The organism is Lysobacter rhizosphaerae (assembly GCF_054779795.1).
The window spans coordinates 115,344-230,686 of the sequence record NZ_BAAGXO010000003.1; the positions used below are offsets into that span (position 1 = coordinate 115,344).

Annotated in this window: 95 protein-coding genes and 1 other RNA gene (2 of these 96 cut by a window edge); 40 read left to right on the forward strand and 56 right to left on the reverse strand. The window is 65.2% G+C overall.

Annotated features, from left to right (window positions below; all coding sequences use genetic code 11):
- The 6 genes in view from ACYVGE_RS05550 to ACYVGE_RS05575 are tightly spaced (at most 43 nt apart) and all read left to right on the forward strand, a layout consistent with a single transcriptional unit that may run on beyond the window.
- Positions 1–5,173 carry the 3' portion of an amino acid adenylation domain-containing protein gene (locus ACYVGE_RS05550; RefSeq protein ID WP_460727856.1) on the forward strand. The gene continues 4,853 nt to the left of window position 1, outside the view, so the window shows 5,173 of its 10,026 coding nt (coding positions 4,854–10,026); its start codon lies beyond the left edge, outside the window; the stop codon is at positions 5,171–5,173.
- 43 nt (positions 5,174–5,216) lie between these two features.
- Positions 5,217–6,020 carry an alpha/beta hydrolase family protein gene (locus tag ACYVGE_RS05555; RefSeq protein ID WP_460727858.1) on the forward strand — a complete coding sequence of 268 codons (804 nt, stop codon included), beginning with the start codon at positions 5,217–5,219 and terminating at the stop codon, positions 6,018–6,020.
- On the forward strand, positions 6,017–6,859 hold the full coding sequence (locus ACYVGE_RS05560) for a hypothetical protein (RefSeq protein ID WP_460727860.1): 843 nt from the start codon (positions 6,017–6,019) through the stop codon (positions 6,857–6,859). Before ACYVGE_RS05555 ends, ACYVGE_RS05560 begins: the two co-directional genes overlap by 4 nt.
- 38 nt (positions 6,860–6,897) lie before the next feature.
- Complete coding sequence (locus ACYVGE_RS05565; RefSeq protein ID WP_460727862.1) at positions 6,898–8,625, forward strand: glucosamine inositolphosphorylceramide transferase family protein; 1,728 nt, start codon at positions 6,898–6,900, stop codon at positions 8,623–8,625.
- A 25-nt stretch (positions 8,626–8,650) separates the two neighbouring features.
- Complete coding sequence (locus ACYVGE_RS05570) at positions 8,651–10,171, forward strand: oligosaccharide flippase family protein (RefSeq protein WP_460727864.1); 1,521 nt, start codon at positions 8,651–8,653, stop codon at positions 10,169–10,171.
- Positions 10,164–10,952: a YdcF family protein gene (locus ACYVGE_RS05575; RefSeq protein ID WP_460727866.1), complete on the forward strand. Its 789-nt coding sequence runs from the start codon at positions 10,164–10,166 to the stop codon at positions 10,950–10,952. Before ACYVGE_RS05570 ends, ACYVGE_RS05575 begins: the two co-directional genes overlap by 8 nt.
- 70 nt (positions 10,953–11,022) lie before the next feature.
- On the opposite strand, the gene ACYVGE_RS05580 is transcribed toward ACYVGE_RS05575, so the two are convergent.
- The 12 genes from ACYVGE_RS05580 to ACYVGE_RS05635 form a co-directional block, all read right to left on the reverse strand.
- On the reverse strand, positions 11,023–13,275 hold the full coding sequence (locus ACYVGE_RS05580; RefSeq protein WP_460727868.1) for a choice-of-anchor Q domain-containing protein: 2,253 nt from the start codon (positions 13,273–13,275) through the stop codon (positions 11,023–11,025).
- A gap of 437 nt (positions 13,276–13,712) precedes the next feature.
- Positions 13,713–15,197 (reverse strand): hypothetical protein, encoded by a 1,485-nt coding sequence (locus ACYVGE_RS05585; RefSeq protein ID WP_460727870.1) that lies wholly within the window; start codon positions 15,195–15,197, stop codon positions 13,713–13,715.
- A gap of 58 nt (positions 15,198–15,255) precedes the next feature.
- Positions 15,256–16,578: an O-antigen ligase family protein gene (locus ACYVGE_RS05590; protein ID WP_460727872.1), complete on the reverse strand. Its 1,323-nt coding sequence runs from the start codon at positions 16,576–16,578 to the stop codon at positions 15,256–15,258.
- Positions 16,579–16,651: 73 nt separating this feature from the next.
- The gene (locus ACYVGE_RS05595; RefSeq protein WP_460727874.1) at positions 16,652–17,815 is read right to left on the reverse strand and encodes a glycosyltransferase; all 1,164 of its coding nucleotides are present in this window, start codon (positions 17,813–17,815) and stop codon (positions 16,652–16,654) included.
- The gene (locus tag ACYVGE_RS05600; RefSeq protein ID WP_460727876.1) at positions 17,808–19,127 is read right to left on the reverse strand and encodes a glycosyltransferase; all 1,320 of its coding nucleotides are present in this window, start codon (positions 19,125–19,127) and stop codon (positions 17,808–17,810) included. The genes ACYVGE_RS05595 and ACYVGE_RS05600 overlap by 8 nt, the downstream gene beginning before the upstream one ends.
- Before the next feature lie 73 nt (positions 19,128–19,200).
- Positions 19,201–20,415 carry a glycosyltransferase family 2 protein gene (locus ACYVGE_RS05605; RefSeq protein WP_460727878.1) on the reverse strand — a complete coding sequence of 405 codons (1,215 nt, stop codon included), beginning with the start codon at positions 20,413–20,415 and terminating at the stop codon, positions 19,201–19,203.
- Positions 20,354–21,703, reverse strand: coding sequence for an outer membrane beta-barrel protein (locus tag ACYVGE_RS05610; protein ID WP_460727880.1), 1,350 nt, complete (start codon positions 21,701–21,703; stop codon positions 20,354–20,356). The genes ACYVGE_RS05605 and ACYVGE_RS05610 overlap by 62 nt, the downstream gene beginning before the upstream one ends.
- Positions 21,690–22,439: a P-loop NTPase family protein gene (locus ACYVGE_RS05615; RefSeq protein ID WP_460727882.1), complete on the reverse strand. Its 750-nt coding sequence runs from the start codon at positions 22,437–22,439 to the stop codon at positions 21,690–21,692. The genes ACYVGE_RS05610 and ACYVGE_RS05615 overlap by 14 nt, the downstream gene beginning before the upstream one ends.
- Entirely contained in the window at positions 22,436–23,998 is a 1,563-nt protein-coding gene (locus ACYVGE_RS05620) for an XrtA system polysaccharide chain length determinant (protein ID WP_460727884.1), read from the reverse strand. The genes ACYVGE_RS05615 and ACYVGE_RS05620 overlap by 4 nt, the downstream gene beginning before the upstream one ends.
- Positions 23,999–24,021: 23 nt before the next feature.
- Entirely contained in the window at positions 24,022–24,636 is a 615-nt protein-coding gene (locus ACYVGE_RS05625; RefSeq protein WP_460727886.1) for an XrtA/PEP-CTERM system exopolysaccharide export protein, read from the reverse strand.
- A gap of 81 nt (positions 24,637–24,717) precedes the next feature.
- Positions 24,718–25,725, reverse strand: a complete 1,008-nt coding sequence (locus tag ACYVGE_RS05630; RefSeq protein ID WP_460727888.1) for an NAD-dependent epimerase — start codon at positions 25,723–25,725, stop codon at positions 24,718–24,720.
- A gap of 4 nt (positions 25,726–25,729) precedes the next feature.
- Positions 25,730–27,007 (reverse strand): nucleotide sugar dehydrogenase, encoded by a 1,278-nt coding sequence (locus ACYVGE_RS05635; RefSeq protein ID WP_460728416.1) that lies wholly within the window; start codon positions 27,005–27,007, stop codon positions 25,730–25,732.
- Between the two features lie 235 nt (positions 27,008–27,242).
- Between ACYVGE_RS05635 and galE the strand changes: the two genes are divergently transcribed.
- Positions 27,243–28,304, forward strand: coding sequence for a UDP-glucose 4-epimerase GalE (gene galE, locus ACYVGE_RS05640; protein ID WP_460728418.1), 1,062 nt, complete (start codon positions 27,243–27,245; stop codon positions 28,302–28,304).
- A 1,108-nt stretch (positions 28,305–29,412) separates the two neighbouring features.
- Here the strand turns inward: galE and ACYVGE_RS05645 are convergent.
- Complete coding sequence (locus tag ACYVGE_RS05645) at positions 29,413–30,234, reverse strand: hypothetical protein (RefSeq protein WP_460727891.1); 822 nt, start codon at positions 30,232–30,234, stop codon at positions 29,413–29,415.
- 861 nt (positions 30,235–31,095) lie between these two features.
- On the opposite strand from ACYVGE_RS05645, the gene ACYVGE_RS05650 reads away from it, so the two are divergent.
- The 6 genes from ACYVGE_RS05650 (at position 31,096) to ACYVGE_RS05675 (ending at position 38,269) form a co-directional block, all read left to right on the forward strand.
- A complete protein-coding gene (locus ACYVGE_RS05650) occupies positions 31,096–32,577 on the forward strand; it encodes an efflux transporter outer membrane subunit (RefSeq protein ID WP_460727893.1) in 1,482 nt (493 codons plus the stop codon).
- Positions 32,578–32,634: 57 nt separating this feature from the next.
- Positions 32,635–33,804 carry an HlyD family secretion protein gene (locus tag ACYVGE_RS05655; RefSeq protein ID WP_460727895.1) on the forward strand — a complete coding sequence of 390 codons (1,170 nt, stop codon included), beginning with the start codon at positions 32,635–32,637 and terminating at the stop codon, positions 33,802–33,804.
- A gap of 61 nt (positions 33,805–33,865) precedes the next feature.
- Positions 33,866–34,876, forward strand: coding sequence for a DUF2955 domain-containing protein (locus tag ACYVGE_RS05660; RefSeq protein WP_460728420.1), 1,011 nt, complete (start codon positions 33,866–33,868; stop codon positions 34,874–34,876).
- A 305-nt stretch (positions 34,877–35,181) separates the two neighbouring features.
- Positions 35,182–35,838, forward strand: coding sequence for a response regulator transcription factor (locus ACYVGE_RS05665; RefSeq protein WP_460727897.1), 657 nt, complete (start codon positions 35,182–35,184; stop codon positions 35,836–35,838).
- Between the two features lie 92 nt (positions 35,839–35,930).
- The gene (locus ACYVGE_RS05670; RefSeq protein ID WP_460727899.1) at positions 35,931–36,320 is read left to right on the forward strand and encodes a response regulator transcription factor; all 390 of its coding nucleotides are present in this window, start codon (positions 35,931–35,933) and stop codon (positions 36,318–36,320) included.
- 98 nt (positions 36,321–36,418) lie between these two features.
- Entirely contained in the window at positions 36,419–38,269 is a 1,851-nt protein-coding gene (locus ACYVGE_RS05675) for a sensor histidine kinase (protein WP_460727901.1), read from the forward strand.
- A gap of 8 nt (positions 38,270–38,277) precedes the next feature.
- On the opposite strand, the gene ACYVGE_RS05680 is transcribed toward ACYVGE_RS05675, so the two are convergent.
- The 8 genes from ACYVGE_RS05680 to ald form a co-directional block, all read right to left on the reverse strand.
- Entirely contained in the window at positions 38,278–39,006 is a 729-nt protein-coding gene (locus ACYVGE_RS05680) for a hypothetical protein (RefSeq protein WP_460727903.1), read from the reverse strand.
- A complete protein-coding gene (locus ACYVGE_RS05685) occupies positions 39,003–39,833 on the reverse strand; it encodes a DUF2092 domain-containing protein (protein WP_460727905.1) in 831 nt (276 codons plus the stop codon). The genes ACYVGE_RS05680 and ACYVGE_RS05685 overlap by 4 nt, the downstream gene beginning before the upstream one ends.
- 223 nt (positions 39,834–40,056) lie before the next feature.
- Entirely contained in the window at positions 40,057–41,238 is a 1,182-nt protein-coding gene (locus tag ACYVGE_RS05690) for an MFS transporter (RefSeq protein WP_460727907.1), read from the reverse strand.
- Positions 41,226–41,618 (reverse strand): fluoride efflux transporter CrcB, encoded by a 393-nt coding sequence (crcB, locus tag ACYVGE_RS05695; RefSeq protein WP_310052715.1) that lies wholly within the window; start codon positions 41,616–41,618, stop codon positions 41,226–41,228. The genes ACYVGE_RS05690 and crcB overlap by 13 nt, the downstream gene beginning before the upstream one ends.
- A gap of 54 nt (positions 41,619–41,672) precedes the next feature.
- Positions 41,673–43,025 (reverse strand): replication-associated recombination protein A, encoded by a 1,353-nt coding sequence (locus ACYVGE_RS05700; protein WP_460727909.1) that lies wholly within the window; start codon positions 43,023–43,025, stop codon positions 41,673–41,675.
- Positions 43,026–43,092: 67 nt separating this feature from the next.
- Positions 43,093–43,713: an outer membrane lipoprotein chaperone LolA gene (lolA, locus tag ACYVGE_RS05705; RefSeq protein ID WP_460727911.1), complete on the reverse strand. Its 621-nt coding sequence runs from the start codon at positions 43,711–43,713 to the stop codon at positions 43,093–43,095.
- Positions 43,714–43,796: 83 nt separating this feature from the next.
- Positions 43,797–46,157, reverse strand: a complete 2,361-nt coding sequence (locus ACYVGE_RS05710) for a DNA translocase FtsK (protein WP_460727913.1) — start codon at positions 46,155–46,157, stop codon at positions 43,797–43,799.
- 193 nt (positions 46,158–46,350) lie between these two features.
- Positions 46,351–47,418: an alanine dehydrogenase gene (gene ald / locus ACYVGE_RS05715; protein WP_460727915.1), complete on the reverse strand. Its 1,068-nt coding sequence runs from the start codon at positions 47,416–47,418 to the stop codon at positions 46,351–46,353.
- Positions 47,419–47,654: 236 nt separating this feature from the next.
- Between ald and trxB the strand changes: the two genes are divergently transcribed.
- The 5 genes from trxB to infA all read left to right on the forward strand — a co-directional run bounded on the left by trxB (position 47,655) and on the right by infA (position 51,696).
- Positions 47,655–48,608, forward strand: coding sequence for a thioredoxin-disulfide reductase (trxB, locus tag ACYVGE_RS05720; RefSeq protein WP_460727917.1), 954 nt, complete (start codon positions 47,655–47,657; stop codon positions 48,606–48,608).
- 5 nt (positions 48,609–48,613) lie between these two features.
- Positions 48,614–49,453, forward strand: coding sequence for a hypothetical protein (locus tag ACYVGE_RS05725; RefSeq protein WP_460727919.1), 840 nt, complete (start codon positions 48,614–48,616; stop codon positions 49,451–49,453).
- On the forward strand, positions 49,450–50,583 hold the full coding sequence (locus tag ACYVGE_RS05730) for a GNAT family N-acetyltransferase (RefSeq protein ID WP_460727921.1): 1,134 nt from the start codon (positions 49,450–49,452) through the stop codon (positions 50,581–50,583). Before ACYVGE_RS05725 ends, ACYVGE_RS05730 begins: the two co-directional genes overlap by 4 nt.
- Before the next feature lie 48 nt (positions 50,584–50,631).
- A complete protein-coding gene (aat, locus tag ACYVGE_RS05735) occupies positions 50,632–51,378 on the forward strand; it encodes a leucyl/phenylalanyl-tRNA--protein transferase (RefSeq protein WP_460727924.1) in 747 nt (248 codons plus the stop codon).
- Positions 51,379–51,477: 99 nt separating this feature from the next.
- Positions 51,478–51,696 carry a translation initiation factor IF-1 gene (gene infA / locus ACYVGE_RS05740; RefSeq protein ID WP_031372296.1) on the forward strand — a complete coding sequence of 73 codons (219 nt, stop codon included), beginning with the start codon at positions 51,478–51,480 and terminating at the stop codon, positions 51,694–51,696.
- A 69-nt stretch (positions 51,697–51,765) separates the two neighbouring features.
- Here infA and clpA read toward each other — a convergent pair whose 3' ends face one another.
- A complete protein-coding gene (clpA, locus tag ACYVGE_RS05745) occupies positions 51,766–54,048 on the reverse strand; it encodes an ATP-dependent Clp protease ATP-binding subunit ClpA (RefSeq protein ID WP_460727926.1) in 2,283 nt (760 codons plus the stop codon).
- A gap of 135 nt (positions 54,049–54,183) precedes the next feature.
- Complete coding sequence (gene clpS, locus ACYVGE_RS05750) at positions 54,184–54,504, reverse strand: ATP-dependent Clp protease adapter ClpS (RefSeq protein WP_310052736.1); 321 nt, start codon at positions 54,502–54,504, stop codon at positions 54,184–54,186.
- A gap of 96 nt (positions 54,505–54,600) precedes the next feature.
- On the opposite strand from clpS, the gene ACYVGE_RS05755 reads away from it, so the two are divergent.
- The 4 genes from ACYVGE_RS05755 to ACYVGE_RS05770 are packed head-to-tail and all read left to right on the forward strand — an operon-like array spanning position 54,601 to position 57,332.
- Complete coding sequence (locus ACYVGE_RS05755; protein ID WP_460727928.1) at positions 54,601–55,110, forward strand: hypothetical protein; 510 nt, start codon at positions 54,601–54,603, stop codon at positions 55,108–55,110.
- A 25-nt stretch (positions 55,111–55,135) separates the two neighbouring features.
- Entirely contained in the window at positions 55,136–55,600 is a 465-nt protein-coding gene (locus ACYVGE_RS05760; RefSeq protein WP_460727930.1) for an NUDIX hydrolase, read from the forward strand.
- On the forward strand, positions 55,597–56,715 hold the full coding sequence (gene mnmA / locus ACYVGE_RS05765) for a tRNA 2-thiouridine(34) synthase MnmA (RefSeq protein ID WP_460727932.1): 1,119 nt from the start codon (positions 55,597–55,599) through the stop codon (positions 56,713–56,715). Before ACYVGE_RS05760 ends, mnmA begins: the two co-directional genes overlap by 4 nt.
- A gap of 17 nt (positions 56,716–56,732) precedes the next feature.
- Positions 56,733–57,332 (forward strand): lysogenization protein HflD, encoded by a 600-nt coding sequence (locus ACYVGE_RS05770; protein ID WP_460728422.1) that lies wholly within the window; start codon positions 56,733–56,735, stop codon positions 57,330–57,332.
- Between the two features lie 84 nt (positions 57,333–57,416).
- Here the strand turns inward: ACYVGE_RS05770 and acnB are convergent, their stop codons facing one another.
- Positions 57,417–60,005: a bifunctional aconitate hydratase 2/2-methylisocitrate dehydratase gene (gene acnB / locus ACYVGE_RS05775; protein ID WP_460728424.1), complete on the reverse strand. Its 2,589-nt coding sequence runs from the start codon at positions 60,003–60,005 to the stop codon at positions 57,417–57,419.
- 384 nt (positions 60,006–60,389) lie between these two features.
- On the opposite strand from acnB, the gene acnA reads away from it, so the two are divergent.
- Both acnA and ACYVGE_RS05785 read left to right on the forward strand, forming a co-directional pair.
- Positions 60,390–63,152, forward strand: a complete 2,763-nt coding sequence (acnA, locus tag ACYVGE_RS05780; RefSeq protein WP_460727934.1) for an aconitate hydratase AcnA — start codon at positions 60,390–60,392, stop codon at positions 63,150–63,152.
- A 213-nt stretch (positions 63,153–63,365) separates the two neighbouring features.
- Positions 63,366–65,045 carry a long-chain fatty acid--CoA ligase gene (locus ACYVGE_RS05785; RefSeq protein WP_460727936.1) on the forward strand — a complete coding sequence of 560 codons (1,680 nt, stop codon included), beginning with the start codon at positions 63,366–63,368 and terminating at the stop codon, positions 65,043–65,045.
- Between the two features lie 193 nt (positions 65,046–65,238).
- Here ACYVGE_RS05785 and ACYVGE_RS05790 read toward each other — a convergent pair whose 3' ends face one another.
- The 16 genes from ACYVGE_RS05790 to hrcA all read right to left on the reverse strand — a co-directional run bounded on the left by ACYVGE_RS05790 (position 65,239) and on the right by hrcA (position 86,430).
- Positions 65,239–66,297 (reverse strand): HD domain-containing phosphohydrolase, encoded by a 1,059-nt coding sequence (locus ACYVGE_RS05790; protein WP_460727938.1) that lies wholly within the window; start codon positions 66,295–66,297, stop codon positions 65,239–65,241.
- Positions 66,298–66,416: 119 nt separating this feature from the next.
- Positions 66,417–67,925: a lysine--tRNA ligase gene (lysS, locus tag ACYVGE_RS05795; RefSeq protein WP_460727940.1), complete on the reverse strand. Its 1,509-nt coding sequence runs from the start codon at positions 67,923–67,925 to the stop codon at positions 66,417–66,419.
- 84 nt (positions 67,926–68,009) lie between these two features.
- Positions 68,010–69,138, reverse strand: a protein-coding gene (gene prfB / locus ACYVGE_RS05800; protein WP_310052748.1) for a peptide chain release factor 2 whose coding sequence is annotated in 2 segments (ribosomal slippage) — positions 68,010–69,062 and positions 69,064–69,138 — 1,128 coding nt in all. Because the reading frame shifts where the segments join, the coding sequence is not laid out codon by codon here.
- Between the two features lie 72 nt (positions 69,139–69,210).
- Positions 69,211–69,834, reverse strand: coding sequence for a YkvA family protein (locus tag ACYVGE_RS05805; RefSeq protein ID WP_460727943.1), 624 nt, complete (start codon positions 69,832–69,834; stop codon positions 69,211–69,213).
- A gap of 74 nt (positions 69,835–69,908) precedes the next feature.
- The gene (gene recJ / locus ACYVGE_RS05810) at positions 69,909–71,633 is read right to left on the reverse strand and encodes a single-stranded-DNA-specific exonuclease RecJ (protein WP_460727945.1); all 1,725 of its coding nucleotides are present in this window, start codon (positions 71,631–71,633) and stop codon (positions 69,909–69,911) included.
- A complete protein-coding gene (locus tag ACYVGE_RS05815) occupies positions 71,630–72,559 on the reverse strand; it encodes a phosphoglycerate mutase (RefSeq protein ID WP_460728426.1) in 930 nt (309 codons plus the stop codon). The genes recJ and ACYVGE_RS05815 overlap by 4 nt, the downstream gene beginning before the upstream one ends.
- A gap of 13 nt (positions 72,560–72,572) precedes the next feature.
- On the reverse strand, positions 72,573–73,049 hold the full coding sequence (gene greA / locus ACYVGE_RS05820; protein WP_310052755.1) for a transcription elongation factor GreA: 477 nt from the start codon (positions 73,047–73,049) through the stop codon (positions 72,573–72,575).
- A 104-nt stretch (positions 73,050–73,153) separates the two neighbouring features.
- The gene (gene carB, locus ACYVGE_RS05825; protein WP_460727947.1) at positions 73,154–76,405 is read right to left on the reverse strand and encodes a carbamoyl-phosphate synthase large subunit; all 3,252 of its coding nucleotides are present in this window, start codon (positions 76,403–76,405) and stop codon (positions 73,154–73,156) included.
- A 7-nt stretch (positions 76,406–76,412) separates the two neighbouring features.
- Entirely contained in the window at positions 76,413–76,871 is a 459-nt protein-coding gene (locus tag ACYVGE_RS05830) for a DUF6973 domain-containing protein (protein WP_460727949.1), read from the reverse strand.
- A complete protein-coding gene (gene carA / locus ACYVGE_RS05835) occupies positions 76,868–77,989 on the reverse strand; it encodes a glutamine-hydrolyzing carbamoyl-phosphate synthase small subunit (protein ID WP_460727951.1) in 1,122 nt (373 codons plus the stop codon). Before carA ends, ACYVGE_RS05830 begins: the two co-directional genes overlap by 4 nt.
- 239 nt (positions 77,990–78,228) lie before the next feature.
- The gene (locus ACYVGE_RS05840) at positions 78,229–80,457 is read right to left on the reverse strand and encodes a DUF1631 family protein (protein WP_460727953.1); all 2,229 of its coding nucleotides are present in this window, start codon (positions 80,455–80,457) and stop codon (positions 78,229–78,231) included.
- Between the two features lie 158 nt (positions 80,458–80,615).
- Positions 80,616–81,326 (reverse strand): 4-hydroxy-tetrahydrodipicolinate reductase, encoded by a 711-nt coding sequence (gene dapB / locus ACYVGE_RS05845; protein WP_460727955.1) that lies wholly within the window; start codon positions 81,324–81,326, stop codon positions 80,616–80,618.
- 95 nt (positions 81,327–81,421) lie between these two features.
- A complete protein-coding gene (dnaJ, locus tag ACYVGE_RS05850) occupies positions 81,422–82,552 on the reverse strand; it encodes a molecular chaperone DnaJ (RefSeq protein WP_460728428.1) in 1,131 nt (376 codons plus the stop codon).
- An 86-nt stretch (positions 82,553–82,638) separates the two neighbouring features.
- Positions 82,639–84,561 (reverse strand): molecular chaperone DnaK, encoded by a 1,923-nt coding sequence (dnaK, locus tag ACYVGE_RS05855; RefSeq protein ID WP_460727956.1) that lies wholly within the window; start codon positions 84,559–84,561, stop codon positions 82,639–82,641.
- Between the two features lie 177 nt (positions 84,562–84,738).
- Entirely contained in the window at positions 84,739–85,239 is a 501-nt protein-coding gene (gene grpE / locus ACYVGE_RS05860; protein WP_460727957.1) for a nucleotide exchange factor GrpE, read from the reverse strand.
- 135 nt (positions 85,240–85,374) lie between these two features.
- Positions 85,375–86,430, reverse strand: coding sequence for a heat-inducible transcriptional repressor HrcA (gene hrcA, locus ACYVGE_RS05865; protein ID WP_460727959.1), 1,056 nt, complete (start codon positions 86,428–86,430; stop codon positions 85,375–85,377).
- Positions 86,431–86,564: 134 nt separating this feature from the next.
- On the opposite strand from hrcA, the gene recN reads away from it, so the two are divergent.
- Positions 86,565–88,241 carry a DNA repair protein RecN gene (gene recN, locus ACYVGE_RS05870; RefSeq protein ID WP_460727961.1) on the forward strand — a complete coding sequence of 559 codons (1,677 nt, stop codon included), beginning with the start codon at positions 86,565–86,567 and terminating at the stop codon, positions 88,239–88,241.
- A 68-nt stretch (positions 88,242–88,309) separates the two neighbouring features.
- Here recN and fur read toward each other — a convergent pair whose 3' ends face one another.
- Positions 88,310–88,717, reverse strand: coding sequence for a ferric iron uptake transcriptional regulator (gene fur, locus ACYVGE_RS05875; RefSeq protein ID WP_310052769.1), 408 nt, complete (start codon positions 88,715–88,717; stop codon positions 88,310–88,312).
- Between the two features lie 178 nt (positions 88,718–88,895).
- On the opposite strand from fur, the gene ACYVGE_RS05880 reads away from it, so the two are divergent.
- On the forward strand, positions 88,896–89,291 hold the full coding sequence (locus ACYVGE_RS05880) for an outer membrane protein assembly factor BamE (protein WP_460727963.1): 396 nt from the start codon (positions 88,896–88,898) through the stop codon (positions 89,289–89,291).
- Between the two features lie 55 nt (positions 89,292–89,346).
- On the opposite strand, the gene ACYVGE_RS05885 is transcribed toward ACYVGE_RS05880, so the two are convergent.
- Both ACYVGE_RS05885 and ACYVGE_RS05890 read right to left on the reverse strand, forming a co-directional pair.
- Positions 89,347–89,619, reverse strand: coding sequence for an RnfH family protein (locus ACYVGE_RS05885; protein WP_460727965.1), 273 nt, complete (start codon positions 89,617–89,619; stop codon positions 89,347–89,349).
- Positions 89,616–90,068, reverse strand: coding sequence for a type II toxin-antitoxin system RatA family toxin (locus ACYVGE_RS05890; RefSeq protein WP_310052774.1), 453 nt, complete (start codon positions 90,066–90,068; stop codon positions 89,616–89,618). The genes ACYVGE_RS05885 and ACYVGE_RS05890 overlap by 4 nt, the downstream gene beginning before the upstream one ends.
- A 59-nt stretch (positions 90,069–90,127) precedes the next feature.
- On the opposite strand from ACYVGE_RS05890, the gene smpB reads away from it, so the two are divergent.
- Complete coding sequence (gene smpB / locus ACYVGE_RS05895) at positions 90,128–90,655, forward strand: SsrA-binding protein SmpB (RefSeq protein ID WP_310052776.1); 528 nt, start codon at positions 90,128–90,130, stop codon at positions 90,653–90,655.
- Between the two features lie 23 nt (positions 90,656–90,678).
- On the opposite strand, the gene ACYVGE_RS05900 is transcribed toward smpB, so the two are convergent.
- The 13 genes from ACYVGE_RS05900 to ACYVGE_RS05960 form a co-directional block, all read right to left on the reverse strand.
- Positions 90,679–92,871, reverse strand: coding sequence for a CHASE domain-containing protein (locus ACYVGE_RS05900; protein ID WP_460727968.1), 2,193 nt, complete (start codon positions 92,869–92,871; stop codon positions 90,679–90,681).
- A gap of 71 nt (positions 92,872–92,942) precedes the next feature.
- Positions 92,943–93,296: a transfer-messenger RNA gene (gene ssrA, locus ACYVGE_RS05905) on the reverse strand.
- Positions 93,297–93,479: 183 nt separating this feature from the next.
- Positions 93,480–94,193: an OmpA family protein gene (locus tag ACYVGE_RS05910; protein ID WP_460727970.1), complete on the reverse strand. Its 714-nt coding sequence runs from the start codon at positions 94,191–94,193 to the stop codon at positions 93,480–93,482.
- Between the two features lie 118 nt (positions 94,194–94,311).
- Positions 94,312–95,829, reverse strand: a complete 1,518-nt coding sequence (locus ACYVGE_RS05915) for a WS/DGAT/MGAT family O-acyltransferase (RefSeq protein ID WP_460727973.1) — start codon at positions 95,827–95,829, stop codon at positions 94,312–94,314.
- Positions 95,830–95,960: 131 nt separating this feature from the next.
- Positions 95,961–97,547, reverse strand: coding sequence for a S8 family serine peptidase (locus ACYVGE_RS05920; protein ID WP_460727975.1), 1,587 nt, complete (start codon positions 97,545–97,547; stop codon positions 95,961–95,963).
- 232 nt (positions 97,548–97,779) lie between these two features.
- Complete coding sequence (gene alr / locus ACYVGE_RS05925) at positions 97,780–98,904, reverse strand: alanine racemase (protein ID WP_460727977.1); 1,125 nt, start codon at positions 98,902–98,904, stop codon at positions 97,780–97,782.
- Between the two features lie 145 nt (positions 98,905–99,049).
- Positions 99,050–99,430 carry a glycine zipper 2TM domain-containing protein gene (locus ACYVGE_RS05930; protein WP_460727979.1) on the reverse strand — a complete coding sequence of 127 codons (381 nt, stop codon included), beginning with the start codon at positions 99,428–99,430 and terminating at the stop codon, positions 99,050–99,052.
- A gap of 75 nt (positions 99,431–99,505) precedes the next feature.
- The gene (locus ACYVGE_RS05935; protein WP_310052786.1) at positions 99,506–100,918 is read right to left on the reverse strand and encodes a replicative DNA helicase; all 1,413 of its coding nucleotides are present in this window, start codon (positions 100,916–100,918) and stop codon (positions 99,506–99,508) included.
- A gap of 294 nt (positions 100,919–101,212) precedes the next feature.
- Positions 101,213–101,665, reverse strand: coding sequence for a 50S ribosomal protein L9 (gene rplI, locus ACYVGE_RS05940; protein ID WP_310052787.1), 453 nt, complete (start codon positions 101,663–101,665; stop codon positions 101,213–101,215).
- 116 nt (positions 101,666–101,781) lie between these two features.
- On the reverse strand, positions 101,782–102,012 hold the full coding sequence (gene rpsR / locus ACYVGE_RS05945; RefSeq protein ID WP_031372470.1) for a 30S ribosomal protein S18: 231 nt from the start codon (positions 102,010–102,012) through the stop codon (positions 101,782–101,784).
- Between the two features lie 11 nt (positions 102,013–102,023).
- On the reverse strand, positions 102,024–102,443 hold the full coding sequence (gene rpsF / locus ACYVGE_RS05950) for a 30S ribosomal protein S6 (protein ID WP_310052797.1): 420 nt from the start codon (positions 102,441–102,443) through the stop codon (positions 102,024–102,026).
- Between the two features lie 160 nt (positions 102,444–102,603).
- A complete protein-coding gene (locus tag ACYVGE_RS05955) occupies positions 102,604–104,364 on the reverse strand; it encodes a DUF885 domain-containing protein (RefSeq protein WP_460727983.1) in 1,761 nt (586 codons plus the stop codon).
- Positions 104,365–104,449: 85 nt separating this feature from the next.
- Positions 104,450–104,791, reverse strand: a complete 342-nt coding sequence (locus tag ACYVGE_RS05960) for a HesB/IscA family protein (protein ID WP_460727985.1) — start codon at positions 104,789–104,791, stop codon at positions 104,450–104,452.
- A 161-nt stretch (positions 104,792–104,952) separates the two neighbouring features.
- Here ACYVGE_RS05960 and asnS point away from each other — a divergent pair, with 161 nt between their 5' ends.
- The 13 genes from asnS to ACYVGE_RS06025 form a co-directional block, all read left to right on the forward strand.
- Entirely contained in the window at positions 104,953–106,353 is a 1,401-nt protein-coding gene (gene asnS / locus ACYVGE_RS05965; RefSeq protein ID WP_460727987.1) for an asparagine--tRNA ligase, read from the forward strand.
- Positions 106,354–106,493: 140 nt separating this feature from the next.
- Entirely contained in the window at positions 106,494–106,802 is a 309-nt protein-coding gene (locus ACYVGE_RS05970; RefSeq protein ID WP_460727989.1) for a hypothetical protein, read from the forward strand.
- Positions 106,799–107,116 (forward strand): hypothetical protein, encoded by a 318-nt coding sequence (locus ACYVGE_RS05975; RefSeq protein WP_460727991.1) that lies wholly within the window; start codon positions 106,799–106,801, stop codon positions 107,114–107,116. Before ACYVGE_RS05970 ends, ACYVGE_RS05975 begins: the two co-directional genes overlap by 4 nt.
- Before the next feature lie 2 nt (positions 107,117–107,118).
- Complete coding sequence (locus tag ACYVGE_RS05980) at positions 107,119–107,745, forward strand: FMN-binding negative transcriptional regulator (protein WP_460727993.1); 627 nt, start codon at positions 107,119–107,121, stop codon at positions 107,743–107,745.
- 4 nt (positions 107,746–107,749) lie between these two features.
- Complete coding sequence (locus tag ACYVGE_RS05985) at positions 107,750–108,538, forward strand: SDR family oxidoreductase (RefSeq protein ID WP_460727995.1); 789 nt, start codon at positions 107,750–107,752, stop codon at positions 108,536–108,538.
- A gap of 11 nt (positions 108,539–108,549) precedes the next feature.
- Entirely contained in the window at positions 108,550–108,846 is a 297-nt protein-coding gene (locus ACYVGE_RS05990) for a PilZ domain-containing protein (RefSeq protein WP_310052806.1), read from the forward strand.
- 41 nt (positions 108,847–108,887) lie between these two features.
- Positions 108,888–110,339, forward strand: a complete 1,452-nt coding sequence (locus tag ACYVGE_RS05995; protein WP_460727998.1) for an aldehyde dehydrogenase — start codon at positions 108,888–108,890, stop codon at positions 110,337–110,339.
- Positions 110,336–111,001, forward strand: coding sequence for a carbonate dehydratase (can, locus tag ACYVGE_RS06000; protein WP_460728000.1), 666 nt, complete (start codon positions 110,336–110,338; stop codon positions 110,999–111,001). Before ACYVGE_RS05995 ends, can begins: the two co-directional genes overlap by 4 nt.
- A complete protein-coding gene (locus tag ACYVGE_RS06005) occupies positions 110,998–111,438 on the forward strand; it encodes a RidA family protein (RefSeq protein WP_460728002.1) in 441 nt (146 codons plus the stop codon). The genes can and ACYVGE_RS06005 overlap by 4 nt, the downstream gene beginning before the upstream one ends.
- A 4-nt stretch (positions 111,439–111,442) precedes the next feature.
- The gene (locus ACYVGE_RS06010) at positions 111,443–111,973 is read left to right on the forward strand and encodes a 3-hydroxyanthranilate 3,4-dioxygenase (protein WP_457097555.1); all 531 of its coding nucleotides are present in this window, start codon (positions 111,443–111,445) and stop codon (positions 111,971–111,973) included.
- Between the two features lie 113 nt (positions 111,974–112,086).
- On the forward strand, positions 112,087–113,106 hold the full coding sequence (locus ACYVGE_RS06015; protein WP_310052814.1) for an amidohydrolase family protein: 1,020 nt from the start codon (positions 112,087–112,089) through the stop codon (positions 113,104–113,106).
- Positions 113,107–113,159: 53 nt separating this feature from the next.
- The gene (gene kynU, locus ACYVGE_RS06020; RefSeq protein WP_460728005.1) at positions 113,160–114,446 is read left to right on the forward strand and encodes a kynureninase; all 1,287 of its coding nucleotides are present in this window, start codon (positions 113,160–113,162) and stop codon (positions 114,444–114,446) included.
- Positions 114,439–115,343, forward strand: the 5' portion of a protein-coding gene (locus ACYVGE_RS06025; RefSeq protein WP_460728007.1) for an FAD-dependent oxidoreductase. 454 nt of this gene lie beyond the right edge of the window; the window shows 905 of its 1,359 coding nt (coding positions 1–905); the start codon lies at positions 114,439–114,441; its stop codon lies off the right edge, out of view. Before kynU ends, ACYVGE_RS06025 begins: the two co-directional genes overlap by 8 nt.

The following is a 115,343-nucleotide window of genomic DNA, read 5'->3' on the forward strand; positions in this document are numbered from 1 at the left end:
CGCGTTCGTCGATGCGCAATTGCCCGCAGAACCCGTGGCGGCCACGGAGTCGGCTCCGTTGGCGACGCCAGCGGCGGCGACTCCCGCGCCCGGCCTGCCAGAGTTCCAGGCGGCGCCGATCACGGGCGGCGACATTGTCGTACAGATGCTCCAGCAGCAGATGCAATTGCTGACCCAACAGCTGGCCCTGCTGACCGGTGGCGCGGCGCCCGTCGCGGCGCCGGCGAAGGTGGTGGCTCCGATGGCCGCGGCGGCACCGCCGCCGCCCGATGAGGAAGCCGAACTTGCCCACACCAAATACGACGTCAAGAAAGCCTTTGGCGCGATCGCCAGGATCACGACGACCGACAAGCAGGAGCTGAGCGCAGTCCAGCACGAAAAGCTCGACGCATTCATCCAGCGCTACGTCGCCCGTACCCCGAAGTCCAAGGAATACAACCAGGCCAACCGGTCGCACATGGCCGACCCGCGAGTGGTCAACGGCTTCCGTCCTCTGCTGAAGGAAATCATCTACCAGATCGTGATCGAACGCTCGAAGGGCGCGCACTTGTGGGACATCGACGGCAACGAATACGTCGACGCCACCAACGGCTTCGGCATGAGCATGTTCGGATGGCAGCCCGACTTCGTGCTCGAGGCGGTGCGACGCCAGTTGGATCTGGGCTATGAGATCGGGCCACAGCATCCGCTGGCGGGCGACGTGACCCGGCTGGTATGCGAGCTGACCGGGCACGACCGTGCCGCGCTGTGCAACACGGGATCGGAGGCCGTGCTCGGAACGATGCGGATCGCACGCACCGTCACCGGGCGCGAGACGATCGTGCTGTTCAACGGTTCGTATCACGGCATCAACGATGAAGTGCTCGTGCGTGGCACGCGCAAGCTGCGCGCCGTGCCCGCCGCACCGGGCATCCTCAGGAACACGTCCGAGCATGTGCTGGTGCTCGACTACGGCACGCCCGAGTCCCTGCAGATCATCCGCGAACGCGCGCATGAGCTGGCCGGCGTGCTGGTCGAACCGGTGCAGAGCCGCCACACCGACCTGCGTCCCGTGGAGTTCCTCAAGGAAGTGCGTGAGATCACGCGCGCAGCGGGTGCCGTCCTCATTTTCGACGAGGTGGTGACCGGCTTCCGCTCGCATCCCGGCGGTACCCAGGCCCTGTTCGGCATCAAGGCCGATATCGCCGCATACGGCAAGGTGATAGGCGGCGGCAATCCGATCGGGGTCATTGCAGGCAAGCGCGAATACATGGACGCGCTCGACGGCGGAGCCTGGCAGTTCGGCGACGAATCCGTGCCCACGGTGGGCGTCACCTATTTCGCGGGCACGTTCGTGCGGCATCCGCTGGTGTTGGCATCCGCAAAGGCGGTGCTGGAAACCTTGAAGCGCGAGGGGCCCGCGTTGCAGGAGCGCTTGAACGCGCGCACGACGGCGATGGTCGAGGAGATCAACGCCTTCTGCGCGGAGGTGGGTGCTCCGGTCCTGGTGAACCACTTCGCGTCCGTGTGGAAAACGGCGTTCCTCGAGGAGCATCCGTTCCAGGACCTGCTGTTCGCGATGATGCGCAGCCGCGGCGTCCACATGCTCGACAATTTCCCCTGCTTCCTGACCACGGCGCATGGGGACGCGGAGTGCCGCCACATCGTCGAGGCGTTCCGCAGCTCGATACTGGAATTGCAGGACGCGGGATTCCTGCCGCGTCGCGCCATGCGCAGAGTGATGGACGCCGCGCAGCCGGTGATGCCCGGCGCGCGCCTTGGGCACGAACCCGATGGGCGTCCAGCGTGGTTCATCGCTGATCCGGACCAGCCCGGAAAGATTCTCAAGCAGGTTGCTCAAGGGGGGGACATGAACACTGCAGCGCTCATGACGTCGCGCGCGTTCGAGCCCGTGGACTACGACCCCTTCGCCCGGGGTGAGCTGGCCATGGTCGTGCCATCGACCGAACCGCAGCGCGAAATCTGGCTCGCCGACCAGCTGGGCCGTGAGGCTTCGCTGGCTTTCAACCAGTCGATTTCGTTGCGACTGAAGGGCGTGCTGGATGCGCGCGCATTGCACCGCGCGCTCCAGGAACTGGTCGACCGGCACGATGCGTTGCGCGCCAACATCAGCCCTGACGGCCAGAGCCTGACCGTACTGAAGCGCCTGGAGATCCCGCTTCCAAGTGTCGATCTCGCACACCTCGACGATGCCGCGCGCGATGAGGCCGTCGCAGCGCATGTGCGCGCGACGGTGGAAACCCAGTTTTCGCTCAGTACCGACCCCTTGCTGCGGGCCGAGCTGTTGCGTCTGGGCGACCAGGATCACTTGCTGCTGCTCACCAACCACCACGTCATCTGCGACGGATGGTCCTGGTGGGTGCTCGTGCAGGAGCTGGGAGTGCTGTACGGGAAACACCGGGGGCTGGACACCGAACCCCTGGATGCACCGGCCAGCTTTGCCGAGTACGCCCTGAACGAGTCCGAACAGGCGTCGGACGCGACGCATGTCGCGGACGAGGCGTACTGGCTGTCGCGCTTCGAAGGCGCGGCACCAGTACTCGAATTGCCTACCGATCGGCAGCGACCCGCGCTGCGCAGTTTCGCTTCAGCCCGCGAAGACCACGTACTCGATGCTGCCCTCCTGACGGCTTTGCGCAAGCTGGGCGCCCGCCGTGGGGTAAGCATGTTCGCCACCCTGCTGGCGGGCTTTACGGGATTGCTGGCGCGCCTGAGCGGGCAATCGGACATCGTGGTCGCCATCCCGTCAGCCGGGCAGCCGGCCGCGAGCAGCGACTCGCTTGTGGGACATTGCGTCAATGCGTTGCCGCTGCGCTTCGATATCGATACGTCCGCGCCCTTCACCAGGCTGATCGAGGGGGCGCAGGCATCCCTGCTCGATGCGATCGAACACCAGGGATACACCTTCGGCACGCTGCTCAAGAAGCTGCGAGTCCCGCGCGATCCCGCGCGGATGCCGCTGGTGAGCGTGATGTTCAACCTCGACACGGGGTTCGACCAGGAGAGCACGGGCTATCCCGGCCTGAAGATGGACTACGAGAGCAATCCGCGCACCTGCGAGGCGTTCGAATTGTTCGTCAATGCAGTGCACACGCAGGGCAAGCTGGTGATCGAGTGCCAGTACAACACCGATCTGTTCGATGCCGCCACCGTGCGGCGCTGGTTGCGTGCCTACGAGACCTTGTTGCGTGCGGCAGTCGCGGGCGAGGCCACCCAATTTGCCAGCCTGCCGTTGGTCGATGCGGTAGCGCGTGCGGAACTGGATGCGCTGCAACCGGCACCGGTCGCCTATGAACGTTCCCGCCGCATGCATCAATACTTCGAGTCGCAGTGCGATCGGACGCCGACACGCATTGCACTCAGTGCAGGCTCCATCGTCCTGAGCTACGCCGACCTGGAAGCGCGGGCGAACCGGGTAGCGCACGTGCTGCGCGGTCATGGTGTGCGGCGCGGTGCGCTGGTCGGGTTGGCGCTCGATCGGGGTGCGGACATGCTCGCGGCGCTGCTGGGCATCCTGAAGGCGGGCGCCGGTTACGTGCCGCTGGATCCGCAGTTCCCGACCGAGCGCCTGGCGTACATGGCCGCCGATGCCGGGCTCGCGATGTTGTTGACCACACGGGCGCACGCCGATCGTTTCGACTTGCGTGGCAGGCCGGTGCTGCTGCTCGACGACCACGCCGCACAGTTCGCTGCGGCGGCAAAGACGCGGCTGGATGCCGATGACGGCGCCGCGCAGCCCGAGGATCCCGCGTACGTCATCTACACCTCCGGTTCGACCGGACGCCCCAAAGGCGTTGTCGTGCCGCATCGCGCGGTGTCGAATTTCCTGCACAGCATGCGTCGCGAACCCGGGCTGACAGAGCACGACCGCCTGCTCGCCATCACGACATTGTCGTTCGACATCGCCGTGCTCGAATTGATGCTGCCACTCGCGGTGGGGGCGCAGATCGTGCTGGCGGACAGGGATACGGCCGCCGATGGCAAGGCGCTGCGGACGCTGCTGGAAAACAGCGCGGCGACGGTCATGCAGGGCACTCCATCGAGCTGGCGCCTGCTGGTCGATGCGGGCTGGCCAGGCTCGAGTGAATTCAAGGCGCTGTGCGGTGGCGAGCCCATGGCGCCCGAACTGGCGGCGTCCCTGCTGTCGCGTTGCGGATCGTTGTGGAACGTTTACGGGCCTACCGAAACCACGGTGTGGTCGACCTGTGCACGCATCGTCGCCGCGCCGGATGGACAGGCGCCGGACGTCCACATCGGCCGTCCGATCGACAACACCAGCGTCTGGATACTCGATGCGCATGGCGAGCTCTGCCCGTTCGGAGTGCCCGGTGAGATCTGCATAGGCGGGCAGGGCGTCACCAAGGGATACCTGCAGCGTCCCGAGCTGACCGAGGAACGGTTCATCGCGGATCGTTTTACAGCTTCGCCGGGCAGCACATTCGCTCTTGACCCGGCATTGCTCTATCGCACCGGTGACCGCGGCCGCTGGCGAGCCGATGGCAACCTCGAGCACCTGGGACGCCTCGACCACCAGGTCAAGGTGCGCGGCTATCGCATCGAGCTGGGCGAGGTCGAGGCGAATCTCGCCACTCGGGCCGAGATCGCACGCGCGCTCGTGATAGTGCGCGAGGACCGCGTGGACGATCAGCGACTGGTCGCTTACCTCGTCGCCAAGCCTGGTGCGACCATCGACGAGGCTGCCTTGCGCGCGCACCTGCGTGAGTTGCTGCCGGCATACATGCTGCCGCAGCACTTTGTCGTGCTCGACGAGATTCCGCTGTTGCCCAACGGCAAGATCGACCGGAAGGCGCTGCCACCAGCCGTCGCGTTGGAAGCGGCCGCTCCATCTCCGTCGAGCGCGATCGGGGCGGACATCGACCCGCGCGTCCGCTACCTGTCGGATGTCTGGTCCGGTCTGCTCGGCCTGCCCGCCGGGCCGGACGACAACTTCTTCGACCTGGGCGGCCACTCGATGCTGGCGGTGCAGATGGCCAGTCGGGTCGAGCGCGATACGGGCCACAGGATCAAGCTGATCCGCCTGGGCGCGGAAACCCTGGCCCAGGTCGCGGCGGCGCTACCGGTTCCGACCGACGAAACCACGCCGGGTGCAAGTGGGCGCATCAGCAACAAGCTGCGACGACTGTTCCGACGCACCTCGGGAGCGCGTCCATGAGCCGCGCCGACTGCACACCCGGGAGCCATCGGAGGCGATTGCGATGAGCATCGGCGACTGGGAGCCGTTCTGGCTGGGGCCGTCTTCGCGTCGGCTCTACGCCGCATTGCATGGCGTGCCTGGCTCGCCCTCGACTGGCGTCGTCCTCGTACCTCCGTTGCTGCACGAGATGCCACGCAGCCGGCGCTTCATCGCCGAGGTGGCGCGGGAGTTTGCAACGATCGGGCTGCCCTCGCTGCGCTTCGACTTCCACGGCACCGGTGATTCCACCGGCAGCGGGGACGAATTGGATTTCGCTTCCATGCATCGCGATCTGGACCTGGCGACAACGGCATTGCGTGAAAGGACCGGTGCCAAGCGACTGGCCCTGCTCGCGTGGCGCGGCAGCGCGCTCGCCGTGCGGAGCTGGCTGGGTCGCGGTGGCGTGGCCGACCTCGTCGTGCTCTGGGAGCCGGTGGTCGATGGCGGATCCTGGCTGCAGGAACTCGTGCAGGGCGATGCCGGCGAGCGCGCGATACGGCCACCGCCGCGCGCCGGCGTCCCCCGCATAACAGACCCGGCAGACGGTCAGCTGATGGGCTTCCCTGCGTCATCGCGACTGCGCGGCGATCTTGCGCAGGCGCGCATGGATGACGGCAGGGCATCGGGCACTGCGCCGATGTGGGCGCTGGTCCGTGCACAGGTGACCGCCCTGCCGGGGAACATCGCCCGTGTGCTGCCGCTGCCGGAAAATACACCCAGTTTCGACATTGGCGCCGCAATGGATGCGACGTTCTTCCTGACGCCGCCGGTCCGTGATTTGGTGAACCAACTCGGGCAGGCGATGCGTCAGGAGATCCGGGCATGAATGCCGTGCTGGACGCCACTCCTCTCGAGGTGGATATGGAGCAAGAGGTGCTCGTGCGCTTCGGTTCCGGCGGCCAGTTGGCCGGTGTGCTGAGTGGCGTGCCAGGAACGGGACCGACGCTGTTGCTTCCCAGCGCCGGCTTGCAGCCGCGAGCGGGTCCATTCCGGTTGCATGTCCTGCTTGCGCAGAGGCTGGCGGCGAATGGGATCAGGACCTTTCGCTACGACGTCCCGGGCGTTGGTGAAGCGCCGCGCATGCCGGCATGCGACGCAACGCTGGCGACGGTAGCCGCGATGGACCAGCTCGAAGCGATGCACGGCTGTCGCAACTTCGCCATTGGTGGCATCTGCAGCGCTGCCGATACCGGCTGGGACGTGGCCAACCTGGATCCACGCGTATCGGCACTGCTGCTGCTGGACGGCATCTGTTTCACTGGCCCCTGGCATCGCTACGCCCGCATCCTCGGGCTGCTGCGCCGCATGCCGAACGAATGGCGGCATTTCGCACGCAAGGCGACGGGGCGTCTGCGCGGTACCGCGAGCCTCGATCCGGATTCGTTCCGCACCTGGCCCAGCCATGCGCAGGCGCGCGAACAGTTCGCACAGCTGGTGGCACGCGACGTGCGGATGCTGTGGATCTTCAGTGGCGGTTATGCAGAGCACTTCCTGCATCCGCGCCAGTTCGAATGGTCGTTCGGCCCGCCGGCGAACGATGCGCGGGTGACGATGCATTACTGGCCTGACTGCGACCACACCTATTTCGGCCGTGCGCAGCGCGACCGCCTGGTCGACGCAGTAGCAGGCTGGATGGTTGCGCTGGCGGCGAAGAAGGTCCCATGAAGCACGCGGGAGCGACCGTGAAGACGCCACTGTATGCAGTGCCGGAAGGTGCCAGGAAGCCGCTGCGCGTTGTGATGGTCGGGCCCGCCGAGATCCCCGGATGGTTGCGTGCCTTCCATGAACTTGCCGCTGGCTACGACTGGATCGAACTGCGGACGGTGGTGGTGCCGGAAACCGTGCTTCCCCGGGTGCCCGACGTGCCGGCCGACGTGCGCGCCGTCGTCGCGCTCGAGCACGCGCTGCTTGGAGACAACAGCACCCTGGCGCCGGTGCCAATGCCCTCGGTTCCCGGTCATGCCGACGCCATGCCCGATGCGTCGCTTTCCCTGCGAGTCAGCGCGCTGAGTCCCGACCTCATCCTGCTGCTGGGGCCGCGCGAATCGGCAACCGCGCTGGCCGCCCTTGCGCCTTTGGGCTGCTGGCACGTCGATGCCAACCTGGTCGATGCGCGATATGCGGGGCTTTCCCTGCTTGCGCCGATGTTGCAGGGCGAACACACGACGCAGATGGCCCTGATGTTGAAGCAGGCGGCGGGCACGCCGATCGACCTGACTGTCAGTTGGGGCCGGACGCGCCCGAGTTCGTTCATGAAGCAACGGGAGGATGCCTTCCTGAAGCTGCCGGGCCTGTTGCTGCGTGCCTTGCACCGTCTCGCTGGCGGCTATGTTTCCGTGGTTCCCCACTCGGTCGCGACGCTGGACCTGCGCGCGCAACTGCCCATGGGGCGAGCAGTTGGAATGCGGGTGCTCGTCCTGCTGTTGCAGGCTGGCTTGCGCCGGATCACAGGCAAGCGCAGGGACGGCAGCATCGGCTGGACCCTGGTATTGCGCCTGAACGGGACTCCGCTTGATCCGCAGGCGCCCGTCATGGGGTCGCACGTACTGCTCAGGGCCGAGAAGGGGTGGTGGGCGGATCCGTTCGTTATCACGGCGCAGGGACGCCGGCTCGTGTACGTGGAAGAGATGATCAATCCGAAGCGCAACGTCGCCAACATCGCCTGCGTGGAACTGACGGATGGCGGGGCACGCCGGTTGGGCGTGGCGCTCGACGAACCAGGCCACCTTTCGTTCCCGCAGGTCTTCGCCTGGCAGGAGCACTGGTACATGACCGTCGAGTCGAGCTACGACCGGCGCGTGAGCCTGTACCGGGCTACGCATTTTCCTCTCGGGTGGGAACGCGTGCGGGACCTGGTCACGGGACGGGTATGCGTCGATCCCACGCTTCACCACCACGAGGGTCGTTGGTATCTGTTCACCAATGTGGCGGAGAACCGCAACAGCACCAGCGACGAGCTGTTCCTGTTCGTGGCCGACAGTCTCGAAGGCGAATTTTCCCCGCATCCCGCGTCTCCCATCGTCTGCGACGTGCGTCGCGCGCGCATGGCGGGCCGGCTGTTCCGCCACCGGGGCCGTCTGATCCGGCCGGCCCAGGACTGCGGGCCCGGCTACGGAAACGCCGTGGTCTTCAACGAGGTACTCGAGTTGGGACCGACGACCTATCGCGAACGCCAACTCTCGCGATTGGCGCCCCAGCTGGCACGGCCCGTGGGTGGATGCCATACCTACAACGTCGACGGCGGCGTCGAAGTACTCGATGTGTTTGGACGCCGGCCCACCGGGCCGGCGTACCTGAAGATATTCGACGGCCCCCGGTCCCCACCTGAGAGGAGTATTGATCCTGCCGCGGACAACAAGGTGGAGCAGTTGGCTTCCGCTGTCCTGCAGAAAACGGGTGACCGGGTACACCCCGGCGCGCCACCCCGTTGATGCGAACGATGGCGGATTGCACACGATGAACAGCCAGGCGGAAATCACCCAGGACGACGGCAAGGGCGCGCAGGCGCCAGCCCAGCAACGTCCGGACATCGGTACGCATTACCTGCGCTATTTCGTCTCGAATGGCGTCGTGATGCTCCTGGGATTCATCTCTTTCCCGATCCTGACGCGGTACCTGGACAATGCCCAGTTCGGCATCCTCAGGTATTACGACACTTTGATGCTGCTGGGCGTGGCGCTGCTCAAGTTTGGAACGCCGCACGCGATCGTGCGCTTCTATCCCTACGACGGCGACCCGGTCCGGATGCGGGCCTTCGGCACCAACATGGTGTTCCTGCCCCTGCTGATGTCCGGGTCGGTGTGGGCCTTGATTGTCGTCGTCCTCATGCTCTGGACGTGGCTGGGAGGGGGGAGTTTCCAGCCGCTCTTCTGGTGCGCGGCGATGCTGGTTCCCATGCTCGCTGCCACCAACATCGTGCAGATGGTGGTTCGCGCCAGCGAGCGTTCGGACATCCTCATGGCGACACGCGTCATCGCGCGCATGCTCGAGCTGGTGTTCGTGCTTGGGGCAGTAGTGCTGATACAGCACAGCGCACTGGCTGCGTACGGCGGCAAGCTCATCGCGGCGGCGCTGATGCTGGTCTGGCTCGCGCAGTGGATGTATCGCAACGTGCATGTCGCGCGCGATTCGATCGACCTGGCCGCCTTCCGCACCGGAATGATGTATGGCTTCCCGCTGATGGCCAACGAGTTGGCGTCCAGCGTCCTGGCCAACATGGATCGCGTATTGCTCAAGCACATCACCGGCGACTTCGCGGTAGTGGGCATCTATGCCATCGGCTATTCCCTGGCCATGCAACTCAACGTCTTCATCAACGCGACCCTTTCGGAGGCGTTCACGCCGGTGGTCATGCGCGCGTACGAAACAGGGGGCAGCGTTGCCGTCCGTGAGCTGAAGGAGCAGGTCCTGCTGCCGATGACCTATGCAGTGGTCGCGATCATCGTGATGCTGTTGGTATCCGGCCAGGACCTGCTGGTCGCGCTGAGCGGCGCCGACAAGGCGGCATCGGGCGAAGTGTTTGTCGTGGTCGGTATCACGCTGTCGACATTCGCGTTGTTCAACATAGCCAATTACGGCCTGCAGCTGAAGAAGCGGACCATGCAGGTGTTGACGATCACGTTCATCGCCGCGCTGCTGAACATCGCAATGAACTTCATCCTGATTCCCCGCATTGGATACATCGGTGCTGCGTGGGCCACGGCGATCGCCTACGGCGCATTGACCGTTGCCCAGTTCATGGTCTGTCCGAAGGGATTGGCGCGCCTTCCCGACGCGCGTTCCGTCGTGGTGTCCCTGGCCTGCGGCGCGGTGCTGGTGGCCGTTGCACGAGGCACCGACCTTTTCGGGTTGCACAACGTCTGGATGCGCCTGCTCGCAGGTGGCGTGCTGTTCGTGCTCCTCTATGCACTGCCGGTCCTGGCGCTCGATCCCAAGCTTCGCCAGATGATGCGGGCCCTGCGATCGCGGTTTGATTGACTTGGTCACGTGGCTGCTATCGCCGCTGGCGTGGTTGCTGCTCGCGTGCGTATCCATGCCATGGGCCTGGCGCCATCACCGGCAACGAACCTGGCCGACCATTGCATGCGGCCTGTTGATCGTCATCGCACTGGCAGCGATGACGCCGCTCGCGGCGAACATGTTGTCGTGGCCGCTGGAGCGCCCCCTCGCCGAACCAGCGGGCTGCAGGTCGGCGCCGCCATCGACCGCGGTCGTACTGGGCGGAGGCATCGACGGCCGGCCTCGAAGCGCAATGGACTACACCGCCCTGAACCTCGCGAGTCGGCGTCGCATCGATCGCGCTGTGGACTGGTGGGGCGAAGGCGAGGGCAGGCGACTGGTGCTCCAGGGTGGCACCGGCAACCCCCCGCTGGCCGAACTGATGGCTGCCTACGCCGGTATGCGTGGCGTATCCGCATCGGCATTGCAGCTGGAAACAGGTTCCTTCGATACCTGGAGCAATGCGCGCGGGGCCGCGCAACTGACGCCGCGCCTGCCGCGCCGGATCGTGCTGGTGACGTCATGGATCCACATGGCCAGAGCGCAGGAGGCTTTCACCAGTGCCGGCTTCGAAGTGTGCCCGCTCGGGACTGATCTGCGCCGGCTGCCGTCGCGATTGCCCTGGGCGCTGGTGCCGCGAACCAGCGGCCTGGCGAATTCCGAAGTTGCGTTGCACGAATGGGTAGGACTCGTGAACTACCGCTGGCGCGGCCGCCACGGAATCGAGCGGACCGCCGTGGTCGGTGAAACGGGGCAGTAACTGCCGAACAAAAAAAGGGCCCCGGATTCCGGGGCCCTTTGAGGTGTTGCAGTTTTATTTCGTCAGCTGATTACTTGTAGACCGAGAAGGAGCTGGTCGTCGTCTTGGTCAGGCTGCCGGAAGTCGCCACCGTGGTCACCGAGTAGGTTCCGATCGAGCTCGAACCCGTGCCGGACACGAACGACATCTTGGCGTAGCCGTTGCTGTCGGTCGTCACGGTCTTCTCGATCGTGTTGACCTTGTTCGGCTTGAGCGCGGTGAAGCTCACCTTCGCTCCCGCGACAGCCACGCCACCCTTCAGTACACGAGCGGTGAGGTAAACCGTTTCACCCGCCTTGTAGCTGCTCTTGCTCGAGGTCACCGATTGCGTCAGGCCGGAAGCGGCGGCGACGGAGTAGGTGCTGGAAGCATTCGCGGTGTGGGCGCTGCCAACCGTGCTGCTGGTGCCCACGCCGATGGCATTGCTGCCGGTGGCGGTGGTGGGCGACGTCACGGCGAGCGTGGCGCTGCCGCTGGCACCCGGGGCGAGCACGACCGAGGCGGCCGACAGAGTGCCGGTCCAACCCGACGGAACGCTACGAGCCAGGGCAAACGAGGTGTTGCTGCACGCGGCGCTGTCGTTGTTCTTCACGCTGACGGCGTAGCTGTTCTTGGTGCCGGCGGCGACCGCGGTGGTCGGGCCAGTCAAGGTCAGCGTCGGCGCTGCGTGGGTGCAGGTCGTCGGCGTGGTGGGCGGCGTCGTCGGGGGCGTGGTGGGCGGAGTGGTGGGCGGCGTGGGCGTCGAGCTGCCTGCGCCGTACTCGTACGCACCGACGTCGTTGGCGGCACCGGTCGGACGCGCACCCATGACGAAGTCGGTCGTGACCGCACTGATCATCGGGGCCTTGTCGATCACCGGGCTGCCGGCAAGCGGCTCGGCATCGAAGGCAGCCAGCGTCTCATTGGTCAACTTCGGATCGGTCGAGCACGTGGTGCCGCTCGGGCAGGTACGCACCTTCCAGCCCATGTTGCCGGAGAAGGACTTCGCCGCCGGGGCGCCGCCAGCAGTCATCAGCGTCTGCTTGGTCGAATCGGCGTAGTACGGGAAGCCAACCACCATGTTGTTCTGGATGTAGATCTTGTCGGTGGACGTACCTTCGCCATACGCGATCTGCGCATCGCCTTCGCCGGCGATGGTGTTGTGGCGGACGGTCGCGACGTCGTTACCGGTGAGGATCAGCAGCAGCGAGCTGCCGTAGGCGCGGCACAGGTCGCCCGTGGTCATGTAGAACTTGCCACGGAAGTAGGTGCACTGGCCGACGAGAACCGAGTTCTCGATCAGCGAGTTGCCCTTGAGCTTGACCTGGTTGCCGGCGTTGGCCACCGAGTACACGCGACGCAGGGTCACATGGGTGGTGTCGGCGCCGTTCATGTAGCGCAGGTCGATACCGTCGGAGGTGTTGTGGTGCACGAACGCATCTTCGATCAGCCAGTCGCCGCCGGTTTCGGTGGTGCCCATGCCGTCGCCGTAGCCGCCGGTCTGCTGCGCCCAGCAAGCCCACACCGCGCCGGTGGAGACCTTCTCGCCGCAGCCGTTCCACGCGATCTCGATGTCGCGCATGACCATCTTGCCGGAGTTGGACGCACCGGTACCGATGTTGCCGTCCCAGCCCGCAGCGCCGTTCTTGTTGAGCTTGAAGCGCTCCATCGTCCAGTTGGTGAGGCCACCGGCGTTCATGCCGTTCTTGGCCATGCCGTGGATGTTGACGTCGTGCACCCAGACGTTGCTCGAGGCACGGGCGTACAGGCCCACGCGCGCCCACGGCATGCTGCTGGTGCAGGCGGCCGAGGCGTTGGAATGGTTGTAGACGCAGTCGCTGTTGTCGGTGACTTCGAGGTTGCCGAGTTCGACATTCGAGCTGCCGTCGAGATTGAGCACGCGATGCACGCCGCCGACGCCGATGAGCTTCGGGGTCGTGCCCGGCTTGCCCAGGATCTTGGTCCGGGCCGAGCTGGTGCCGCTCGGGACCGACTGCATGTAGCCGCCGCTGCCGATCTGATAGGAACCGGCGCCAATCAGCAGGGTGTCGCCACCAGCGATGCGCGCGGAGCCCGAATTGGGCATGGCAATATTCGGGTTCTTCCAGGCGCAGGCCTGGGCAGTGCCGCTGCCCGGATAGGCAGCATCGGAGCGGCCATTGCACTGGCTCGCATCGCCACCATCGGCGCGGACGTAAAAGGTAGTGGCTTGTGCGGAACCGATGGCGGCGAGGCCAACCGACGGCAGCATGAGCGAAAGGAAAAGCTTGGACAGCTTGCGATTGCGATTATTGGGAACAGTCATCAAAACGCACGTCTCCGTAAGACAAAGGGGGCGTGGCCAAGAGCTCCCTCCCTCGACCAGGAGGCGGACTCTACGGAGGGGGTACAGGGGGGTTTGTGCGACGCGGCACACTTCGCCGCCCGTTCGGGCGGCAGGCCCGTCTCAGGCGCTCAACGCCCTGACATTGCGCGAGAAATTCAGCTGGGATTTCGATAGATCAAAATCATGAACAGGGTTTTGCCTGTTCAGTGTTTTCTCGCGCGTACGCGTGCGCGCGGATTCTATTCGCGGAGGCGCGATAGAGCTGGTCAGGAAAGTGTGTCGTGCGTCACATGTGATAATTCCGGGCTTAAATCGTGCCAACTTTTGGCGCCGACTGGCTCCAACAAGCACGGAAAAAGATCGCCGGATTCCGACCAGCTTCGATGAATGCGGTTTGGTCGAATGAGGTGGCGTCGCTAGGGAGCGGCAGCTTTTCCGCACGTCACGGCACCGGCTTTGCCATGGGCCGGGCTGCCGGTAAGCGGTTTTGCATCGAAGGCGCCGAGGGCCATGTTGGCCAGCTTCGGGTCTTGTGTGCACTGCGTGTCGCCAGGGCAGGCTGCGACTTTCCAGGCCATGTTGCCGGAGTAGCTGATGGCTGCCTTTGACTTGCCGCCATCGAATGCAGAGAGCCGGATGGGATCCCCATAACGCGGATAACCAATCACCAGGTTGTCGCGGATATCTATCCTGTCCGAGGTGTCGCCCTCGCTGTGGCCAATCTGCACGGCTCCCTCGCCGGACAGGGTATTGCGGCGCACGACCGCCGTGTTGTGGCCGGTCATCACCAACTGCAGCGTGCTGCCATCGGAGCGGCACAGGTCGCCATCGGTCATGAAGAACTTGTTCCTGAAGAAGCTGCAGCTGCCGACCATCACCGAGTTCTCGATCAACGAGTTGCCCTTGACCTTGACCTGGTTGCCGGCATTGGCGATTGCGCGGATGCGGCGCAGCGTCACCCGGGTGGCGTCGGCGCCATCCATGTAACGCAGATCGAGGCCATCCGAAGTGTTGTGATGGACATACGCATCTTCGATCAGCCATTGGCCGCCGGTTTTTGTCGTGCCCAGGCCGTCGCCATAGCCGCCGGTTTTCTGCGCCCAGCAGGCCCACGGCTCGCCGGTCGCAACGCGTTCACCGCATCCATTCCAGGCGATCTCGATGTTGCGCATGATCATCCTGCCGGAGTTGGAACCTCCGCCTTCGATGTTGCCGTCCCATCCGGCGGTACCGTTCCTGTTGAGCTTGACGCGCTCCAGCGTCCAGTTGCTCAGGTCGCCGGCGTTGATCCCCCGTGCCGCCATGCCATGGATGTTGAGGTCATGCAGCCAGACGTTGTTGGAGGCGCGGGCGTAGAGGCCGACTCGCGCCCAGGGCATGGCATCGGTGCAGGCTGCCGCGGCGTTCGAATGCTTGTATACGCAATCGCTCCTGTCGGTGATCTCGAGGTGGCCGACTTCGACATTGGAACTGCCATCGAGGTTCAGGACGCGATGGACTCCATTGATGCCGACCAGTTTCGGCATCGCCCCCGCCTTGCCCAGGATGCGCGTAGGCGCATCCTTGCTCGGTCCACTGGGAACCGGCTGCAGATAGTCGTCTTCACCAATGGGATAGGTACCGCTGGCAATGCGCAGGATGTCGCCGCCTTCGATACGCGCAGGGCCCGAGTGGGGCAGGGCGATGCTGGGATTCTTCCACGCGCAGGCCTGGGCAGTGCCGTGTCCGGGATAGGCGGCATCCGCGCGGCCATCGCACTGGTTGGCGTCTCCGCCATCGCTGCGGATGTAATAAGTCGTCGCATTGCGCGACGCCAATGCGACCGGGATATCCGAGTTGCCCGATCGACCCGATGGGCAGAGTTCGGGCGCCGGGACCGCATCCGCCGCGCAGGCGGCCATGGCCGCGCATGCGCACGCAGCGAGCGCAGCGAGCCCTCTCGGCGCTCCCCCATGCATGTCAGCGAAGCGCATCCCTGAGCCTGGCGAGCCCCGGCACTGCGCGCACGGCGAGCGGAAAAAGCGTGCTCACGGGGACCAGGGGAGCGGTTGCCGATTGGCTGGCTGCGGCTAGCTCCGCGGCGGAGTGCGCCTTGATCCGGCCGTAACGTTCCATCAAGCCGCACAGGACCCAGAAGTTGGCCATGATCACGCTGTCGAAGAACGGGCTGCCATACATGTTGCCCAAGGCCATCGAAATGACCGCCAACGTGAAGCCCAGTTCGAACGTGCGCAACTCCGGCTTTGCTGCCCCCGGAGAGCGGCGCAGCCATCGTGACAGTTTCCATAGCCGCCAGAACACCCACAGCAGTGCCAGCAGACCCAACGGACCGCACTCGGCCAGGGTCAGCACGAAACCGTTGTGCGCATCCTTGGGCCGTCCATAAGGGGTGTAATCGCCGATATGCCTGTCGAAGCGTCCCAATCCCACGCCGGCCGGATGGTCGCGCAGCATGTTCATCGTGCCGTTCCAGATCACGAAGCGACTGGAAGTGCTGGCATCGAGCGTCACGGCGCCGGTGGCATCCACCTGCTGCGTCTCCTGGACGCGCTCGACGACACTTGAAGGCAGGAAGCTGGCCGCAGTCGCCACCAGCAACACGGCAGACAGCAACGCGGCAGGAATGCTGCGCCAGGCCAGCAGGATCATCATGCCGAACAGTCCGATCAGGTATGCCTGGCGTGAGTAGGTGAACAGAATTGCAAAGGCCAGGATCGCGCTGCCCGCGATCGCTGCCAGGCGCACGGATCGGCGCTGGTTCGGCTGAAGCACCAGCGCCACCAGGAATGGCAGGAACATGGCATAGAACACGCCGGCACGGTTGGCCATGTTGATCGGGCCGAATGGACCGGTGGCGCGTTCGGTGTCGGAGAACGATCCCAGGTTGAAGCTCAACCCTTGAAAAACGGCTTCGAGCCCGGCAAGGACGGCCACCAGCAGCAGCAGCATGATCATCTGCCGGGTGCCCTTCAGGTCCAGCCCGCATCGCCGGTAGGCGAGGTAAAGGAATGGAAAGAGCACCGCGCCCTTGGCTTCGCGCAGGTCAGCTCCGAAGTTCGACAAGTCGCTCCATTGCGCGGCGACGAAGGCAATCAGCATCGCCAGGAACAGCGCGATGAGCGGGGGAAGGAGGTAGCTGGCGCGCGCGAGATAGGGCTCCTCGCGATCGCCCAGGAGTATGGCGATGACGATCGCGGCGACCGAAACCGACACGCCGACATTGGACGGCAGGTGCGCCGCATTCGGCAGCAGCACGATGGGGATGGCGTAGAGAAGGCGCATGGGTCAGCAAACCTCACCGGCCATGCCGGTCGCATTGGGTGGGCTGGCGTTGCGTCGGCAGCCTGCGTTCATTTCATTGGCCCTGGTCCGCGTGTGCCAGCGTGCTAACTGCCGCCGGACCCGCATCAAGGAGGCAGCGCTCGTAGACCGCCGTTGTTCCGGCGACGAGCGCGGCTTGACTGTGGTGCTGCTCCACGTGCTGCCTGCCTGCCTGCGCGAGCGTCGTGCGCAGGTCCGGATCGACCATGCGCGCGATCAGGGTGGCGAACGCACCGGCATCGTCGCTCGGGAACAGCAGGCCAGTGCGTCCATGCTCGATCAGTTCGACACTCCCTCCGACCGCCGAAGCGATCACCGGGCAACCGGCGGCCATGGCTTCGAGCAAGGCGTTGGACAAGCCCTCGAAATGGGAAGGCAGCACCAGGAAGTCCGCTGCCTGCATCAACTGCGTGGCATCTGGCCGTTCGCCAAGGAAGCGCAGGCGCGAAGCCACGCCGTGGTCCGCGGCAAGCCGGGCTATCTCGTCGCGCAAGGGACCGTCGCCAGCCAGTGCCAGCCAGGGCCGTTGTGCGGGCGCGAGCATCGCGAGCGCACGGACCAGGCATTCCAGGTTCTTGACCGGAACCAGGCGCCCGACGAAGAGACCAAAAAGGTCTCCCTCCGGCGCGCCGATGGATTGGCGCATGGCGGCTTTTTCTTCGCTGGAAACAGGCGTGGGCAGGCCGACGTCGTTGGCGATGGTGGTGAACAGCGAGGCCGGCATTCGCGTGCGTTGGGCTGTCGAGTGCGCGCCTGCTTCGGAATTGGCGATCACTGCCGCGCTGCGGCCGAGCACGATGCGTTTGAGCCACCAGTACCACGCCGGCCGATCGTCCCGTACCGAACTGCGTTCGGACGCCACGAGCACCGGTCGCAGGCCGGACAGGAATCGCGCCGGCAGGGTCCACAGCTCGGCCGTCAACGAATAGGCATGCACGAGCGCATAGTTCCTCTCGCGCAGCAGGCGGGCGTAGGAGGCAAGGAAACGCAGGTCGAGACGGCCGCGCTTGGGCAGGCAATGCACGGTGATGCCGCTTGCGCGAATGGCATCGACCAGGAACGAGTCGCTGCGGAAGTAGGCGAGCTCGGGCTCCCAATGCTGCCTGTCCAGCCCGTCCAGCAGGTGCTGGATCTGGCGCTGGCTGCCGCCAACTTCCATGCTGTCGATCACCACGAGCACGCGCCGGCGATCATGCATGGCACAGCGCCCTGAAGTGTTTGAGCAACCGTGCGGCCTCGATGCGCACGTCGAAGTCGCGTTCGACCTTGCGCCGCCCGGCCTCGGCAAAGGACTCGCGTTGATGGGGCGCGTCGAGTAGCGCCTGCACCGCATTGGCCAGGGCTCCCACGTCGCCTGCCGCGACCAGGCGTCCGCTGACGCCGTCCTCGACCAGTTCGGGAATACCGGATATCCGTGTGCTGATGACGGGTAACCCGGTTGCCATTGATTCCATCAGGACATTGGGAATCCCGTCGGACTGCCCATTGGGGGCAACCACGCAAGGCAGGACCATCAGTGAGGAGTCGGTCATGTGCCGGGTGACCTCGCCCTGGGGCATCGCTCCCGGGAATTCCACGAGCGCGTCGAGGCCAAGTGCACTGCGCATGTTTTCCAGGCGTGTCCGCTCGGGGCCTTCGCCGACGACCGTGCAGCGGAATTCGACGCCGCGATCGCGCAGTTCCGCCAGCGACTTGAGCAGGATGTCGAAGCCCTTCATCGGAACCAGTCGGCCGACGGAGAGCAGCTTCCGCGGATCACGCCCGGTGCGGACGTACGGAAGTTCGGCAAGGTTGAGCGACGAGTGGATGACGTGTACTGGGATCGCGCCCGGTGCCGGCATCCAACGCTCCATGAAGCGGACGTTGTGTTCGGTGATCGTCACGGCGAGCGCGGCACTCTGCAGCTTGCCGGCCATCATGTGGTCTTCGATGAAGATGTCGTGCGCACGACTGGTGAAGCTGTAGGGAACTTCGAGCACCCGCGACAGGAACCACGCCACCGTCGCCGGATAGGTGGCCCAGGACGCATGCAGGAGCTGCGGGGAGAACGCACCGATCTCATCGATGCGGCCCAGCGCGCGGAAGATCGCCGCCATGCTCTTGGCGAGTGCGGCAGGCCGGCGCCACAGCTCGCGCAACATGATTGCGAGGAAGGTCAGGCTCTCCGACGGCCGGTGCAGCAAGGTGGCGAATGCAGCGCCGAGCGTTTGCAGGCTACTCGCGGGATGCATGACGCGATCGAGCAGTGCTTCCGCTTGCGGTTGGACGATGTGTTCCCTTGGCTGTTTCAGCGACAGCACGCGGACATCCACGCCGCGATCGATCAAGGCCTGGATTTCGCGGACGATGAAGGTCTCCGACAGGCTCGGAAACTGCGAGACCACATACAGGATGCGCTGCGGGGAGGGGGCCACCGGGGCCTGCGATTCTGCCCATGGCGCTTGCGGCGCCGGCGTCGGGACGCCATCCGGACCGGCAGCGTAGTTGTTCTCCGTCGACTGCATTCGCATTGATCCAATCCCGCTCTAGGGAAAAACGTCGCGGGGCGCCATCCACGGCCAGCTGCCGATACGGCGCGCCGCTCTAGCGTAAAGGAGTCCATGTCACGACGCGTTCACCGCGCAGGAACCGGAACAGGCTGACGGCGGACGCGAGGTTGGTCAGCAGGAAGTAATACGGTTGGGCGAGCAGGCGCGACGTACCGAATGCACGCAGCGACGCGAACCCGAGCAGTCCCGACAGCAGCAGCACCAGCTGCATAGTCAGCAACCATAGGTAGCGTCCTTGCAGTGCCAGCGCCACGTTCGCCAGTAACGCGACCGTCCAGAACACCGGCGACAGATATCGCAGCAGCTTGTGCGACCACAGCTGCCAGGCAAATACGCCGTAGCGGAACGGATTCAGGAACTGCTTCTGGCTGGCAAGCGCGGCCAGGCTGCGCATGCCGACGCGCACGCGCATGGAAAGTTCGCGATCGGGGTGGTCGAGGGTTTCTTCGTAACAGATCGCGCCCGGCTCGAGAATCGTTCGCAGCCCTTGCTCCCGCACTACCATCGCAATGACGAAATCGCTGATCAGTTCAGGGGCGATGGCGCGATAGGCGCTGCGTCGCACGGCATACAGGCAGCCGGAGACACCGATCAGCGAGCCCAGCGAGCTCTCCGCCATCCGCAGCATGATTTCGTAGTTCCAGTAGGACGTGCCGCCATTGCCGGTGGCATCGTCCTTATTCGCGACATACGTGAGGCGACCAGCCACGCAGCCCACCGAAGGATCATGGAAATTTCCGCAGATCGCCCGCAGGGCGTCCGTCTCGATCAAGGTCGTGGCATCGGTGAAAACCAGGATGTCCCCTGAAGCAGCCGCGGCAGCGGCGTTCTGGCAGGCGGTCTTGCCCAGGCGTCCTTCCACCCGCAGCAGGCGTACGTTCGTGGCATTGAACGCGAGCACGATCTGGTCCGTGGCATCGCTCGAGGCATCCGACGCGACGATGATGTCGACCTCGCCGTTCGGATAATCGAGTTCCAGGACGTTCCGAATCTTCTGTTCGATGTGTTTTTCTTCGTTGAACGCGGTGATGATCACCGTGACCGCGGAAGAGATGGCGCCTTTGTGCGCGGGGCGTGGCCAGATGCGGGCAATCGCGATCGCCAGGACCGGATAACCCACGTAGATGTACCCCAGCAGGAAGATCGCGCTCCAGAGCAGTGCCTCTAACATTTCGCCGGCTCCGATGTCAGCGCTGCCACCAGACCTTGAATTGCACCGCGTTTTCCTTGTAACGCGCGTCGGGTACATCCGAGCCGCGGTCGTTCTTGAAAACGTCGGCCCGCCAGCCCCAATGCCTGGTCAGCTGGTACTCCAGGGCCAGGCCGTAGACGTGGTCGCGGTCGGTTTCGTCCTGCGTCAGGAATTCACGCCGGCGCTCGGCACCGTCGAGCATTACGGTCATCCTCGGGCGAAGGCGGTAACTGGCCTGGAACACCAGGGCCTTCTCGGTGCGATCGCTGTTCCCCGGGTCGACGTAGCGCAACTTTCTGTATAGCGGGCGGGCGCGGAAGCCGAAGCGTTCTCCGGAAAAGCGGTAATCGAGGTCGTAGTAGTTCTGGCGATAGGTCCCGGACGTCACGAGCGAGTCCGACGGTGCCATCAGGTCGGGGATCAGCACCTCGTCGGAGTCCCTCAGCCGGAGGACGATGTCCTGGACCGCGTCGGCGAACTGATGGCGCGCGCGGAAGCTCAGCCGGTTGTACTGGTCGGGATGCCATTGGACGGTGGCCCGGCCGATGGCAGTCGATTCATCGCTGGCCAGGTCGCGCTTCAGGCGCGAATAGCCCCCATCCAGTTCATAGTCGATGTTGCGCAGTTTGCCGTTGTAGCGGACGAAGGCGTCCTCCCGGTCGTAGTCGATCGCAATCGCCGGATCCGAATCGTCGAAATCGACGTTCGTATACGCCAGGTTGAGCGAGACCTTCGACGTGCTGCGGATATCGTGCTCCAGCGCCGCGGCCCCGCCATAACGCCTGCTGTCGAACCCGGCCGTCTCCTCGGCATAGGTATCGGCGCCGCGGAGGTCGAGTTTCAAGCGCGTGGCGTCGCCGAAGCGGGCGAAGAAGGTCGGCCCCGCGACGAAGACGTTCACCTGTTGCAGGTTGCCGGGAAATCGCCCGTCGCGGAAGTTGATCGGCTCTTCGCTGAGGTAGTCCTCGACGACCAGGTTCAGGCGCTCGGGAAACAGCGACCAGTTGAGCTGCCCGGCGAAGCCACTGCGGGTTTCGTCGTCGAATGTATTGCCGCTGTAGAAGCGCCGTTCGATTTCTCCACGCGCCGTGATTTCGACCGCAGAGCCTTCCTCCTTGAAATCGAACGCGAGGCGGGGTGCGAACACGGTTTCGGCTTGTTCGTCTGTGTCGCTGAGGTTGATGTTGTCGCTGTGGAGCCCAAGGCCTTCCAGCCGGTAGTTGAGGCGTGCCGCGTCCGCGCCATCGCTGAACGCAGCGGCCAGGATTGCAACGCACAAGGCCGTCGGGCGCACATGCACCCGGGACAGGGATGGGCGGCCGTTGCGGCGCTCAGGCGTTTTCATTGAAGACCACGCCGGCGAACTTGCGGGGATCGAAGTTGGCCGCAGCCGCGGCGATATCGGCCGGGGTGTTTTGTGCGTAGCCTGCAACGAGAATCACAACGTCCGCCAGTTCCGACAACATGCGCGCATCGGGTGCGCCCAGGGTCGGCGGGCTGTCCAGGAAGATGTAACGATCCGAGTAACTGCTGCGCAGGGAATCCAGCAGCAGGCGCATGCGGAACGACGAGAAATATTCAGACTCCATCTCGCCGTAGGACGAACGGCCCGCCGGAATCAGCTTCAGGCGCGGGATACCCGTGCTGTAAAGCATGGATTCGACCTCGGCCTCCGGATCCTCGAGATAGTTGATCAGTCCACCGCGGGACGTATCGATCTTCATCGATGTGTCCTGGGATGGATGGCGCAGGTTGCAATCGATCAGCAGGGCGTTCTTGGACTGGTCGAACGTCATCGCGAGCGCGAGGTTGCGGGCGACGAAGCTCCCCCCGCATCCGTCGGTGACCGGCGCGATCAAGGTGATGAAGTTGTCGTTCGAGGTCGCCAGCAATCGCGTGCGCAGCTCCCTGAACGAGTCCACCAGTTGCCTGTTGGCCCCATCCACGTAAGGAATGATGGAACGTTCTGCCAACTGGGCAGGCGTCAGCGAGGTGGATTCGTTCCTCCGCGCGACGCTTCGATGTCCGGCGTCAGTCATCTTGTCCATGGCATTCACAGTCGAGTGGTTGAAGTCATTCATAAGACGTCCACCAGTTTCAGCATGAGCACCAATCCATAGATCAGCGGCACGGCGACGAACAGGGCCGATCCCAGCCTGGTTCGCTTGTTGCGCTGCTCGAATTGATCATGCGTGAGGTGCAGCGGGATGGTTCCCAACACCGGCAGGCCGGAATCGCGTTCGATCTGCAATGGCAGTCGCACGCGGGGATCGTGCTTGACCAGCATCGACAGGAGCAGCAGCGGGATGAGTATCGCGACCGAAATGCCGGCCACCGCGAAATGCATCAGGCGCAGGCCAGTCGGTATCGCCGGGATCGATGCGGGTTCCTGGATCTGGAAACCAAGGCTGCGTCCGTCCGCATCCAGGCTCATCGAAACACGGGCGTTTTCGCGCCGCTTGAGCAGGTCTTCGTACATTTCCTTGTTGACGTCATGCGCACGGGTCAGCGCCGAAACCGTTCCTTCGGAGCCGATGATCCTGCGGCTGCGTTCAAGCTCGTCACGCAGCAGGGCCTGGGCGGTAGCGACGCGCGAGGCCGCCGCGGCGCCCTGGCGCCGTACTTCGGCCAGTTGCGTCCGAAGCTGCTCGTAAACCGGATTCATCGTCGGGCTTGTGCCTGGCAGGACGGATCCACGCATGCGGCCGCCTCGCACCTGCCCTTGCAGGTCGCGGATCTGGTTGCGTACCCGGACCACATCCGGATGCTGGTCCGTGTAGCTGAGCAGCAGTCGGCTTTCTTCAGCCTGCAATGCGCCCAGTTGTGCATTGGCCTGCGTGGAGCGCGAGATCGTGGTGATCTGGCTTTCGCGGGACAGCATGCCCATCAACTGGTGCTCCTGGGCACCGACGTCCGCGAGGTCCATGCTGGCGTTGTCGGCGGCCCGGCGCAGTTCGCCGATGCGTGCGCCCACGTCGGTATCCACGCCTGGCACCGCATCCGGATTGACGCTGCGATAGTCCTGCAGTTTCTTGTCCGCCTCGCCGAGCGCCACCTGGTATTTGTCGACCTGTGCATCGATGAACTGATACGCGGATTGGCTGGCCTGTGCCCTGGACTCGAGCACCTGCTCGATCAAAGCTTCCGAAAAGCGCTTGGCAACAGCGTAGGCGCGCTTGGGGTCGGAATCGGCGTAGGTGATCTTGACCAGGCTCAGCTTCGGATCCGTCGAGCGCACCTGGGTGCGTTCGGTCACCACGACCTCGGTATTCCCGGTGATGGTATCGACCAGCTTTTCCTTTTCCGCCGGGCTGAGGCTCTCGTTATCCCAACCGCCCGCCTTCAGGACTTCGTCCATGACGCGATGACCGAAGAGCACGTCGCGCGAGATGGTGGCGCGCGCGGCTTCGCTGGGCGCCGCGGTGCGTCCTTCCATCAGCGGGGCGATGGGGGTGTTGTCCTGGACCAGCACCGTCGCCGACGACTTGTAGGTCGGCGGATTGAGCAGTCCCCAGGCGAGGAAGAAAAGCGCTATGCCTGCGAAGATGGTGGCGAACGGCAGGAGATAGCGACGGAATTCCTTGCGCGCGAGGGACAGCATCGCGAACGCCGGCAGGCGGTCGGCTGCGGGACCAGGCAAGGCAGGTTGCCTGTATGCATTGTTCACAGTACGCGCTCCGGAACAGTGATCACGTCGCCGGGGGCGACCTTGTAGTTGGTGCTGAGGTCGCCGTTGTCGAGGATGTTGCCCAGTTGCACGCCGTAGGCCTGCGCGCCGTTGCCAGTCTTGCGGTGCAGGCTGGAATGGTCAGGTGCGGCGAACTCGGTAACACCACCGGCGGCGAGCACGGCGTCCAGCACGGTCATGCCCTGGCGGTACGGGATCGAAACCGGCGTGCGCACGGCACCGGTGACCCGGACGCGGGACAGGTACTCGTGGCTGCGCAGCTCGGTGAGGATGACGGTGACCTGCGGCTCGCGCACATAGGCGCCCAGCTTGGTCTGCAGGTCCTTGGCGACCTCGTCGGGAGTCCGGCCACCGGCGACGACGTCGCCGACCAGCGGAACCGAGATCTTCCCGTCCGGACGCACCGGGGCGGTGATGCCCAGCTCCGGATTGCGCCAGACCGACACCTGGACCATGTCGTCGACACCGATCTGGTAGTCGTCGGCAGGGGCGGCGGGGGGCGGGGCGCCTGAAGAGAGGTTCGCCGAGGTGGCGCAACCCGCTAGCAGGAGGGACAGGCCGAAAGCCCGAAGGGCTGATGCAAGTTGCATGGCGATTCTCCAATAGACCCCTCTTGAACAACGCCGAGGGCGAATGCTCCCGGCCACCTGATCAGGGGAGGAGGTCATTCCTCATACCCCGTGATATTCGCGGTACCAGTCGACGAATCGCGCCACCCCGACCTCGATCGGGGTGGAGGGCGAGTAGCCGACATCCCGGCGCAGGGCCTCGACGTCGGCCCATGTGTCGGGCACGTCGCCCGGCTGCATGGGCAGCAACCGCCGTTCGGCCTTGCGTCCCAGACAGCGCTCCAGGACCTCGATGTAGCGCAGCAGCTCCACCGGCTGGTGGTTGCCGATGTTGTAGACCCGATAGGGCGCGTTCGAGCTGGCCGGCGTGGGCGCCTTCGGGTCGTGGTGCGGGTCGGGGGCCGGGATCCGGTCGAGGGTGCGGACGACGCCTTCGACGATGTCGTCGATGTAGGTGAAATCCCGGCTGTGGCGCCCGTGGTTGAAGACGTCGATCGGCTCGCCGGCGAGGATCCTGCGGGTAAACAGGAACAGCGCCATGTCCGGCCGGCCCCATGGGCCGTAAACGGTAAAGAAGCGCAGACCAGTGGTCGGAAGTCCGAACAGATGGCTGTAGGTATGCGCCATCAGCTCGTTGGCTTTCTTCGTCGCGGCATACATGCTGACCGGATGATCGACGCTGTCGTCGACCGAGAAGGGAAGCTTGCGGTTGGCGCCGTACACCGAACTGGACGATGCATAGACCAGGTGTTCGATCTGGCGGTGGCGACAGGCTTCCAGGATGTTCAGGAAGCCGACGACATTGCTGTCGACATAGGCCTGCGGATTGTCGAGCGAGTAGCGCACGCCAGCCTGCGCCGCCAGGTTGACCACGCGCTGCGGTTCGAACGCGGCGAAGGCGGCGTCCAGCGCCACGCGGTCCTCGAGCGAACCACGCGTGAACTGGAAGTTGGCGTGCGGGAGCAGACGCGCGAGTCGAGCCTGTTTCAGGCGCGGATCGTAGTAGGCATTGAGGTCGTCGAAGCCCAGCACCTCGTCGCCGCGCGCGAGCAGCACTTCGCTCAGCTTCGCGCCGATGAAACCTGCCGCACCGGTGACGAGCACGCGCATGTGGCTACAGGCATCCGTCGACGCTGGCGCGTGGCAAGGCGCGCTTGACGTCGAACAGGACCGCACCGGGCGTTCCCAGGCTTCGGATCCGGTCCGCCCCCATGGCGACGAATTCGCCATGCGCCACGGCGAGCACCACCGCGTCGTATTGGCCGGTCGCGGGCTCGGCGATCAGGTCCACGCCATATTCCGCACGCGCGTGCTCGACGTTGACCCAGGGGTCGTGGACGTCGACCTTGGCGTTGTAGCAATGCAGCTCGCGGATGATGTCGACGACCTTGGTGTTGCGCAGGTCGGGGCAGTTTTCCTTGAAGGCCAGGCCCAGGATCAAGATGCGCGAACGGGTCATGTCCTGGTTTCGCTGGCGCATGAGCTTGACCACCCGGCGCGCGACATGGCTGCCCATGCCGTCGTTGATCCGGCGCCCGGCAAGGATCATGTCCGGGTGGTAGCCGATCTGCTGCGCCTTGTGGGTCAGGTAGTAGGGATCGACGCCGATGCAGTGCCCGCCGACGAGGCCGGGGCGGAAAGGCAGGAAATTCCACTTGGTGCCTGCCGCTTCGAGCACCTCGTGCGTATCGATGCCGAGCCGATGGAAGATCAGGGCCAGTTCGTTGATCAGGGCGATGTTGACGTCGCGCTGGATGTTTTCGATGACCTTGGCCGCTTCGGCCACGCGGATGCTGGATGCCTTGTGGGTTCCGGCGGTGATGATGCTGCCGTAGAGGCCGTCCACGAACTCGGCCGCTTCCGGTGTCGAGCCGGACGTGACCTTCATGATGGTTTCCAGGCGATGCTTCGGGTCGCCGGGATTGATGCGCTCGGGGCTGTAACCCGCATAAAAATCCCGGTTGAACACCAGTCCGGATTCGAATTCGACGATGGGAACGCAGATCTCCTCGGTCGCACCGGGATAGACCGTCGATTCATAGACCACGATGCCGCCGCGTCCGATCGCACGCCCGACCGTGCGGCTCGCCGATTCGAGCGGATGCAGGTCGGGGCGTTTGTACTCGTCGATCGGCGTGGGCACCGTCACTATGAAAACGTTGCAGCCGGCCAGCGCCGACGGATCGCTGCTGAATTCCAGCAGCGCCGCTTCGCGAAGGTTGTCGGCCGTGACTTCACGGGTGTGGTCGTGGTGGCTCTTGAGTTCGGACACCCGCGCCGCGTCGATGTCGAATCCGACGGTCGGGAAACGCTTGCCGAATGCCGCGGCGAGCGGCAGGCCGACGTAACCGAGTCCAAGGATTGCGATGCGGGCCTGGTCCAACGTGGCCAACGGGGCATTACTTGCCAAGCAGACCTCCCCTCTGGGTCGACGTCCTGGTTGATCCGCGCGTGAAGGCGGCAGTGCTCCAATTGGTAACGCCAATCGTGTGATGCCGAGGACAAGGCCCGGGGGCAGGGCAGGGAAAGGGGGGAGGGGCGTTCCAGCCTGGACGCCCACGCGGCCATTCCGCGTTCTCATTGGAACCGGGACAGCGAGGCGGATGCAGATGGCGGAACAGGCACCGATGTGCATCCTCGTGTGCGGCGGCGCCGGCTACATCGGCAGCCACACCTGCGTCGCCCTGGCGGAACAGGGGCACCGGGTCGTCATCGCCGATAATTTCACGAACAGCTCACCACGCGTGCTGCTGCGCCTGCAACGCATCATGGGTACCCCGGTGGAGTGCGTGCGGGTGGACCTCCGCAACAGAACCGCCGTGGCGCGGCTGTTCGCCCGGCACCGGTTCCACGCCGTGATGCATTTCGCCGCGATGAAGGCCGTGGGCGAATCCTGCGCCAAGCCGCTGGAGTACTTCGACAACAACATCGGCGGCACAATCAATCTCCTGCAAGCCATGCAGGAGGCATCCGTGGAACGACTGGTGTTCAGCTCGTCGGCCACGGTCTACGGCAATCCGGAGCGGGTCCCGGTCGCCGAACACTCGCGGCTGGACGCGATGAATCCCTATGGCCGCACCAAGCTGATCATGGAACAGCTGATCGGCGACCTGTGCCGTGCGTGCTCTTCGTTCCGCGCCGCCAACCTGCGCTACTTCAATCCGGTGGGCGCGCATCCTTCGGGGTTAATCGGCGAGGATCCGACGGGCGTTCCCAACAACCTGATGCCCTACATCTGCCAGGTCGCCGCGGGGCGTCGCAGCAAGCTGAGCATCTTTGGCGGCGATTACCCGACGCCGGACGGCACGGGAATCCGGGACTACATCCACGTCGTGGACCTGGCCCGGGCCCACGTGGACGCGCTGGAGTACCTCATGCGTTCGGATGCCAACCTCACCGTCAACCTGGGTACCGGCCGTGGCGTCAGCGTGCTTGAGCTCGTGCACGCATTCGAACAGGCGTCCGGTTGCCACATCCCGTACGAGATCGTGGCGCGGCGCCCGGGCGACGCGGCCCAGGTCTATGCGGACCCGTCATTGGCAAACCGCCTGCTCGGCTGGCGCGCCCGATTCGACATCGATGAGATGTGCCGGGACGCCTGGCATTGGCAGTCGATGAATCCGGACGGGTATGAGCGGGGCAGCCCGGAAGTCGCCGGGCCCGGGCAGCATCAGTCTGCCAGGACGTGATCGTAGGCGAGCGGGGCAGGCGAATCCGAGTGACTTCTAGGCTAGGCAACCAGCTTGCCGATGGCGATGCCTACGGCAATCCCTATGCACAGGCCCGCGAGGAATCGACGCATCAGAGGGTCGGACACTCCCCAGGCGTCAGTTCGTTGCGTTGCAGGTCTCTTGAACATGACCGATCACTAATGACAGGCCTACTTCTATTTGGCGCCATGCCTCATCGTTGCTGTGTGGTAGTGACACGGCTATCAAGTCAATGGTGTAGCTCATTTGTGACCTCCAACGCCCGAATTAAGCCGAGCTCGCACTAGCACTCCAGCGAGCCTGCCTCTACGGTATCTCCACTCTCAAGTAGGAAGGCGAGATCCTGTTTGGGGCAGATTACGAGGCCGTCACGATCTATGTGCACATCAACTAGATGGAACTCCGCGGAGCCTGCGGGGTAGTAGCGGAAATATTTTGGGGGATCGTGCGGAACAACGCGGATGCCGGATACGGCCTCTAGACCAACCAAAAGCTCTCCGAGCGTCGATGCAGGTAGCTCAAGACCAGGGAGCTTCATAAATTTTTGAGTCGCTTGGTCATACGAGAACCGAGGAAAGTCGTTGTCGCAATAGAACCTTGGCATTTCAGCTCTCGAAGATGATGGACGCGGCCCAACTACCTACTTGGGCTTCCCGGGCCGAGCGGAACCACGCGGTGGGACTGCTGCTTTTTTACAAGCTCTCCGCGGCTCTGGACACCTCGCTTCTGCGAACACGATGTTTGTGTTTTGCGAACATGGCCCGCCGCCGCCAGGACCGAAGTCGGAAGAGGACGACCCCAAGCGCCGAAGCCCGAGAGGCTGAAGCACGTATGCGCCGGCGCGCTTGACACCGAGCAGATGGACTGGTGCCGCAGCATCAAGTCCGCCCGGCTGACGATTACATAATAGGCATTATGCGAAGTCATGGATGAGGGGACCGGGGTGCCCGCTTGGTCCGTTCCTCTCAAGGATCGAGTCCAAGGATCGTCCGTCCTGGCCTTTCGTGCCCTGCCGAAACAACTGCGCCGCCCAGGTCTGCCAGCGCGCTATTGGCAACCAAACGCCGCTCCCTTACTCCTGCGGTCGCTACCGAGCGCTGCGTTCCAGCACAGCCATTCCATGCAGCAAAGCCTCCATGAATTGCTTCGGCTGATCGACTGCGATCGCTAACGCCGACGTCTGTTTGCCAAACGTGGTTCGTACTGGAACATTCAGAACCAAGGCGACGTTGGGAGAGCCAAACCCGGCCAACTTGATCGGGTTGCGCTGGACATCATAGATGCTAGCGCTGGACACGCTTTCGATGTCGCCGAGTGGAACCACGAAGCTATGAAGGACGCCGTAGCGCACATGCAATGCATCATCCCGAATCGAGATCGGCCGCATGGTGGTGGCACGCCATTCGGCAAACATCCAGAACATGGCATACAGCGTCAGGAAGAAAATAATCCAGCGCCAGAAATCGCTGAGGATGAAGCTCAGGAAGAAGTGCGCGATCACCAGCTCAGCCAACATCATCCAGAGGAACATCTGCTGCATGTTGGCGTTGTCGCCCTGCGCGGCATAGGAGAAGTTGGCGCCTTCCCACTGGCTTAGACGTGAGCGCTTCAGGCCGTACAGCCATACGCGCACCTCGACCATCAACAGCGAACGCAGCAACCCGTCAGGCAGCCAGTGCAGTTCGCTGGCGATGCGGCGTTCGCTCTGCTCAGTGGTCTCATGGAACACCCAGCGGAAAATCCATGCCGCCACGGCCAGTTCGAACAGCACGAACGCCGCCGTGACTACCCATTTGAGCAGTCTCATGAACTGCCCGACGACGCTGCCCGGGGCGAGGTAAATCCAAGCCGAAATCAACAGCGACAGGGTGGCGAACACGGCCCGAGCCAGTGCCTTGCGATTACGCATTGGGTTCTTCCTTGGTCACGAGCAAACGCTGAGGCCCCGACTATCGCCTGCAAGCCGACACAGACTCGTTCTCAAAATAAGAACCGCTTGTTCGTGGTTTAGAGCTAGGCAGCGCTGCGAAGAGCGGGTAAGTCTGAAGACGGCGGTGGAGCTCCTCCGTCTTTCTGTGGCGATACAACACCGTCGATCAACTCACCCGGGTATGCGATCAAGTACTCACTGGATTGATTTAGGAGGAAGCATGGACACCCAATACCGAGTGAGGTTCGCCATCTCACTGGTCTTGTTCGGGGTTGTCACAGCGGTAATGGTGCCCGTGCTTCTTGGCATGGGAGTGCAGGCAACGCTAACCCCTCTCTATGCAATCGTTACCGGGATTGGTGTTGCAGCCATCACTCTCGTTTGCCTGCTCCAATCGGTGAAGAGACGCGACTGACTGACCAATCAGCGCATCTCGACTAAAAGGGACTCTCTCAAGGGGCAACCAGCTCGGCACGACTGCCCTGCCCTAGCTGTATTCCGTATGTGGCTGGCCCCTCAATCGCTGGAGCCAGCGGTCCTCGCTCCGAGCCCGTGGGCTGTTCCCGAGCTGGTCTGAAGGGCCCGGCCCATGAGCTTCCGCACCTCTCGCTTTAGCGGCAGCCGCGTTGGTCCAACGGCCAATTGGAAGCCGGTCAGGCTCGGGCTACGGTGCTGGTTGAGCCTCGGTTCGCAGGCCAATTGTTAATTCACACGCCTCGCGGCGTGGCCATGGCACGCCCTTTGCCGCGTTCTATCAAAGGCGCATGAAGCGTCCCCCGGGGATGTTCCATCTCCCCCTTCGCAGCTTGCCGCCAGGTTCGATTCGGAGCGATCTGAAACGTGATTCGCATTGATAGCCTGCGCTTGGCACCGGCCGCTGCAATCGCGTTCCTCGCGTGTGCCGGCACCGGTTGCGTGCTGGGTCCGGATTACGTGCGACCGACGATCGATGCACCGGGCGCCTACCGCTTCCAGGGGGCGGAGGCACCGACGATCTCGACCTTGGCCGATGTCGCCCCCTGGTGGCAGGGCTTCCACGACGAAGCGCTCGATTCGCTGGTGCGTGAGGGCCTCGCCAACAATCGCGACCTTCGCGTCGCGGTGGCGCGGGTCGACGAATTCGCCGCGCGCCTGGCCGCCGTGCATGGGGAGGCCTATCCCCAGGTCGGCTACGGAGCAGCCGCCAGCCGCCAGCGCGCAAGTACGCGCGGGGCAACTCCATTTCCATCCGGTGTCGATCCGGTCAGCGAAAGCTATAGCGTCGGGCTGTCGGCGAGTTGGGAACTGGATCTCTGGGGCCGGATCAGACGCGATACCGAAGCTGCCCGCGCTGACCTGCTCGCCACGGACCACGCACGCCGCGGCGTCGCGTTGACGCTCGTGTCCTCGATCGTGGTTGGCTACATCAATCTGCTCGACCTCGATCGCCAATTGAAGGTGTCTCAGGACACGGTCACGGGACGCAAGGCTTCGGTGGATCTGTTCCGCACCCGCCTGGAAGGCGGCGTGGTCTCCGACTTCGAGATGCAACAGGTCGTGGCCGAATACGAACTTGCGCTCGCGGCCATCCCGCAGTTGGAGCGGGTCATCGCACAACAGGAGGATGCACTGTCCGTGCTGGTCGGTCGCAACCCGGGCCCGATCGTCCGCGCGAAGAGCCTGAAAAGTCTTGGAATGCCGGCGGTACCGGGAGACCTGCCCGCCGAGCTGCTGGAGCGCCGGCCCGACATCCTGCAAGCCGAACAGCAGCTGGCCGCCGCCAATGCGCGGATTGGCGTGGCACGTGCACTGTACTTCCCCAGCATTTCATTGACCGGTACGGGCGGCTTTGCCAGCGCGGACCTCGACTCTTTGTTCATCGGGCCGGCGCGTACCTGGTCATTCGTCGGACAACTGCTGGGCCCGCTGTTCGCGGGCGGCAGCATCAAGGCCACCAATCAACAGGCGGAGGCCCGCCGCGAGCAGGCGCTTGCCGCCTACGAATCGACGATCCAAAACGCGTTCCGGGATGTCGACGATTTCCTCGTCGCGGTGCGCACCACCCGGGAAGTGGAAGCATCGCTTGACCGGCGCGTGACCGCGTTGCTGCGGGGCGTCGAGCTGGCGCGCTTGCGTTACGACAATGGCTACAGCGACTACCTCGAGGTGCTCGACACCGAGCGCAGCCTTTTCTCGGCCCAACTCGCGCTGAGCGGTGCGCAGGGCGACAGCTATCGGGCGATGGTGGGGCTGTATCGGGCCATGGGAGGCGACTGGGATGAGATGGCCACGTCACAGCCCGTGTCGGCGGCACCGGCCGCAGGCACGGAGAAGGCACGTTAATGAGGCAATGGGGCACGCTCCTGGACCGGCCCCGCGTCGCACCGACGAGGATGAATGATGGCTTCCGCGCGTGAGATCCCGGGGGACAAGACGGCACCTGCTGAAGCCGGGGCCACCTCCGACGGTGCGCGGGAAAAAACGCCCCCCGCCCCTGCCCCGAATCCCGCGCGCCGGGTGATCCAGATTGCACTGATCGCATTGCTGGTGTTGTTCGTCTACCACGTCATCGCCGACCGGCTCACGCCGTACACCGCGCAGGCTTCGGTGGACACACCGTTCGCACAGGTTGCCCCGCAGGTGAGCGGCCAGGTGATCGCCGTGGAGGTCAGGGACAACGCACCCACGCGCAAGGGCCAGGTGCTGTTCCGGATCGACCCGCAGCCTTTTGAAATCGCGCTGCGGACCGCCGAAGCCAATCTTGCCGTCGCCATCCAGGGCGCGGACGTATCCGAACTCGATGTCGCCTATGCCAAGGCAGACCTGGCCAAGCAACGCATCGAGTTGGCTACGGACAACAAGCTGGGCAGGATCGTGATTGGGCTCTGGCAAAAACAGGCCGTGTCCGAAACGACGGCGATACGGGCGCGCTCGGCCATGGACACGAGCAGCACTGACGTCACGCGTGCCGAGGTCCAACTGGAGCGCGCGCGCAGCGCACTCGGCGAAACCGGGGACAACAACGCCAAGGTCAAGCAGGCACGCGCTGCCGTCGAGCAGGCAAAGCTGGACCTGCACAACACCACGGTGCTGGCACCGGCCGACGGCGTCATCACCAACCTGCGGCTGTCGACCGGACAGTTCGTGAGCCGTGGCGCGCCGGTACTCACGTTCATCGAACACGGCCGACGCTGGGTGACCGCGGCGATGCGCGAAAACCAGCTGGGCAACATCGATCCGGGCGATGAGGTGGTGGTCGCATTCGACGAGCTTCCCGGCCGCCTCTTCAAAGGGCACGTGGACAGCCTCGGTTGGGGCGTGACGAAGGGGAATGAAGTGCCAACGGGACAACTGCCCGATCTCGCGGCGCCGAGCGGTTGGCTGCGTGAGCCGCAACAGTTCCCCGTGCGCATCGTCGTGGATCCGGTGGACGACCACGAAGCCGCGCCGCCGCTCGGCCGCAGCGGTGCCCAGGCGAATGTCGTAGTGCTTGCCGAAAAGGGGTCCATCTTCAACCCGATCGCGCGGTTATGGATGCGCGCGATCACCTTGCTGAGCTACTTGCGGTAATCCAATGGCGCGACCGGTGCCAATGGAGAAAGGCCCCGCCGACGCGGCAGCGGTCGAGCGTATGCATGCGGCGCTGCGGTTTGCGGTCGGGATCAGCATGTCGTTCGTCGTCTGCGAAGCGATGGCATGGAAACCGGCATACCTCACGGCGATACTGACCGGCGCGTTGCTGGCCAATCTGCCTGGCCGGCCACCGCTGAAGTTGGGGGTGGTGATAGTCGCGGCGATGACCCTGTCTGCCGCGCTCGCCTGGTTGCTGTCGACCCTCCTGCTGGATATGCCGTGGGTGCTGTTCGGCGCGATCACCCTGTTCCTGTTCATCGGCTTCCTGGCGTTGCTGACCGGTGGTCCAGCGGCGACGCTTCCCGCCACGCTGCTGCTGGTCTGCCTTTCCACGATTCCGGTCGTGGCGCTGGCCTATCCGAGCCAAGCCGCTGCACTGCCGCAGGCGCTGGTTCGCGGGATGGTACTGGCCATGCTGTCGATCTGGCTGGTCTACGCCATCTGGCCGCGCAGGACGGCACCCAAACCTGCTGCGCCGCCGGCGCGCAATCCTGCACCCGTGGCGACCGCGCTTCTCGCGACCGGCATCGTGGTTCCGCTCATGCTGTTTTTTCTCCTTTTCGTGCCGGCGCACGCATTGGCGGTGCTCATCAACACGGTCTTGATGGTCGCGACCTTCGACCTGCAACTGAGCCGGAGCTATGCAATAAGAAAGATCGGGGCAAACGCCATCGGCGGTGTGATCGGCCTCATTGCGTTCTGGACATTGCTGATCCATCCGACGCTGGTCACGCTGGGCCTGATCACGTTCATCATTTCTTTCCTGATCGGCCTGCGCGTGGCCGAAGGCGGTCCGTCGGTCCCCACGCTGGTGTTTGGCACGACTGCGATGCTCTGCATTTTCGGAACCCTGGTCACATCGGGCCCCGGCGAGCCCGGGATATGGGTGACGCGCATCCTGTACTTCAGCCTGGCCGGCGCGTTCGCCGTCGGTGCGATGTACCTGGTGTGGCACTGGCTGGAGCCCAGGGCAGCGCGGCGCGCCGCAACTGGCGCGGATACGCCCTGACGGCGCAATGGGTTCATCGCACGCGTGATGCAAGGACGGCTGCGCCCTGCCCTTTGCCATGCGCGCCTCTCGAGATCGAACCTCGTTGTGCTCGCGAGGACGAGCTTGTTCCGCGCACTTTGCGTTTCGAAGCCTGCACTTCACATACGCAAGATGCATGCCGGTTTTGCTTCGTTCCTGAACTGACATGCGCTGCAGCATGTGAAGGCACTCCAGTCCGCGGAACCCGACGGCTAGACTTGGCCCGTGTGCGCACCACGTGACGTTGGATTCAGAGCCTAGGCCGAGGCGCTACAGGTCCCCCGATGGAAGCGACCGCCGCCACCGTATTCGTCATCGATGACGACTCCTCCGTCCGGAAGGGGCTTGTCCGGCTGCTGCGCAGCGCTGGCTGGAATGCGGAGGCCTTCGCATCCGCCGAGGCCTTCCTGGCGCGACCTGACTATGAAGACATCGGTTGCATCGTGCTTGACCTGTGCATGCCGGGGATGAATGGGCAGCAACTTCAGGACCTGCTTCACGAACGCAACATCGTCCTGCCAATCGTCTTCCTTACCGGCCAGGGCGACGTAGCCAGCAGCGTCGTTGCCATGAAGAAGGGTGCAGTGGATTTCCTGCTCAAGCCGATCGATTCCCACGCCTTGTTGCAAGCCGTTTCGGAAGCAACCCTCCTGCACGCCGCGGCGTTGGAAAGGAGTCACGACATCGCTTCGATCGACGCGAGAATGGCGCGGTTGTCGTCGCGGGAGCGCGAGGTGATGGAGCAGGTCCTCACGGGACGGCTCAACAAACAGATCGCCGACGTCCTGGGTATCGCCGAGAAGACGGTCAAGGTCCATCGCGGTCGCGTAATGGCAAAGATGGAAGTGCACTCCGTTGCCCAGCTGGTCCACGAATGCGACCTGGTCGGCATCAACGCCGATTCGCGGGGCACCGTCCAGACACCGGCAGCTGCCCGGTAAAAGCGTTTCCGGATTACGTTGGATCAAGGTCCAATACCGATGGACAGGCGTTGGCATTAAGGTTCCCGCTACCCCAGGCGGGAACCAGGCAGTTGGAAGAGCATGCCGACCAGCTGATCGTCTATATCGTGGATGACGATGATTCGGTCCGGACGGCGCTCGCGCGATTGATGCGCGCGGCGGGACTCGAGCCGCGCCCTTACGCGGAATCCGAGCGTTTCCTCGCCGAAATACGCGATGTCGGCAATGCCGTGATCCTGCTGGACCTCACCATGCCGCGCCAAAGCGGGACCGACATCCTGGTCAAGCTGCGTGAGCGTCGAATCGGGGTACCGGTCATCGCGGTCTCCGCACGCGACGATGACGACACCCGCAAGAACGCCCGCGAACTGGGCGCCCGGTTGTTCCTGCACAAACCCGCCGACAACCAGGCGTTGCTCGATGCCATCCAATGGGTGATAGGGAACACGGCAACGAGCTGACCCATTTTCGGTGCCCCCGCCCTGCCCCCGGGCAGCGGGCCTACCTCCACCGCCGGCCTTGCCGCTAGACTCCGGGCAACACCTATGGGGTTGCCGGGATGAGTTGGATCGACATCGCCTGGCCCATGATGGGCGCCGCGAGTCTGACGCTCGCGCTGGTCTATTTCCTCCTGTGGATCGGGCAGCGACGCGAATACTCCTATCTGATGTTTTCGCTGGCCGCCTCCTCCGTCGGGGCGCTCGCCATCCTCGAACTCCTGGCCATGCGGACGACGAGCCCCGCCCAGTATGGCGAACTGCTGCGATGGGCCAACGTCTTCATCGCCGTGCTGGCCACAGCCCTGGTCGGCTACGTCCGGCTACGCTTCCGTGCGGGTTCGCGCCGGCTCGCCTACGCGGCCATCGGGTTGCGCTGGCTGTCCCTCATCCCGAACTTCTTTTCCGGTGCGAACCTCAATTTCAGTTCCATCCATGCAGTGACCCATGTCGCGTTCCTGGGCGGGACCGTGGCCGTGCCAATGGGAACCATCAGCCCCTGGGCTTTGCTGGACCAGCTCTGCCGCCTCCTGGTACTCGCGTTCCTCCTGCACGCCATCGTCGAAGTATTGCGACGCGGTGATCCCGGCGAGCAACGACGGGTAATCATGGTCTGTGGCGGCATCATGACGTGCTATCTGGCCATGACCGGCCTGGTCGCGATGGTGAACTTCGGTCAGCTGCGCGCGCCGATCACATTCAATTTTCCCGCGCTGATCATGATCGCGGTCATGGCATACGACCTGGGCGCGCATCTGGTCTGGTCGTCGCAACTTACGGTGGCGCTGAAGGGAAGCCAGTTGCAGCTGCGCGAAAGCGAGCATCGCTTCCGCATGGTCTTCGAAGCCTCGCCCACCGCGTTGCTGATGGTCGATACCGGGGGGCTCATCGTCCTGGCAAACGCCCAGGCCAGCAGCGTGTTCGGCTATCGCATCCACGAACTGATCGGCATGGATGTCGATGCGCTGGTACCGGGCCGCGTCCGTGCATCGCACGTCGCCTATCGGGAACAGTTCATGGGCCAACCCCAGGCACGAAACATGGCGGTTGGACGCGAACTGCACGGCCTGCGAAAGGATGGCAGCCAGGTGCCTGTTGTCGTCGGGCTCAGGCCGATCGCGACTCCGGAAGGTCTCTTCGTCCTGGCATCCGTGGCCGACATCACCGAGCGGCTGGCGCTGGAACGCGAGGCGGCACTCCAGCGCGAGGAACTGGCGCACTTGTCACGCGTGGGCATGCTGGGCGAGCTTTCAGGATCGATGGCACATGAACTGAACCAGCCACTTGCGGCGATCCTGAGCAACGCGCAGGCAGCGCAACGGTTCCTGGACCGGGCGCAGCCGGACCTGGACGAGGTCAGGGCCAGCCTCGCGGACATCGTGGCCGACGACAAGCGTGCCGGCGAAGTCATCCGCCGCCTGCGCGCGATGCTGAAGAAGCAGGCCGCGGAGCATAAGCCCCTCCATCTCAATGACCTGGTGCTGGAAGTGCTGCGCCTGGCCAGGAGCGACCTGCTCAATCGCAATGCGCATGCGCATACCGACCTTGCGTCGGGCCTGCCCCTGGTGTCCGGCGATCACGTCCAGCTCCAGCAGGTCCTGATCAACCTGCTGTTGAATGCGGGTGATGCCATGACCGGAAGCGAGAACCCGCGTGAACTGGTCATCCAGTCGAAGCTGACGCGCGAAGGCTGGGTCGAGGTCTCGTTCACCGACAGCGGCCATGGCATCGCTGAGGACGATCTGGAACGTATCTTCCAGCCCTTCGTGACCACCAAGCGGGATGGCGTCGGGCTGGGCCTGGCGGTGTGCCGCTCGATCATCGCGGCGCATGGCGGCCGGCTCTGGGCCGAAAACAACGGCTCGCGAGGTGCAACGCTGCGCTTCGCGTTGCCACCGCGCGTCACGGCATAAAGCTGACGCTATCGGGGCGGATTTTCCTTGGGAGGAGGAGGCAAAGGTTGGGCAGGCGCCTGCGCCTTCTCCTCTTCCGGATTGACGACAACATAGACAACGTCGTCGCCCTGCATCTGCTCCTGGTAGTAGAAGCCATCGCAGTAGTAATAGGGGTCCATCCACGGGCACCCGTAGGGCAGCGAGTAGTAATACATGTTGCGCGCGATGGCCGCGGTCGTGAGGATCGCCGCCGCCGCTGCGATCGGGTGGTGGTGGTCGATATCGACATCGATATCCCAGTCGCCGCGGGATCCGTCTATGTCGATATCGACATCGTGCCAACCGCCCCAGCCGTCATGATCGATGTCACGGTCGCCGAGATTGCCGCGATCGATGTTCGCGTTGTCGCCGCGATTTCCGGGAGTGCGGTCGCCCGATGGCAGCGTGCCGGCGGCCGGCCGGTCGCGCGAACCCGATCCAGATCCCGGCCGATCCGCGCTCTGGACCCTGTCGCTTCCGCGGCTTGAATCCATGCCCCGGCCGGAGCTGGCGCGATTGGCTCCACTGACGGAACTGCGCGCCATTCCGCCGCCACGCATCCCCATCCCTCCTCCGCGCATGCCACCGCCACCGCGTCCTCCCCGCGCATCCGCGCTGTCCGGAATGATCATCGCGGCGCACGCGAGCAGGGTTGCAGCGATGGCAGCCAACCGCAGCGGGCGTGTGGAGTGTGTCTGGAAAGTCAGGATGTTCATGGCAAACCCCCGTCACGGCCGGTCATCGGCGGAGCCGATGGCGCCCGCGGGGAAAAGAACGGAATCTGCTTCGCTCCGCTGGGCGGGACGAATTTGAAAGTGGTGGAGTTGATCTTCGGCTTCGTGTTCCAGTCGAGGACCACCTGGTACTGCGGGTCGCCCAGTTCGTAGCGGGTGGTGATCAGCAGCTTCTTGAGCTGCCCGTTCTTGGCCACCCAGAGTTGCCAGTCGATGGTCGACTGGCGGAAAGCGAGATGGTCGGTCTCCACGCCATCGATGGTCGAATCGCCGACCCGGAGCCCATAACGCACGCCCTCGAGCAGGCTTCCCTGGAAGGCCTGTCTCAGCACATCGATCAGCGGCATTTCGACGCCCGCGTTGAGCAGTCCGTTGACTACTTCGCCGACGGTTCCCGGCGCGTCGGTCTGCGCATACACACCCTGCTCCGGCACCAGCATGGTCAGCTTGGACCCGTCGTAGTAATAGGAACGATGCTTGATGTCGCCATCGACATCGACGCGCAGCTTGTTGGGGCGCTGCACGACCATGAGTGCGGATTCGTTGTTCTGCAGCTTGTAGCCGTAAGGGAGCACCTCGTCGCGCGAGGCGTTCGCGGTCACGGAAAAGGCCTGCAGGGAATTCAGATAGTTCTGCATGCGGTCGAGCACGGCGCGGGCTTCCGGCGTGACGACGGCAGCCGGCTCGCTGAAGACAGTTTCGCCGCCCTTGGGTGGCGACTTCTGCGCCTGCACGGCCAACGGGCTCGCAACGGCAAGCGCGGTGAGCAGCGGAACCAGCCGGGAGAGGGAGAAGGTTCGAGTCGACATCGCGGACTCCTCAGCGAAGAAGCGCCGTCACGGCGTCAACCGACAGCGTTGGCCGGACAGGCGGCAGGCTGGCGGCGAGGCACGCCGGTCGGGCATTCACTGCCGCCGTCTGGCCGATCCTTTCACCTGCTCCGCAATGCGGCAATTGCCCCAAAGCCTTACTGGTTCACTTGTCGCGGCGTCCGGGCGACAACCTGCTCTGGCCCGGTGCCGGATGAAATATTCAGGACCGGTCGTCGCGGATCCAGAACACGAGCAGGCCGGCCGCGAGCAAGGCGCAGGCGGCACCAAACGCGAAGGCGGCGAAGGCCGAAACCGATTCCCATAGCGCGCCGAACAACAGCGAGGCCGGCAGCAGGGTGATGCCAAGCGTGAGGTGGTACCAGCCGAACGCGGTCCCGAGTTGCTCCCGTGGCACGAGATCCGCGACCAGCGCTTTTTCCGCACCCTCCGTCGCCGCGATGAAGAGGCCGTAAGCGACGAACAGTGCCCACACACCCCAGGGTTTCACCCCGCTCCATCCCAGCAGCAGGTAGATGGCCGCATAAGCAATCCAGCCCGCAATGATGAGGCGGCGCCTTCCCAGACGGTCCGACAGGGCGGACAGCGGAGTGAGGAAAACCGCCGCCACTCCCGACATCGTTGCCCACAGCAGCGGCACCTGCGCTTGCGGCAATCCCAGCTCGCGCACGCGCATCAGCAGGAACAGATTCGACGAGTTGCCGAGCATGAACAGCCCCAGCACGATGAGGTAGCGGCGGAACCGTGGCGGGAATTCACGCAGGTGCCAGTTGAATCGCGGCGACGGCACCCGCGCTTCGGCCTCCGGCTCGCGCAATTGCAGGGTGGCGATGAATACCACCACCGCGGGAATCGCCGCGCACCAGAACACCGTGCGCAGTTCCATTCCCCATCCCAGCAGGGCCGCCGCGACCAGCGGGCCGAGCACGGCACCCGCGTTGTCCATGGCGCGATGGAAGCCGAACGCAAGTCCGCGTTGTCCCGGTTCCACACTGCGTCCGAGCATCGCGTCGCGCGGCGAACTGCGCAGTCCCTTACCGATGCGATCGGCCAGGCGGCACAGCAGGACGAACCACCACCCGGTCGCGGCCGCGATCAGGGCGCGTGCAAGACCGGCCACGCCGTAGCCCGTCACCACGAAGGGTTTCGCGCGCCGGGTCCGGTCGGACCAGATGCCGGAGGCGAGCTTGAGCAGGCTGCTCACCGCTTCGGCGAGTCCCTCGATCAATCCGAGCACGCGCGGGCCTGCACCGAGCGTGCCGACGATGAACAGCGGCAGCAGCGGATAGATCATCTCGCTGGAGGCGTCGTTCATCAGGCTGATGAAGCCCAGCAGCCAGACACTGCGGGGCAACAGCCGCAGGCTGGCGATCAGGGACGCCAAAGATGTGCGATTCGCGCACCGCCCCAGACCAGCAACAGGCCCAGCAGCACGGTCAGCAACAAGTATAGGAACGCCAGCTCCGTGCGCGACGAGCGCGAATAGAGGAGGCACTCGATCATCAGCGCGGAATACGTCGTGAGGCCGCCCAGCAATCCCACCACCAGGAACGCGCGCCAGTACAGCGCCGACGCTCCCCTCCCCTCGAGCCAGACCGCCAGAAAGCCGCCCGCGAACGCACCGACGAGGTTCACGGCAAAGGTGCCCCAAGGAAACCCGTCACCCAGTTGCCGCAGCATCAGGCCACCGACGAAATAACGTCCGCCCGCACCCAGGGCGCCGCCCAGCATCACCAGCCACAGCTGTTGGAACCAGAGATTCATCCGCCCTCGCCTTCCGGTTGCCGCATCGACCGCCGATGCTAAGCCATCGATCGGTTACTCGTCGTCACGGCGGGCGGCCTCGCGTGCTGAGCGCAACGCGTCGAGCTTTTCCTTGAGCTTGATTTCCAGCCCGCGCGCGACCGGCTGGTAATAGACCCGTTCGCCCATGGCATCGGGGAAACCGGTCTGTCCCAGCGCGATGCCGCCCTCGACATCGTGGTCGTACTGGTAGCCCTTGCCGTAACCGAGCTGCTTCATCAGCCGCGTTGGCGCGTTGCGGATGTGCAGCGGAACTTCCTGGGTGCCGTATTCGCGCACGTCGTCGCGGGCCGTGTTGAATGCGGCGTAGGCTGCATTGGATTTCGCCGTGGTGGCGAGATAGATGGTCAGTTGGGCGAGTGCGAGTTCGCCTTCGGGGCTGCCCAGTCGATCGAAGGTTTCCCACGCATCGATCGCCATCTGCAGGGCGCGCGGATCGGCCAGGCCGATGTCCTCCACGGCCATGCGGGTCAGGCGGCGCGCAAGATAGCTCGGGTCGGCGCCGCCATCGAACATCCGCGCCAGCCAGTACAGTGCCGCATCCGGATTCGAGCTGCGCACGCATTTGTGCAGCGCCGAGATCTGGTCGTAGAACTGCTCGCCGCCCTTGTCGAAGCGGCGCGTGCGGTCGGCGAGCACCTGTTCGAGCGTCGATTCGGTGATCGTGCCGCCCTCGCCCGTCAGGTCGGCGGCGATCTCGAGGAAGGTCAGGCCGCGGCGCACGTCGCCGTCGGCAGCGGTGGCGACCAGGTGCACGAGGTCGTCGCTGATCTGCAGTTCGCGGTCACCGAGGCCACGTTCTTCGAGCAACGCACGCCGGAGGGCGACCGCGATGTCGTCCGCGGATACCGCTTCCATCACGTGCACGCGGCATCGCGACAGCAGCGCGGAATTCAGCTCGAAGGAAGGATTCTCGGTGGTGGCGCCGACGAAAATGATCGTGCCGCGCTCGATGTGCGGCAGGAACGCATCCTGCTGCACCTTGTTGAAGCGATGCACCTCGTCGACGAACAACACGGTACGGCGTCCTGAGGCGAAGCGCTGGGCGGCTTCGGCCAGCACTTCCCGTACCTGGGGGAGACCGCAGAGGACCGCGGAAATAGCCTGGAACTCGGCGTTCGCATACTGCGCGAGCAGCAGGGCCAGCGTGGTCTTGCCGCAGCCCGGCGGGCCCCACAGGATCATCGAATGCACGTGCCCGGACTCGATGCCCTTGCGCAGCGCGGAACCGGACGCGAGCAGGCGGCGTTGGCCGACCATTTCGTCGAGCGTGCGCGGCCGCATGCGTTCGGCGAGCGGACGCAGGTGGTCGGTGTCGACGCTCAGCAGATCGGTTGATTCGGCCGGCGAAGGAGTACGTCGAGGCATGCCGCCATTGTAGGCGGCGGCAACGCCATGTCGCTTGCCCGCGTCATTCAGCGTATGACCAGGCCGGTCAGCCGCCGCCGATCACGTCCACGCCCTTGGGCGGCGTGTAGCGGAAGGTGCTGGCGGGGAAAGCGGGATTGCGCTTCCAGCCGCTGAAGCTGATTTCGGTGCGCTGGCCCAGCGCATCGACCACCTGCATCTTCACCAGGCCGGCCGGGGCGAATCCCAGGCGCGCGGAGCGGAAACTTGCCTCGGCCGCATCGCCCTTCGGCGTGAGCAGCAGCCAGTCGAGACCGTCGGCCGTGCCGCCTTCCTTGACGACGTATTGCGCGTCGAGCTTGCCAGGATCGATCAGCGCCGAAAGCGGGCTGTTCTGTTCTTCCGCGCCTTGCGGCCGCTTGGTGACCTGCTGCAGGTCCGGATCGTAGACCCACACCGTCTTGCCATCGGCCACGATCAACTGTGGATAGGGCTTCACGTATTCCCAGCGGAACAAGCGTGGCGCCGAGAGCGCGACCTTGCCGCTGGAGCTTTCCTTGAGCTTGCCCTTGGCATCGAACACCTGCTGGGCGAACTGGCCGTCGAGACCTTTCAGCCCCTTGGTGAAGGCATTGAGGTCGTCACGCGCGCCGGCGAAGGCGCTGGTGGCAAACATGGCGACCGCGAGGCCGATCACGGGGATGCGCATGGGATGACTCCTGGAAACATTGGCAGCGAGTTTGATGTGGAGTCCCTGAATGGGCTCTCACGAAAATCCGAATCCGCCTTGAATTATTTCGGCGGCGGTGGCGCCAGCACGCTGCGATCGCCGTTGTGTTCCGGTGGCGTCACCACGCCCGCCGCTTCCATCGCTTCGATAAGGCGCGCGGCGCGGTTGTAGCCGATCTTCAGGCGACGCTGCACGCCCGAAATGGAAGCACGACGGGTTTCGGTGACGATGCGCACGGCTTCGTCGTAGAGAGGGTCGGACTCGTCCCCTGCCCCGCCGCCGCTTTCCGGCAGGCCGGTGGCGCCAACCACCACGCCTTCGCCCAGTGTCTGCACTTCGTCGAGGACGCCTTCGACGTAATCCGGGCCGCCGCCGATCTGCTTGAGATGCTCGACAACGCGATGCACTTCTTCGTCCGACACGAACGCGCCATGCACGCGTTCTGGCAACGCGGTGCCCGGCGGCAGGTAAAGCATGTCGCCATGGCCCAGCAGCGTTTCCGCGCCGGACTGGTCAAGGATGGTGCGGGAATCGATCTTGCTGGACACCTGGAAAGCAATACGGGTCGGGATATTGGCCTTGATCAGGCCGGTGATGACGTCCACCGACGGCCGTTGCGTGGCGAGAATCAGATGGATGCCGGCAGCACGCGACTTCTGCGCCAACCGTGCGATCAGCTCTTCGACCTTCTTGCCGACGATCATCATCATGTCGGCGAATTCGTCGATGAAGATGACGATGAACGGCAGCGGCTCCAACGGCCGCGGTGCTTCGCTCAGCTCCGCGTTCGGCTTGAACAGCGGGTCCATCATCGGCTGGCCCGCGTCGATCGCGTCCTTCACCTTCTTGTTGAAGCCGGCCAGGTTGCGCACGCCGACCGCCGACATCAGCTTGTAGCGCCGTTCCATTTCGGCCACGCACCAGCGCAGGCCGTTGGCGGCTTCCTTCATGTCGGTGACGACCGGCGCCAGCAGGTGCGGGATGCCCTGGTAGACCGAGAGCTCCAGCATCTTCGGGTCGATCATCAGCATCCGCACGTCCTTGGCGGAGGCTTTGTACAGCAGCGACAGCACCATCGCGTTCACTGCGACGGACTTACCCGAACCGGTGGTGCCCGCAACCAGCAGGTGCGGCATGCGTGCAAGGTCGGCCACGGTCGGGCGGCCGGCGATGTCCTTGCCCAGTGCGAGCGTGAGCGGACTGCCGGACTTGTCGTATTCCTTGGACCGCAGCAGTTCGGAGAGGAAGATCATTTCGCGCGTCGTGTTCGGCGTTTCCAGGCCGACCACCGACTTGCCCGGAATCACGTCGACCACGCGCACCGACTTCACCGACAGGCCGCGGGCGATGTCCTTGTCGAGCGAGCTGATCTGGCTGACCTTCACGCCCGGGGCGGGTTCCAGTTCGAAACGGGTGATCACCGGGCCCGGGTAGGCGCCGACCACCTGTGCATCGATGCGGAAGTCCTTGAGCTTGAATTCGATCTGGCGGGACAGTGTTTCCAGCGTTTCTTCGCTGTAGCCCTTGGGTTGCGGCTTGGGATCGTCGAGCAGCGCGAGCGGCGGGATGCCGGTGCCGTCACCGACGTGGAACAGCGGGATCTGCTGCTCGCGCTTGGCGCGATCGCTTTTTTCCACCACGGGTGCCGGCGGCGGCTCGATCTTGACCGGTGCACGCTTGGCGCGCATTTCGGTTTCGATCTTGCGCGCCTCTTCACGCTCCTCGCGGAAGGCGCGCGTCTGCTGCCATTCGGTCGCCTGCTGGCTACCCTGGCGGAACAGCTTGCCGAGCAGCGGCGGGATCGCGAGCGTCCACTGGCCCAGCTTGTCCATCACGGTCAGCCACGACAGTCCGGTGGCCAGCGTCACCGAGATCAACAGCAGCGCGAACAGGAACAGGTTTCCACCCATCGGACCGAAACCGTTGTAGAGCGATTTCCCGACAAGACGCCCGAGGATGCCCCCTGCTCCCGCCGCGAAATCCGGCGCGGATCCCACGCGCAGGTACAGCAGGCCGGTAGCGGACACCAGGAAGCCGACGATGCCGATGAGGCGAAGCGCCGGACCCAGGTCGGCATCGCCGTCCCCGTCCGTGTCCATGCCGAACAGTGCGATCCAGGCAATGAGCCCGAGCATGATCGGCAGCAGGAATGCCACGTAGCCGGTGAGGAGCAGGAGCACGTCGGCGGTCCACGCACCCACGCGACCACCGACGTTGTGCAGTGGCGCGGTCACGCTGCCCGAATGCGACCAGCCCGGGTCGGTAGGCGAAAAAGTGAAGAGGCTCGCCATCAGGTACAGCAACAGCGGCGCGATCAGGATCAGCGCGATGTCGCGCATCAGCCGCTGGCGGCGTGGCGACGGCGGTGCGCGCTCTTTTTCCGCCTTTACCTTCTTGCGGGTTGCTGCCGGGGCTTGCGCCACTGTGAGGATCTGCCTGAGCTAGGTACTGTTAGTACTTGAAGATACGGGAAAAAGCGCCCGCGGGGAACAAGGAGGGCCGGAACAACCCCCGTCGTCGCGGCCCCCGTGGAGCATAGCCGGGAATGAAGAAGGGGCGCACATGGCGCCCCTTCCTTGACCGACCTGGCCGGGACAGTCCGGCCCGGGAAGCGGTTTAGAGCTTCATGCCCTGCAACGCCGGGTGCACCAGCTTGCCGCCTTCGACATTGATGCCGCGCACGAGGGCTTCGTTGGAGCGCCAGTTGCCCGAGGCCAGCTTGTTGACCCACGGCAGGATGGCCGCACAGATCGCCTGCGAGCTGGTCTGCGGCACGGCGCCCGGCATATTGGTCACGCAGAAGTGGGTCACGCCCTCCTCCACGTAGGTCGGCTCCTTCCAGGTGGTCGGGCGCGAGGTCTCGAAGCAACCGCCCTGGTCGATCGAGATGTCGACCACCACGCTGCCGTCCTGCATGCCCTTGAGCATCTCGCGGGTCAGCACGTGCGGGGCGCGGGCGCCGGTGACGAGCACGGCACCGACTACGAGGTCGGCCGAGGCCACTTCGCGCGCGACGACGTCGGCGTACGGGTACAGCGTGGTCACGTTGTTGCCCAGCTGCATCATTTCTTCCATGCGGTCCTGGCGCATTTCGAACACGACCACGTTCGAGCCACCCGCCGCGGCGAGTTCGGCCGACGCGCGGCCGGCCTTGCCACCACCGAACACCACGACCTTGCCGCGCTCGGTCGACGGGAGACCGCCGAGCAGCTTGCCCTTGCCGCCTTCGGGCTGGTGCAGCAGGTGCGTGCCGACCTGCACCGCGATCTTGCCGGCGATCACCGACATCGGGGCCAGCAGCGGCAGGTCGCCGTTGGGGAGTTCCACAGTCTCGAACGCAACGCCGGTGAGGCCGATGTCGAGGAGCTGCTTCGTCAGGACCGGCTCGGCGGCCAGGTGCAGGTAGCAGAACAGCAGGTGGTCCTTGCGCAGGTGTTGCAGGTCGCCGGCGATCGGCTCCTTCACCTTCACGATCAGCTCGCCCTTCTCATACAACGCGGCGGCATCGGGAGCGATGTTCACCCCGAGCTGGGTGTACTGCTCGTCCTTGAAACCGCTCTTCAGGCCCGCGCCCTGCTCCAGCCACACTTCGTGGCCACGCTTGACAAGGTCACCGGCGGCGGCCGGCACGAGAGCGACGCGACCCTCGAGGGTCTTGGTTTCCTTGGGTACACCGATGCGCATTGCGGTTCTCTCAAAGTAATGCCCCTTGTCACCGCGAATCGCGGCGATCGGGCGGATTGTCATCAGGCGGGCGGGTGCGAACGCAACACTGCAGTCCGTCGACCTTGCCTTGTAATGCCGGGACGCCAACGCCACTCTATGGCGGTCACGGATGCATCCGGTGCGCGCCGAAAGCACGTTCCGTACCATCCATCCCGCACCGTACGGTGCGCGTCCAACAGCACGCAATTATACCCATGACCCCATCGAAGCACTCCCGCCTGATCATCCTCGGCTCCGGTCCCGCTGGCTGGACGGCCGCCGTTTACGCGGCTCGCGCCAACCTGAAACCCGTGGTGATCACAGGCCTGCAGATGGGTGGCCAGCTGATGACCACGACCGAGGTCGACAACTGGCCCGGCGACGCCCACGGCCTGATGGGCCCGGACCTGATGACGCGCATGCAGGCGCATGCCGAGCGCTTCGACACGGAAGTCGTCTTCGACCACATCCATACCGCCGATCTGTCGCGACGTCCCTTCAAGCTCAAGGGCGATAGCGGCGAGTACACCTGCGATGCATTGATCATCGCCACCGGCGCGACGGCGAAATACCTCGGCCTGCCGTCGGAAGAAACGTTCAAGGGCCGCGGCGTCTCCGCTTGCGCCACCTGCGACGGCTTCTTCTACAAGGACCAGGATGTCGCGGTGATCGGCGGTGGCAACACGGCCGTGGAAGAGGCGCTGTATCTCTCCAACATCGCCCGCAAGGTCTACCTCGTGCATCGCCGCGACACGCTGCGCGCCGAGAAGATCATGCAGGACAAGCTGCACGCCAAGATCCAGGCCGGCAAGATCGAGCCGGTGTGGCACCACACGGTCGACGAAGTGCTGGGCAACGATGCCGGAGTGACGGGCGTGAGGGTGAAGTCGGTACAGGATGGCTCCACGCGCGACCTCGCCATCCATGGTCTTTTCGTGGCCATCGGCCACACGCCGAACACGACGCTGTTCGAAGGCCAGCTCGACATGAAGAACGGCTACATCAACATCCGCACGGGCCTGGCCGGTGAAGCCACCGCCACCACTGTGCCCGGCGTGTTTGCCGCCGGCGACGTCGCCGACCAGGTCTATCGCCAGGCCATCACTTCCGCCGGCTTTGGCTGCATGGCCGCGCTGGATGCTGAGAAATTCCTGGACAAGGAAGGTTGATAGCGGTGTCGCGGACCGCCGCTTTCCTTGTTGCGACGTTGCTGGCGTTAGCCGCCAGCGATGCCGTCGCAGGAGGCATCTTTTGCCGCGACCCGGCGACGCTGTCGACATGGAAGGAAAGCCTCGACGGCAGGCAGCGCAGGCGACTGGAAGACCCGCGCGACATCCACCACGCCGTGCTGGTGGCGTACGAGGCAAACCTCGCCTCCGCCGCACAGGGAAAGCTGCAGTCGAAGCGACAGCTCGGCATCTGGTGGACGCTATGCCAGATGGTCGATGGTAGCCTCGGTGATGATCGCCTCCACACGACCGTGGATTACCTGAGTCAAGGCGCCGAAGAGAACGACCGCCAGGTCAATACGCTGCTGGCGATGCATGCCGCGATGGGTTGGGGCCTGCCGCAAAACCATGGGCAAGCATTCAAACTGCTGGATGAGGTCCGCAGCAAGGCCAACATCATCACGTTCACGACATTCGACGAATTCAAGGCACAAGCTTCGCTGGAAGGCCTGCCCGAAGCCGAGCAACAGTCGGCCTACGCGTACAACGAGACGCTAGCCGAACTGCTTGCGCAGCGCCTGCCACAACACTGGCAGGAGTTCGCCCGCCGGCGCTCGGCTGATGAGATCAAGATTCGACTGACGGTGCACACCTGCCCCGCTACGATCGAGGCTCTGTCCACGAACGACGCAGCCGATGCCGGGAAGCTTGCCGCCGTGCTGCAGCGCGTTGTCGACCTCGTGCCGCAAGCGGGAGTGCCCTGCCGCGATGGCCGTGGACTGCAGCTCGCACTGCCCCAGGAGTTTTCGGTCTGGCGGCCGGAAAAGGATCCGTTCGCCCAGTGACGGCATTGCATCCCCGTGTACTGCCCGACCTTTCCTGCGTGGACAGGGCGCAGTGGGATGCCCTCCACGACGGGAGCAACCCTTTCGTCCATCACGCCTTTCTAGCCGGGCTCGAACAATACGGTTGCCTGCGCGAGGAATGGGGATGGACGCCGCATCACCTGACGCTTTGGGAAGGCGATCAGCTGATCGCCGCCGCTCCCGGGTACCGCAAGACCAACTCGCATGGCGAGTTCGTCTTCGACCACGCCTGGGCACATGCCTACGCACGGCACGGGATCGAGTACTTCCCCAAGTGGCTGTGCGCCGTGCCCTACTCGCCGGTGACCGGCCCCCGCCTCCTGGCGACCAGCGCAGCGCATCGCCACCGGTTGCTGGAGGCGATGAGGGCCCTGTGCGGGATCGATTTCTCCTCGGCGCACGTCAACTTCCATTCCGAGCAGGACACTACGTTTGGCGGGGAGTGGCTGGCCCGGATCGATGTCCAGTACCACTGGCAGAACACGGCGGGCTGGGGAAGCTTCGACGACTTCCTGGCAGCGTTCGATCATCGGCACCGCAAGAACATCCGGCAGGAACGAGCGAAGTTCGCACGCGCAGGCATTGGCTTCCGGGTGATCCATGGCGACGAAGCCAGCGAAGCCAGCGAAGCCGATCTTGCGACGATGCACGGCTTCTACCTGCAGACGTTCGCCGAATACGGAAATCACCCGGCGCTGACGCTGCCGTTCCTGCAGCACCTTGCGCGGGCAATGCCACGTTCCCTGGTCCTGGTGCTGGCCGAGCGCGGAGGTGAAGCGGTCGCGGGCGCGTTGTGCCTGCGCGGGGGCGACACGCTGTACGGCCGCTACTGGGGCGCCAGCGAGCACATCCCGGGGCTGCATTTCGAAACCTGTTACTACCAGGGAATCGAGTACTGCCTGCGCGAAGGCCTCACCCGTTTCGAACCCGGCGCACAGGGCGAACACAAGCTCGCCCGGGGATTCCTGCCGACCTTGGTTCACAGCCACCATTGGATCGCACACGAAGGTTTTCGCGATGCGCTGCGCGACTGGTGCGCGCAGGAAACGGCTTCGGTGCGACGCTACGCCGCCACGCTGGCAAGCCATTCACCGTTCAAGGCTGGTTGAGCCGGCAATGCGCTCGCGCGGTCTTGCGGCGTGGGCGATGATCGCGGCATGACCATCCGGCTACCCGCCCTGTCACTGGATCCCCATGGTCCGTTCCCGCCGGCGGACGCGGCATTGCGTCATCCGGACGGCCTGCTGGCCATGGGGGGCGACCTGGCGCCGGCAAGGCTGCTCAACGCCTATCGCCACGGCATCTTTCCCTGGTACTCCGACGAACAGCCAATCCTGTGGTGGTGCCCCGATCCACGCACGGTGTTCCAGACCGACTGCGTGCGCCTGCCATCCCGATTCCGGCGATGGTTGCGGCGCAGCGACTGGGTGGTGCGGGCCGACACCGCTTTCGCACGGGTGATAGAGGCCTGCGCGACTACGCCACGCGCGGGCCAGCGCGGCACCTGGATCACACCGGACATGCGGGCCGCGTATGAGCAGATGCACCGGCTCGGGCATGGCCATTCAATCGAAGTGTTCGACGGGGAGCGTCTGGTGGGAGGGCTCTATGGCGTCGCCGTTGGCCGGATGTTTTTTGGCGAAAGCATGTTCAGCGCGGAATCGGGTGGTTCCAGGGTCGCCCTGACCGCCCTCGCCCACCGCCTCCGGGAATGGGGCTGGCCCCTGCTGGACGCGCAGGTCGAAAACGACCACCTGCTGTCGCTGGGGGCGGAGCTATGGTCTCGGGAGCGCTTCCTTGCCGCGGTTGCCGAACTGACGGCGCTGCCTGAACCCGCCGCCAGCTGGACCCGGCGCTTCGGGACGATCACGGCGGCTGGGCTGGCACCCGCCCGCCGCGGATGAACAATCAGGGCCGCGGCGCCATCGCCCCGGCATTTGTGGCAGAATGCGCGGCTTCGCGGGCGCGCTGCGCCTGCTCTTCATGTTCAACCCGGGAACTTCATGGCAAAAGACGATGTGATCGAATTCGAGGGCACGGTGGCGGAAACCCTTCCGAACACCATGTTCCGCGTGCGCCTCGAGAACGGCCACGAGATCATTGCCCATATCTCCGGGCGGATGCGCAAGAACTACATCCGCATCCTGACCGGCGACAAGGTGAAGGTCGAAATGACCCCGTACGACCTCACAAAGGGTCGTATCACCTACCGCATGAAGTGAGTGCGGTAATTGCATGAAGAAAAAGGCGGCCAATGGCCGCCTTTTTTCGTGGGCGGGAGTGTGCCCCGGCTACACGGTGACCGGCAGGAGCTTCTCCGGTTCCGCCTGCGCCTCGACGACCAGTTCGTCTTCCCTGACGTCGATGGTGACGCGACCGCCTCCCACCAGCTTGCCGAACAGCAGCTCGTCCGCCAGCGGCCGCTTGATCCGGTCCTGGATCACGCGGGCCATCGGGCGCGCGCCCATCAGCGGATCGAAGCCATGCTGGGCCAGCCAGTCGCGTGCCGTCGGCGTGGCCGAGAGGCTGACGTTCTTCTCGTGCAGCTGGGCTTCCAGCTCGATCAGGAACTTGTCGACCACGCGCAGGATGTGGTCGAAGCCCAGCGCCTGGAACTGCACCACCGCGTCGAGGCGGTTACGGAATTCCGGACTGAAGGCCCGACGGATGATTTCCATCGCATCGGTCGAGTGATCCTGCTTGGTGAAGCCGATGGAACGCCGCGAAGCCTGCGCCGCACCCGCATTGGTCGTCATGACCAGCACGACGTTCTTGAAGTTGGCTTCGCGTCCGTTGGTATCGGTGAGGATGCCGCGATCCATCACCTGCAACAGGATGTTGAAGATGTCCGGATGCGCCTTCTCCACCTCGTCCAGCAGCAGCACGCAGTGCGGCGTCTTGACGATCTTCTCGGTAAGCAGGCCGCCCTGGTCGAAGCCGACATAGCCCGGAGGCGCACCGATCAGGCGGCTGACCGAATGCGGCTCCATGTACTCGGACATGTCGAAGCGGACCAGCTCGATGCCCAGTTGCAGTGCGAGCTGCTTGGTCACCTCGGTCTTGCCCACGCCGGTGGGGCCGGCGAAGAGGAAATTGCCGATCGGCTTGTCCGGGTTGGCCAGGCCGGACCGGGCGAGCTTGATCGCCGAGGTCAGGGTCTCGATCGCCGGATCCTGTCCGAAGATCACCATCTTCAGGTTGCGCTCGAGGTTCTTGAGCACGTCCTTGTCCGACGCGCTGACCTGCTTGGTTGGAATTCGCGCCATCTTGGCAACGATGGTCTCGATTTCCTCGGTATCGATCAGGGTCTTGCGCTCGTTGTCCGGCAGCAGGCGCTGGCGGGCCCCGGCTTCATCGATCACGTCGATGGCCTTGTCCGGCAGCAGGCGGTCGCCCAGGTGCTTGACCGACAGGTCGACGGCAGCCTGCAGCGCCTCGTCGGCATACGTGACGCCATGGTGCAGCTCGTACTTGGGCTTCAATCCCTGCAGGATTTCCAGGGTCTCGCCCACCGTCGGTTCGACGATGTCGATCTTCTGGAAGCGTCGTGCCAGGGCCCGGTCCTTTTCGAAGATGCCGCGGTATTCCTGGAACGTGGTGGAACCGATGCAGCGCAGTTCACCCGATGCCAGTGCCGGCTTGATCAGGTTGCTGGCGTCCATGGTGCCGCCCGAAGCGGAACCGGCGCCGATGATCGTATGGATCTCGTCGATGAAGAGAATGGTGTCGGGCAGCTTCTTCAGCTGCGCGAGCACGGCCTTCAGGCGTTTTTCGAAGTCGCCGCGGTACTTGGTGCCGGCGACCAGCGCGCCCAGGTCGAGCGAATAGATGGTGGCGTCTGCCAGCACTTCGGGCACTTCGCCATCGACGATGCGCTTGGCCAGGCCTTCCGCGATCGCGGTCTTGCCGACGCCTGCTTCGCCCACGTAGAGCGGATTGTTCTTGCGGCGGCGGCATAGCACCTGGATGGTGCGCTCGACTTCGTTGATTCGTCCCACCAATGGGTCAATCCGGCCTTCACGCGCAAGCTGATTGAGGTTCATCGCGAACTCGGCGAGCGCATCTCCCTTCATCTCGCCGTCACCACCATCGCCCTGGCGCGAATCGCTGTCGTCCTGGTGGGACGACGGCTCCTCGCCACCGTGTTTGGCGATGCCATGGGACAGGTAATTGACGACGTCGAGGCGAGCGATGTCCTGCTGGTTCAGGAAATAGACGGCGTGCGAGTCCTTTTCGCCAAAAATCGCCACCAGTACGTTCGCGCCGGTGACCTCCTTCTTGCCGGAGGACTGCACGTGGTAGACGGCGCGCTGCAGCACGCGCTGGAAACCCAGCGTCGGCTGCGTGTCGCGGCCGTCGTCGTCCGCGAGCCTGGCGACGGAGGTGGAAATGGCCTGCTCCAGATCGCCGCGCAGGCGCGCGAAATCGGCGTGACAGGCTTTGAGGACAGCTTCGGCCGACGGGTTGTCGAGCAGCGCCAGTAGCAGATGCTCGACCGTCATGAACTCATGGCGCGCTTCGCGGGCGCGCTTGTAGCACTGGCCGATGCTGTATTCGAGGTCCTTGCTGAACATGGGGCGATAGCCTCCGGGATTACTGCGACCCTATCTGGGGACAGCAACCAGCGATTTCCATGCCAGCCCCATAGGACGTTCGGAACGCTGCGTGGCACTCGTAACACAATCGGTACAACGTCCTTACTCGCACTTTTAGGCCTTTTCCATCGTACAGAGCAAGGGGTGCTGGTTGAGTCTTGAATATTCGTTCACTTGCGCCACCTTGGATTCGGCTACTTCGCGGGTGAAGACACCGCAAACGCCGCGGCCGCGGGTATGCACATGCAACATGATCTGGGTCGCTTTTTCCGCGTTGAACGAGAAAAAGCGCATCAATACTTCCACCACGAAATCCATCGGCGTGTAGTCGTCGTTCAGCAACAGCACGGAGTACAGCGGCGGCCGCGCCACTTCCGGCTTGCTGGTTTCGACCATGACGCCATGGCTTTGTTCGTGTTCGGTGCGTTTCGTCATGGGCGAATTATAAAGAACCCACGCGGGCGGACGCCTCGATGGACGCCCCGAGTGCCCCCTTGCACAATGGCGGCACTCGATTGCCCCGGGGGGCTGATGCGTACCTTCGCTGTCTCCATGCTGCTGTGTTTTTCGGTCTCATCTGTCGTCAACGCGGCGGAACGGGCCAGTCCGGCCAAAACGGGGGCGGAGGGCGACCCGGCTGTCAGGCAGCTGCTGGACAAGCTGAAGTACCAGTACGAAGTCGACGAAGAAGGCGACTTCCGCCTGACTTTCGCCATGGACGAGGACAAGGGCGGCCGCAGCCAGCTGGTATTCGTGCGTTCGCCGGTGGAAACCTACGGCTCCCACAAGGTTCGCGAGATCTGGTCGCCCGCCTACGTGTCCGCGACCGACGAATTCCCGGCCGGCGTCGCCAACCGCCTGCTGGAGGCCACGCAGGAAAGCAAGCTGGGCGCATGGGCGAAACAGGGCCGTTACGCGGTGTTCGTGGTGAAGCTGGCCGCGGATGCGGGCATTGACGCGCTCGATGATGCCGTCGAGGCGGCCCTGCGCTCGGCAGAGGATATGGAAATCGAGCTCACCCCCGGCAAGGACGAGTTCTGATGGACGTGCTGATGGACATGATCCGATGACCTATCGCGAGGGCCGCTTCTGGCAACCCGACGTGACCGTGGCGACGGTCGTGGTCAACGACGGCCGCCTGCTGGTGGTCGAGGAAAACGCCGGTGGCCGGCGGGTGCTCAACCAGCCGGCCGGCCACCTCGAACCGGACGAGAGCCTGATCGAGGCGGCGCTGCGCGAGACGCTGGAGGAAACCGGCTGGGACGTACGGCTTACCGCGTTCGTCGGGGCTTACCAATGGAAAGCCCCGGAGACCGGCCGCCATTACCTGCGCTTCGCCTTCGCTGCGGAGCCCGTGACGCACCACCCTGCCCGCGAACTGGATGAAGGCATCGTCCGTGCGCTGTGGCTCACGCCCGGTGAACTGCAGGCGGAATCCGCCCGCCACCGCAGTCCACTGGTCTGGCGCGTGGTCTCCGATTTCCTGGCGGGCCGTCGGCAGCCGCTCGAATTCGTGCAGCACCTGGGATGAGCCAGGCGCGCACCATCGTGGGCATGTCCGGGGGCGTGGATTCGTCCGTCGCCGCATTGCGCCTGCGCGATGCTGGCGAGCCGATCGCGGGCCTCTTCATGCAGAACTGGGCCGACGACGGCAGCGGCGATTGCCGCGCCGAGGACGACCGCCGCGATGCCGTCGCGGTCTGCGGGCGGCTCGGCATCCCGATCCACTTCCGTGATTTCTCGGGCGAATACTGGGACGGTGTCTTCGCCCATTTCCTCGCCGAATACGCCGCGGGTCGCACGCCCAATCCGGACGTGCTGTGCAACCGCGAGATCAAGTTCAAGTATTTCCTCGACGCCGCGCATGAGCTCGGCGCCGATTTCATCGCCACCGGGCATTACGCCCGCGTCGCGGAGGCCGACGGCCAGTGGCGCCTGCTGAAGGCGGCCGACCGGAGCAAGGACCAGAGCTACTTCCTGCACCAACTCGGACAGAAGCAGCTCTCGTCGACGAAGTTCCCGCTGGGCGACATGCTGAAGACCGATGTGCGCGGCATCGCGCGGGAAGCCGGACTCGCCACGCATGCGAAGAAGGATTCCACCGGCATCTGCTTCATCGGCGAGCGCGACTTCCGCGAATTCCTTGCGCGCTACCTGCCCGCCCGCACCGGGGAAATGCGTACGCCGGATGGCCATGTCCTGGGCCAGCATCCCGGCGTGTTCTATTTCACCCTCGGCCAGCGTGAAGGCTTGAACATCGGCGGCGTGCGCGGTTTCGAAGCGGCACCGTGGTATGTCGTCGGCAAGGATGTGGCGAACAACGTGCTTTACGTCGACCAGGGCGTCGACAGTCCGTTCCTGTACGCGAATGCGTTGTGGTCGGAGGCCGCGCACTGGATCTCCGGTGCGCCCCCTTCCTCCCGCTTCCAGTGCCAGGCGCAGACCCGTTACCGCCAGCCGGACCAGGCCTGCGAGGTCAGCGTTCGCGCCGATGGTTCGCTGGAAGTGCATTTCGCCGTCCCGCAACGCGCGGTCACGCCGGGGCAATCCCTGGTGCTGTACGACGGAGACGTCTGCCTGGGTGGCGCAGTGATCGCCGCCACCGACGCCGTGCTCGAACAACGGATCAAGGAACACGCCGCATGACCGACAGCCCAAATCCGATGTCCGAACGGGTCCTCGCGCTCGCCGGCCTGGCACAGGCGCTGGCCCAGGTGCGGCGGATCGCCGATACCGGACAGGCACATGCGGAAGTACTTTCGACCGCGCTCGATTCGGTGTTCCGCATCGACGCGGACGACACGGCGGGGGTCTATGGCGGCACGGGGTCGTTGCGCACGGGGCTGATGCTGTTGCGCGACTACTTCGGCGGCGCGATGCCCGATGACCAACTGCCACGCCTGGCGCTGGCGGTGCTCCAGCTGGAGCGCCGCTTCGTGCGCGACGACGACATGGTGTCGCGCGTCCTCAGTGGCATCCGCGCCCAGAGCGGCGCCGCGGAGCGACTGGGAAGCACGCATCCCGAGGTGCTCAGCGCACTGGGTTCGCTGTACGCGGACACGCTGAGCCATCTGCGGCCGCGCGTGCTGGTGCAGGGCAATCCGCACTATCTCGGACAGGCGGCGGTGGTCGCGGAAGTGCGCGCGGTGCTGCTGTCCGCGGTGCGGTCGGCGGTGCTGTGGCGGCAGATGGGCGGCAGCCTGTGGGACTTCATGCTGCGCAAGCGGGCCATGGGCGATGCCGTGCAGGAATTGCTGGCCTGACTCGGCCGGCAAGACGCAAGACCGCATACAAAAAAGCCCCGGTCACGCCGGGGCTTTTTGTTGCAATGAACGATGGCGCGCGGTTTACGCCGCTTCCACCTTGTCCGCCACTTCGCGGTATTCCTCGATCTGGTCGAAGTTCATGTAGCGGTAGATCTCGGCGCCCTTGCTGTTGATCACGCCGATGTCCGCCATGTACTCCTCGCGGGTCGGGATGCGGCCCAGGCGCGAGCAGATCGCCGCGAGCTCCGCCGAACCCAGGTACACGTTGGTGTTGCGGCCCAGGCGGTTCGGGAAGTTGCGGGTGCTGGTCGAGAACACCGTCGCGCCTTCGCGCGCCTGCGCCTGGTTGCCCATGCACAGCGAGCAGCCCGGCATTTCCATGCGCGCGCCGGCGGTGCCGAAGGTGCCGTAATGGCCTTCCTTCGTGAGCTCCGACGCGTCCATCTTGGTCGGCGGCGCGACCCACAGGCGGGTCGGAATGTCGCGCTTGCCTTCCAGCAACTTCGCAGCGGCGCGGAAGTGACCGATGTTGGTCATGCACGAACCGATGAACACTTCGTCGATCTTGGCGCCGGCTACATCGGACAGCGTCTTCACGTCGTCCGGATCGTTCGGGCAGGCGACGATCGGTTCGACGATCTGGTTGAGGTCGATCTCGATGACCGCGGCGTATTCGGCGTCCGCATCGCCTTCCAGCAGTTGCGGGTTGGCCAGCCAGGCTTCCATCGCCTTGATGCGGCGTGCCAGCGAACGCGGGTCGGCATAACCTTCGGCGATCATCCACTTCAGCAGCGTGATGTTGCTGTTGATGTACTCGATGATCGGCGCCTTGTCCAAATGCACCGTGCAGCCGGCGGCGGAACGCTCGGCCGAAGCGTCGGACAGCTCGAACGCCTGCTCGACCTTCAGCTGCGGCAGGCCTTCGATCTCGAGGATGCGGCCGGAGAAGATGTTCTTCTTGCCCTGCTTGGCTACGGTCAGCAGGCCCTGCTTGATCGCGGCCAGCGGGATGGCGTTGACGAGGTCGCGCAGGGTCACGCCCGGCTGCATCTCGCCCTTGAAGCGGACGAGCACCGACTCGGGCATGTCCAGCGGCATCACGCCGGTGGCCGCGGCGAACGCGACCAGGCCGGACCCGGCTGGGAACGAGATGCCCACGGGGAAGCGGGTGTGCGAGTCGCCGCCCGTGCCGACGGTGTCGGGCAGCAGCATGCGGTTGAGCCAGCTGTGGATCACGCCATCGCCCGGACGCAGCGAGATGCCGCCGCGGTTGGAAATGAACTCCGGCAGCGTGTGGTGGGTCTTGACGTCGACCGGCTTCGGATAGGCCGCGGTGTGGCAGAACGACTGCATCACGAGGTCGGCCGAGAAGCCCAGGCAGGCCAGGTCCTTCAGCTCATCACGGGTCATCGGGCCGGTGGTGTCCTGCGAACCCACCGAGGTCATCTTCGGTTCGCAGTAGGTGCCCGGGCGCACGCCCTCACCTTCCGGCAGGCCGCAGGCGCGACCGACCATCTTCTGCGCAAGCGAGTAGCCCTTGCCGGTATCGGCCGGGTTCTGCGGCAGGCGGAACAGCGTCGACGGGGCCAGGCCGAGGGCCTCGCGCGCCTTGGCGGTCAGGCCACGGCCGACGATCAGCGGAATGCGGCCGCCGGCGCGGACTTCGTCCAGCAGCACGTCGGACTTGAGCGCGAACTCGGCGATGACCTGCCCGTCCTTGAGCGCCTTGCCCTCGTAAGGGCGCAGCTCGACGACGTCGCCCATGTTCATGCCGGACACGTCGAGCTCGATCGGCAGCGCGCCGGCATCTTCCATGGTGTTGTAGAAGATCGGCGCGATCTTCGAGCCCAGGCACACGCCACCGAAGCGCTTGTTCGGGATGAAGGGAATGTCCTCGCCGGTGAACCACAGCACCGAATTGGTCGCGGACTTGCGGCTCGAACCGGTGCCGACCACGTCACCGACATAGGCGACCAGGTGGCCCTTGCCCTTGAGCGATTCGATGAATGCGACCGGGCCACGCTTGCCGTCTTCCTCCGGCACGATGCCGTCGCGGGCGTTCTTCAGCATCGCCAGTGCATGCAGCGGGATGTCGGGGCGCGTGGTGGCGTCCGGGGCCGGCGACAGGTCGTCGGTGTTGGTCTCGCCGGTCACCTTGAAGACGGTGATGGTCAGGCTTTCCGGCACTTCCGGACGGCTGGTGAACCATTCGGCGTCGGCCCAGCTCTGCAGCACGGCCTTGGCGTTCGCGTTGCCCTTCTGCGCCTTGTCCTGCACGTCGTGGAAGGCATCGAACATCAGCAGCGTGTGCTTGAGCGCGTTGGCGGCGACGGTGCCGACCTGCGCGTCGTCGAGCAGCTCGACCAGCGGATGGATGTTGTAGCCGCCGAGCATGGTGCCCAGCAGTTCGGTGGCGCGTTCGCGCGGGATCAGCGCGTTCTTCTCGGTGCCGAAGGCGATGGCCGCGAGGTACGAAGCCTTGACCTTGGCGGCATCGTCGACGCCGGCCGGCACGCGGTTCGTGATCAGGTCGACGAGGAAGGCTTCCTCGCCTGCCGGCGGAGCCTTGAGCAGCTCGATGACGTCGGCGGTCTGCTGCGCGGTCAGCGGCAGCGGCGGAATGCCCAGCGCGGCGCGCTCGGCAACGTGTTGGCGGTAGTTAGACAGCATGTCGCTGGAGAGCATGAAAGTCCCGTCTGCTGAGGCGGAAGAACACCGCGCCCGCGCTGTGCAGCCGTCCGCAAGGACGTCCGTCGGCAGGATTGGTGGGGGTCGAATCGGCCGCCGCCCGGTTGCAGGGCGGGTTCGATTCTCGGCCGCGTATTTTGCCCGAAACAGCGACTTCCGGCAACGCCAGAATCGGCAAATTCCTAGTCTCGGCAGGGACTTACGACAAGAACGGAACGCATCGTCGACGACTTTGGCCTCGTTAACGCTCCGCCCTGCCCCGACTTGTTCATAATCGACGCGTCATGTCGTACGGCTCCGCCGGCGGCAGGCGTGCCAACCCGCAGGCGCCCCACCTCGCCCGCCGCACACAACAGGGAGCACCACATGTCGTTCGACTCTTTCGCCACCCGCGCCCAGCTCGCACTCAACGGCAAGTCCTACACCTACTTCAGCCTGCCCGAGCTCGGCAAGCGCTTCGACCTGTCGAAGCTGCCCTACTCGATGAAGATCCTGCTCGAGAACCTGTTGCGCCACGAAGACGGCGGCATGACGGTTGCCAAGGAGCACATCGAGGCCGTCGCCCGGTGGGACGCGAAGCAGGAACCCGAAACCGAAATCGCCTTCATGCCTGCGCGCGTGGTGCTGCAGGATTTCACGGGTGTGCCCTGCGTCGTCGACCTCGCTGCGATGCGCGATGCTGTGACCCGGCTCGGCGGAAGCCCGAAGCAGATCAATCCCCTTATTCCTTCCGAACTCGTGATCGACCATTCGGTACAGGTCGACGTATTCGGACGGGCCGACGCGCTCGACCTCAATGGCAAGATCGAGTTCGAACGCAACATGGAACGTTATGCCTTCCTGCGCTGGGGCCAGAAGGCATTCGGCAACTTCAAGGTGGTGCCGCCCAACACCGGCATCGTGCACCAGGTCAACCTGGAAAACCTCGCACGCGTCGTGGTCGAACGCGAGATCGATGGCGTCCTGCAGGCGTTCCCGGACACCGTTTTCGGCACCGACTCGCACACCACGATGATCAATGGCATCGGCGTGCTCGGCTGGGGCGTGGGTGGCATCGAAGCCGAAGCCGCCATGCTGGGGCAACCCTCCTCGATGCTCATTCCGCAGGTGGTGGGCTTCAAGCTCACCGGCAGGATGCCTGAAGGCGCGACCGCGACCGACCTCGTGCTGACGGTCACCCAGATGCTGCGTGCACTCGGCGTGGTCGGAAAGTTCGTCGAGTTCTACGGTGACGGGCTGCAATACCTGCCGCTCGCCGACCGTGCCACGATCGCCAACATGGCGCCGGAATACGGCGCGACCTGCGGCATCTTCCCGATCGACGCCGAGGCCATCACCTACCTGCGCCTGTCGGGCCGCAGCGAGGAACAGATCGCCCTGGTCGAGGCCTACGCCAAGGCGCAGGGGCTGTGGCACGACGCGAACACCCCGCATGCCACCTACTCCGCCATGCTCGAACTCGACCTCGGCGACGTGAAGCCGTCGCTGGCGGGCCCCAAGCGCCCACAGGATCGCGTACTTCTCGAGGCGGTGCGGGACAACTTCCACCAGAACCTCGAAGGCCTGATCGCCAACCGCAAGCCGCGCAAAGAAACCATCGGGCGACTGGTGGGCGAAGGCGGCGACCAGCCACAGGCCGAGCACCTTGCCGCGAAACCCAAGTCGAAGATCCGCATCCACGACATGGACTGCGACCTCACCGACGGCTCGGTGGTGATTGCGGCGATCACGTCCTGCACCAATACGTCTAATCCGGCGGTGATGCTCGGCGCGGGCCTGCTCGCACGCAACGCGGTGAAGCTGGGGCTGAAGGCGAAACCCTGGGTGAAGACATCACTCGGCCCGGGTTCGCTCGTCGTCACCGACTACCTGAAGAAGGCCGGCGTGCTGCAAGACCTGGAGAAACTGGGTTTCTACGTGGTCGGCTACGGCTGCACGACCTGCATCGGCAACTCCGGCCCGCTGCCCGACGAAGTATCGAAGGGCATCGCCGAGAACGAGCTCGTCGTCGCATCCGTGCTTTCGGGCAACCGCAACTTCGAGGGCCGCGTGCACCCCGAGGTGAAGATGAACTACCTGGCCTCGCCACCGCTGGTGGTTGCCTATGCCCTCGCGGGCACCGTCGACATCGACCTCAGCCAGGACCCGGTCGGCCATACGCCGGACGGCAAGGACGTCTTCCTGCGCGACATCTGGCCAACGAACAAGGAAATCGGCGACGTCATTTCCGCGACCGTCGGCCCGGAGCTGTTCGCGCAGAACTACGCGGATGTCTTCAAGGGCGACTCGCGCTGGAACCAGATCGCTTCGCCGGAAGGAGAATCCTTCCGCTGGGATGCGGCATCGACCTACATCAAGAATCCGCCCTACTTCGACGGCATCACGATGCAGGTCGGCACCATCGACGACGTGCATGGCGCCCGGGTGATGGGCATCTTCGGCGACTCGATCACCACCGACCACATCTCCCCGGCCGGCAACATCAAGAAGGATTCGCCCGCCGGGCGTTTCCTGATGGAACGCGGCGTGCAGCCGGCCGACTTCAACAGCTACGGCTCGCGGCGCGGCAACGACGACGTGATGGTGCGCGGAACCTTCGCCAACATCCGCATCAGGAACCTGATGCTCGGTGGCGAGGAAGGCGGCAATACGATCTACCACGGTGCGCACGGCGCCACCGAGAAGCTGTCGATCTACGACGCCGCCATGCGCTACAAGGCGGACGGCGTGCCGCTGGTGGTGTTTGCCGGCAAGGAATACGGCACCGGTTCGTCGCGCGACTGGGCGGCCAAGGGAACAAACCTGCTCGGGGTTAAAGCGGTCGTCGCTGAAAGCTTCGAGCGCATCCACCGTTCGAACCTGGTCGGCATGGGCGTGCTGCCGCTGGCCTTCAGCGACGGCCAGAATGCGCAGAAGCTCGGACTGGACGGATCGGAAACCATCGCCATCACCGGCCTCCAGGATGGCGCATCGAAAACCGCCACGGTGACGGCGCGCAAGCATGACGGCCGCGAGGTGCGATTCGAGGTCAAGGTGCTGCTGCTGACGCCCAAGGAAACGGAGTACTTCCGCCACGGCGGCATCCTGCACTACGTGCTGCGGCAGTTGGCGGCGCGGAAGGCCGCCTGAGCGGAATGAACGGCTGCTGCCCTGCATTGCGAGGTGCCGGGCGGCGGTCGCACTTGCCTGCTCCTGCCCTGAGCGCAACGAGCGAATGCGCATGGATTGCCCGCCGGATGTGCCTTGCCAGCCTCTAGTGCCTATGCTCCAATCGACCGGAAACCGTACGGCGGCGCATTCGCTGCGGCGTACGACAAATCGCCGATTAAAGAGGGGATCGCGATGAGCAATGAACGTCCTTGGCTGGCCGAATACCCGGCAGGCGTGCCGGCGGAAATCGACGTCAATGAATTTCCGTCCGTGGTATCGGTGCTTGAGAAGGCCATCGACACCTATCGTGATCGCCCGGCATTCGCCAACCTGGGCAAGGTCCTGACCTACGGCGACATCGACCGCCTGAGCAGGCAGTTCGCCGCCTACCTGGTGGGCGAACTCGGCCTCAAGAAGGGCGATCGCGTCGCGATCATGATGCCCAACTGCCTGCAGTACCCGGTCGCGATTTTCGGCACGCTGCGTGCTGGCCTGACCATCGTCAACGTCAATCCGATGTACACGGCCCGCGAACTCAAGCACCAGCTGGTCGACTCCGGCGCCAGCGTGCTGGTGGTGCTCGACAACTTCGGCCATACCGTGCAGGAAGTGGTCGCGGAAACCTCCGTCAAGCAGGTGATCACCACGGGCCTGGGCGACATGCTCGGTTTCCCCAAGGGCTCGATCGTCAACTTCGTGCTGCGCCACGTGAAGAAGATGGTGCCGGACTACGACATCGCCGGCGCCACCCGCTTCCGCGATGCGCTCGTCATCGGCCAGCTCAAGACATTGCCTGCCGTGCAGATCGGCTCGGATGACATCGCATTCCTCCAGTACACCGGCGGCACTACCGGCATCTCGAAGGGGGCGATGCTCACCCATCGCAACCTCGTCGCCAACATGCAGCAGGCATCCGCGTGGATCAACGCCAACATCAGGATGGGCGAGGAGATCATCATCACGGCGTTGCCGCTGTACCACATCTTCGCGCTGACGGCGAACTGCCTTGCCTTCATGAAATTCGGCGGGCTGAACTACATGATCACCAACCCGAAGGACATGCCCGGGTTCGTGAAGGAACTGAAGAAAGTGCCCTTCACGGCGATCACAGGCGTCAACACGCTGTTCAACGGCTTGTTGAACACGCCCGGATTCGACCAGGTGGACTTCTCGAAGCTGCACCTCACGCTCGGTGGCGGCATGGCCGTGCAACGCGCGGTGGCCGATCGCTGGAAGCAGGTCACCAAGGTGCCATTGATCGAGGCGTACGGCCTGACTGAAACCTCGCCCGCGGCCTGCATCAACCCGTTGGACCTGAAGGACTACAACAGTTCGATCGGCCTGCCGATCCCCTCCACGGACGCCTGCTTGAAGGACGAGGACGGGCGCATGCTGGCCACCGGCGAAGTCGGTGAACTGTGCATCAAGGGCCCGCAGGTCATGAAGGGTTACTGGCAGCGTCCGGAGGAAACCGCCAAGGTCATCGACGGTGAAGGCTGGTTGCACACCGGCGACATGGCGAAGATGGACGAGCGCGGGTACTTCTATATCGTCGATCGCAAGAAGGACATGATCCTGGTCTCGGGCTTCAACGTATATCCGAACGAGGTCGAAGACGTGATCGCCATGATGCCCGGCGTGCTGGAAGTCGCCGCGGTAGGCGTACCGGACGAAAAGTCCGGGGAAGCCGTCAAGGTCGTGATTGTCAGGAAGGATCCTTCCCTGACGGCCGAACAGGTCAAGGCCCACGCGCGAGAGAATCTCACCGGCTACAAGCATCCCAGATACGTGGAATTCCGCACCGAACTGCCGAAGACCAACGTGGGGAAGATCCTGCGCCGTGAGTTGCGCGATCCCACCCCTACCACCTGATACGGCAAGGAAATCTTCCTTTTTGCGCCCGCTAGGCCCAGGCCTTGCGGGCGTTTTGCTTCAGGGGCATGCGCAGCGGATCGCAGTACAGCGGTACGGCCGTCAGCCAGTGTGGTGATGACTATCGAGACCGGTTCCTGAGCGTGCTCGTGACCGGACAGGCCTCACCGCTTACAGGACGCGGATCATCCGATCACTCCGTACCGGGGCGCCTTGCGATGCGGGAATAGCGCTGGCAGATGTCTTCGAGGCGCTCACGGCTGCTGATCAGGCTGTCCACGCATCGCGGGTCGAACAGCCGTCCTCGCTGAGCGTACAGGTAGCCCAGTGCCGCTTCCATCTCCCACGCGTGCTTGTAGGGCCGGGGCGAAATCAGGGCATCGAAGACGTCGGCCACGGCCACGATCCGCGCCTCCAGCGGGATTTCGTCCCCGATGAGCCCGTCGGGATAGCCGCTGCCGTCGTAGCGCTCATGGTGGCGCAATGCAATCACCGCGCCGGCCTGGATGAAACGGTTCTGGCTGCCGCTCAGCAGTTCGTGCCCGATGCGGGGGTGCTGGCGCATGACGGCGACCTCGTCTTCCGTCAGCGGGCCCGGCTTGAGCAGGATCGAGTCGGGAATCGCGATCTTGCCGACGTCATGCAAGGGCGCGGCCATTTCGACCAGACGGGCCTCGTCCTCGGACATGCCCAGTTGCTCGGCGATGAGGCCGGCCACGTGCGCCATGCGTTCCAGCCAGGCACTCGTGCCGGCATCGCGGTATTCGATCGCGCGTGCGAGGCGGTGCAGCGTTTCGCGTTCGCGCTCCTCGACCTCGTGCATGCTGGCCAGCAGTCGCTGTTCCAGCGACATCGCACGCTGCTTCACGTTCTCGGACTGCTGCCGGAGCTGCAGCAGGTTGCGACAGCGTGCGCGCAGCTCGCGCGGACGCACCGGTTTCACCAGGAAATCGATCACCCCGGCATCCAGGGCGGCCTGGCGCACGGGTTCGTCGCCTACGACGGTGACCAGGATGATGGGGATGTCGCGATGCAGGGGCGTGCGGCGGAAGCGGCGCGCGAATTCCAGCCCATCGATGCCCGGCATGCGGTAATCGAGCAACAACAGGTCCGGCTGGTTCGACTCGCACCAGTCCAGCGCGACGGCCGGCTCGCCAAAATCGTGCACGCGCAGTTCGGAACCAATGTCTTCGATGATGTGGCGCAGCATGGTCCGCGCCGACGTCTGGTCATCGACAATTACGACATCCACGCATCATTCCCCTAATGGCCAACGCCGCGGTGCCTTGCAGCTTCGCGGAGCATAGCGCGGCCGGGTAGCAATTGGGCAGCGGTACCGCCTGCCTTGCCCGGGGATTTACGTGCTTGCGTTCAGGCCTCGGGGCGCATGTAGGGAAACAGCAATACGTCGCGGATCGAAGCCGAGCCCGTCATCAGCATCACCAGGCGATCGATGCCGATCCCCAGGCCACCCGTGGGCGGCAGGCCGACTTCGAGTGCGCGGATGTAGTCGGCGTCGAAATGCATGGCCTCATCGTCGCCGCCCTCCTTCGCCTCCACCTGCGCCTGGAATCGGGCGGCCTGGTCTTCGGGGTCGTTGAGCTCGGAGAATCCGTTGGCCAGTTCCTTGCCGTTGACGAACAGTTCGAAACGGTCGGTGATGCCCTTCTCGGTGTCGCTCTCGCGCGCGAGCGGCGAGACTTCGACCGGATAGTGCGTGATGAAGGTGGGCTGCTCCAGCTTGCCTTCGACCGTCTTCTCGAAAATTTCCAGCAGCAGCTTGCCCCAGCCGTATCCGGCCTTGACCGGGATGCGCAGGCGCTCGCAATGCTTCACCAGCGCGTCGCGGTCGCGGCAATCGGCGGCGCTGATTTCCGGATTCTTCTCACGCACGGATTCGTCCAGGCGCCAGCGGCGGAAAGCCGGGCCGACGTCGATGGTGGCGCCGTCCCATTCCATCATCGTGGTGCCGAGTACCTCGATCGCCACGTCGCGGATCAGGTTTTCGGTCAGGTCCATGACTTCGTTGTACGTGGCATAGGCCTCGTACAGCTCGAGCATGGTGAATTCCGGATTGTGGCGCGTGGACACGCCTTCGTTGCGGAAATTACGGTTGATCTCATAGACACGCTCGAGGCCTCCGACCGTCAGGCGCTTGAGGTACAGCTCCGGGGCCACGCGCAGGAAGAGCTCGAGATCCAACGCGTTGTGGTGCGTGACGAACGGCTTCGCCGCGGCACCGCCGGGGATGTAATGCATCATCGGCGTTTCGACTTCGAGGAACCGGCGCGCGTCGAGCCATGCACGGATCGCACGGATGATCTTGGAGCGCTTCACGAACACTTCGCGCGATTCCGGCGACACGATGAGGTCGACGTAGCGCTGGCGGTAGCGTTGTTCGACGTCGGCGAGCCCGTGGAACTTGTCGGGCAAGGGACGCAGCGACTTGGTCAGCAGGCGCAGCTTGTCCGCCCTGACCGACAGTTCGCCGGTCTTCGTGCGCGTCAGCACGCCTTCGGCAGCCACGATGTCGCCGGCGTCCCAACTCTTGAACGCTTCGTAGACATCGCCCAGCACGTTGCTCTGCAGGAACAACTGGATGCGCCCGGTCTCGTCCTGGATCTGCACGAAGCTGGCCTTGCCCATCACCCGCTTGAGCATGATGCGCCCGGCAACGGCGACGCGGTGCGCCTTGGCTTCCAGCGCTTCGACGCCCCACTGCTCGACCCCGGCGTACTGGTCCTGCAGGTCGCCGGCGTAATCGGCACGACGGAAGTCATTCGGAAACGCCACGCCCTGTCCGCGCAGCGCCGTCAGTTTGGCGCGGCGCTCGGCGATCAGGAAGTTCTCATCGGGCGGCAGGGTCGTGGCGTCGGTCATCGTGGTGTCGAGTGAGTGGTGTTGCGATTGGCCCCGGGAGCATCCCGGGGCGGAGGGGCTGGCGCGAATCCGTCCGCCAAGGTATCAGGCCGCGTCGATGCGTTTCGAGCCCGCTTCAAGGCCCGCCTTCAGGCTGGCTTCGACGAACTCGTCGAGGTCGCCGTCCAGCACCTTCTGCGTGTCGCTGCGCTCAATGCCGGTACGCAGGTCCTTGATGCGGCTCTGGTCGAGCACGTAGTTGCGGATCTGGCTACCCCAGCCGATGTCGGACTTGGTCGCTTCGACCGCGTCGCGTTCGGCGTTGCGCTTCTGGATCTCGAGTTCGTACAGCTTGGCCGCCAGCATCTTCATCGCGTTGTCGCGGTTCTGGTGCTGGCTGCGGCCGGTCTGGCACGCCACCACTATCCCCGAGGGAATGTGGGTGATGCGTACCGCGGACTCGGTCTTGTTGACGTGCTGGCCGCCAGCGCCGGAGGAGCGATAGACGTCGGTGCGCAGGTCCGCCGGATTGATGTCGATGTCGATGTTGTCATCGACTTCCGGCGACACGAACACCGAGGTGAAGCTGGTATGGCGGCGGTTGTCGGAGTCGAACGGCGACTTGCGTACCAGGCGGTGCACGCCGGTTTCGGTCTTGAGCCAGCCGTAGGCGAAGTCGCCCTCGACGCGCACGGTCGCCGACTTGATGCCGGCGACGTCGCCGCCGCTGGCTTCCATCAGTTCGGCCTTCCAGCCGCGCGATTCGGCCCAGCGCAGATACATGCGCAGGAGGATTTCGGCCCAGTCCTGGGCCTCGGTACCGCCGGCGCCGGCCTGGATGTCGACGAAAGCATTGGCCGAGTCCATCTTGCCGGAGAACATGCGCCGGAATTCCAGCTTCTCCACTTCCTTGGCGTAGCTCTCGACGTCGTTGACCACCGCCACGGCGGTGTCCTCGTCGTCTTCCATCTCGGCCAGTTCCAGCAGTTCGCCGGCACCGACGAGTCCGTCGGTGAGGTCGCGGATGCCGTTCACGACCCTTTCCAGCTGCGAACGCTCGCGGCCCAGGGTCTGTGCGTATTCCGCGTTATTCCAGATATCGGGGCTTTCCAGCTCCCGGTTTACTTCTTCGAGACGTTCGACCTTTTGGTCGTAGTCAAAGGTACCCCCTAAGCGCATCCAGCCGACCACGAAGGTCGGCGATGCGCTGGCGGACGGGATTGAGTTCGATCATGTCCGGTTTGGTTCGATCAGGAAACCGGAAATTCTAACAAACCGCCCGGGACCGTGCCCTCGGATTTTCCTGTCAGGAGACCTTGAATCCGGGCCGCCAGCCGGTGTTCGTATAGCTGCGGACCGATCCGTAGCCGCTGCTGCTGCCGTATCCCCGCCCGAAGCCGGAGCCCTCCTCGCGTTCACGACGACGGCGCATGCGTTCCTGCAACTCCTCGCGGCGGCTGTCCAGCCAGTTCGCCCGGCCCACGGTGTCCGGCGCCAACCCACGCCGATCGGCCTCGTTCTGGCGGAATTCGCAGAAGTCGGCGTAGGCATCGATCTCGTGCTGCAGCTCACGGGCGGACAGCTCGATCATGATCGCGTCGTCCAGGAAGCCCAGGACCGGCACGTCGTCCGGAATGGCGTCGCCAGGCACGGCAAAGTAGACCAGGGCGCAGCGCACATGCTTGGCGTCCGCCTCGGACATCGCCCAGCCTTCGTCCCGGAGCATGGCGATCAGCGTGTCCAGCAGGAACAGCCGCTGCTTCACGAATTCGGGCGGATTGCTTTGCTGCGCATTCGACAGCAACTGCGTCGCCCCATCGATGATCTCCTTGTTGGACTTGCCTTCGGCCATTGCCCGCGCTTTATCGGCAGCGCGGTTGAAGTGCTCGAGATCCTTGTCCGACAGCTCGATATTGACGGTCATTGGCATGGCACGGCTCCATGGGGGAACATTCAGCTTATGTCCACGTTTGTTGGCTTTCCGTCAATTGGACAAACGGCTGATCAGGGCTCCCGGTGGACCACCACCAACTGCACGGCCTGGCCGCCTCGATAGTCGTCAGGTTCGAGCCGGTACGCGATGCGGACCCGCCCCGGCGGAGGCTCACCGCCCCAGCCACCGAACTCGATGGCATTGAGGCGCCTGCCGCCTAGGCCCAGTTCGAGCTTGAGATGGCGCTCGCCCAGTACCCGCCAGGACAGCACCTCGAATTCGCCATCGAACTGCGGTTCGGGAAACCCCTGCCCCCACGGCCCGCCGTCGCGCAGCGCCTCGGCCATGGCACGGTCGAACTCGTTCGCCGCCAGCTCGCCGTCGCTGAGCACATCGGCTTGCAGCAGTTCCGGAGTCAGCGCGGCGGCCGCGCATTGCTCGAAGGCATCGGTAAATGCCGCCAGGGATTCGAGATCCAGCGACAAGCCGGCAGCCATGGCATGGCCGCCGAAGCGCCCGATCAGGTGGGGATGACGCGCGGCGACGTCCGCCAGCGCGTCGCGGATATGGAAACCCGGGATCGAGCGGGCAGACCCGCGCAACACCTGGCTTCCCGGCTCGGCCGGCGCGAAGGCGATCACCGGGCGGTGCAGCCGTTCCTTCATCTTCGACGCCACCAGCCCGACCACGCCTGGGTGCCATTCGGGGTCGTAGAGGCAGAGCGCGCTGGGGGCGAGCCCGTCCAGCGGCGCCACGCGCGACAGCGCCAGTTCCGCTTCCGCGGTCATCTGCTGCTGCACGGCGCGACGCTCGCCATTGATCTCGTTGAGCGTGGCAGCGATGTCGCGGGCCTGCTCGAAGTCGTCGGTCAGCAGGCATTCGATGCCCAGGGCCATGTCCTCGAGCCGGCCGGCGGCATTCAGTCGCGGGCCGATCGCGTAGCCGATATCGGCGGCGGTCAGTCGCGACGGGGCGCGCTGCGAGACTTCGATCAGGGCACGCAGGCCGGCGCAGCCCTGCCCCGCGCGCAGTCGGCGCAGACCGGCACTGACGAGGGCGCGGTTGTTCACGTCCAGCGGCACCAGGTCGGCGACGGTGCCGACCGCGACCAGGTCCAGCAATGGCAGCAGGTCCGGCTCGCCCTTCGTGAATTCGCCCGTCGCGAACCGCCCTGCTGCGCGAAGATGTTTCCGCAACGCCAGCAGCACGTAGAACATGACGCCGACGCCGGCGAGCGCCTTGCTGGGGAATGCGTCGCCATGCTGGTTCGGATCGACGATCGCATCGGCCGCCGGCAACGTGTCACCGGGGAGATGATGGTCGGTGACGAGCACCTTCCAGCCTTGCGCCTTCGCGACGGCAATACCGGCATGGCAGGCGATGCCGTGATCGACGGTCACCAGCAGGTCGGGCTTCAGCGCCGCGAGCTCTTCCACCAGCGAAGGCGACAGACCATAGCCATGCACCATTCGATTGGGCACCGCATACGAGACATGTCGCGCGCCGAGCAGGCGCAGGCCGCGGACGCCGACCGCGCAGGCGGTCGCACCGTCGCAATCGAAATCGCCGACAACGACTATATGGCTGCCATCGGCCATGGCATCCGACAGCAATGCGATCGCCGCATCCATCCCGAGCAGATCGGGCGGCAACAGCTTCGCGAGCCTGGGCTGGGCCTGCTCCAGGTTGACGGCCCCGCGTGCCGCATACAGACGCGCGAGCAGCCCCGGAAACCCCTCGGGCCAATCGCTGGTCCCGGCCGGCGGGCGGCGGACCAGCCGCGGTTTCGCTTTCATGCCGCGATCGACGGCAATGGGCGGCGCCAGAAGCGCCAGCGTTGACCTGGTCGCAGCACGAACCGGGTTCCGTCGGCGAATTCGAGCGAAGCGGTTGCGACGTCACCGGAACGCAGCGCACCGAGCAGCGGCTCCATCCATTGCGACTGCAGCAGCGCCAGATCGCGCATGTAGCGCAAGTCGAAAACGCTCTGACCCTCCACCTGCTCCCACCGCCCGGGCAGCGGCATCGCCACCGCCTTGGCCATCGTCGCGAAAGCCTGCATGGCGTCGTCGTCGCTGAAGATCGCGGTGTGCGTCGTGGTGACATGGTCCGGCATTGCGCTCGCCCCCCAGAACCACAGCGAATTCACCGGTGCCTTGCCGGCCGCGGCGCGTCGGGCATTTACGGGGTGGTTGTGCAGAACGACCTGTGCCTCGCTCAGCAGGGCGCGCCAGCGCCGGCCCTCGGGACCGTCCGGCAAATGCTCGAACAGGTCCGCGCCCAGCGCCTCATCGGGGCCGTGGAAGACCGGCAGCCGCGCTTCGCGAGGCAAACGCAGATACCAGCGCGAGGGCACAGGGGCGTCGATCGTGAAGCCGGTATCTCCGAACAGGGGCCGCAATGGCCGCAGCAGTTCATCGGCTTCTTCCGGTGTCAGCGCGAGTGCGGTGCCATAGGCCAGCAACCGCGCGCCATTGATATCCGGTCGCACGTAGGCCGGATCCGCACGCAACCAGGCGGACTGCGAAGCGTCGCCGGCGTCGCGCTGCCGCGTCACGGCCGCCACGGGCCAGCCGCGCGGCAGGATGTCGAACAGGCGTGCGGCCTGTGCGCCCGCCAGCGAGTCGCGATCACCGCGGCCAAGCGCTTTCGCCACCTCCGGCGTCAGGCGCTGCCCGCCGAAACTGTCGCGGGCCGGCAGCAGCAGTGTTGCCGAGATCATCCGGGTCAACGGCTCAGGCCTGGTAGCTGACGCCGATGATTTCGTATTCGCGGGTGCCGCCCGGCGCCTCGATGGTGACGGTATCGCCCTCGTGCTTGCCGATCAGGGCTCGCGCCACGGGCGAGGAAATCGCGATCAGGCCCATCTTGATGTCGGCTTCGAGGTCGCCAACGATCTGGTAGGTCTTTTCTTCGTCCGTGTCGGCATCGGCCAGTTCGACGGTCGCGCCGAAGACGACGCGGGAACCGGCGTTGAGCGACGACACGTCGATGACCTGCGCATGCGACAGCTCGGCCTCGAGCTGCTTGATGCGGCCTTCGATGAAGCCCTGCTGCTCACGGGCCGCGTGGTACTCGGCGTTCTCCTTGAGATCGCCATGGGCGCGCGCTTCGGCGATCGCATTGATCACGGCCGGGCGCTTGACCGACTTCAGTTCGTCCAGCTCGGCGCGCAGGCGTTGCGCGCCTTTCATGGTGATGGGTGCTCGCATTTTCCTTCCAGGTGCCTGCCGCGCGTCAGCGCGGCCTTTCTGTGGCGATTCTGGCCCAGATCGCCCGGGCCGTCATCCCGTCATGCGCCGCTATGAGGGCGAAATCAGGCGGTTCCGTTCACTTCAGCGTGGAGTTCCTGCAACGACCACACCGGACCGGTGCCGCGGTAATCGAGCGAATTCACCAGCGCACGGGCACCGGAGACCGTCGTCGAATACGTCACGCGCTGCTGCAGGGCCTCGCGCCGGATCGAGAACGAGTCGGTGATCGCCTGGCGGCCTTCCGTGGTGTTGACGATATAGACGACCTCGCCGTTCTTGATCAGGTCGACGATGTGCGGACGGCCCTCGAGCACCTTGTTGATGCGCTCGCACGCGAGCCCGTTCTCCGTCAGGAACGCATGCGTACCCTCCGTGGCCACCAGCGCATAGCCACGCTTGATCAGGTCCTGCGCCACCGGCAGCACGCGCTGCTTGTCGGGGTCGCGCACCGAGATGAAGACCTTACCGGTGGCCGGCAGGGCCTTGATGCCGCCGGCTTCCTGCGCGCGGGCCATCGCCGCGCCGAAGTTGCGGCCCACGCCCATCACTTCGCCCGTCGAGCGCATCTCCGGGCCGAGGATCGGATCCACGCCCTGGAACTTGGCGAACGGGAAGATCGCTTCCTTCACGGAGTAGTAGTCGGGAATGATTTCCTTGACCGCGCCCTGCTCCGCCAGCGTCTGCCCGACCATGCAGCGCGCCGCGATCTTCGCCAGCGGCATGCCGGTTGCCTTCGACACGAACGGCACGGTGCGCGAGGCGCGCGGATTTACTTCGATCAGGTAGACGGTGTCGTTGCCGGCTTCGTCGAAGGTGATCGCAAACTGGGTGTTCATCAGGCCGACCACATTGAGCGCCTTGGCCAGTGCCACCACCTGCACGCGCAGCTTGTCCTGCACTTCCTTCGACAGCGAATACGGGGGCAGCGAGCATGACGAGTCGCCCGAGTGCACGCCGGCTTCCTCGATGTGCTCCATGACGCCACCGATCAGAACGTTGCCGTCCTTGTCGGCGATGACGTCGACGTCGACTTCCACGGCATTGTCGAGGAAGCGGTCGAGGAGCACCGGCGAGTCGTTGGATACCTTCACTGCGTCGCGGATGTAGCGGGTCAGGTCCGAGTCGCCATGGACGATTTCCATGGCACGGCCGCCGAGGACATAGCTCGGGCGAACCACCAGCGGATAGCCGATCTGCGAGGCTAGCAGCAGCGCCTCTTCCGGATTGCGCGCGGTGCGGTTGAGCGGTTGCGCCAGGCCCAGGTCCTGCACCAGCTTCTGGAAGCGTTCGCGGTCTTCGGCGAGGTCGATCGAATCCGGCGAGGTGCCGATGACCGGCACGCCATTGGCTTCCAATGCGCGGGCAAGCTTGAGCGGAGTCTGTCCGCCGTACTGCACGATCACGCCCTTGGGCTTCTCCAGGTCGCAGATCTCCAGCACGTCTTCGAGCGTCAGCGGCTCGAAATACAGGCGGTCCGACGTGTCGTAATCGGTCGACACGGTTTCGGGATTGCAGTTGACCATGATGGTTTCATAGCCGTCCTCGCGCAGGGCGAGCGCGGCATGCACGCAGCAGTAGTCGAACTCGATGCCCTGGCCGATGCGGTTCGGGCCGCCTCCGAGCACGATGATCTTGTTGCGGTCGGTCGGCTCCGCTTCGCATTCGTCCTCGTAGGTCGAATACAGATAAGCGGTGCTGGTGGCGAACTCGGCAGCGCACGAGTCGACGCGCTTGTACACGGGCCGGACCTTGAGTGCGCGGCGCAGCGTGCGCACGGCGGTTTCGTCGGTAGCGGTGAGCTGGGCCAGGCGTGCGTCGGAGAAGCCCATGCGCTTGAGGGCGCGCATGCGCTTCGCATTGAGCGACCCGAGTCCGCCAGCGGCGACTTCCTTCTCGGTGGCGATGATTTCCTCGATCTGGTCGAGGAACCACGGATCGACGAAGGACATCGCATGAACGTCTTCAACGCTCATGCCAGCGCGGAAGGCGTCGCCGATATGGAACATGCGCTCCGGACCCGGCTCCTTAAGCTCGCGCCTGAGCTTGGCCATGTCGTCGTCGCTGGACAGGTCGAGGCCGGTCGGATCGAGTCCGACCTTGCCCGTCTCAAGGCCACGCAGCGCCTTCTGCAGCGACTCCTGGAAGGTGCGGCCCATCGCCATCACCTCGCCCACCGACTTCATCTGGGTGGTGAGGCGGGCATCGGCCTGCGGGAATTTCTCGAAGGCGAAGCGCGGGATCTTGGTGACGACGTAGTCGATGGTCGGCTCGAACGATGCCGGGGTCTTGCCGCCGGTGATCTCGTTGCGAAGTTCGTCCAGCGTGTAGCCGACCGCCAGCTTGGCCGCGATCTTCGCGATCGGGAAGCCGGTCGCCTTCGACGCCAGCGCCGAGGAGCGCGAGACGCGCGGATTCATCTCGATGACGACGACGCGGCCGTTGGTGGCGTTGATGCCGAACTGCACGTTCGAGCCGCCGGTGTCCACGCCGATCTTGCGCAGCACCGCGATCGAGGCATCGCGCAGGCGCTGGTATTCCTTGTCGGTGAGGGTCTGCGCCGGGGCGACGGTGATCGAGTCGCCGGTGTGTACGCCCATCGCGTCGAAGTTCTCGATCGAGCAGACGATGATGCAGTTGTCCGCCTTGTCGCGGACCACTTCCATCTCGAATTCCTTCCACCCCAGCACCGATTCCTCGACGAGGATCTCGTGCACGGGCGACAGCTCGAGGCCGCGCTTGGCGATCTCCTCGAACTCTTCCTTGTTGTAGGCGATGCCGCCGCCGGTACCGCCCAGGGTGAACGACGGGCGGATGATGGTCGGATAGCCGACCTTGGTCTGGATCTCGACGGCCTGTTCGAACGTCCGCGCGACTTCGGCCTTCGGGCATTCCAGGCCGATGTCCTTCATCGCGATGCGGAACAGTTCGCGGTCTTCGGCCATGCGGATGGCATCGCGCGAGGCGCCGATCAGTTCGACGTTGTACTTCTCCAGCACGCCGTTGTCGGCGAGGTCCAGCGCGCAATTCAGCGCGGTTTGGCCGCCCATGGTCGGCAGCAGCGCATCTGGCTTCTCCTTGGCGATGATCTTCTCGACCGTCTGCCAGTTGATCGGCTCGATGTACACGGCGTCGGCCATGTTCGGGTCGGTCATGATCGTCGCGGGGTTGCTGTTGACCAGCACCACGCGGTAGCCCTCGTCGCGCAGGGCCTTGCAGGCCTGGGCGCCGGAATAGTCGAATTCACAGGCCTGTCCGATGACGATCGGACCGGCGCCGATGATCATCACGGTCTTGATATCAGTGCGCTTGGGCATGGTGTCCTCAGTAAAGTCGTTCCCGCCACGCGCGGGGCGCGAGCCAGGTAATCTGCTCGGGCGACCTTGCATCGATCGCACCATTCTTCACGGCAGCAAGCACGGCTTGCTGCATTGCATCCCAGCTTTCGGCCGTCGCGCCAATGCGCGCGCCGAGCTGGTTGTTGTGCGCGTCCATCGCACGGGCGGCGTTGCCCTGCCCGCCCTGCTCCATCACTGCCGTTACCCAGTCCACGCAACGCGGCGACAGGGTGTAGGCAACGATGGCGCTGGCAAGCGAGTGGCGGTAGGCGTCCGCCGGGCCATTGCGACCGCCCGGCAGGCCGGCCTTGAACCACTGCGTGTACGTCGCCGTCATGACGAAGGCAGGGTACGCGCCAAGCAACACCGCAATGACGGCCATCCTGACAACGGCTGGCCGGCGCCAGAAGCGCTTGCGGGTCGGCTTGGCGGCAACAGCCTTCACTTCGCCTGCATCGACGCGACGAAGCGGTCGAACAACGGTCCTACGTCATGCGGCCCGGGACTCGCTTCCGGATGGCCCTGGAAGCTGAAGGCCGGGGCGTCGGTCAGTTCGATGCCCTGGTTGCTGCCATCGAACAACGAGCGATGCGTCACCCGCACATTGGCCGGCAACGTGGATTCATCGACCGCGAAGCCATGATTCTGCGAGGTGATCATCACGCGGCCGCCGGCCAGGTCCTGCACCGGATGGTTGGCGCCGTGATGGCCGAATTTCATCTTCATCGTCTTCGCGCCACTGGCCAGGCCGAGCAGCTGGTGGCCCAGGCAGATGCCGAAGGTCGGAATCCTGCGATCGACGAATTGCCTGATCGCGGTGATCGCGTAGTCGCACGGTTCCGGATCGCCGGGACCATTCGAAAGGAACACGCCATCGGGATTCATCGCCAGCACATCGGCGGCCGGCGTCTGCGCCGGCACCACGCTCACGCGGCAGCCGCGCTCGGCAAGCATGCGCAGGATGTTGTGCTTCACGCCGAAGTCGTAGGCGACCACGTGGAACTTCGGATCGGCGTGCACGAAGACGTTGTTGTCGAGATCGAGCTGGCCGTCGCTCCACTCGTATGCAGTGGGCGTGGTGACGACTTTGGCCAGGTCCATGCCCTTGAGGCCAGGGAACTTGCGTGCGGCTTCGAGCGCCTTGTCCACGTTGATCTCGCCCGCCATCAGCGCACCGTTCTGCGCACCGGTATCGCGCAGCAGTCGCGTCAACTTGCGCGTGTCGATATCGGAGATCGCGACGATGCCGCGTTTGGCCAGCCATTCCGGCATCGATACCTGGCTGCGCCAGTTGCTGGGACGGCGCGGGACATCGCGAACGATCAGGCCGGACGCCCAGACCTGGTTGGCCTCGTCGTCCTGCTCGGTCATGCCGGTGTTGCCGACGTGGGGATACGTCAGGGTGACGATCTGGCGGGCGTAGGACGGATCGGTGAGGATTTCCTGATAGCCGGTGATGGCGGTGTTGAACACCACCTCGCCCACCGAAAGGCCGGGCGCGCCTGCGGAAATGCCCTCGAAGATCGTTCCGTCTTCGAGTGCAAGGATTGCGGGTTCAGTCACTGGGATCGCCTTGGCAGCTGGGGGGACTGACCCCACCAGGCCGGCAACCACGCATTCGCGAGTACGGAACGCAGGCTGCAGCAAACCGCGGACTCGGGTCAGTACCGGTCCGACGGGTGGGGTTCAGGCGAGCGGGAATTGTAGCGATGGCGAGGCGAATACGCCAGCGCGAATTTCACCCACCGCAAAGCTGCAACGGCATGCGGCTGCAAGCGCTCTGCCGGGACGACCCCTTGGCGTCAGGCGGTGGCGATACCCGGGGGCGATCCTTCAGCAACGGAATCGGCGGGGGCCGGGGCCGTACTGACCTTGAGCTTGCCCATCACCTGGTGCATGGCGTCTTCGAAGGCGGTGCCGGCTTCACGCAACTGCAGGCGCCCAATTCGCGCCATCGCGGCCAGTTCCTCGGCGGAGGCCACGAGCACACGGATGCCGCGCCGGTTCACGAACAGCAGGCGCGAGGAGATCGGGCTGATCCACGACACCTTGGCGGGCTCGACCCGCCCGCTCTCGCTGGTCAGCTGCACCCAGGTGCCGACTTCGAGCGCACGCATGCGTTCGGCCATGTCCGGATCGAATTCGAGATTGTCCTTGCCTCCGACCAGCTGCAGTTCCGCCGGATCGGGAGCCGCGGTCTCGGGAGCCGGAACCTGCGACATCGGAAGCTGCTCCGCGACCGCGGCGGCACTTTCGCCCGCCGATACCCGCTGGAGGGTGCGCTGCAGTGTTGCGAGCACCTCATCGGCCGCATGGCCATGGACGCCTGAGCTCTCCAGGATCGAAGCCATGACCGCGCGCGGCAGCTCCGGGAGTTTCTCGAACGGCACGCCCAGTTCGGCATGGTCGAAACTCACGAGCAGCGAAGTGACCGCGTTGATCGCTTCGGCGTAACGCGGCGCGTCCTTGCCCTCGCGCAGGACCAGCTGGGTGAGATGGTGGGCGGTATAGCCATTGATGAAGGCATCGAGCGCGGGCGGCAATTCGCGCGTGTCGCGACTGACGGCCAGGTCCCCGGCAACGCCCTCGCGTGCCTGTTCAAGCCGCTCCTTGCCGCGCTGGGCTTCCGCGGCACGCCGCTCGGTGACTTCGATGCGCTTGCGGTGCTGCTCCATGAAGGAACGCAGCTCCTGCTCCAGCGTCTCGAAGATGGCGACGTCTTCGTTGAATTCGGCAACGAGCCGGTCGATGGTGCCGTCCACGCGCGCCATCAGCTCGCGTTCCTGCGGGCTTTCGCCGCGATTGCCTTCGCTGGCCTCGGCGACCACGTTGAGCAGCCGGCGGGCCGGATGGGCCTTGTACAGGAACAGGCGGCGGTCCTTTACCGCGACCTTGATGTACGGCACCAGCAGGCGATTGATCTTGGTCCGGACGTCCGCTTCGAAATGACGCTCATCGAGCAACACGTCGAACAGCATGCCGACGAGATCGACGGCGTCGTCGTCCATGTTGGACAGGGTCAGGTTGTCGCCGCCCATGCCCAGGCGGCGTGCGCCCGTCAGCAGGTCGCGGCGCAACTGCTCGGCCAGGGGGACTCGGGAATCCGTGGCAACGTTTTCGTAGGGTTTTGCCGGCTCGCGCTGCAACTTCGACAGCACCGTCATGACATCCGAGGTGCTCATGCTCGGTCCGGTTTCGGCCACGCGCCCCGGATTCATCGCCTGTCGCCAGGATTGCAGCAACCCCAGCAGGCTGGAAAACATCATCTGGTCGCCTGGGCCGGTCATGCCGAACTGGGTGGCGACGGCGTTGGCGACAGCCACGGTCGCGGCATCCCCCGCGCCGGGTTCCCCGGCCTGCTGAGTGGGCTGCGGGAGCGGCTCGGCGCGCTTGGTCGGCTTGATGTGCGGCAGGATGCCTGCGGAAACGAGTCCCGAATTCAGCCGGTCGTACAGCGGGGCCAGCGCAGACGAAAGCTCGCGCTCGAAGAACTTGTACAACACGATGCGCACGCCCGTGGTCACGTCCAGGGCCGTCAGCGCCGCGCCCAGGCCTTCGGCAAGGAACTTGGGGCCCACCGGGTTATCGCGGGCGGCGAGCACCGGGCGTTCGGTCAGCGCCGCCAGTCGCTTGTCGAGCAATTCCAGTGCCGGTGCGTGGTATCGGCTCAGGCCATCGATGACCTGTTCGGTGGCGAGCTGCTCTTCCAGGGCATCGTCGGATACCAGGCTGAGCGCGGATGCGTCGGCGGCGCGCGTCCCCATCGGTGCTTCACCCAGACGGCGGAATGCTCCCGCGAGGGACTGGTCGAAACGTTGGGATATCTGGGCGCGAGCGCGGCGGAGGTCGCGCAGGGCCGTGAGCTCCGTGCCCGCGCCGGTCTGGCTGCTGTCAAACAGGTAATCGTCCGCGCGGCGCAGTACGCGCTCGAGCGCGAGGCCCAGTTGTTCCTGGCTGATGCGCTGCATCGCGGCGAGCAGCAGCTGTGGATCTCGGCTTCCTGCCGGAAACGAATCTCCCTGCATCGTCATGCTTTACCCCCTGGTTCAGACCGCATCCTATCGGCGCCCAAACTAATGGCATGGTGACGCAGTTCATGAAGCGTTTACTTGCCGTCTGTCGGACGCGCCGCGCAAGTTCTGGAACGTGCGCGCGGTCACGGTCGGCGCAGGGCCTGGAGCACGCTGGGTCAGTCCAGCAGGTCACGCAATTGGTATCGGCCCGGTGCGCGTCCGGCAAGGCGCGACGCCGCGTGCAGCGCGCCACGGGCGAAGATGTCGCGATTGGTGGCGCGATGCACGAGCTCGATGCGCTCGCCCAGCGTCGTGAACTGGACCAGGTGCTCGCCAACGATGTCCCCGGCACGCAAGGACGCGTATCGCGGGTGCGCCCCGCCCCGCTCCGCCGCGGCTCCAAGGGCGAGCGCGGTCCCGGACGGGGCATCCTTTTTGTGGACATGGTGCGATTCGACGATGTCGCAGTCCCAACCCACCAGCGCGGCCGCCGCGCGCTCGACGAGTTCGCTCAGTGCGGCCACTCCCAGGCTGAAGTTCGCCGCCCACAGGACTGGGATGCTGGCTGCGGCTGCGTCGATGGCTTCCAGCTGCGCTGGCGACAGACCCGTCGTGCCGGAAACCAGCGCGGCATTCCGCGCGACGCAGGCGGACAGGATTCCGTCGAACCCTTCCGCCAGGCTGAAGTCGATCGCGACGTCGAACTCGGGCAATCCACCCAGCTCGCTCGCGGTGAATTGAGGAATGCCGTCGACAGCACGCGAAGAGACCTTGCGCGAAACCGCGGCGACGACCTGCAGATCCTGACGTTCGGCAGCCAGCCGCAACAGCGCCTGGCCCATGCGCCCGGAGGCGCCGTGGATGGCAATTCGGGGATGCGTTTCCATGTGCGCAGGCTAGCGTGTCGGGCGATTGTTTCCCAGCATCACCCACGAAACGAGGTGCGCAACCCGGGTCCCGGCTTGGCAGACACCGCTTCGATTCAGGAGGTCATCCGGTCCCAGAAGCCCTTCACGCCATCGATGAAGGTCGACGAGCGCGGTGAATGCTTGCGTGCGCCGTCGCCGACGAAAGTCGCCTCGAACTGCTCCAGCAATTCGCGCTGCTCGGTGGTCAGGTTTACCGGTGTTTCCACGACGACGCGGCAATACAGGTCGCCCGGGGAGCGGCTGCGCACCGATTTGACGCCACGATCGCGCAGGCGGAACTGCTTGCCGGTCTGGGTCTCGGCGGGAATGCGCAATTCGACTTCGCCATCGAGCGTGGGCACGCGTACGGAGTCGCCCAGCGCGGCCTGCGAGATACGGATCGGCACGTCGCAGTGCAGGTCGTCGCCGTCGCGTTCGAAGATCTCGTGCGGACGCACGCGGACCTCGACGTAGAGATCGCCCGGAGGCGCACCTGCCGGGCCGGCTTCGCCCTCGCCCGTGAGGCGGATGCGGTCGCCGGTGTCGACGCCCGCGGGAATCTTGACCTGGAGGGTCTTGGTACGTTCGACCCTGCCCTGCCCGTGGCAGTCGCCACAGGGACTGGCGATGGTCTTGCCGCGGCCACCGCAATGCGGGCAGGTCTGCTGCATCGAGAAGATGCCGCGCTGGAAACGCACCTGTCCGCGGCCATGGCAGGTTTCGCAGTTCTCCAGCTTGCCATCGGAGGAACCACTGCCCTTGCAGGACTCGCATTCGTCGAGCGTGGGGATCTCGATTTTCCTGTCGATCCCGCCGACCGCTTCCTCCAGCGACAGCTCCATCACGTAGCCGATATCGGCACCGCGGCGTGGGCCACGGGCACCCGTGCCACCTCCGAAGATGTTGCCGAAGATGTCGCCGAAGATGTCACCCATGTCGGCGTAACCCGCGCCGGGACCACCGCCGCCGCCCATGCCGTGTTCGAACGCGGCGTGGCCGTGCTGGTCGTACATGCGGCGCTTGGAACCATCCGACAGGACTTCGTAGGCTTCCTTGCATTCCTTGAACGATGCTTCGGCAGCGTGGTCGCCCGGGTTGCGATCCGGGTGGTACTTCATCGCGCAGCGACGGTAGGCCTTTTTCAGGTCTTCATCGCTGGCCTCGCGGGCCACACCCAGGACTTCGTAGTAGTCGCGCTTGCTCATCGTTGCTGCCATTCCCCGTCACTCCGAAACACCGACGGGCAGACCGTGGCCTGCCCGTCGTATTGCTGTCATCTATCCGGTTCGCCTCAGGACTTCTTGTCGTCCTTGACTTCGGTGAACTCGGCATCGACGACGTCATCCTGCGACGGACCTGCACCGGCCGGACCGGCGCCCATGTCCGGGCCCGCCTGGCCGGCGGAGGCCGCGGCGAACAGCGATTGCGCGGCTTCTTCCAGCGCCTTGGCCTTGGCTTCGATCTGCGCCTTGTCGTCGCCGCGCATCGCGGTCTCGAGCTCGGCGATCGCGCCTTCGGCACGGCCGATCACGTCACCCGGCACCTTGTCGCCGTTGTCCTTGATCGCGCTGCGGGCGGAGTGGATCAGGCCATCGGCGTGGTTGCGGGCCTGCACCAGCTCGTGGAACTTCTTGTCCTCTTCGCGGTGCGCCTCGGCGTCCTGCACCATCTTCTGGATTTCTTCGTCCGACAGACCGGAACCGGCCTTGATCTCGACCTTCTGTTCCTTGCCGGTCTTCTTGTCCTTGGCGGTCACGTGGACGATGCCGTTGGCGTCGATGTCGAACGACACTTCCACCTGCGGCATGCCGCGCGGCGCCGGCTCGATGCCGGACAGGTCGAAGCGGGCCAGCGACTTGTTGTAGCGGGCCTGTTCGCGCTCGCCCTGCAGCACGTGCACGGTGACGGCGGACTGGTTGTCCTCGGCCGTCGAGAAGACCTGCGAGGCCTTGGTCGGCACCGTCGTGTTCTTCTCGATGATCTTGGTGAAGACACCGCCCAGGGTTTCGATGCCCAGCGACAGCGGGGTCACGTCGAGCAGCAGCACGTCCTTGACGTCGCCCTGCAACACGCCGCCCTGGATCGCGGCGCCTACGGCGACGGCTTCGTCCGGGTTGACGTCCTTGCGCGGCTCCTTGCCGAAGAAATCGGTGACGGCCTGCTGGACCTTCGGCATGCGGGTCTGGCCGCCGACGAGGATCACCTCGGAGATGTCGGACGCGCGCAGGCCGGCGTCATTCAGCGCGACGCGGCACGGTTCGATGGTCTTCTTGACCAGGTCATCGACCAGCGACTCCAGCTTGGCGCGGGTCAACTTGATGTTGAGGTGCTTCGGGCCCGAAGCATCCGCCGTGACGTACGGCAGGTTGACTTCGGTGTGCTGCGCGGAGGACAGCTCGATCTTGGCGCGCTCGGCCGCGTCCTTCAGGCGCTGCAGTGCCAGCGGGTCCTTGCGCAGGTCGATGCCCTGGTCCTTGTTGAACTCGTCGACGAGGTAGTCGATGACGCGCTTGTCGAAGTCTTCGCCGCCCAGGAAGGTGTCGCCGTTCGTCGACAGCACTTCCACCTGCATTTCACCGTCGACGGACGCGATCTCGATGATCGACACGTCGAAGGTGCCGCCGCCGAGGTCGTACACCGCAACCTTGCGGTCGCCGCCCTTCTTGTCCATGCCGTAGGCCAGCGCGGCCGCGGTCGGCTCATTGATGATGCGCTTGACGTCGAGGCCCGCGATCCTGCCGGCGTCCTTGGTCGCCTGGCGCTGGCTGTCGTTGAAGTAGGCCGGGACGGTGATGACGGCTTCGGTGACGGTTTCGCCCAGGTAGGCTTCCGCCGTCTTTTTCATCTTGGCCAGCACTTCAGCCGAAATCTGCTGCGGCGCCATCTTCTTGCTGTCGGCGGTTTCCACCCAGGCATCGCCGTTGTCATGCTGGGTGATCTTGTAGGGGACGAGACCGATGTCCTTCTGCACTTCGGCATCGGTGAACTTGCGGCCGATCAGGCGCTTCACCGCATAGAAGGTGTTCTTGGGGTTGGTCACCGCCTGGCGCTTGGCCGAGGCGCCGACCAGCACTTCGCCGTCCTTGGTGAACGCCACGATCGACGGCGTGGTGCGATCGCCTTCGGCGTTCTCGATGACGCGGGCCTTGCCGCCTTCCATGATCGCCACGCACGAGTTGGTCGTACCCAGGTCGATGCCGATGATCTTTGCCATTGGTGTTTCCTCTTGCGAATCTTGGTCGTTGATGGCGGTGTGAACCGCTGATGTGGGCTATTTGGGGCTGGGGGGCGGTCGGTTCAAGCGTCCTGGAAACACAGCCCGTGTCTCGATGCCCTCACGCGCTGCGGCGCGTTCGAGCCAGTCGCAGACCGACTGCGCCCGCGGCGCCCCTCAGTCGTGCTTGCTGATGGTCACCAGCGCCGGACGCAGCAGGCGATCGTTCAGCAGCCAACCCTTCTGGTAGACCTGCACGACGTGGCCGGGCTCGTGGCCGTCGCCATCAACCATGGCCATGGCCTGGTGGTGTTCGGGATTGAAGGGCTTGCCGGCGGGATCGACCGCGACCAGGCCGTTGTCGCCGGCCACCTTCAGCAACTGGCGCAGGGTCAGCTCCATGCCTTCGCGCAGGTGCTGCGCGGTGTCCGCCTTTACGGCGAGGCCGGCCTCGAGGCTGTCGACCACGGGGAGCAGGTCGCCGAGCAAGCGCTCATTGGCGAACTTGCGGGCCATCTCGATATCGCGGGCGAGGCGCTTGCGCTGGTTGTCCAGCTCGGCGCGCTCGCGCAGCGATTCTTCGCGCAGCTGGGCCAGTTCGGCCTTCAGCGTTTCCAACTCGGCGACGAGGGGATTGGGAGGGGTGACGGCGGGATTCTCGCCGGTGGCTTCTTGCATCGGTTCGGTCGTCATCTTGGGCGTGGGTCTGCCTTGCGCGAAGTGCGCACCCTGCTGCAATGGGGCCGGGGCAAAGCCGATTCAAGCGCCCCGGGCCCGCGACTGCACGACGATCGCGGTTCTTACCGGAACGGCCTACCGGGACGGCTCGGGCTGGATCGCGGCCCCGAGCGCCTCCGCAGCGGCCTGCACCACCGGGATCACGCGCTCATAGGCCATGCGGCTGGGGCCGATCACTCCGAGCACCCCCAACACCTGCCCTCCAGCGGCGTAGGGGGCGGTCACCAGGGACATTCCTTCCATCGGTGCCAGGCCGGTTTCCTCGCCGATGAAGATGCGCACGCCCGTGGCGCGAACCGTGCGCTCGAGCAGTTGCAGGATCTCGCGCTTGCGGGCGAAGGCTTCGAACAGGTCGCGCAGACGATCGAGGTCGGCCAGTTCCTGCACGCCCATCAGCCGGGTCTGCCCGGCCAGCACCATGTCATCGTGGCTGGGGGCGAGTACCTGTTCGGCCAGCTCCACCGACTGCGCAAGCAGCGTTTCCATCTCGTCGCGGGCGCTGCGCAGCTCGCGCAGCAGGCGGGCGCGGATATCCGGCAGCGTCCGCCCAGAGAAATGGGTGTTGAGGTAGTTGGCGACGCGCTCCAGTTCGCTGGCATCGTAGGGCCGGCGCGTCTGGATGATCCGGTTCTGCACCTCGTTGTCCGAGAACACCAGGATCGCAAGCACGCGCTGCGCGTCCAGCGGGACGAATTCGATGCGACGGAAGGCGAACTGCTCGCGCCGGGGCACACTCACCACGCCCACGAAGTGGGTCATCGCCGAGAGCAGTTCCGACGCACTGCCGAGCAGGGCCTGGGTTCCGGAGCCCGCCGGCAGCTCGCTGCGCAGGCGTGCGACCTCACCTTCCGGCAATGGCCGGACCTGGAGCAGCGAGTCCACGAACAGGCGGTAGCCCTGGGCCGTGGGAATGCGCCCGGCCGAGGTATGCGGTGCGCTGAGGAGTCCCACTTCCTCCAGGTCCGCCAGGATGTTGCGGATCGTCGCCGCGCTCACGTCCAGCCCCGCGTGACGGGCCAGTGTCTGCGATCCCACCGGCTCACCGCTCTGGATGTAGCGGCCGATCAGCGTGCGGAGCAATTGCCGCGCACGGGGATCCAGGCTGGTGTAGTCGGGGAAATGACGATTCATGTGGGCCATATAAAGGCGGCAGGGGGGCTACGCAAGCTTCTGGGCGCCGATCGTTTCAATTTGTGAGACGCAACCCGGCTACATCTTGCCTCGCTACCCTTTTCCGAAACTGGCCGCCGCTACAATCACGCCCCATGCTCGTCCACCTCGCCATCAAGGATTTCGCCGTCGTCCGCAGCGCGGAACTGGATTTCGCCCGCGGACTCACCGTCATTTCAGGCGAGACCGGCGCCGGCAAGTCGCTGCTGGTCGACGCCCTCGGACTGCTCTCGGGCCTGCGCGCCGACAGCGGCGTCGTCCGCCACGGCGCCGAGCGGGCCGAGCTGACGGCGGGCTTCGTGCTCGATGACGCCTCCGCCGCCCTCGCCTGGCTGCGCGAAAACGCCCTGGACGAAAGCGAAGACGACTCGGTTTGCCAGATCCGGCGCGTGATCCGTGCCGATGGCGGTTCGCGCGCATGGATCAACGGCCGCCCCGCGACCGTCACCCAGGTCACCGAGCTGGCCAGCCTGCTGGTCGAGATACATGGCCAGCACGAGCACCAGGCATTGCTTGCGCGCTCCAGCCAGTTGGCTCTGCTCGACGCCTACGGCCGCAACGACGCCGAACTCATCGTGGTGGCGAAGGCGGCCGAGGCCTGGAGCGAGCTGCTGCGCGAGCGCGAAGCCCTGCTCGCGCAGGGGGATGTCTCCGATCGCATCGGCTGGCTGGAACACCAGTTCGCCGAACTCGAGCGCGAGGCCCTCGAGCCCGATTCCCTTTTGAAGCTGCAGGCCGACCACCGTCGCCTCGCCCATGCTGCTGGCCTGATCGCCGCCTGCGATGGCGCCTTCGCGCAGCTGGGGGGTGACGAAGGCCCCTCGCTGTCGCGCGCCCTGCACCATGTTCGCGGTGAACTGCAGCGCGTGGCGGAGCACGAGCCGCGACTGGCCGAGGTCGATGCGATGCTCGACGCCGCCGCGATCCAGATCGACGAGGCGCTGGTCATGCTCGACCGGGTGCGCAGCGACCTCGATCTCGACCCTGACGCCCTCACGCAGTTGGAACACCGCCTCGGCCGGATCCATGAGCTCTCGCGCAAGCACCGCGTACCCGCCGAGCAACTCGCTTTCCAACGCGATTCGATCGCCGCGGAACTGGAACGACTGCGCGGTGCCGACGAACGCCTGCAGCGGCTCGATGGAGATATCGAGCGGGCCACGACTGCCTGGAGCCAGGCCGCCGGCATCCTCGGCGCGAAGCGCCGCGCAGCTGCGGCGGCACTGTCGAAGGACACCACCGCCCTGATCGCCGAACTCGGCATGGGCGGCGGTCGTTTCGAGGTCGCACTGGAGCCGATCGAAACCGGGCGCCCCGACCCGCAGGGTGGTGAGCGCGTCGAATTCCTGGTCGCCGCCAACCTGGGCCAGCCCGCACGTCCGCTGCGCAAGGTCGCCTCGGGCGGCGAGCTTTCGCGCATCTCGCTGGCGATAGAAGTTGCCGCTCTAGGCCTCGATGCCGTGCCCACGATGGTCTTCGACGAAGTCGATTCGGGCATCGGCGGCGGGGTCGCCGAAATCGTCGGCCAGAAACTGCGCGCTCTCGGCGCTTCGCGGCAGGTGTTGTGCGTAACCCACCTGCCCCAGGTGGCCGCGCAGGGGCATGCCCATTACCGGGTCAGCAAGGCCGCGAGCGAGGGCGTTACCCAGAGCGCGGTGCAGTCACTCGATGCGAAGCAGCGCGAGGAAGAACTCGCGCGGATGCTCGGCGGCGTGGAGATGACCCGCGAGGCGCGCGCGGCTGCGAAGCGCCTGTTGGCGGACGTGGAGTAGCTGCGCGAGCCCGGCGATTCGATAACCCCGCGCGCTGCGGCGCGCCCATCGATTCAGTGCCAGATGATTTACCGCGGCGCCTTCTTGCGCACGTAGAGCACCAGCGAGTGCTCTTCGATCTCGTATCCGTGCTGCGCGGCAATCTTGCGCTGCAGCTCCTCGATCTCGCTGCTTTCGAACTCGGTGATCTTGCCCGTATCGACATCGACCATGTGGTCGTGGTGATGGCCCCGGTCCAGTTCGTAAACCGACTGGCCGGCCTCGAAGTTGTGTTTCAGCACCAGCCCGGCCGCCTCGAACTGGGTCAGCACGCGATATACCGTCGCGAGGCCAATGTCCTCCCCGTGCTCCAGCAGGTGACGGTAGATGTCTTCGGCCGTCATGTGCCGGGGCTTGGCCTGCTCAAGCAGGCTGAGGATCCGCAGGCGCGGATGGGTGACTTTGAGTCCGGCGTTGCGAAGGTCTTCGGATTCCATGGGTTTCCTTCAGTCCGGATGGCCGCGATCGACAAACCGGGTGCCGCGGGCGCCGTGGGCGTCGTGGGAAAAACGGCCCGGAACGGCGGATGAACATGTCCGCGGCCGGGCCGCGTGGCGATGGCTTCAGTGTATCATCGGCCCCTGTTTCTACTGTCCGCCTGTCGCGAAGAACACGATGCGTAAGCTCCTGCTGGTCCTTATTGTCGCCCTGTCCACCGCGGGCTGCGGCATCCTCTACAAGCAGCCGATCTACCAGGGCAACCTCCTGGAAAAGACCAACGTCGACCAGCTGCAGGCCGGCATGAGCAAGCAGCAGGTGCTGGTGCTGCTGGGTACGCCTTCGATCGAAGACCCCTTCCACCACGAGCGCTGGGACTACACCGCCAGCCAGCGCGTGGGCCGCATCGGCCGCACCGAAATCAAGAACTTCACGCTCTACTTCGAAGGCGACACCCTCGCCCGCTGGGAAGGCGACTACTTCCCCGAGCAGGACGAGGCCCTGGCCAAGGCCGCGCCGAAGCAGTTCGGCCGCAACCTGGCCAAGGACAAGGACAAGAAGCGCCGCCGCTGATCCAAGCCGGCCGGTTGCAGGAAAAAAGCGGAGCCAAGCTCCGCTTTTTTTGTGGTCATTTCTTCGGCAGGCGGCGTCGCTCTTCCACGCGCTGCCGCCGCGCGTCCTTCGGGTCGGCAAGCAGCGGCCTGAGCAGTTCGACACGATCGCCCTCGCGCAGGATCGCCGCGCCCTCGGTCCGCTGCCCGAAGACGGCGTAGGCCACCGCTTGCGGATCATCGCCCCACGCGGCCGCGTCGACCGCCTCGCGCACGGTGGTCCCCTCCGGCAATTCCAGCTCGACCCGCTCATGACGGCGGGGCCAGGCCCGCACCAGTTCCACTTTCATGACATCCGGCTCGGCACATCCGCTTCCGCCGAATCGGCAATGCGGACGAAGTCGTCCACCATGCGATCGGCCAGACTCTGGAACCCCACCGCCAATGCGGGGCCGAGCAACTTCACGGCCGGCTCGAAGTCGAGGGTCAACGTCACCTTGCAGGCGGACTCGTCGAGCGCGTGGAACTCCCAACGTCCGCTCAATTTGCGAAAGGGGCCGTCGACCAGCTTCAGGTCGATGTGGTGCGGCGCCTTGAGCGTGTTGTGGGTGGTGAACCAGGTGCGCAGCGCGCCGAGCCCCAGGTCCAGTCGCGCGACCATGTGCTCATCGTCGGCTTCGAGCACATCGGCGGAATCGCACCAGTCGAAACGGCGTGGATAGGCCGCCACGTCATTGACCAGCGCGAACATGCGCGCGGCGGAGTGTTCGACCAGGGCGGAGCGGCGAATGGTGGGCATGGGGCTTCGTGTGTTCCGGTCGCTGCACATCGCGCTCGCCAGCATGGGACAATGGCGCGATGGCAAAGAATTCCAGCAGCAAGGGCGGCAAGGATAAAGGAAAGGGGGGCGGTGGCGACGCCACGGCCGTGAAGACCATTGCCCTTAACAAGCGTTCCCGCCACGAATACCACCTCGAAGAGCGCTTCGAGGCCGGCCTGGCCCTGCAGGGCTGGGAGCTCAAGGCGATCCGCGCGGGCCGCGCCAATATCGTCGACGCCTACGCGATGATCCGCGAAGGCGAGATGTTCGTGTATGGATCCCAGATCACGCCGCTGATTTCAGCCTCCACCCACGTCGTCGCCGAGGACCGGCGCACGCGCAAGCTGCTCCTGCACCGTCGCGAGATCGACCGCCTGGTCGGCCGCGTGCAGCGCGACGGCTACACCGTGGTGATCACCGCGCTCTATTGGAAGGGCAACAAGGTCAAGGCCGAGATAGCGCTGGCCAAGGGCAAGCAGACGCACGACAAGCGCGAAGCCAGCAAGGAACGCGACTGGGCACGCGAGAAGCAGCGGGTCATGCGTCGCCACAACAAGAACGCCTAGCGCGTTCCAAAGCCGGACTGGCGTCAGGCGCCCTGCCGGGAATCCGAAGCGGGTTCGACAATCTCGGGCAACGTGAAGTAGAACACCGCGCCCTCCCCTTCGCGTCCTTCCGCGCGGATGAGGCCGCCATGGCGCTCGATGATGCGTTTCACCGATGCCAGGCCGATGCCATGCCCGCTGAATTCATGCAGGGAATGCAGCCGCTGGAAGGGACGGAACAGCTTGTTGACGTACACCTGCGGGAAGCCGGCGCCATTGTCGCGGACGTAGAACTCGACGTCGCCGCCAGGTTGTTCGATGGCACCGAACTCGATCATCGCGTGCTCGCGGCCGCGCGTGAACTTCCACGCGTTGCCGAGCAGGTTGCCAAGCAGGTTGCGCAGCAGAGTGGCGTCGCCGATCGCGGCCATGCCCGGCATGATGCGCACGGCGAGCTCACGACCGGGATCGCCGGCGCGCAGCTCGTCGATCACCTCCACCGCCATGCGACTGAGGTCGACCGACTCGCGACGCACCTCGGCGCGACCGAGGCGCGAGATCTGCAGGATCGCGTCGATGAGCTCGCCCATGCGCGTGGCGGCCTTGCGCACCCGGCGCAGGTAATCCCTGCCGCCTTCGTCCAGCTGGTTTTCGTAGCGCTCGATGAGCACACGACTGAAGCCGTCGATCGAACGTAATGGGGCGCGCAGGTCGTGCGAGACGCTGTAGGCGAAAGCTTCCAGCTCCTGGTTCGCCTGGCTCAGCTCGCGCGTGCGCAGGGCCACGCGCTGTTCAAGCGTGCGATTGAGGGCATGGACACGGGCTTGCGCGCGAACGCGTTCGGTTACGTCTTCGACCTCGACCAGCCCGGTGATGTCCTGCCCGATATTGCCCGGCACCGGCGCGTAGGTGAGTTGCGCCTCCCGCGGAAGGTCGCCTTCGCGACGGAGATGCCGGGTAACGCGATGGATTCCATTGGCATCCGTCGTCCCCTCGCCATTCGGCCGCAGCGAGGACTCGTCGTCCTCGAACAGTGACTCGAACGCATGCCCCCGCAGCGATTCCTCGTGGCGCCCCACGATCCGGCATAGCGCAGGATTGACTTCAACCATTCGCCCTTCGCTGTCCAACAGCGCCTTGCCAATCGCCGAGTGCTGCATGGAGCTGCGGAAGCGCTGCTCGCTGCGGCGGTAATCCTCGGTCATCCGCGTTGCGATCACGACGGCGCGATCCTCCGTGCGCGCAAGCGTCCAGGCCACGCCATAGAGCAACAGGGCGGCGACCATGCCCAATGCAAGCATGCTTTCCAGGCCCCTGACGTGGGGCGCGGCCACGGCTTCAGGTGGCGAATCGAACTCCAGGCGCCAGTGGCGACCGTATCGGGCCATCGCCACCTGGTGGTGGAACGCCGGCTCCGCCTGCCCTCCCTTGCTGGCAAAAAGCAGCCGATCCCCGCCATCGGTATCGAAAATACGCAAGCCAACGTCGGCGTAGGCCGTGCCCAGCGAAACATCGACATAGCGGTCGAGATCGAATGGCAGGTACACCCAACCCTGCATCGACAGTTCCCGCGACGCGGGCGTGCGCGGACGATCGCCATCCCGGAAGACGGGGACGAACAGCAGGAGGTCGCGCGCGTATGCCTGCACCGGACCGCTCAGGCGCGCCTCTCCCGTGTCCAGCCCCGCCTGCAGCGCTTCAGCGCTGGCCGGGTCGCTCAGCAGGTCCAGGCCGATGGCCGCGACGTTGTCGGGCGTGCGTGGTTCCAGATAGAGGACGGGGGCATAGCGCGCACGCATCCCGTGCGGGCGCACATTCAATTGGCCATAGCCGGAATCGCGCCATTCGATCTGCAGGTCGTCAAGGCTGTTGCTGCTGACGTAGCCCACGAAACCAAGGCCTTCCGCTGCAGGAAACCGCGTACGCAGACTCAGGCTGTCGACGTAGTCCGCCCATTGCTGCGGCGTCGGTCGCGCCATCGATGCGAACAACGCCGTGCCGCCACGAGCTACCAGTTCGTAATACACGAGCCGCTGGTTCAGGCGTTCGACCATTTCGGTCGTCCGGGCCACGAAGCTGGCTTCTGCAGCACGCAATTCGCGTTCGCGCGCGTAGTGCCAGGCGACGAGTACGAAGACCAGGGAACCCACCAGCACCATCAGTGCCAGCAGATACCCTCCCCGCGGCATCAGCCCGGAGCGATGACTGTCCGAGGTCCGTATGGTTCCTGTCCCCATCGCCCAAGCATACAAGCCCGGCGCGCGGCGGCAGGCAAAAAAAAGCCCGCCGAAGCGGGCTTTTTCCTGATTGGTGGAGGTGGGGGGAATTGAACCCCCGTCCGAAGGCACTCCATCCCCGGCACTACATGCTTAGCTCACCGTTGGATCTCGTCCCCGGACAGCACGGTGCGCGAAGCGCATCCGGGGACCAGCCTGCTTTGGGTTAACCGGATGCTGACAGGCAGCCACTTCCAGCGATTCCGTGATGATGACCCTACGCTGCTAGCACGGACACAGGCAGTTTCGGGGCTTACGCCTTAAGCGGCGAGAGCGTAGTTGTCGTCGTTGGCAACTAGAGTTTTGCAGCTGGATTTACGAGGAAAGCTACCCCCTCGGCATGCGCCAAGCGACTTTGCGACCCCCGTCGAAGCCAGTGCACCCCCGGGGACAGTCAAAAACGCTGACCTGTCCAGTATAGGGGCGCATGGGCCGATCTCAAGCTTTGTTTCGGCGTTGCCTGAAGGTCTGCACAGGAGGAATCCACCGTGCGGATCCGCCACTCCTGGACCTGGTTGGCAGGACGTGCACGGGGCGGTTTCCCGCCCCGCTCGACACCACTGAGTGAATCAGCCCTGCACCGGAACCAGGGTGATTTCCACGCGACGGTTCTGCTGGCGGCCCTCTTCGGTAGCGTTGCTCGCGATCGGGTGCAACTCGCCCGCGCCCACGATCATGAGTCGCTGCTGCATAACGCCATGGCTCTGCAGGTAAGCCGCAACCGAGTTGGCCCGGCGCACCGACAGTTGCTCGTTGTACGCGTCGCTACCGACGTTGTCGGTATGGCCCGCCACCTCGACCACCGTCTGGTTGTATTCGGTGAGGGTGCGCGCGACGTCATCGAGGACCGGATAGAACTGCGACTGCAGGTTCGCGTCATTGAAGGCGAACGTGACATTGCCCGGCATGCTCAGGGTGATGTTGTCACCCTGGCGCACCACACCTACGCCGGTGCCGGCCATGCGCTCGCGCAGCTCGCGTTCCTGGCGGTCCTGGTAGTTGCCAATCGCCCCGCCCGCAAGGGCGCCCACGCCGGCACCAACCATCGCGTGCTGACGACGCTCGGTGGCATCGCTGCCGCTGAGCAGGCCAGCCGCCACGCCCACGGCGGCGCCAATCAGCGCGCCTTTCTTGGTCTTGCTCATTCCGGCTTGCTGGCCGGCCGGTTGCGGCTGCTGGCTCTGTTGCGGCGGCGGGTTGCTGCCGTAATAGCCGCCCTGCGTCGTGCAGGCGGCGAGCAGTGCAGTGAGTACGCCGGCGGCGACCAGATTACGTGTATTCATTCCTTTCTCCTTAGGGGCAATGCGACGACGACACCATCGCAGTGATTGCCTGAACAGGGCTGAACGCGAATCACGGTCGCGTTACGTCCAGCGGGACGTGCCTGCCTCATCTGAGCCGTCAGCCAGTCACGACCCTGGATACGTGCGGTGTGTCGTCCGGCATCAGCGCATCGGCCGCAAGGCCATCGAGCCGCTCATCCCAATTGCTCATCAGCGAGAGGTACAGCAGCTTGTCGAATTCGGCACCGAAGCGCTGGATGACGTGCTCTGGATCGGGGATCAGCTTCGCATCGGCGATCAGGCCGAAATGCACGCGCCCGTTGTAACTGAGGATCGAAATGCCCACGCCCATGGAACCGGTCTGGGGTACCCAGAACATCATCTCGCGTAGTGCGCAGCCGGCCAGGTAAAGCGTCTGCGGCGGGCCGGGTACGTTGGTCGCAACCAGGGTTGCCTTCCGGCTGAAGAGCTCCAGCGCCAAGCTCTGTACCGCAGTTGGCGCCATGCCAAGCGCAGCAAGAAGCCCAAATGAAACAATAGCTTGCCGTGATGTTTTAAGGTTATTCATGCACTCGGCAACCCGCTCGACCCGGCGGATCGGGTTGTCTTCGCCCACTGGCAGTTCGAGGAAGACCAGGCCGAAGTGGTTACCCAGCTTCTTGGCGTGTTCGAGCGGACGCAGGTTGACTGGAACGGTGGCGCGCAAGGTCATGCCCTCGACGTTGTCGCCGCGTTCGATCATGTACTCGCGCAACGCCCCCGCGGCCGTCGCCATCAACACGTCGTTGACCGTGCACTCGCAGGCGCGGCCGACGGCTTTGACCTCCTCCAGGTCCAGCGGTTCGGCCCACGCGACCCGCTTGCTTACGCCGAGCTTGCCGCGCAGGAGCGAGGGCGGATCGTCCGGCAGCGTCACGGCATGCAGCAGCTCGCGACCGATCTCTCCCCCCTCCTTCGCCAGCACGGCGGCAAGCGTGGGATGCCGGTACATCTCCATGCCCTTCTCGACCATCTTGGTACCGAACTTCATGTAGCGCTCGGCCGCGCCAACGCGCCGGGCGACATGGGCGCCATCCTGTTTCAGCCACGCCTGCTGCAGGTCGCTGCCCTTGGCGGGCTCACGCGTGGTGTCGGTGAGCGAAAGCAGGACCTGCACGAGGGCGATGCCGTCCGCATAGCTGTGATGGATGCGGGCAATCAGGACCGAGCCGCCGTCGTACTTCTCCACCAGGTGGAACTGCCAGAGCGGCCGCCCCGTATCCAGCGGCGTTGACGCCAACTGGCTGACGAACCGTTCGAGTGCGCGCTTGCCGCCACGACCAGGCAATGCAGTCAGTTGCACGTGCCAGTCCAGATCGAGGTCATTGTCCGTCTGCCAGAACGCGCCCGCCGCCGTATCCACGGCTTTCTGGCGGAAGCGGCGATACGCCAGCCAGCGCTGCCGGATGACCTGGCGCAGATCGGTGATCGACATCGCGTCGGCGAACATCAGCACGCCGGTGATCATCATCGGGTTGGTGGGCTGCTCCATGCGCAACCAGGCAGTGTCGACCTTGGCCATGGGTTCGCGCCGCGTGGCGCGGATGCGCTTCGCACGTGCCTTGACGGTTCCCTTGTGTGGTCGAGCGCTGGCCATGCCGGTTCTCCATTCACCTCGGGCGAGTGAATCACGCAGGCGCAAACAGCGTCAACGCGCTCCGGGAGCGGAAAAGCGGAAAGAAGAAGCCCGGTGCGCAGGCCGGGCTTCTTCGTCCAGGGACCTATCTCTCACTGGCCCTGCAGTTCTTCCAGCGCCGCCTTCGCCTGCACCAGGCCCCAACCGAAACTGGTGTCGTAACCGGATGCCCCCAGGTCCTGCGCGGTCGCGTCCAGCGCTGCGCGCACCTGCCGATTGGTCCACGACGGATTCGCGCTCCAGATCAACGCCGCCACGCCGGACACGTGCGGCGTCGCCATCGACGTGCCGCTCATGAAGGCGTAACCGTTGTAGTTCAGGGGCAGGCGCGTATCGACGGTGGTCGACTGCCCGACATGCGCCTGCAACGCCACGCCGCTGGCCTGGGCGATGCCCACAACCGGGATCGGCGGGATGATCGACAGGTCGGTGCCGAGGGTACCGTTGAGGTCGCCGGCGACGTTGTTGTAGATCACCGCCGCCGTGCCTCCGCCAGCAAAGACGTTGCCGGCCTTGGTGACGAAGGTCGCGGCCCCGCGCTGGCAGAGCACCACCTTTCCCGACCAGCTGGTATCGCCGGCGGGGAGTGGCGTATTGCACAAGCCGCCGTCGACCAGTGGCGCGGTCGACCCGCCGACGAAGCTGTTGGTCATCGGGATGGCCGGATACGAATCGGCACCGGACCGCACCGGTTCGGCCGGTCCCAGCGGATAGGTGCTGAGCACCGCCACGCCAGGCGCGGCGATTTCGGTCTGGTCGTTCTTCGCCGAGAAGCCCGCCAGGGCCTTGTTGCTGTCGATGGCGGCCACCGAGACGACGCTGTCATAGGCCGCCGGATACGAATAGGCATCGGTCGGCGTGGACGGCACGCCCTGGTTGCCTGCGGCGGCGATACTCAGCACACCGCGTTTTTCGAGCGCCCGGAACACCATCTCCTCGCCTTGGCTTCGCTCCGCCCCGCCCAGGCTCATGCTGATCACCTTGGCGCCCGCGTCCGCGCAACGGTTGGCCGCATCGATCAATTGCGAAGAGAAGGACCAGGTGCAGCTGGTCTGCACGTCGTTGCCGAACACCTTCACGATGAACAACGAGACCTTGCCCGGGCTGACGCCGACCACGCCCAGATCGTTCTGCGCCGCGGCGATCGTGCCGGCGACATGCGTCCCGTGGCCGCAGTTGTCGAAGAACCACTTGTCCTTCGGGAAGCCGCCGACGATGTCGACCCCCTGGAAGTCTTCGTGTCCGGCATTGATGCCCGAGTCGATCACGCAGACCCGCATGCCCTGGCCGGTTGGCGCACCTGGGTCGAGCACGTCGTTGTGGTCGGAATCCCACACATCGCGCGCCTGCACCATGTCGATGCCGTAAGGGATGGTCTGCGCCGCCGGGCGCCGGATGCGATCCGGCTCGACGAACTCCACGTTCGGGTTGTTGCGAAGCCCCTTGAGCGCCTGCGCCGGCACCGTCGCCGCGATCAGGTCGTCGCTGTCGAAGTTGTAGTGGACCTTCGCACTGACGCGTTTGAGCTCGCCCTGTACGGCGGCCTTGGCGCCCTTCTTGAACTTGATCAGCACGCGCTCCGGCGGCGGCGCTGCGGTGGAGGTGGAGGTGATGGCGGCGGCACCGAAGACCAGCACCAGGCCTGCGCCCAGCGCGCTTGCAAGCGACTTCTGCTTCATTTGACACCCCTTTGATTGGACCCCAATGGAGATACGCTCAAAGCCGCGGGAGGCCGACTGCAAGCGTCGTGCCAGCATCAACAAGGGGTGTGAGTTTCGTGTCGCGATGACAAATCACATCACGAATACGACCTAACTATTTGAATCAAAGAAGATGGCTTTGGTGCCGCGGCGGCCACGCCCCTTTCCACGTCTTGAGGTAACGCCGACTCCCGCGGCGCCCACGCAGGAGTCAGGTGCCGCGGTACTCGCGCGGAATGCGGTCGTTGAGGCCCACCAGGATCTCGTAGGGAATCACACCGGCCTGCTGCGCCAGCGCTTCGACGGTGAGGGCGTCGTCGCCCTGCGAACCGATCAGCACGACTTCGTCTTCGTTCCAGGCGCTGTCCTGGTCGATGTCGACCATGAACTGGTCCATGCACACGCGCCCGACGATGGGATAGCGGTGGCCACGGATCAGCACTTCGCCGCGGGAAGACAAGGCTCTTGGGTAGCCATCGCCGTAACCAATGGGAATGGTCACCACGCGCGTGTCGCGCTCGGGCGCCCACGTCGCCCCATAGCTGACTGTATTCCCGGCCTTGACCACCTTGAAGTAGACCACCTGGGAGGCCAGCGACATGACGGGCCTGACATCGACGCTGCGTCGCGAGGCCGGGTCGGGTTGCACGCCATACAACAGGATGCCTGGCCGGACCATGTCCAGCCACGTTTCCGGGAAATGCAACACGCCGCCGGAATTGGCCAGGTGGCGCAGCGGCATCGGCGCCCCGGTGCGCTCGATATGCGCGCAGGCTTCGAGGAATCGCTCCAACTGCTGCCCGGTCATCGGCGACTGCGGATCGTCGGCACAGGCCAGGTGCGAATAGATGCCCTTGAGGATGCACCAGTTCGAAGCTACCGCAGCCTCGATGAAGGGGCGCGCGGAATAGCTGTGCACGCCGATGCGTTCCATCCCGGTGTCGACCTTCAGGTGGATCACGGCCTTGCGGCCGAGCGCCTGCGCGGCGGCCTCTACCTGCCGAAGCTTGTCCAGCGAGGAAACGGTGATTTCCAGGTCGTGGAGGATGAACTGCGCCACCTGGCGGCCAAAGATTCCGCCGAGCACCAGGATGGGCACGGTGACGCCGGCCTGGCGCAACGCGATGCCCTCCTCGACGAATGCCACGCCCAGTTGCTCCACGCCCTGCGCTTGCAGGTGCAGCGCCACCGACACCAGACCGTGACCGTAGGCGTTGGCCTTGACGATGCCCATCACCGGCACGCCGACATGCGCGCGAATGCTGCGGAGGTTGAACGCCAGATGGTCGAGATGGACCACGATGCGAGTCGGACGCTCGCTGGCGGCAGGAGGCATGCCTGGAATCTGGTGCACTTCGTTCCCGGAAGTGGGGTTCGCAGGGCCATTCTAAGGCCCGCGCCCGCCTACGCGCGCATCCACGCGGGGAAACGAAACGGGCCGGCGAATCGCCGGCCCGTACTGACACCAGGACGAGAAAACATTACGGATCGCAGCGACGCTCGGTCACCGTCTCGGTCTTGTTCTGCTGGTTTCCCTGGATCTTGCGACCGGCATAGGCGCCGCCGGCGGCACCGGCCACGGTCGCGATTTTCTTGCCGCTGCCACCGCCGACCTGGTTGCCGAGCAGGCCACCGGCCACGGCGCCGAGCGCGGTGCCGGCGACCTTGTGGGTGTCCTTGACCTCCTTCGGCTTCTCCACCTGCACGTCGTAGCAGTGCGGTGACTTGGCGCTGGAGCTCTTGGTCGAGGTGCTCTTGGTCGACGTCGACTTGGTGCCGGACGTCTGCCCGCCCGCGTAGGCCGTGCCAGCGAGCGAGACCGCCACCGCGATGGCGATGAGGAAGGGAGTGCGGGCGCGCATGGCGATGCTCCTGTGGGAAGGATTCATCCAACCTGCGCCGGGCGCCGTTATTGGCACGTCAAACCGCCCGGAGGCCTATTCGAAACTCCCCACCGAGTCGTGCGACAGGTTGTCGAAGCGCGTGTACTCGCCGAAGAACTTCAGTTTGACCGACCCGGTGGGACCGTTACGCTGCTTGCCGATGATGACTTCGGCCAGTCCCTTGTCCGGCGAGTTTTCCTTGTTGTAGTAGTCGTCGCGGTAGATGAAGACGATGACGTCGGCGTCCTGCTCGATTGCGCCCGATTCGCGCAGGTCGGCCATCACCGGGCGCTTGTCTGCGCGCGTTTCCAGCGAGCGGTTGAGCTGGGACAGCGCAACCACCGGCACGTTGAGCTCCTTCGCCAGCGCCTTGAGCGAGCGCGAGATCTCGGAGATTTCCGTCGCACGGTTTTCGCTGTTGCCCGGAACCTGCATCAGCTGCAGGTAGTCGATGACGATGAGGCCGAGGTCGTGCTCGCGCTTGAGCCGGCGCGCCTTTGCGGCCAAGGCCACCGGCGACATCGCCGGCGTATCGTCGATGAAGATCTTGACGTCGCGGAGCATGCGGATCGCGCTGGTGACGCGGCTCCAATCCTCGTCTTCGAGCTGGCCGGTGCGCAGGCGCGTGGCATTGATGCGGCCGACCGACGAGATCAGGCGCAGCGCCAGCTGGCTGGCGGACATTTCCATCGAGAACACCGCCACGGCCTTGCGCGTCTTCAGCGCGCCGTATTCGGCCATGTTCAACGCCAGCGTGGTCTTGCCCATCGACGGGCGCGCCGCAAGGATGATCAGGTCGGTGGGCTGCAGGCCCGCGGTCATCTCGTCGAATTCGGTGTAGCCGGTCGGCAGGCCGGTAACGCCGCCGCCATTGGCGTAACGCGTCTGCAGTACGTCGAAGGCTTCCGACAGCGCCTTGTTGACCGCGGTGAAATCCTGCTTGCCGCGCGAGGCGCCCTCGGCGATCGCCAGGACCTGCTTTTCGGCTTCCTCCAGTATTTCGCTGGTATCGCGGCCCTCGGGCATGAAGCCCTCGTTGACGATGTTGGTGCCGACGTCGATCAACTGCCGCAGGACGGCCTTGTCGCGGACGATCTCGGCATAGGCCGTGATGTTGGCGGCGGACGGCGTAGTGCTGGCCAGTTCGATCAGGTAGGCGCCGCCGGCGACCTGCTCGCTCAGGCCCATCGATTCGAACCACTCGCCGAGCGTGACCGCGTCGTAGGGGCGGTTTTTTTCCGCCAGCTCGCGGATGGCGCGATAGATCAGCTGGTGGTCGCGGCGGTAGAAGTCGTTGTCGGTGATGCGATCGGCGATGCGATCGTAGGCGTCGGGGGCCAGCATCAGGCCGCCGAGCACGGCCTGTTCGGCTTCGATCGATTGCGGCGGTATGCGGAGTTGTTCTACGCGCTGGTCGCGGCGCGTCTGGAAAGCAGGATCGGGGCGCATGCCCTGGCGCGCGCTCATCAGTGCGGTGACTCCCCTGTGCGGGCCGTCGTCGCGGCCCGGTTCTTGTAGGTGTTCGGGTGGTTGGTGCGGATGTAACTGGCGAGCCATCCTAGTCGTCCCGTACGCGATGCGTTGCAGACAACTCTGTGGATAACCGGTGGGAATCTCAGAGACTGAGACCCGACCGCCCGCATGCATTCAAGGCATTCGTCCTCGCCGACGAACGGCTGGAACGGCCGCGGCCTCGCTTCCGGTCCGGCAAAAAGAAACGGGCGCCTTTCGGCGCCCGTCCCAGGATCTTGCCGTCGTAGCTTAGGCGACTTCGCCGACCACGATGACCTTGACCGTTGCGTCGATGTCGGCGTGCAGGTGCACCACGACTTCGTGCTCGCCAGTGCGGCGCAGCGGGCCTTCGCCCAGCACCACTTCCGACTTCTCGACCTTGTGGCCGTGCTTGGTCAGCGCCTCGGCGATGTCGCGCGGGCTGATCGAGCCGTACAGCTTGCCTTCGGTCGAGGCATTGGCGGTGAGGGTGACTTCCACGCCATCGAGCGCGGCCTTGCGGGCTTCGGCGCCGTCGAGCTGGGCCTTGGCCTTGGCCTCGTATTCGGCGCGCTTGGCTTCGAACTCAGCCAGGTTGGCCGTGGTGGCCGGCACGGCCTTGCCCTGCGGGACCAGGAAGTTGCGGCCGTAACCCGGCTTGACGTTGACCTTGTCGCCGAGCTTGCCGAGGTTGGTGACGTTCTGCAGGAGGATCAATTGCATGGTGTTGCTCCGTATTCGTTAGCGAGGCGTATCGCCCCGCAGCGGGTGCTGTCCGAATGACAGGTGAGGCTGCCCCCACCCCAACCCTCCCCCGCAAGCGGGAGAGGGAGTCAGGATCAGGCGTTGTGGTTGTCGGTGTACGGGATCAGGGCCAGGAAACGGGCGCGCTTGACGGCCGTTGCCAGCTGGCGCTGGTACTTCGACTTGGTACCGGTCACGCGGCTCGGCACGATCTTGCCGGTCTCGGTGAGGTACTGGCGCAGGGTGTTGAGATCCTTGTAGTCGATCTCCTTGACGCCCTCGGCCGTGAACTTGCAGAACTTGCGGCGACGGAAAAACTTGGACATGTCAGTGCTCCTTAGGCGGCTTCGGCTTCGTCAGCGGCGGAGTCGGCATTGCCGATCGCGCTGTCGCTCTCATCGTCACGGCGACGACGCTCGGGCTTGTCGCCCTTCTCGTCCTTGAACTTCATGATCAGGGACTGTTCGGTGTCGGCCGCGTCGCGCTTCATGACCAGGTGGCGCAGCACCGCATCGTTGAAGCGGAAACCGTCGACCAGCTCGTTCAGCACGCTCTGGGTGCACTCGATGTTGAGCAGGACGTAATGGGCCTTGACCAGGTTCTCGATCGGATAGGCCAGCTGGCGGCGGCCCCAGTCTTCAAGACGGTGGACCTTGCCCTCGCCGCCCTCGATGAGCGACTTGTAGCGCTCGATCATGGCCGGCACCTGCTCGCTCTGGTCCGGATGGACCAGGAACACGACTTCGTAATGACGCATGTTTTGTTTCCTTGTGGATGCCAGGACGCGGATGCGCCCCGGACAGCCCCCCGAACGGCCGGGATGGCCGTGGTGGAGCAAGGTCTCCCACGACCGAAGCCGCGGGAGCCGGAAAGTATGGCAGGTTCAAGGGCTTAGGTGCAAACCGCCCCGCCCCGACCTACCCCTTGCTGGCGGCGATCCAGGCGTCGATATGGCGTTCCAGCGCCTGCAGCGGCACCGAACCGGTCGAGAGCACCTCGTCGTTGAACGCCCTCACGTCGAAACGGTCGCCCAGCTGGGCCTTGGCCCGGGCCCGGAGCTCCGAGATCTTGAGCTGGCCGACCTTGTAGGCCAACGCCTGCCCCGGATCGCCGATATAGCGGTCGATCTCGTTGACGATGTCCTGGTCGGTCTTGGGGGCGTTGTCCTTGAAGAAGGCGATCGCCCGCTCGCGGCTCCAGCCCTTGGCATGCATGCCCGTGTCCACGACCAGGCGCACGGCGCGCCACATCTCATAGGCCAGCTGGCCCATGCGGTCGTAGGGATCGTCGTACAGGCCCATGTCGAAACCGAGCTGCTCGGCGTAAAGCCCCCAGCCTTCGCTGTAGGCCACGAAGTAGGCGGTGCGGCGGAACATCGGCGCATCGGGCAGTTCCAGCGAACGGGCGAACTGGAAGTGGTGGCCCGGCACGGCCTCGTGCAGCGACAGCGGCATCATTTCCCAGGTTGGCCGCACCTCGGGCTTGAACAGGTTCACGTAGTAGAAGCCGGCGCGGCTGCCGTCGGAGGCGCCTGCCTGGTAATACGCCGTGGTGGTATCCGGGGCGATGTTGTCCGGGATCGGCCTGACGCCATAGGGCTGGCGCGGAATGATCCTGAACGCCTTCACCAGCTCCGGGTCGATGCGCTTGGAGATGTCGCGGTAGTGCGTGAGCAGCGCTTGGGGGGTCTTCTCGAAGAAACGGGGATCCGTGCGCAGGAACGTGAAGAACTCCGGCAGCGAGCCCTTGAAGCCGACTTCCGTCTTGATCTTCTCCATCGCAGCGCGGATGCGCGCGACTTCCTTCAGTCCGAGCGCGTGGATCTGGTCCGCGGTGAGGTCGGTCGTCGTGTAATAGCCGGCCAGGTAGTCGTAATAGGCCTTGCCGTTGGGCAAGTCGGCCGCGGCGATGGAGTCGCGCGTTTTCGGCAGGTACTCGTTGTTGAAATAGGTCTGGAGCGTGCGATACGCAGGCACGACGCGGTCGCGGATGACGCGCTGCGCCTCGGCCTGCAATCCGGCACGGTCGGCCTGCGGTACGCCGTCGCGGAACTTCTTGAACGCGCCGTAGAACGGACTCTGGGTCGGATCCTCGACGATCTGCGCCGCGATCTGCCGCGGCACGCGCTGCATCAGTACCTTGGGCGGCATGCTGCCGGCCTTCACGCCTTCGCGCATCAACGCGATGGTCTGGTCGACGAGCACCGGCAAGGCGTCCATGCGCTTGAGCCAGTCTCGGTAGTCCTTGGTCGTCGCGAACGGCAGCACCTCCGCCACGCCGTCCAGGGTCTGGACCCCGCCCTGGTGCCCGAGCGGCTGCAGCCAGGTCCGGAACTTCTGCCTTTCCACGCTTTTTTCCTGCAGCCACAGGAAGGTGTCGTAGTTCAACTGTTCGGCGGGCGACAAGGCATTGCGGTCGATGGCGCGAATGCGCGCCAGGGCCGCACGGTCCGCGGCCTCGCTGGCCTGGATCGCGGTGAGGCTCACATCGGACCAGCGGTCGTTGTAGCGCGGATCGCCCTGGTAGCTGGCGTTGACGGGGTTCTCGCGCAGGCCGCGCTCCCATTCCTCGTCGAAGAGCTGGTGCATGGCCCGCGTCGCGTCGGTGGACTGCGCCTGCGTTGGCGGCGCGACGAACGCGACCAGCATCGCCGCGGCCGCGGCAAGGTTTCGGAACATGAGCAACTCCCCGGATGTCGACGCCGGAGTCTAGCGCGGCGCTTGCGCGCGCCACCCTGCCGAAGGTTGGGAGTCGCGACCGCGGTCAGGCGGCGCGGTCGGCTTCCGTGGTGAAGCTCTCGCCGCAGCCGCATTCAGCGCTGGCGTTGGGATTGCGGAACACGAACTGCTCGCCGAGCCGCTGCTTGACCAGGTCGATCTCGGTGCCGTCCACCATCGGCAGGCTCACCGGATCGACATAGATCCGCACGCCGTCCTGCTCGAACACGTGGTCCCCCTCGCGCTGGTCCTTGGCCAGGTCGGCGAAGTGCTGCCAGCCCGAGCAGCCCGTACGGGTCACGCCGAAACGCAGGCCGATCGCATCGGGCGCCTCGACCAGGTAGCGCTGGACACGGGCAAGAGCGGCGGAAGCGAGGGTGACGGCCATGGGTACTCCAAGGTGGTGCGGGAATTATAAGTCGTGCAGTTCCGTGCGTCGCCGCTATCAGCCGCGCGCGCCGGCTAGCCGACCCGCCGATTCATTTGATCCGCGGGCGGGTAAACTTCCCGCTTTCCCCATATCGGCCCGCGGCGGCCAGGATTCAAGGCATGACGGTGGTCAGCGTCGAACATGCGCTCGCAGGCAAGCTGCCTGCCGGCGGCGAAGTCACGGTCCGCGGCTGGGTACGTACCCGACGCGATTCCAAGGCCGGGCTGAGCTTCGTCAATGTCAGCGACGGCTCCTGCTTCGCGCCGATCCAGGTCGTGGCGCCCAGCACCCTGGCCAACTACGAATCCGAGGTGAAGCACCTCACCGCCGGTTGCGCCGTCGTTGCCACCGGCACGCTGGTGCAGTCGCAGGGCCAGGGCCAGGCTTTCGAGATCCAGGCTTCGAAGCTCGAAGTCGTCGGCTGGGTCGAGGACCCCGAGACCTATCCCATCCAGCCCAAGGCCCACTCGCTGGAATTCCTGCGCGAAGTCGCCCACCTGCGCCCGCGCACCAACCTGTTCGGTGCGGTCACGCGCATCCGCGACTGCCTGGCCAAGGCCGTGCACCGCTTCTTCCACGAGCAGGGCTTCTACTGGATTTCGACCCCGATCATCACGACGTCGGATGCCGAAGGCGCCGGCCAGATGTTCCGCGTCTCCACGCTGGACGTGGCCAACCTGCCGCGCGACGGCAAGGGCAACGTCGACTTCGGCCGCGACTTCTTCGGCAAGGAAACCTTCCTGTCGGTGTCCGGCCAGCTCAATGTCGAGGGCTACTGCCTCGCGCTGAGCAAGGTGTACACGTTCGGCCCGACCTTCCGCGCCGAGAACAGCAACACCTCGCGCCACCTGGCCGAGTTCTGGATGATCGAACCGGAAATCGCCTTCGCCGACCTCACCGAGAACGCGAACCTCGCCGAAGCGTTCCTGAAATACCTGTTCCGCGCCGTGCTCGACGAGCGCATGGACGACCTCACCTTCATTGCCGAACGCGTCCAGCCCGACGCGATCACGCGCCTGGAGGCCTTCATCAACGCACCGTTCGAGCGCATCGACTACACCGATGCGATCTCGCTGCTGCAGAAGTCGGGCAAGAAGTTCGAATTCCCGGTGGAATGGGGCCTGGACCTGCAGACCGAGCACGAACGCTGGCTCACCGAGGAACATGTCGGCCGCCCCGTGGTGGTGATGAACTACCCCGAGCACATCAAGGCCTTCTACATGCGCCTCAATGACGACGGCCGTACCGTCGCCGCGATGGACGTGCTGGCGCCTGGCATCGGCGAGATCATTGGCGGTTCGCAGCGCGAGGAACGCCTGGACCTGCTCGATGCACGCATGGCGCAGTTCGGCCTGGATGCCGCCCATTACGGCTGGTACCGCGATTTCCGCCGCTACGGCACGGTGCCGCACGCGGGCTTCGGCCTCGGCTTCGAGCGACTGGTGGTCTACGTCTGCGGCCTGAGCAATATCCGCGATGCGATTCCGTATCCGCGCGCGCCGGGCAGTGCGGAGTTCTGACGAGCGATGCGCGGAACAGCAACGCCGTTCGGCTTCGTCATCCCGGCGCACGCCGGGATCCAGTCGTTGCCGCTGCCTTCCATCCAACTCGCCTCACGAAAAAGCTGGATCCCGGCGTACGCCGGGATGACGAGTAAGACATGATCCTGTTCTTTGCCCTGCTCTTCGTCGCCACCGCCATCGCCGGCGCGTGTGCGTTCGTGATCTTCTGGCCGCTGTCGCTGGTGCATATCCGCGACCGGCATCCGTCGATCGGCGCCAAACTCGGTACCGGCGCCTTCCTCAATCCCACCGCACTGGGCTGGCTGCTGCGCGGCGGTTACCGGGAAGCCAACGATCGCAACCTCACCGGGCTCGCCTCGCCAGCACGCATTTCGCTGCTGACGATCATCATCGCCCTGATCCTGGCCGGCCTGCTGTGGGCCCTGTCGACGGTGGTTTCCGCATGAGCAGCATTCCCGAAGGCGCACGCGACGAATGGTGGCTGGCCACGCTCGGCCGCACCGTGATCTGGGCGCGCCTGCGCGTGCTGGAAGCCGGCACGGCGGAAGTCTTCGACAGCGATGGCGCCACCCTGCCCTACGACAGCGAGGACACCGCGCGCGCGTCGCTGATGGATGCCGAATTCGTTGCTCTCGATGGGCTCGACGAGGACGATGCGGGCGAGCGTGGCTTCGCGCTCGGCGAACTGGTCCCGCCCCAGTCCGACGATGACGACGCGCTGCGCGCCCTGATGATCCAGAAGCTGCCATCGCGCCACTGAGCATGTACCGGCCCGCCTCCTTCGTCGAAACCGATCTGGCGGCACTCGATGCGCTGATCGAACGCGACAACTTCATCACCCTGATTACCGTGCGCGATGGCGTGCCCACGGTGAACCACTTGCCGGTGCTTTATCACCGCGATGGCGACTCGGTCCGGCTGCGCGGCCACTGGGCACGTCCGAATCCGCAGGCGCGGCACGCCGGTCCCGCCACCATGGTGGTGCATGGCCCGCACGCTTACGTATCGCCGTCGTGGTATCCCGACAAGGAAGAGGAGGCGCGCGTACCGACCTGGAACTACGCCGTCGCGCACCTGACCGGAACGTTGGAGACCTTCGACGACGAGGCCTCGCTGGCCGCGCTGGTCGACGATCTCAGCCACCAGCACGAGGCCCGGGTCGGCCGCGACTGGCGCTTCGAGTACGAACGCGACGACCACCGCAGTCAGCTGCGGGGCATCATCGGCTTCCGCTTCCACGTCGACACCGCTTCGCTGAAGTTCAAGCTCAACCAGAACCACCCGGTCGCCAACCGCCTCGCGGTTGCCGAACAGCTCGAAACGCAGCAACGCGACGACAGCCGCGACATCGCCGCGCTGATGCGCGCCCGCACCCCACTGGAAACCTGAAGCCATGGATCTCAACCTCAACGGCAAGCACGCACTCGTCTGCGGCGCCAGCCAGGGCATCGGCCTGGCCACGGCGAAGGCCCTGGCCGAACTCGGTGCCGACGTCACCCTGCTCGCTCGTCGCGCCGACGTACTGGAGCAGGTCGCCGCGCAGTTGCCGCGTCCGCGCGCATCGCAGGCCCATGGCTGGATCACCGCCGATACCGCCGATCTCGAGCGCCTGCGCGCACAGGTCGAAGCGCTGTGCGCCGGCAAGCCCGTGCACATCCTCGTCAACAACAGCGGTGGCCCGCCGCCGGGCACCGTCCGCGGCGCGGAAATCGCCGCCTTCGAAGCGGCCTATCGCCAACATCTGCTCGCCAACCACGTGCTCGCCGAGTCCGTACTCCCCGGCATGGAACGCGACGGCTACGGCCGCATCGTCAACGTCATCTCCACGTCCGTGAAAGAACCCCTGCGCGGCCTGGGCGTCTCCAACACCACGCGCTGGGCCGTGGCGAGCTGGGCCAAGACCCTCGCCACGGAAGTCGCGGCAAAGGGCATCACCGTCAACAATGTGCTGCCGGGTTCGACCGAAACGCCGCGCATCGAGCAGATCATCGAATCCACGATGGCCAAGACCAGCCAGGACCGCGACGCGGTCTACGCGAAGATGGCCGCGGAGATCCCCATGGGCCGCTTCGCCAGGCCCGAGGAAACCGCGGCGGCCATCGCCTTCCTGTGTTCGCCTTCGGCGTCCTACATCACCGGCGTCAACCTGCCGGTCGATGGCGGACGTACCCGCTCGCTCTGACCGGACCTCCCATGAACGCCATAGCCCCGAGCGAACGCCGTGACGGCGACCGCGTGCCCTACGCCTCACGCGTGATGATCGTGCGCGGCGAGTCGGCCTGGTTCGCGCAACTGCTGGATCTGTCCGAGGGCGGCTGCGGCGTTTTCCGCCCGGACGGCTGCGAACTGCGGGAGGACGAAGTCGTCCGCCTGTTCTTCTACCAGGACACGGAAACCAGCGCGGTGATCGTCCCCGCCCGCGTGGCCCGCATCGATGGCGTGCGAATCGGCATCGAATACCACGAACCCCAGGCCATCCCCCCGCGTTGAGTGGGGTGCCGTCGATACGCCCGGCCGGTTAAGCTTGGCGGATGCGTCTGACTCACTGGATTGGCGGTAAATCGCACGAAGCGGCCGATGGCCGCTGGCTGGAAGTATTCGATCCGGCCACGGCGAAACCCTTTGCGGAAGTCGCCCGCGGCACCGCCGGCGACGTGGAAACCGCGATCGGCGCGGCGCAGGCCGCGTTTCCTGCGTGGTCGGCATTGCCCACCACGGACCGCGCGCGCTGGCTGGAAAAGCTCGCCGACGCGCTTGAAGCCAGGCTGGAGGATTTTGCCCACGCCGAATCGCGCGATGGCGGCAAGCCGATCCGCCTGGCGCGCGAAGTCGAAATCCCCCGCGCCATCTCCAACCTCCGTTTTTTTGCCCACGCCGCCACGCAGTTCGCCAGCGAGTCGCACCATGGCCAGGCCGGGCTGAACTACACGCTGCGTTCGCCATTGGGCGTCGTCGCCACGATCTCTCCCTGGAACCTGCCGCTATACCTGTTCACCTGGAAGATCGCGCCGGCGTTGGCCGCGGGTAACAGCGTGGTCGCCAAACCGTCAGAAGTCACGCCGGTGACAGCGACGATGCTGGGCGAACTGGCGGCCGAGATCGGATTTCCGGCAGGCGTGCTCAACATCGTGCACGGGCTGGGGCCGGAAGTGGGCGAACCCCTGGTGACGCATCCCGGCGTGAAGGCGATCTCCTTCACCGGCAGCACTGCCGTCGGCAAGCGCATCGCCACGATGGCTGCGCCGTTGCTCAAGAAGGTATCGCTGGAGCTCGGCGGCAAGAACCCGACCCTGGTGTTCGCCGACAGCGACTGGCGCGCGCAGCTCGACACGATCGTGCGTTCCGCCTTCCAGAACAGCGGCCAGATCTGCCTGTGCGGCTCGCGCATGCTGGTCGAGCGCCGCATCTACAACGAATTCCGCGATGCGCTGGTCGAACGCGCCGTGTCCCTGCGTGTCGGCGACCCGATCGACGAGGACAACAACCTCGGGCCACTGGTGTCGCAGGCCCATTTCGACAAGGTCATCGCCGCCCTGGCACGCGCGCGCGACGAAGGCGGCCATGTGCTTTGCGGTGGCAGCGCGCTGGATCGCCCGGGCTGGTTCGTGGCACCAACAGTGATCGAGAACCTGGGCCCGGATTGCGCCAGCAACCGCGAGGAAATCTTTGGCCCGGTCGTGACATTGCAGCCCTTCGACAACGACGACGAAGCCGTACAGCTGGCCAATGCCGGCGATTACGGCCTTGCGGCCTCGGTTTGGACGCGTGACCTGGGTCGCGCCCATGGCGTCGCCGCGCAGCTGCGCATCGGCATGGTGTGGATCAACACCTGGCTGATGCGCGACCTGCGCACACCCTTCGGTGGCACCGGCGCTTCCGGACTCGGTCGCGAAGGCGGCATGGAAGCCATGCGTTTCTTCACCGAACCCAAGAACGTGGGCATTGCCCTTGCGCCCGCAACCACCGGAGCCTCGCGGCGATGACGACACTCGATGAACTGCTGCGCAACAACCGCGAGTGGGCCGACAGCGTGCGCCGCGAAGATCCCGCGTTCTTCAAGCGCCTTTCGCAGCAGCAGGCGCCGAAGTACCTGTGGATCGGCTGCTCTGATTCCCGCGTACCCGCCAACCAGATCCTCGGGCTGGCGCCGGGCGAGGTGTTCGTCCACCGCAACATCGCCAATGTCGTGGTGCACGCCGACCTCAACTGCCTGTCGGTGATCCAGTTCGCCGTCGACCTGCTCAAGGTCGAGCACATCCTCGTGGTCGGCCACTACGGCTGCAGCGGCGTGCATGCCAGCCTGACCGGCAGGCGCGTCGGGCTCGCCGACAACTGGCTGCGGCACGTGGGTGATGTCGCGCAGAAACACATGGTCCTGCTGGACGAAGTCGAAACCGATTCGATGAAGCATGCCCGCCTGTGCGAACTGAACGCGATCGAGCAGGTAGTCAACGTCTGCCAGTCCACGATCGTGCAGGATGCCTGGGCGCGCGGGCAGACGTTGTCCGTGCACGGCTGGGTGTACAGCCTGCTCGACGGCCGCGTGCGCAACATGGGCATGGACGTATCCGCGCCGGAGGAACTCGCCGGCGCGTACGACACCGCGCTGAAACGGCTGAGCGGAAAGCGCGGAGAAGACGAATGAGCGATGTCATCCGGGCCAGCGCAGCGCCCAAGCCCGTCGGCACCTACCCGCACGCGCGCCGTGTGGGCGACCTGCTATTCCTGTCCGGCATCGGCCCGCGCGATCCGGCCACGAATGCGATTCCCGGCAATGAATATTTTGCCGACGGCCGCGTGCGCAGCTACGACATCACGGCACAGACCCAAGCCGTGTTCGCCAACGTACGCGCTGTGCTCGAAGCCAGTGGTGCCCGCTGGGAGGACCTGGTCGACGTGACCGTCTATCTCACCGACATGGCACGCGACTTCAAGGCCTACAACACGGTGTGGGCCGCGCATTTCCCCGACATCGACACCGCGCCCTGCCGCACGACGCTGGGCATCACCGCGCTGCCGACGCCGATCGCGATCGAACTGAAGTGCACCGCCGTGGTTCGTGCCGACAACAGCCAGGATTAAGCCCATGCTGCCCGCCCCGTTGAACCTGCAAGCCTGGATCGAGGAACACCGCCACCTGCTCAAGCCGCCGGTCGGCAACAAGTGCATCTACGACGGCGACTTCATCGTGATGGTGGTGGGCGGTCCGAACCAGCGCACCGACTACCACTGGGACGAAGGCCCGGAATGGTTCTACCAGCTCGAAGGCGAGATGGTGCTGCGCATCCAGGAAGATGGTGCCGTGCGCGACATCCCGATCAAGGCAGGCGAAACTTTCCTCCTGCCGCCGCGCGTTCCCCATTCGCCGCAGCGCATGCCGGACTCGATCGGACTGGTCATCGAACGCAAGCGCCTGCCGCACGAGCTGGATGGACTGCAGTGGTTCTGCGAGCAGTGCAACGAAAAGCTGTACGAAGAGTTCTTCCCGCTGAAGAACATCGAAACCGATTTCCCCGCGGTATTCGACCATTTCTACTCCTCGCGCGAACACCGGACCTGCCGCAGCTGCGGACACCTGAATCCGGCGCCGTCGAAATACGTAATGGCGGATACCTGATGCCGCGCACCGGCCCACGGCAGCAACAAAACACCGATTAGGCTTAAGCCGCGCCCGCGGTCGACAATGGCAAACAACCCAAGTAATTGCGTTTGGGTCTGAGTAGAAAGCAGATGCTGAAGATCGACACCCACGCCCACTACCTGCCGCGCGACTGGCCCGACCTCGCGCGCAAGTACGGCGACGACCGTTTTCCGGTCATCCACCACACCGACGACGGCCGCCATCGCATCTACAAGGACGGCAAGTTCTTCCGCGAGATCTGGTCCAAGACCTGGGACGCGCAGGAGCGCATCGACGACTACGCCCGTTTCGGGGTGCAGGTGCAGGTGATCAGCACGGTGCCGGTGATGTTCAGCTACTGGGCGAAGCCGCAGCACGCGCTCGAACTGCACCAGTCCCTCAACGAACACATGGCCGACACCTGCCGCAGTTACCCGCGCCACTACGCAGGCATTGGCACGGTGCCGCTGCAGTCGCCGCGACTGGCCGTGCAGGAGCTGGAACGCTGCATGGACCAGCTCGGCCTGCAGGGCGTCCAGATCGGTTCGCACATCAACGACTGGAACCTGGACGCGCCGGAGCTGTTCGAGTTCTTCGAGGCGGCGAGCGAACTGGGCGCCGCGATCCTCGTACACCCATGGGACATGATGGGCACGCCGTCCATGCCGAAATACTGGCTGCCCTGGCTGGTGGGCATGCCGGCTGAGCAGTCGCGCGCGGCGTGCTGCCTGGTGTTCGGCGGAGTGATGGAGCGCCTGCCGAAGCTCAAGATCTGCCTGGCGCATGGCGGCGGCAGCTTCCCGTACACCATTGGCCGGATCGAGCACGGATTCAACATGCGCCCCGACCTGGTCGCGACCGACAACCCGCGCAATCCGCGCGAGTACCTCGAGCGTTTCTACTTCGATTCCTGGGTCGCCGATCCCCGCGCGCTGCGCTACCTGCTCGATACCTGCGACGTTTCGCGGGTCATGCTGGGCACCGATTACCCGTTCCCGCTTGGCGAGCAGACGCCGGGCGCGGGCATCGAAGCCCTGCAACTGGGCCAGGCCGAGCAGGCACGCCTCTACCACGGCACGGCGCTGGAATGGCTGGGCCTGTCCAAGGCCCGCTTCGACGTCACGCCCTGAATGAAGCGTCGCTTCGCTTCGAACGAACCAGTGCGGACACGCACGAGCCCCTGATGACCGACTTGTATTCCCTTGCCCACGCCGACGCACTCGACGCCGCCGATCCGCTGCGCGGCCTGCGCGACGAGTTCCTGATCCCGAAACACGAAGGCCACGACCAGGCCTACTTCTGCGGCAACTCCCTCGGCCTGCAGCCGCGCGGCGCGCGTGCCCACGTCGAGGAAGTGCTGGACAAGTGGGCGATGGAAGCCGTCGAGGGCCACTTCACCGGCAACGCGCAGTGGATGCCGTACCACGAACTGGTGCGCGAGCCGCTGGCGCGCGTCGTCGGCGCCCTGCCGTCGGAAGTCGTGGCGATGAACACGCTGACGGTGAACCTGCACCTGATGATGGTCAGTTTCTACCGCCCGACGCGCGAGCGCCCGGCCATCCTGATCGAAGCCGGGGCGTTCCCCTCCGATCGCCACGCCGTCGCATCGCAGGTGCTGTTCCACGGCTTCAATCCCGAGACCGACCTGATCGAACTGGAAGCCGACGAACCCAACGGCACCATCTCGATGGCCGCGATCGCGCGCGCCATCGCCGAGCACGGCCATCGCCTCGCGCTGGTGCTGTGGCCGGGCGTGCAGTACCGCACCGGGCAGGCGTTCGACCTGAAGGAAATCTCGCGCCTCGCGCATGCGCAGGGCACGATGTGCGGCTTCGACCTGGCCCATGGCGTCGGCAACCTGCAGCTCGAGCTGCATGCCAGCGATGCCGACTTCGCCGTGTGGTGCCACTACAAGTACATGAACTCCGGTCCGGGTGCCGTGGGCGGCTGTTTCGTGCACGCGCGCCATGCCAGTACCGACAAGCCGCGCTTCGCCGGCTGGTGGGGCCACGACGTCAGCACGCGTTTCCGCATGGGGCCACAGTTCGTCCCGACTGCGGGTGCGGATGGCTGGCAGCTCAGCAATCCGCCGATCCTCGGACTGGCACCGTTGCGCGCGTCGCTTGAACTGTATGACCGGGTCGGCATGCAGGCATTGTGCGAGCGTTCGCGGCGCTTGACCGGCTACCTCGAAACACTGATCAACGCGCGCCTGGGCGATACGCTGCAGATCGTCACGCCGGCGGACCCGCTGCAGCGCGGCTGCCAGCTTTCGCTGCGCGTCATCGGTGGCCGGGGCATGACGGGTAGAAACGCTGGCCGCGCCCTGTTCGAATACCTGCAAACCAACGGCGTGCTGGGCGACTGGCGCGAACCCGACGTGATCCGCATCTCCCCCGCCCCGCTCTACAACACCCACAACGACGTGCTTCGCTTCGCGCAGGCCGTGGAGAACTGGCGTCATGGCTGAGCGTCGCATCACGATCGTCGGCGCCGGCCTCGCCGGCGCGCTGCTGGCCACCCTGCTCGCGCAGCGCGGCTGGAAGGTGGATGTCTACGAAAAGCGCGCCGATCCGCGCGTGCAGGGCTATGGCGGCGGCCGTTCGATCAACCTGGCCCTGGCCGAACGCGGCCGCCATGCACTGCGCATGGCCGGTGGCGATGACGAAGTGATGGCGCAGGCGGTGATGATGCGCGGCCGCATGGTGCATTTCCTCGATGGCCGCACCGACCTGCAGCGCTACGGCAAGGACGACAGCGAAGTCATCTGGTCGGTGCATCGCGGCGAGCTCAACCTGATCCTGCTCGACCTCGCCGAGGACGCCGGGGCCACGCTGCACTTCCAGCGCGGACTGGCAGGCGTCGACTTCGACAGCCGCACCGCACGCTTCAGGGACGACCGCGACGGCAGCCTGCACGAAACGGCCTTCGATTCGCTGGTCGGCGCCGACGGCGCCGGGTCTGCCCTGCGCGCCGCGATGATGAACGTGGCCGACCTGGGTGAGCGCACCGAATTCCTCGGCCATTCGTACAAGGAACTGGAAATCCCGCCGTCGCCCGAAGGCGGTTTCAGCATCGAGCCCAACGCCCTGCATATCTGGCCGCGCGGCCGTTACATGTGCATCGCATTGCCGAACGACGAACACACCTTCACCGTCACCCTGTTCCTGCCGAACGAAGGCGATCCCAGCTTCGCGACGGTAAGGAATGGCACGGATGCGCAGTCGCTGTTCGAACGCGACTTCGCCGACGCGGTACCGCTGATTCCGAATCTGCAACGCGACTTCGAACAGAACCCCGCCGGCCTGCTGGCTACGCTGTACCTGGACAACTGGCGGATCGACGATCGCGCCGTGCTGCTCGGGGA

Excerpts from the sequence above, each read along its gene's own strand:
- dnaJ (WP_460728428.1), bottom strand. The coding sequence starts at position 82,552 with ATGAGCAAGCGCGACTACTACGAAGTCCTGGGTGTGGCCCGCGAGGCC.
- ACYVGE_RS06005 (WP_460728002.1), top strand. The coding sequence starts at position 110,998 with ATGAGCGATGTCATCCGGGCCAGCGCAGCGCCCAAGCCCGTCGGCACC.
- grpE (WP_460727957.1), bottom strand. The coding sequence starts at position 85,239 with ATGCAAGAAGCCACCGGCGAGAATCCCGCCGTCACCCCTCCCAATCCC.
- ACYVGE_RS05675 (WP_460727901.1), top strand. The coding sequence starts at position 36,419 with ATGAGTTGGATCGACATCGCCTGGCCCATGATGGGCGCCGCGAGTCTG.
- ACYVGE_RS05590 (WP_460727872.1), bottom strand. The coding sequence starts at position 16,578 with ATGCGCCTTCTCTACGCCATCCCCATCGTGCTGCTGCCGAATGCGGCG.
- acnB (WP_460728424.1), bottom strand. The coding sequence starts at position 60,005 with ATGCTGTCTAACTACCGCCAACACGTTGCCGAGCGCGCCGCGCTGGGC.
- ACYVGE_RS05770 (WP_460728422.1), top strand. The coding sequence starts at position 56,733 with ATGTCCGAACGGGTCCTCGCGCTCGCCGGCCTGGCACAGGCGCTGGCC.
- ACYVGE_RS05785 (WP_460727936.1), top strand. The coding sequence starts at position 63,366 with ATGAGCAATGAACGTCCTTGGCTGGCCGAATACCCGGCAGGCGTGCCG.
- ACYVGE_RS05890 (WP_310052774.1), bottom strand. The coding sequence starts at position 90,068 with ATGCCCACCATTCGCCGCTCCGCCCTGGTCGAACACTCCGCCGCGCGC.
- smpB (WP_310052776.1), top strand. The coding sequence starts at position 90,128 with ATGGCAAAGAATTCCAGCAGCAAGGGCGGCAAGGATAAAGGAAAGGGG.
- ACYVGE_RS05910 (WP_460727970.1), bottom strand. The coding sequence starts at position 94,193 with ATGAATACACGTAATCTGGTCGCCGCCGGCGTACTCACTGCACTGCTC.
- trxB (WP_460727917.1), top strand. The coding sequence starts at position 47,655 with ATGACCCCATCGAAGCACTCCCGCCTGATCATCCTCGGCTCCGGTCCC.
- ACYVGE_RS05985 (WP_460727995.1), top strand. The coding sequence starts at position 107,750 with ATGGATCTCAACCTCAACGGCAAGCACGCACTCGTCTGCGGCGCCAGC.
- ACYVGE_RS05660 (WP_460728420.1), top strand. The coding sequence starts at position 33,866 with ATGCATGCGGCGCTGCGGTTTGCGGTCGGGATCAGCATGTCGTTCGTC.
- ACYVGE_RS05645 (WP_460727891.1), bottom strand. The coding sequence starts at position 30,234 with ATGCGTAATCGCAAGGCACTGGCTCGGGCCGTGTTCGCCACCCTGTCG.
- alr (WP_460727977.1), bottom strand. The coding sequence starts at position 98,904 with ATGCCTCCTGCCGCCAGCGAGCGTCCGACTCGCATCGTGGTCCATCTC.
- ACYVGE_RS05555 (WP_460727858.1), top strand. The coding sequence starts at position 5,217 with ATGAGCATCGGCGACTGGGAGCCGTTCTGGCTGGGGCCGTCTTCGCGT.
- ACYVGE_RS05990 (WP_310052806.1), top strand. The coding sequence starts at position 108,550 with ATGAACGCCATAGCCCCGAGCGAACGCCGTGACGGCGACCGCGTGCCC.
- ACYVGE_RS05970 (WP_460727989.1), top strand. The coding sequence starts at position 106,494 with ATGATCCTGTTCTTTGCCCTGCTCTTCGTCGCCACCGCCATCGCCGGC.
- hrcA (WP_460727959.1), bottom strand. The coding sequence starts at position 86,430 with ATGAATCGTCATTTCCCCGACTACACCAGCCTGGATCCCCGTGCGCGG.
- greA (WP_310052755.1), bottom strand. The coding sequence starts at position 73,049 with ATGCGAGCACCCATCACCATGAAAGGCGCGCAACGCCTGCGCGCCGAG.
- ACYVGE_RS05960 (WP_460727985.1), bottom strand. The coding sequence starts at position 104,791 with ATGGCCGTCACCCTCGCTTCCGCCGCTCTTGCCCGTGTCCAGCGCTAC.
- ACYVGE_RS05605 (WP_460727878.1), bottom strand. The coding sequence starts at position 20,415 with ATGTACCCGACGCGCGTTACAAGGAAAACGCGGTGCAATTCAAGGTCT.
- ACYVGE_RS05995 (WP_460727998.1), top strand. The coding sequence starts at position 108,888 with ATGCGTCTGACTCACTGGATTGGCGGTAAATCGCACGAAGCGGCCGAT.
- ACYVGE_RS05755 (WP_460727928.1), top strand. The coding sequence starts at position 54,601 with ATGCGTACCTTCGCTGTCTCCATGCTGCTGTGTTTTTCGGTCTCATCT.
- ACYVGE_RS05665 (WP_460727897.1), top strand. The coding sequence starts at position 35,182 with ATGGAAGCGACCGCCGCCACCGTATTCGTCATCGATGACGACTCCTCC.
- ACYVGE_RS05685 (WP_460727905.1), bottom strand. The coding sequence starts at position 39,833 with ATGTCGACTCGAACCTTCTCCCTCTCCCGGCTGGTTCCGCTGCTCACC.
- clpA (WP_460727926.1), bottom strand. The coding sequence starts at position 54,048 with ATGTTCAGCAAGGACCTCGAATACAGCATCGGCCAGTGCTACAAGCGC.
- rplI (WP_310052787.1), bottom strand. The coding sequence starts at position 101,665 with ATGCAATTGATCCTCCTGCAGAACGTCACCAACCTCGGCAAGCTCGGC.
- ACYVGE_RS05955 (WP_460727983.1), bottom strand. The coding sequence starts at position 104,364 with ATGTTCCGAAACCTTGCCGCGGCCGCGGCGATGCTGGTCGCGTTCGTC.
- ACYVGE_RS05840 (WP_460727953.1), bottom strand. The coding sequence starts at position 80,457 with ATGACGATGCAGGGAGATTCGTTTCCGGCAGGAAGCCGAGATCCACAG.
- ACYVGE_RS05935 (WP_310052786.1), bottom strand. The coding sequence starts at position 100,918 with ATGAGCGCGCGCCAGGGCATGCGCCCCGATCCTGCTTTCCAGACGCGC.
- can (WP_460728000.1), top strand. The coding sequence starts at position 110,336 with ATGACGACACTCGATGAACTGCTGCGCAACAACCGCGAGTGGGCCGAC.
- aat (WP_460727924.1), top strand. The coding sequence starts at position 50,632 with ATGACCATCCGGCTACCCGCCCTGTCACTGGATCCCCATGGTCCGTTC.
- ACYVGE_RS05580 (WP_460727868.1), bottom strand. The coding sequence starts at position 13,275 with ATGACTGTTCCCAATAATCGCAATCGCAAGCTGTCCAAGCTTTTCCTT.
- ACYVGE_RS05885 (WP_460727965.1), bottom strand. The coding sequence starts at position 89,619 with ATGAAAGTGGAACTGGTGCGGGCCTGGCCCCGCCGTCATGAGCGGGTC.
- ACYVGE_RS05615 (WP_460727882.1), bottom strand. The coding sequence starts at position 22,439 with ATGAATGACTTCAACCACTCGACTGTGAATGCCATGGACAAGATGACT.
- infA (WP_031372296.1), top strand. The coding sequence starts at position 51,478 with ATGGCAAAAGACGATGTGATCGAATTCGAGGGCACGGTGGCGGAAACC.
- ACYVGE_RS05655 (WP_460727895.1), top strand. The coding sequence starts at position 32,635 with ATGGCTTCCGCGCGTGAGATCCCGGGGGACAAGACGGCACCTGCTGAA.
- crcB (WP_310052715.1), bottom strand. The coding sequence starts at position 41,618 with ATGAATCTCTGGTTCCAACAGCTGTGGCTGGTGATGCTGGGCGGCGCC.
- ACYVGE_RS05680 (WP_460727903.1), bottom strand. The coding sequence starts at position 39,006 with ATGAACATCCTGACTTTCCAGACACACTCCACACGCCCGCTGCGGTTG.
- ACYVGE_RS05805 (WP_460727943.1), bottom strand. The coding sequence starts at position 69,834 with ATGCCAATGACCGTCAATATCGAGCTGTCGGACAAGGATCTCGAGCAC.
- ACYVGE_RS05560 (WP_460727860.1), top strand. The coding sequence starts at position 6,017 with ATGAATGCCGTGCTGGACGCCACTCCTCTCGAGGTGGATATGGAGCAA.
- ACYVGE_RS05815 (WP_460728426.1), bottom strand. The coding sequence starts at position 72,559 with ATGATCTCGGCAACACTGCTGCTGCCGGCCCGCGACAGTTTCGGCGGG.
- ACYVGE_RS05610 (WP_460727880.1), bottom strand. The coding sequence starts at position 21,703 with ATGAAAACGCCTGAGCGCCGCAACGGCCGCCCATCCCTGTCCCGGGTG.
- fur (WP_310052769.1), bottom strand. The coding sequence starts at position 88,717 with ATGGAATCCGAAGACCTTCGCAACGCCGGACTCAAAGTCACCCATCCG.
- acnA (WP_460727934.1), top strand. The coding sequence starts at position 60,390 with ATGTCGTTCGACTCTTTCGCCACCCGCGCCCAGCTCGCACTCAACGGC.
- ACYVGE_RS06015 (WP_310052814.1), top strand. The coding sequence starts at position 112,087 with ATGCTGAAGATCGACACCCACGCCCACTACCTGCCGCGCGACTGGCCC.
- ACYVGE_RS05975 (WP_460727991.1), top strand. The coding sequence starts at position 106,799 with ATGAGCAGCATTCCCGAAGGCGCACGCGACGAATGGTGGCTGGCCACG.
- ACYVGE_RS05915 (WP_460727973.1), bottom strand. The coding sequence starts at position 95,829 with ATGGCCAGCGCTCGACCACACAAGGGAACCGTCAAGGCACGTGCGAAG.
- ACYVGE_RS05760 (WP_460727930.1), top strand. The coding sequence starts at position 55,136 with ATGACCTATCGCGAGGGCCGCTTCTGGCAACCCGACGTGACCGTGGCG.
- clpS (WP_310052736.1), bottom strand. The coding sequence starts at position 54,504 with ATGACGAAACGCACCGAACACGAACAAAGCCATGGCGTCATGGTCGAA.
- ACYVGE_RS05880 (WP_460727963.1), top strand. The coding sequence starts at position 88,896 with ATGCGTAAGCTCCTGCTGGTCCTTATTGTCGCCCTGTCCACCGCGGGC.
- rpsF (WP_310052797.1), bottom strand. The coding sequence starts at position 102,443 with ATGCGTCATTACGAAGTCGTGTTCCTGGTCCATCCGGACCAGAGCGAG.
- ACYVGE_RS05920 (WP_460727975.1), bottom strand. The coding sequence starts at position 97,547 with ATGAAGCAGAAGTCGCTTGCAAGCGCGCTGGGCGCAGGCCTGGTGCTG.
- ACYVGE_RS05625 (WP_460727886.1), bottom strand. The coding sequence starts at position 24,636 with ATGCAACTTGCATCAGCCCTTCGGGCTTTCGGCCTGTCCCTCCTGCTA.
- ACYVGE_RS06010 (WP_457097555.1), top strand. The coding sequence starts at position 111,443 with ATGCTGCCCGCCCCGTTGAACCTGCAAGCCTGGATCGAGGAACACCGC.
- recJ (WP_460727945.1), bottom strand. The coding sequence starts at position 71,633 with ATGAAAGCGAAACCGCGGCTGGTCCGCCGCCCGCCGGCCGGGACCAGC.
- ACYVGE_RS05600 (WP_460727876.1), bottom strand. The coding sequence starts at position 19,127 with ATGCGAATGCAGTCGACGGAGAACAACTACGCTGCCGGTCCGGATGGC.
- ACYVGE_RS05900 (WP_460727968.1), bottom strand. The coding sequence starts at position 92,871 with ATGGGGACAGGAACCATACGGACCTCGGACAGTCATCGCTCCGGGCTG.
- ACYVGE_RS05595 (WP_460727874.1), bottom strand. The coding sequence starts at position 17,815 with ATGCATGATCGCCGGCGCGTGCTCGTGGTGATCGACAGCATGGAAGTT.
- dapB (WP_460727955.1), bottom strand. The coding sequence starts at position 81,326 with ATGGAAACGCATCCCCGAATTGCCATCCACGGCGCCTCCGGGCGCATG.
- lysS (WP_460727940.1), bottom strand. The coding sequence starts at position 67,925 with ATGACCGACGCCACGACCCTGCCGCCCGATGAGAACTTCCTGATCGCC.
- ACYVGE_RS05630 (WP_460727888.1), bottom strand. The coding sequence starts at position 25,725 with ATGCGCGTGCTCGTCACCGGTGCGGCAGGTTTCATCGGCGCGAAGCTG.
- ACYVGE_RS05980 (WP_460727993.1), top strand. The coding sequence starts at position 107,119 with ATGTACCGGCCCGCCTCCTTCGTCGAAACCGATCTGGCGGCACTCGAT.
- ACYVGE_RS05700 (WP_460727909.1), bottom strand. The coding sequence starts at position 43,025 with ATGCCTCGACGTACTCCTTCGCCGGCCGAATCAACCGATCTGCTGAGC.
- kynU (WP_460728005.1), top strand. The coding sequence starts at position 113,160 with ATGACCGACTTGTATTCCCTTGCCCACGCCGACGCACTCGACGCCGCC.
- carB (WP_460727947.1), bottom strand. The coding sequence starts at position 76,405 with ATGCCCAAGCGCACTGATATCAAGACCGTGATGATCATCGGCGCCGGT.
- ACYVGE_RS05570 (WP_460727864.1), top strand. The coding sequence starts at position 8,651 with ATGAACAGCCAGGCGGAAATCACCCAGGACGACGGCAAGGGCGCGCAG.
- galE (WP_460728418.1), top strand. The coding sequence starts at position 27,243 with ATGTGCATCCTCGTGTGCGGCGGCGCCGGCTACATCGGCAGCCACACC.
- ald (WP_460727915.1), bottom strand. The coding sequence starts at position 47,418 with ATGCGCATCGGTGTACCCAAGGAAACCAAGACCCTCGAGGGTCGCGTC.
- dnaK (WP_460727956.1), bottom strand. The coding sequence starts at position 84,561 with ATGGCAAAGATCATCGGCATCGACCTGGGTACGACCAACTCGTGCGTG.
- lolA (WP_460727911.1), bottom strand. The coding sequence starts at position 43,713 with ATGCGCATCCCCGTGATCGGCCTCGCGGTCGCCATGTTTGCCACCAGC.
- ACYVGE_RS05585 (WP_460727870.1), bottom strand. The coding sequence starts at position 15,197 with ATGGCCGCCTGCGCGGCGGATGCGGTCCCGGCGCCCGAACTCTGCCCA.
- rpsR (WP_031372470.1), bottom strand. The coding sequence starts at position 102,012 with ATGTCCAAGTTTTTCCGTCGCCGCAAGTTCTGCAAGTTCACGGCCGAG.
- ACYVGE_RS05930 (WP_460727979.1), bottom strand. The coding sequence starts at position 99,430 with ATGCGCGCCCGCACTCCCTTCCTCATCGCCATCGCGGTGGCGGTCTCG.
- mnmA (WP_460727932.1), top strand. The coding sequence starts at position 55,597 with ATGAGCCAGGCGCGCACCATCGTGGGCATGTCCGGGGGCGTGGATTCG.
- recN (WP_460727961.1), top strand. The coding sequence starts at position 86,565 with ATGCTCGTCCACCTCGCCATCAAGGATTTCGCCGTCGTCCGCAGCGCG.
- asnS (WP_460727987.1), top strand. The coding sequence starts at position 104,953 with ATGACGGTGGTCAGCGTCGAACATGCGCTCGCAGGCAAGCTGCCTGCC.